This window comes from Sphingorhabdus sp. (genome assembly GCF_044239665.1).
In the GTDB taxonomy this organism is placed as follows: domain Bacteria; phylum Pseudomonadota; class Alphaproteobacteria; order Sphingomonadales; family Sphingomonadaceae; genus Sphingorhabdus_B.
Window position 1 is genome coordinate 1 of sequence record NZ_JBIIBA010000003.1, and the last position, 115,343, is coordinate 115,343.

At 54.1% G+C, this 115,343-nt stretch carries 99 protein-coding genes and 1 tRNA gene (1 of these 100 running past the window's edge); 55 read left to right on the forward strand and 45 right to left on the reverse strand.

Annotated elements, in window-relative coordinates; genetic code table 11:
* Positions 1-1,614, forward strand: a 1,614-nt coding sequence (locus ACILP3_RS01345) for a CTP synthase (RefSeq protein WP_395614878.1), incomplete at its 5' end; no start/stop codon positions are given.
* Positions 1,615-1,662: 48 nt separating this feature from the next.
* On the opposite strand, the gene ACILP3_RS01350 is transcribed toward ACILP3_RS01345, so the two are convergent.
* Positions 1,663-2,148 (reverse strand): Hsp20 family protein, encoded by a 486-nt coding sequence (locus tag ACILP3_RS01350; RefSeq protein ID WP_395614879.1) that lies wholly within the window; start codon positions 2,146-2,148, stop codon positions 1,663-1,665.
* 464 nt (positions 2,149-2,612) lie between these two features.
* On the opposite strand from ACILP3_RS01350, the gene ACILP3_RS01355 reads away from it, so the two are divergent.
* From ACILP3_RS01355 to ACILP3_RS01375, 5 genes are all read left to right on the forward strand, one after another.
* A complete protein-coding gene (locus ACILP3_RS01355; protein WP_395614880.1) occupies positions 2,613-3,863 on the forward strand; it encodes a lipoprotein-releasing ABC transporter permease subunit in 1,251 nt (416 codons plus the stop codon).
* Positions 3,856-4,527, forward strand: a complete 672-nt coding sequence (locus ACILP3_RS01360; RefSeq protein ID WP_395614881.1) for an ABC transporter ATP-binding protein — start codon at positions 3,856-3,858, stop codon at positions 4,525-4,527. Before ACILP3_RS01355 ends, ACILP3_RS01360 begins: the two co-directional genes overlap by 8 nt.
* A 15-nt stretch (positions 4,528-4,542) precedes the next feature.
* Positions 4,543-5,031 (forward strand): glutathione peroxidase, encoded by a 489-nt coding sequence (locus ACILP3_RS01365; RefSeq protein WP_395614882.1) that lies wholly within the window; start codon positions 4,543-4,545, stop codon positions 5,029-5,031.
* A 62-nt stretch (positions 5,032-5,093) separates the two neighbouring features.
* Positions 5,094-8,570, forward strand: coding sequence for a DNA polymerase III subunit alpha (gene dnaE, locus ACILP3_RS01370; RefSeq protein WP_395614883.1), 3,477 nt, complete (start codon positions 5,094-5,096; stop codon positions 8,568-8,570).
* A gap of 69 nt (positions 8,571-8,639) precedes the next feature.
* A complete protein-coding gene (locus tag ACILP3_RS01375) occupies positions 8,640-10,238 on the forward strand; it encodes a long-chain fatty acid--CoA ligase (protein ID WP_395614884.1) in 1,599 nt (532 codons plus the stop codon).
* A 53-nt stretch (positions 10,239-10,291) separates the two neighbouring features.
* Here the strand turns inward: ACILP3_RS01375 and moaB are convergent, their stop codons facing one another.
* From moaB to ACILP3_RS01390, 3 genes are read right to left on the reverse strand one after another with little or no spacing between them, the layout of a single operon-like run.
* Positions 10,292-10,819: a molybdenum cofactor biosynthesis protein B gene (gene moaB, locus ACILP3_RS01380; protein WP_395614885.1), complete on the reverse strand. Its 528-nt coding sequence runs from the start codon at positions 10,817-10,819 to the stop codon at positions 10,292-10,294.
* A complete protein-coding gene (locus ACILP3_RS01385) occupies positions 10,806-12,560 on the reverse strand; it encodes a lytic transglycosylase domain-containing protein (RefSeq protein WP_395614886.1) in 1,755 nt (584 codons plus the stop codon). Before ACILP3_RS01385 ends, moaB begins: the two co-directional genes overlap by 14 nt.
* A complete protein-coding gene (locus tag ACILP3_RS01390) occupies positions 12,557-13,309 on the reverse strand; it encodes a uracil-DNA glycosylase family protein (protein ID WP_395614887.1) in 753 nt (250 codons plus the stop codon). The genes ACILP3_RS01385 and ACILP3_RS01390 overlap by 4 nt, the downstream gene beginning before the upstream one ends.
* Positions 13,310-13,423: 114 nt before the next feature.
* Between ACILP3_RS01390 and ACILP3_RS01395 the strand changes: the two genes are divergently transcribed.
* The 5 genes from ACILP3_RS01395 to ACILP3_RS01415 are packed head-to-tail and all read left to right on the forward strand — an operon-like array spanning position 13,424 to position 19,669.
* Positions 13,424-15,064 (forward strand): 4Fe-4S dicluster domain-containing protein, encoded by a 1,641-nt coding sequence (locus ACILP3_RS01395; protein ID WP_395614888.1) that lies wholly within the window; start codon positions 13,424-13,426, stop codon positions 15,062-15,064.
* A gap of 44 nt (positions 15,065-15,108) precedes the next feature.
* Positions 15,109-15,936, forward strand: a complete 828-nt coding sequence (locus tag ACILP3_RS01400) for a 4-(cytidine 5'-diphospho)-2-C-methyl-D-erythritol kinase (protein WP_395614889.1) — start codon at positions 15,109-15,111, stop codon at positions 15,934-15,936.
* The gene (locus tag ACILP3_RS01405; protein WP_395614890.1) at positions 15,933-16,670 is read left to right on the forward strand and encodes an N-formylglutamate amidohydrolase; all 738 of its coding nucleotides are present in this window, start codon (positions 15,933-15,935) and stop codon (positions 16,668-16,670) included. Before ACILP3_RS01400 ends, ACILP3_RS01405 begins: the two co-directional genes overlap by 4 nt.
* Positions 16,671-16,706: 36 nt before the next feature.
* Entirely contained in the window at positions 16,707-18,428 is a 1,722-nt protein-coding gene (ilvD, locus tag ACILP3_RS01410; RefSeq protein ID WP_395614891.1) for a dihydroxy-acid dehydratase, read from the forward strand.
* A gap of 41 nt (positions 18,429-18,469) precedes the next feature.
* The gene (locus ACILP3_RS01415) at positions 18,470-19,669 is read left to right on the forward strand and encodes a class I SAM-dependent RNA methyltransferase (protein WP_395614892.1); all 1,200 of its coding nucleotides are present in this window, start codon (positions 18,470-18,472) and stop codon (positions 19,667-19,669) included.
* Here ACILP3_RS01415 and ACILP3_RS01420 read toward each other — a convergent pair.
* From ACILP3_RS01420 to ACILP3_RS01440, 5 genes are all read right to left on the reverse strand, one after another.
* Complete coding sequence (locus ACILP3_RS01420) at positions 19,666-20,109, reverse strand: MAPEG family protein (RefSeq protein WP_395614893.1); 444 nt, start codon at positions 20,107-20,109, stop codon at positions 19,666-19,668. The two genes, ACILP3_RS01415 and ACILP3_RS01420, sit on opposite strands and share 4 nt — an antisense overlap.
* Before the next feature lie 12 nt (positions 20,110-20,121).
* Entirely contained in the window at positions 20,122-20,550 is a 429-nt protein-coding gene (locus ACILP3_RS01425; protein ID WP_395614894.1) for an MAPEG family protein, read from the reverse strand.
* A gap of 147 nt (positions 20,551-20,697) precedes the next feature.
* Positions 20,698-21,903: a type III PLP-dependent enzyme gene (locus ACILP3_RS01430; protein ID WP_395614895.1), complete on the reverse strand. Its 1,206-nt coding sequence runs from the start codon at positions 21,901-21,903 to the stop codon at positions 20,698-20,700.
* Positions 21,904-22,065: 162 nt separating this feature from the next.
* Positions 22,066-23,220, reverse strand: coding sequence for a carboxynorspermidine decarboxylase (locus ACILP3_RS01435; RefSeq protein WP_395614896.1), 1,155 nt, complete (start codon positions 23,218-23,220; stop codon positions 22,066-22,068).
* Between the two features lie 167 nt (positions 23,221-23,387).
* The gene (locus ACILP3_RS01440) at positions 23,388-24,596 is read right to left on the reverse strand and encodes a saccharopine dehydrogenase family protein (RefSeq protein WP_395614897.1); all 1,209 of its coding nucleotides are present in this window, start codon (positions 24,594-24,596) and stop codon (positions 23,388-23,390) included.
* A gap of 54 nt (positions 24,597-24,650) precedes the next feature.
* Between ACILP3_RS01440 and ACILP3_RS01445 the strand changes: the two genes are divergently transcribed.
* Positions 24,651-25,637, forward strand: a complete 987-nt coding sequence (locus tag ACILP3_RS01445; RefSeq protein ID WP_395614898.1) for a threonine/serine dehydratase — start codon at positions 24,651-24,653, stop codon at positions 25,635-25,637.
* Here the strand turns inward: ACILP3_RS01445 and hemA are convergent.
* Together hemA and murI are read right to left on the reverse strand one after the other, a co-directional pair.
* The gene (gene hemA, locus ACILP3_RS01450) at positions 25,625-26,851 is read right to left on the reverse strand and encodes a 5-aminolevulinate synthase (RefSeq protein WP_395614899.1); all 1,227 of its coding nucleotides are present in this window, start codon (positions 26,849-26,851) and stop codon (positions 25,625-25,627) included. The two genes, ACILP3_RS01445 and hemA, sit on opposite strands and share 13 nt — an antisense overlap.
* A gap of 123 nt (positions 26,852-26,974) precedes the next feature.
* Positions 26,975-27,778: a glutamate racemase gene (gene murI / locus ACILP3_RS01455; protein ID WP_395614900.1), complete on the reverse strand. Its 804-nt coding sequence runs from the start codon at positions 27,776-27,778 to the stop codon at positions 26,975-26,977.
* Positions 27,779-27,878: 100 nt separating this feature from the next.
* Between murI and plsY the strand changes: the two genes are divergently transcribed.
* The 3 genes from plsY (at position 27,879) to topA (ending at position 32,222) form a co-directional block, all read left to right on the forward strand.
* Positions 27,879-28,478: a glycerol-3-phosphate 1-O-acyltransferase PlsY gene (gene plsY, locus ACILP3_RS01460; protein WP_395614976.1), complete on the forward strand. Its 600-nt coding sequence runs from the start codon at positions 27,879-27,881 to the stop codon at positions 28,476-28,478.
* Between the two features lie 8 nt (positions 28,479-28,486).
* Positions 28,487-29,581 (forward strand): DNA-processing protein DprA, encoded by a 1,095-nt coding sequence (dprA, locus tag ACILP3_RS01465; RefSeq protein ID WP_395614977.1) that lies wholly within the window; start codon positions 28,487-28,489, stop codon positions 29,579-29,581.
* 91 nt (positions 29,582-29,672) lie between these two features.
* Complete coding sequence (topA, locus tag ACILP3_RS01470; RefSeq protein WP_395614901.1) at positions 29,673-32,222, forward strand: type I DNA topoisomerase; 2,550 nt, start codon at positions 29,673-29,675, stop codon at positions 32,220-32,222.
* 60 nt (positions 32,223-32,282) lie between these two features.
* Here the strand turns inward: topA and era are convergent, their stop codons facing one another.
* The 3 genes from era to lepB are packed head-to-tail and all read right to left on the reverse strand — an operon-like array spanning position 32,283 to position 34,707.
* The gene (era, locus tag ACILP3_RS01475; protein ID WP_395614902.1) at positions 32,283-33,176 is read right to left on the reverse strand and encodes a GTPase Era; all 894 of its coding nucleotides are present in this window, start codon (positions 33,174-33,176) and stop codon (positions 32,283-32,285) included.
* The gene (gene rnc, locus ACILP3_RS01480; protein WP_395614978.1) at positions 33,173-33,844 is read right to left on the reverse strand and encodes a ribonuclease III; all 672 of its coding nucleotides are present in this window, start codon (positions 33,842-33,844) and stop codon (positions 33,173-33,175) included. The genes era and rnc overlap by 4 nt, the downstream gene beginning before the upstream one ends.
* On the reverse strand, positions 33,838-34,707 hold the full coding sequence (gene lepB / locus ACILP3_RS01485; protein WP_395614903.1) for a signal peptidase I: 870 nt from the start codon (positions 34,705-34,707) through the stop codon (positions 33,838-33,840). The genes rnc and lepB overlap by 7 nt, the downstream gene beginning before the upstream one ends.
* Positions 34,708-34,828: 121 nt before the next feature.
* On the opposite strand from lepB, the gene pgi reads away from it, so the two are divergent.
* Together pgi and gorA are read left to right on the forward strand one after the other, a co-directional pair.
* Positions 34,829-36,331, forward strand: a complete 1,503-nt coding sequence (pgi, locus tag ACILP3_RS01490; protein ID WP_395614904.1) for a glucose-6-phosphate isomerase — start codon at positions 34,829-34,831, stop codon at positions 36,329-36,331.
* Between the two features lie 96 nt (positions 36,332-36,427).
* Positions 36,428-37,774, forward strand: coding sequence for a glutathione-disulfide reductase (gene gorA, locus ACILP3_RS01495; protein ID WP_395614905.1), 1,347 nt, complete (start codon positions 36,428-36,430; stop codon positions 37,772-37,774).
* On the opposite strand, the gene ACILP3_RS01500 is transcribed toward gorA, so the two are convergent.
* A complete protein-coding gene (locus tag ACILP3_RS01500) occupies positions 37,775-38,404 on the reverse strand; it encodes a glutathione S-transferase (protein ID WP_395614906.1) in 630 nt (209 codons plus the stop codon).
* A 55-nt stretch (positions 38,405-38,459) separates the two neighbouring features.
* On the reverse strand, positions 38,460-39,401 hold the full coding sequence (locus ACILP3_RS01505) for a rhodanese-related sulfurtransferase (RefSeq protein WP_395614907.1): 942 nt from the start codon (positions 39,399-39,401) through the stop codon (positions 38,460-38,462).
* A 144-nt stretch (positions 39,402-39,545) separates the two neighbouring features.
* Here ACILP3_RS01505 and ACILP3_RS01510 point away from each other — a divergent pair, with 144 nt between their 5' ends.
* From ACILP3_RS01510 to alr, 7 genes are all read left to right on the forward strand, one after another.
* Entirely contained in the window at positions 39,546-41,072 is a 1,527-nt protein-coding gene (locus ACILP3_RS01510; protein WP_395614908.1) for an acyl-CoA carboxylase subunit beta, read from the forward strand.
* A 9-nt stretch (positions 41,073-41,081) separates the two neighbouring features.
* Positions 41,082-41,525 carry a methylmalonyl-CoA epimerase gene (gene mce / locus ACILP3_RS01515; protein ID WP_395614909.1) on the forward strand — a complete coding sequence of 148 codons (444 nt, stop codon included), beginning with the start codon at positions 41,082-41,084 and terminating at the stop codon, positions 41,523-41,525.
* Positions 41,526-41,655: 130 nt separating this feature from the next.
* A complete protein-coding gene (gene scpA / locus ACILP3_RS01520; protein WP_395614910.1) occupies positions 41,656-43,779 on the forward strand; it encodes a methylmalonyl-CoA mutase in 2,124 nt (707 codons plus the stop codon).
* A 113-nt stretch (positions 43,780-43,892) separates the two neighbouring features.
* Positions 43,893-44,903: a biotin synthase BioB gene (gene bioB / locus ACILP3_RS01525; protein WP_395614911.1), complete on the forward strand. Its 1,011-nt coding sequence runs from the start codon at positions 43,893-43,895 to the stop codon at positions 44,901-44,903.
* A gap of 139 nt (positions 44,904-45,042) precedes the next feature.
* Positions 45,043-47,064 carry a biotin carboxylase N-terminal domain-containing protein gene (locus ACILP3_RS01530; protein ID WP_395614912.1) on the forward strand — a complete coding sequence of 674 codons (2,022 nt, stop codon included), beginning with the start codon at positions 45,043-45,045 and terminating at the stop codon, positions 47,062-47,064.
* A 62-nt stretch (positions 47,065-47,126) separates the two neighbouring features.
* Positions 47,127-48,713, forward strand: coding sequence for an MFS transporter (locus ACILP3_RS01535; protein ID WP_395614913.1), 1,587 nt, complete (start codon positions 47,127-47,129; stop codon positions 48,711-48,713).
* Between the two features lie 31 nt (positions 48,714-48,744).
* The gene (gene alr / locus ACILP3_RS01540; protein WP_395614914.1) at positions 48,745-49,788 is read left to right on the forward strand and encodes an alanine racemase; all 1,044 of its coding nucleotides are present in this window, start codon (positions 48,745-48,747) and stop codon (positions 49,786-49,788) included.
* Between the two features lie 96 nt (positions 49,789-49,884).
* Here alr and ACILP3_RS01545 read toward each other — a convergent pair whose 3' ends face one another.
* A complete protein-coding gene (locus ACILP3_RS01545; RefSeq protein ID WP_395614915.1) occupies positions 49,885-53,001 on the reverse strand; it encodes a TonB-dependent receptor domain-containing protein in 3,117 nt (1,038 codons plus the stop codon).
* A 391-nt stretch (positions 53,002-53,392) separates the two neighbouring features.
* Here ACILP3_RS01545 and phaR point away from each other — a divergent pair, with 391 nt between their 5' ends.
* The 3 genes from phaR to rnr are packed head-to-tail and all read left to right on the forward strand — an operon-like array spanning position 53,393 to position 57,789.
* A complete protein-coding gene (gene phaR, locus ACILP3_RS01550; RefSeq protein ID WP_395614916.1) occupies positions 53,393-53,959 on the forward strand; it encodes a polyhydroxyalkanoate synthesis repressor PhaR in 567 nt (188 codons plus the stop codon).
* A gap of 26 nt (positions 53,960-53,985) precedes the next feature.
* A complete protein-coding gene (gene proS, locus ACILP3_RS01555) occupies positions 53,986-55,515 on the forward strand; it encodes a proline--tRNA ligase (protein WP_395614917.1) in 1,530 nt (509 codons plus the stop codon).
* Between the two features lie 3 nt (positions 55,516-55,518).
* Positions 55,519-57,789 (forward strand): ribonuclease R, encoded by a 2,271-nt coding sequence (rnr, locus tag ACILP3_RS01560; RefSeq protein WP_395614918.1) that lies wholly within the window; start codon positions 55,519-55,521, stop codon positions 57,787-57,789.
* 197 nt (positions 57,790-57,986) lie between these two features.
* On the opposite strand, the gene ACILP3_RS01565 is transcribed toward rnr, so the two are convergent.
* Positions 57,987-58,442, reverse strand: coding sequence for a universal stress protein (locus tag ACILP3_RS01565; RefSeq protein ID WP_395614919.1), 456 nt, complete (start codon positions 58,440-58,442; stop codon positions 57,987-57,989).
* Between the two features lie 155 nt (positions 58,443-58,597).
* Between ACILP3_RS01565 and ACILP3_RS01570 the strand changes: the two genes are divergently transcribed.
* The 4 genes from ACILP3_RS01570 (at position 58,598) to ACILP3_RS01585 (ending at position 63,320) form a co-directional block, all read left to right on the forward strand.
* Positions 58,598-59,884 (forward strand): pyruvate dehydrogenase complex dihydrolipoamide acetyltransferase, encoded by a 1,287-nt coding sequence (locus tag ACILP3_RS01570; RefSeq protein WP_395614920.1) that lies wholly within the window; start codon positions 58,598-58,600, stop codon positions 59,882-59,884.
* A 1-nt stretch (position 59,885) separates the two neighbouring features.
* On the forward strand, positions 59,886-61,280 hold the full coding sequence (lpdA, locus tag ACILP3_RS01575) for a dihydrolipoyl dehydrogenase (protein ID WP_395614921.1): 1,395 nt from the start codon (positions 59,886-59,888) through the stop codon (positions 61,278-61,280).
* 256 nt (positions 61,281-61,536) lie between these two features.
* On the forward strand, positions 61,537-62,841 hold the full coding sequence (locus ACILP3_RS01580) for an amidohydrolase family protein (RefSeq protein WP_395614922.1): 1,305 nt from the start codon (positions 61,537-61,539) through the stop codon (positions 62,839-62,841).
* 134 nt (positions 62,842-62,975) lie between these two features.
* Positions 62,976-63,320, forward strand: coding sequence for a hypothetical protein (locus ACILP3_RS01585; RefSeq protein ID WP_395614923.1), 345 nt, complete (start codon positions 62,976-62,978; stop codon positions 63,318-63,320).
* An 80-nt stretch (positions 63,321-63,400) separates the two neighbouring features.
* Here the strand turns inward: ACILP3_RS01585 and ACILP3_RS01590 are convergent, their stop codons facing one another.
* Entirely contained in the window at positions 63,401-63,973 is a 573-nt protein-coding gene (locus ACILP3_RS01590) for a hypothetical protein (protein ID WP_395614924.1), read from the reverse strand.
* A gap of 263 nt (positions 63,974-64,236) precedes the next feature.
* On the opposite strand from ACILP3_RS01590, the gene ACILP3_RS01595 reads away from it, so the two are divergent.
* The 9 genes from ACILP3_RS01595 to ACILP3_RS01635 all read left to right on the forward strand — a co-directional run bounded on the left by ACILP3_RS01595 (position 64,237) and on the right by ACILP3_RS01635 (position 73,751).
* On the forward strand, positions 64,237-64,491 hold the full coding sequence (locus ACILP3_RS01595; RefSeq protein WP_395614925.1) for a MaoC/PaaZ C-terminal domain-containing protein: 255 nt from the start codon (positions 64,237-64,239) through the stop codon (positions 64,489-64,491).
* Between the two features lie 62 nt (positions 64,492-64,553).
* Positions 64,554-65,708, forward strand: a complete 1,155-nt coding sequence (locus ACILP3_RS01600; protein WP_395614926.1) for an acyl-CoA dehydrogenase family protein — start codon at positions 64,554-64,556, stop codon at positions 65,706-65,708.
* A 17-nt stretch (positions 65,709-65,725) separates the two neighbouring features.
* Positions 65,726-66,928 carry a CoA transferase gene (locus tag ACILP3_RS01605; protein ID WP_395614927.1) on the forward strand — a complete coding sequence of 401 codons (1,203 nt, stop codon included), beginning with the start codon at positions 65,726-65,728 and terminating at the stop codon, positions 66,926-66,928.
* Positions 66,925-68,139 carry an acetyl-CoA C-acetyltransferase gene (locus tag ACILP3_RS01610; protein WP_395614928.1) on the forward strand — a complete coding sequence of 405 codons (1,215 nt, stop codon included), beginning with the start codon at positions 66,925-66,927 and terminating at the stop codon, positions 68,137-68,139. Before ACILP3_RS01605 ends, ACILP3_RS01610 begins: the two co-directional genes overlap by 4 nt.
* Complete coding sequence (locus ACILP3_RS01615) at positions 68,136-69,728, forward strand: acyl-CoA dehydrogenase family protein (protein ID WP_395614929.1); 1,593 nt, start codon at positions 68,136-68,138, stop codon at positions 69,726-69,728. Before ACILP3_RS01610 ends, ACILP3_RS01615 begins: the two co-directional genes overlap by 4 nt.
* A complete protein-coding gene (locus ACILP3_RS01620; protein WP_395614930.1) occupies positions 69,725-70,579 on the forward strand; it encodes a MaoC family dehydratase N-terminal domain-containing protein in 855 nt (284 codons plus the stop codon). The genes ACILP3_RS01615 and ACILP3_RS01620 overlap by 4 nt, the downstream gene beginning before the upstream one ends.
* Position 70,580: 1 nt before the next feature.
* Positions 70,581-71,741: an acyl-CoA dehydrogenase family protein gene (locus ACILP3_RS01625; protein ID WP_395614931.1), complete on the forward strand. Its 1,161-nt coding sequence runs from the start codon at positions 70,581-70,583 to the stop codon at positions 71,739-71,741.
* Positions 71,742-71,755: 14 nt separating this feature from the next.
* Complete coding sequence (locus tag ACILP3_RS01630) at positions 71,756-72,922, forward strand: acyl-CoA dehydrogenase family protein (protein ID WP_295490919.1); 1,167 nt, start codon at positions 71,756-71,758, stop codon at positions 72,920-72,922.
* Between the two features lie 43 nt (positions 72,923-72,965).
* Entirely contained in the window at positions 72,966-73,751 is a 786-nt protein-coding gene (locus ACILP3_RS01635; RefSeq protein WP_395614932.1) for an enoyl-CoA hydratase-related protein, read from the forward strand.
* A gap of 226 nt (positions 73,752-73,977) precedes the next feature.
* Here the strand turns inward: ACILP3_RS01635 and ACILP3_RS01640 are convergent.
* Positions 73,978-74,067, reverse strand: a tRNA-Ser gene (locus ACILP3_RS01640).
* A gap of 192 nt (positions 74,068-74,259) precedes the next feature.
* On the opposite strand from ACILP3_RS01640, the gene ACILP3_RS01645 reads away from it, so the two are divergent.
* From ACILP3_RS01645 to mazG, 7 genes are all read left to right on the forward strand, one after another.
* Positions 74,260-75,300 carry a lytic transglycosylase domain-containing protein gene (locus ACILP3_RS01645; protein WP_395614979.1) on the forward strand — a complete coding sequence of 347 codons (1,041 nt, stop codon included), beginning with the start codon at positions 74,260-74,262 and terminating at the stop codon, positions 75,298-75,300.
* 151 nt (positions 75,301-75,451) lie between these two features.
* Entirely contained in the window at positions 75,452-76,099 is a 648-nt protein-coding gene (gene tmk, locus ACILP3_RS01650) for a dTMP kinase (protein WP_395614933.1), read from the forward strand.
* A complete protein-coding gene (locus ACILP3_RS01655) occupies positions 76,096-77,061 on the forward strand; it encodes a DNA polymerase III subunit delta' (protein WP_395614934.1) in 966 nt (321 codons plus the stop codon). Before tmk ends, ACILP3_RS01655 begins: the two co-directional genes overlap by 4 nt.
* 18 nt (positions 77,062-77,079) lie before the next feature.
* Positions 77,080-78,648 (forward strand): methionine--tRNA ligase, encoded by a 1,569-nt coding sequence (gene metG / locus ACILP3_RS01660; protein ID WP_395614935.1) that lies wholly within the window; start codon positions 77,080-77,082, stop codon positions 78,646-78,648.
* Positions 78,648-79,424, forward strand: coding sequence for a TatD family hydrolase (locus ACILP3_RS01665; RefSeq protein ID WP_395614936.1), 777 nt, complete (start codon positions 78,648-78,650; stop codon positions 79,422-79,424). The genes metG and ACILP3_RS01665 overlap by 1 nt, the downstream gene beginning before the upstream one ends.
* Entirely contained in the window at positions 79,421-80,017 is a 597-nt protein-coding gene (locus ACILP3_RS01670) for a TIGR02281 family clan AA aspartic protease (protein WP_395614937.1), read from the forward strand. Before ACILP3_RS01665 ends, ACILP3_RS01670 begins: the two co-directional genes overlap by 4 nt.
* Positions 80,018-80,109: 92 nt before the next feature.
* Positions 80,110-80,874, forward strand: coding sequence for a nucleoside triphosphate pyrophosphohydrolase (mazG, locus tag ACILP3_RS01675; RefSeq protein WP_395614938.1), 765 nt, complete (start codon positions 80,110-80,112; stop codon positions 80,872-80,874).
* Positions 80,875-80,883: 9 nt separating this feature from the next.
* On the opposite strand, the gene hflX is transcribed toward mazG, so the two are convergent.
* The 7 genes from hflX to dusB form a co-directional block, all read right to left on the reverse strand.
* Positions 80,884-82,221: a GTPase HflX gene (gene hflX, locus ACILP3_RS01680; RefSeq protein WP_395614939.1), complete on the reverse strand. Its 1,338-nt coding sequence runs from the start codon at positions 82,219-82,221 to the stop codon at positions 80,884-80,886.
* Positions 82,218-82,715, reverse strand: coding sequence for an RNA chaperone Hfq (gene hfq, locus ACILP3_RS01685; RefSeq protein WP_395614940.1), 498 nt, complete (start codon positions 82,713-82,715; stop codon positions 82,218-82,220). Before hfq ends, hflX begins: the two co-directional genes overlap by 4 nt.
* Before the next feature lie 115 nt (positions 82,716-82,830).
* Positions 82,831-84,231 (reverse strand): sigma-54-dependent transcriptional regulator, encoded by a 1,401-nt coding sequence (locus ACILP3_RS01690; RefSeq protein WP_395614941.1) that lies wholly within the window; start codon positions 84,229-84,231, stop codon positions 82,831-82,833.
* A 2-nt stretch (positions 84,232-84,233) separates the two neighbouring features.
* Positions 84,234-86,498: an ATP-binding protein gene (locus ACILP3_RS01695; protein ID WP_395614942.1), complete on the reverse strand. Its 2,265-nt coding sequence runs from the start codon at positions 86,496-86,498 to the stop codon at positions 84,234-84,236.
* 82 nt (positions 86,499-86,580) lie between these two features.
* Positions 86,581-88,002, reverse strand: coding sequence for a sigma 54-interacting transcriptional regulator (locus ACILP3_RS01700; protein WP_395614943.1), 1,422 nt, complete (start codon positions 88,000-88,002; stop codon positions 86,581-86,583).
* The gene (locus ACILP3_RS01705) at positions 87,999-89,090 is read right to left on the reverse strand and encodes a nitrogen regulation protein NR(II) (protein ID WP_395614944.1); all 1,092 of its coding nucleotides are present in this window, start codon (positions 89,088-89,090) and stop codon (positions 87,999-88,001) included. The genes ACILP3_RS01700 and ACILP3_RS01705 overlap by 4 nt, the downstream gene beginning before the upstream one ends.
* 3 nt (positions 89,091-89,093) lie before the next feature.
* The gene (gene dusB, locus ACILP3_RS01710) at positions 89,094-90,089 is read right to left on the reverse strand and encodes a tRNA dihydrouridine synthase DusB (protein WP_395614945.1); all 996 of its coding nucleotides are present in this window, start codon (positions 90,087-90,089) and stop codon (positions 89,094-89,096) included.
* A gap of 82 nt (positions 90,090-90,171) precedes the next feature.
* Between dusB and ACILP3_RS01715 the strand changes: the two genes are divergently transcribed.
* Together ACILP3_RS01715 and ACILP3_RS01720 are read left to right on the forward strand one after the other, a co-directional pair.
* A complete protein-coding gene (locus tag ACILP3_RS01715) occupies positions 90,172-91,314 on the forward strand; it encodes a bifunctional 2-C-methyl-D-erythritol 4-phosphate cytidylyltransferase/2-C-methyl-D-erythritol 2,4-cyclodiphosphate synthase (RefSeq protein WP_395614946.1) in 1,143 nt (380 codons plus the stop codon).
* 2 nt (positions 91,315-91,316) lie between these two features.
* A complete protein-coding gene (locus tag ACILP3_RS01720) occupies positions 91,317-91,829 on the forward strand; it encodes a CinA family protein (RefSeq protein WP_395614947.1) in 513 nt (170 codons plus the stop codon).
* Here the strand turns inward: ACILP3_RS01720 and ACILP3_RS01725 are convergent.
* The gene (locus ACILP3_RS01725; protein ID WP_395614948.1) at positions 91,793-92,251 is read right to left on the reverse strand and encodes a type II toxin-antitoxin system RatA family toxin; all 459 of its coding nucleotides are present in this window, start codon (positions 92,249-92,251) and stop codon (positions 91,793-91,795) included. The two genes, ACILP3_RS01720 and ACILP3_RS01725, sit on opposite strands and share 37 nt — an antisense overlap.
* A 15-nt stretch (positions 92,252-92,266) precedes the next feature.
* A complete protein-coding gene (gene lipA / locus ACILP3_RS01730) occupies positions 92,267-93,193 on the reverse strand; it encodes a lipoyl synthase (protein WP_395614949.1) in 927 nt (308 codons plus the stop codon).
* An 81-nt stretch (positions 93,194-93,274) separates the two neighbouring features.
* Between lipA and ACILP3_RS01735 the strand changes: the two genes are divergently transcribed.
* The 4 genes from ACILP3_RS01735 to ACILP3_RS01750 are packed head-to-tail and all read left to right on the forward strand — an operon-like array spanning position 93,275 to position 95,793.
* Positions 93,275-94,228: a sodium-dependent bicarbonate transport family permease gene (locus tag ACILP3_RS01735; RefSeq protein ID WP_395614950.1), complete on the forward strand. Its 954-nt coding sequence runs from the start codon at positions 93,275-93,277 to the stop codon at positions 94,226-94,228.
* Between the two features lie 4 nt (positions 94,229-94,232).
* Positions 94,233-94,544: a P-II family nitrogen regulator gene (locus tag ACILP3_RS01740; RefSeq protein ID WP_395614951.1), complete on the forward strand. Its 312-nt coding sequence runs from the start codon at positions 94,233-94,235 to the stop codon at positions 94,542-94,544.
* Positions 94,544-95,167, forward strand: coding sequence for a carbonic anhydrase (locus ACILP3_RS01745; RefSeq protein ID WP_395614952.1), 624 nt, complete (start codon positions 94,544-94,546; stop codon positions 95,165-95,167). The genes ACILP3_RS01740 and ACILP3_RS01745 overlap by 1 nt, the downstream gene beginning before the upstream one ends.
* Positions 95,164-95,793, forward strand: a complete 630-nt coding sequence (locus ACILP3_RS01750; protein WP_395614953.1) for a pyridoxamine 5'-phosphate oxidase family protein — start codon at positions 95,164-95,166, stop codon at positions 95,791-95,793. The genes ACILP3_RS01745 and ACILP3_RS01750 overlap by 4 nt, the downstream gene beginning before the upstream one ends.
* A 129-nt stretch (positions 95,794-95,922) precedes the next feature.
* On the opposite strand, the gene ettA is transcribed toward ACILP3_RS01750, so the two are convergent.
* Positions 95,923-97,602, reverse strand: coding sequence for an energy-dependent translational throttle protein EttA (ettA, locus tag ACILP3_RS01755; protein ID WP_395614954.1), 1,680 nt, complete (start codon positions 97,600-97,602; stop codon positions 95,923-95,925).
* A gap of 113 nt (positions 97,603-97,715) precedes the next feature.
* On the opposite strand from ettA, the gene ACILP3_RS01760 reads away from it, so the two are divergent.
* On the forward strand, positions 97,716-99,113 hold the full coding sequence (locus ACILP3_RS01760; protein WP_395614955.1) for a M28 family peptidase: 1,398 nt from the start codon (positions 97,716-97,718) through the stop codon (positions 99,111-99,113).
* Positions 99,110-99,352, forward strand: coding sequence for a hypothetical protein (locus tag ACILP3_RS01765; RefSeq protein WP_395614956.1), 243 nt, complete (start codon positions 99,110-99,112; stop codon positions 99,350-99,352). The genes ACILP3_RS01760 and ACILP3_RS01765 overlap by 4 nt, the downstream gene beginning before the upstream one ends.
* Before the next feature lie 41 nt (positions 99,353-99,393).
* Here the strand turns inward: ACILP3_RS01765 and ACILP3_RS01770 are convergent, their stop codons facing one another.
* The 15 genes from ACILP3_RS01770 to ACILP3_RS01840 form a co-directional block, all read right to left on the reverse strand.
* Positions 99,394-100,155 (reverse strand): prepilin peptidase, encoded by a 762-nt coding sequence (locus tag ACILP3_RS01770; RefSeq protein ID WP_395614957.1) that lies wholly within the window; start codon positions 100,153-100,155, stop codon positions 99,394-99,396.
* 11 nt (positions 100,156-100,166) lie between these two features.
* Positions 100,167-100,865, reverse strand: a complete 699-nt coding sequence (gspN, locus tag ACILP3_RS01775; RefSeq protein ID WP_395614958.1) for a type II secretion system protein N — start codon at positions 100,863-100,865, stop codon at positions 100,167-100,169.
* Positions 100,862-101,341, reverse strand: a complete 480-nt coding sequence (gene gspM, locus ACILP3_RS01780; RefSeq protein WP_395614959.1) for a type II secretion system protein GspM — start codon at positions 101,339-101,341, stop codon at positions 100,862-100,864. Before gspM ends, gspN begins: the two co-directional genes overlap by 4 nt.
* Entirely contained in the window at positions 101,338-102,423 is a 1,086-nt protein-coding gene (gene gspL / locus ACILP3_RS01785; RefSeq protein ID WP_395614960.1) for a type II secretion system protein GspL, read from the reverse strand. Before gspL ends, gspM begins: the two co-directional genes overlap by 4 nt.
* Positions 102,420-103,406: a type II secretion system minor pseudopilin GspK gene (gspK, locus tag ACILP3_RS01790; RefSeq protein WP_395614961.1), complete on the reverse strand. Its 987-nt coding sequence runs from the start codon at positions 103,404-103,406 to the stop codon at positions 102,420-102,422. The genes gspL and gspK overlap by 4 nt, the downstream gene beginning before the upstream one ends.
* Positions 103,403-104,047 (reverse strand): type II secretion system minor pseudopilin GspJ, encoded by a 645-nt coding sequence (gspJ, locus tag ACILP3_RS01795; protein ID WP_395614962.1) that lies wholly within the window; start codon positions 104,045-104,047, stop codon positions 103,403-103,405. Before gspJ ends, gspK begins: the two co-directional genes overlap by 4 nt.
* Positions 104,044-104,427 carry a type II secretion system minor pseudopilin GspI gene (gene gspI, locus ACILP3_RS01800; RefSeq protein ID WP_395614963.1) on the reverse strand — a complete coding sequence of 128 codons (384 nt, stop codon included), beginning with the start codon at positions 104,425-104,427 and terminating at the stop codon, positions 104,044-104,046. Before gspI ends, gspJ begins: the two co-directional genes overlap by 4 nt.
* Positions 104,417-104,911: a GspH/FimT family pseudopilin gene (locus ACILP3_RS01805; protein ID WP_395614964.1), complete on the reverse strand. Its 495-nt coding sequence runs from the start codon at positions 104,909-104,911 to the stop codon at positions 104,417-104,419. Before ACILP3_RS01805 ends, gspI begins: the two co-directional genes overlap by 11 nt.
* Positions 104,883-105,356 (reverse strand): type II secretion system major pseudopilin GspG, encoded by a 474-nt coding sequence (gspG, locus tag ACILP3_RS01810; RefSeq protein WP_395614965.1) that lies wholly within the window; start codon positions 105,354-105,356, stop codon positions 104,883-104,885. Before gspG ends, ACILP3_RS01805 begins: the two co-directional genes overlap by 29 nt.
* Before the next feature lie 3 nt (positions 105,357-105,359).
* A complete protein-coding gene (gene gspF, locus ACILP3_RS01815) occupies positions 105,360-106,577 on the reverse strand; it encodes a type II secretion system inner membrane protein GspF (RefSeq protein ID WP_395614980.1) in 1,218 nt (405 codons plus the stop codon).
* A complete protein-coding gene (gspE, locus tag ACILP3_RS01820) occupies positions 106,570-108,126 on the reverse strand; it encodes a type II secretion system ATPase GspE (protein WP_395614966.1) in 1,557 nt (518 codons plus the stop codon). Before gspE ends, gspF begins: the two co-directional genes overlap by 8 nt.
* Positions 108,126-110,312, reverse strand: coding sequence for a type II secretion system secretin GspD (gene gspD / locus ACILP3_RS01825; protein WP_395614967.1), 2,187 nt, complete (start codon positions 110,310-110,312; stop codon positions 108,126-108,128). Before gspD ends, gspE begins: the two co-directional genes overlap by 1 nt.
* The gene (locus ACILP3_RS01830) at positions 110,312-111,046 is read right to left on the reverse strand and encodes a type II secretion system protein N (RefSeq protein ID WP_395614968.1); all 735 of its coding nucleotides are present in this window, start codon (positions 111,044-111,046) and stop codon (positions 110,312-110,314) included. Before ACILP3_RS01830 ends, gspD begins: the two co-directional genes overlap by 1 nt.
* Positions 111,047-111,306: 260 nt before the next feature.
* Positions 111,307-113,991 carry a TonB-dependent receptor domain-containing protein gene (locus ACILP3_RS01835; RefSeq protein WP_395614981.1) on the reverse strand — a complete coding sequence of 895 codons (2,685 nt, stop codon included), beginning with the start codon at positions 113,989-113,991 and terminating at the stop codon, positions 111,307-111,309.
* Positions 113,992-114,072: 81 nt separating this feature from the next.
* Positions 114,073-115,343, reverse strand: the 3' portion of a protein-coding gene (locus ACILP3_RS01840) for a hypothetical protein (protein ID WP_395614969.1). Its footprint extends 301 nt past the window's final position; 1,271 of the gene's 1,572 nt are visible here — the last part of the coding sequence; the start codon falls outside the window, past its right edge; it ends in the stop codon at positions 114,073-114,075.

Sequence of the window (115,343 nt, forward strand, 5' to 3'; positions counted from 1 at the left end):
ACCGGTGGCGTGGTCTCCTCGCTTGGCAAAGGTCTTATGGCGGCATCGCTTGCTGCCCTTTTGCAAGCGCGCGGCTATCGCGTCCGCATCCGGAAGTTCGACCCTTATTTGAATGTCGATCCAGGCACGATGTCGCCATATCAACATGGCGAAGTCTATGTGACCGATGACGGGGCGGAGACCGACCTCGACCTTGGCCATTATGAACGCTTCACTGGCGTTTCGGCGCGGCAGTCGGACAATATAACGTCCGGCCGCATTTATCAGAATATCATTCAAAAAGAGCGTCGCGGCGATTATCTGGGCGCCACTGTGCAGGTCATCCCGCACGTCACCGACGCCATTAAAGAATTCGCCAAGGCAGAGACACAGGATTTGGATTTCGTTCTGTGCGAAATCGGCGGCACCGTTGGCGATATCGAATCGCTGCCGTTTATTGAGGCCATTCGCCAGTTGCGCAACGAACTGGGCCGCGAACGGACCTTATCGGTGCATGTGACTTTGGTTCCCTATATTGCCGCAGCCGGTGAGTTGAAGACGAAACCCACGCAACATAGCGTGCGCGAATTGACTTCCTTGGGTATTCAACCTGATGTGTTGCTGTGCCGCTGCGAACATCCACTGCCCGACGCAGAACGCGCCAAAATTGCGGCATTTTGTAATGTGCGCAAAGAGGCAGTAATCCCTGCTTTGGACGCCAAGAGCATTTATGCTGTGCCCCTGCAATATCATGTCGAAGGGCTTGATAATGAAGTATTGCGGGCATTTGGCCTTGAATCAGAAGGCGAGCCTGACCTTGGCCGCTGGGACGATATCATCGACAGACAGTCGAACCCCGAAGGCGAAGTAACCATCGGCGTGGTTGGCAAATATGTTGGTCTTGCCGACGCCTATAAATCATTGAACGAAGCTTTAACGCATGGCGGTCTGTCCAACCGCGTGAAGGTCAACATCAAATGGATTGACGCCGAATTGTTCGAACAATCCGAAGATGACATCGCCACAGCGCTTGAGCCTATGAACGCGATTTTGGTCCCTGGCGGATTTGGGGAACGCGGCTCCGAAGGCAAGATTGCGGCGGTCAAATTCGCCCGCGAACGTCAGGTGCCCTTTTTTGGCATCTGCCTGGGCATGCAAATGGCATGTATTGAGGGCGCACGAAACACCGCAGGACTGTCGGGCGCATCCAGTACGGAATTTGGCCCTACCGAAGAACCCATCGTGGGCATCATTACCGAATGGATGAGCCAAGAGGGTATCCAAAAGCGGGAAACCGGTGGCGACATGGGCGGCACGATGCGTTTGGGCGCATATGATGCCGTGCTGGATGGTAACAGCCATGTTGCATCGATTTACGGCAGCAAGAACATATCCGAGCGGCATCGCCACCGTTACGAAGTGAATGTCCATTATAAGGATGCGCTGGAACAAGGCGGGTTGGTGTTCAGCGGCATGTCGCCCGATGGCGAATTGCCCGAAATTGTCGAACGTCCGGACCATCCATGGTTTATCGGCGTACAATTCCATCCGGAATTGAAATCACGCCCATTTGCGCCGCACCCTTTGTTCGCCAGCTTTGTTAAAGCGGCGTTGAAACAGAGCCGCTTGGTATAATAAAAAAAGGGGCGTCAGGCCTTATCCTGCCGCCCCATATTTTAATGTTTAAGCAGCTTGCGGACCTTTTTTCTTGGGCGCTGCATCATGTTCAATCACCGTGGACGCCGCTTTTGCGCCAATCGCAATTTTGCGCGGCTTCAACGCTTCGGGCACTTCCCGCAATAGGGTGATAATCAAAAGACCGTCGGCCATGTCTGCGTCAATCACATGGATGTGATCGGCCAGTTGAAAACGGCGTTCGAAGTTGCGGTTGGCAATGCCCATATGCAGAAAATCGCGATTATCATTGCTTTCGGACTGCTTGCTACCTGTTACAATTAGCAAATTTTGCTGCGCAACTATGTCGATCTCATCGGTCTTGAACCCGGCAACGGCGACAGTGATCTTATAATCATTCTCACCCGTGCGCTCGATATTAAACGGGGGGTAATTTTCATTCTGTGCGGCACGGCCTGTGGTTTCGAGCAGCTCAAAAAGACGGTCAAAGCCAACAGTGTTCCGGCGATAAGGTGTAAAATCAAAACGCGTCATCACAAATTCTCCTTCAAGCAATTTGGTTCGTCGCCAACCCCACAAATGCAGCGGCCAGCATGTTCGTTTTGGAGCCTTTCGGCCTCCGGAAAACAAGATGGGATGTACCGGAAAAAATGCAAGGCTTAAAAATCACGACAAAAAATCGTCTGCAATGTCCACCGGACAAAAACAAGGCCGCCCGGAATTTCCGAACGGCCTCGCTTTGCGGCTTTTTCAGCGCGTGGTTTCAGTCCTCTGCCGGTCCCCACCGGCGGGTCTGATTTTTTCCCTGAACCATCGGCCATTTCGGGCTCTCGACGAATTCGATGACTGCATCATCTTTTGCTCTTCGCTTTGCAAATGGAACCAGACTCTGGCCGACGCTTTTTCAAATGCTGTTGCGTCGCTGCAACAATACTTGCCAGTCGTCATGGCGGAACCTAAGAACAGTCTATGCCGAAAAAATCGATGAGTGCCCGCACATGATATTGTCGCGATATGAACGCATGGTCGCACGCCGGTATTTGCTTCCGGGCAAGGGCGAGGGCTTTATATTCCTAGTTGCCAGCATCAGCTTGGTCGCGGTTGCGCTTGGCGTTGCCGCTTTAATCATCGTGATGAGCGTGATGAACGGCTTTCGTGCCGAATTATTTGACAAGATCGTCGGCCTCAATGGCCATGCCGTCATTCAGGGCTATGGCGGTCGCTTGCAAGATTGGCGTCAAATCCTCACCGACGTGAAGCAAACAGACGGCGTTACCGAAGCAACGGCGTTGATTGAGCAGCCCTTACTGACAACCTTCAATGGCCGGGTTGAGGCCATATTGGCGCGCGGCATGTCGGTGAATGATATCCTGAAAAACGACACGTTGAAGGGAAAGACCGTCGCCGGCGATTTGCGCAGATTAAACGCCAATGAGGATAAGGTTGCGATTGGGTCGCGGCTCGCCCATAATTTGGGCGTTCAGGTCGGGCAGAGCGTCACGATCATCAACCCTGCCGGTCGCACGACGCCATTTGGCACCGTGCCGCGTGAGATTTCTTATGAGGTCGCCGCAATTTTTGAAGTGGGCGTCTATGATTATGACAAGGCGTTCGTTGTTATGCCCATCGAACGTGCGCAAGTCCTGATGCTGATGGGGGATGAAATCGGCATGATCGAGATCAAGACCGAAAACCCCGACAAGGTGAATGAGATTCTCATGCCCTTATTGCCCAAGCTTGAAAATAAGGGGCAGATTGTCGACTGGAAAAGTATGAATGCGTCCTTGTTCGAGGCTTTGGCGGTCGAGCGCGTCGCGATGTTTGTCGTGCTGTCGATTATCGTGCTTGTTGCGGTGTTTAACATCTTGTCGTCACTCATCATGCTCGTGCGCGCCAAAACCCGCGACATTGCCATATTGCGGACCATGGGGGCGTCGCGAAAATCATTGCTGAAGATTTTTATGACGGTTGGTTTGTTGATTGGTGCATCCGGAATTGTTTTGGGGATGATATTGGGCGCGATATTCCTGTATTTCCGGCAGTCGGTCGTGAACTTCATTCAATTTGTTACCGGCCAGAATTTATGGGACCCATCGATCCGGTTCCTGACCGAGCTGCCGTCGCGTACAGACCCGTTTGAAGTGTTGGCAATCTGCGGGCTGGCTTTGCTGTTCAGCTTCCTTGCAACCTTGTACCCGGCGCTCAAGGCGGCAAGTACGGACCCAGTTCAGGTGCTGCGTTATGAATAATATCTTGGAACTTATCGATGTTCGCCGCAAATTTGTGCAAGGCGATGTCACCATCGAAGTCTTGCGCGGCGTTGACCTGAGCATTGCCAAAGGTGAGCTTGTCGCTTTGCTTGGCCCATCGGGTTCCGGCAAATCGACCATGCTTCAGGCTGTGGGCTTATTGGAAGGTGGATTTTCAGGGTCTATAAAATTGGATGGCGAAGAGGTGAGCGCAGCTAGCGTGGACCGCCAAACGGAGATTCGCCGTCAGAAATTGGGCTTTGTTTATCAGTTTCACCATCTTCTGCCGGATTTTGACGCGTTGGAAAATGTGATTTTGCCGCAGTTGATTTCGGATGCTGCGCCCGATGTGGCGCATGATCGTGCGACCTATTTGCTAACCCAATTGGGCCTGTCGGAACGGCTGCATCATCGCCCGTCAAAGCTGTCGGGTGGTGAGCAACAACGCGTTGCGGTGGCGCGGGCATTGGCGAACCGGCCAAAGCTGGTGCTAGCGGATGAACCGACGGGCAATTTGGATGAGCATACGGCGGATATCGTGCTCGGTGAATTTATGGCGCTGGTGCGCGAAGAGGGGTCGTCAGCCATTGTCGCCACACATAATGAACGATTGGCGGCGAAAATGGACCGCGTCGTGCGCCTGCATGACGGTAAATTGGGCTAAACGAGGGGGCAGTCTATGTCAGTATATGATTTTACCGTGAAAATGCCTGGCGGCGGAGCCAAGGCTATGGCCGCGCATCAGGGCAAGGTGTTGCTGGTGGTGAACACGGCATCCAAATGCGGCTTCACGCCCCAGTATAAGGGCCTGGAGGCGCTCTATCGCCAGTATAAAGATCAAGGGCTAGAAATCCTTGCATTCCCATGCAACCAATTCGGCGCGCAGGAGCCGGGCGACGCACAAGAAATTCAGAATTTCTGCTCGCTGACATATGATGTCTCCTTTCCATTGGCGGCGAAAATCGATGTCAACGGAACGGACGAAGACCCGTTGTGGCATTATCTAAAGCAACAGCAAGCCGGCCTGTTGGGTTCACGCGGGATCAAATGGAATTTCACCAAATTTCTTGTCGACCGCAAGGGGAATGTCGTTGCCCGCCATGGCCCTCAGGTAAAGCCAGAGGCGCTGGCAAAGGACATTGAGAAATTGCTCGCCGAGGCGGCCTGATTGTCCACAGCTTAGCCCAAAACAGGCTTTGTCGAATCAAGCGCCTGTTCTAACGATGGGGCATGGCTTATGTACCCTTCGTTCCTCTGCGCGTGTATTCCGCATATACCATATTGGAAGGCGCGATTGAGCCCAAGGCCATTGGCGAAACTGCGAAAAAGCTTGGTTTTCCTGCTATCTCTATTTGTGACCGTAACGGGCTGTACGGCGTTATGCCGTTTCAGGACGGCGCGAAATCTTATGGTGTACAACCAATCATTGGCGCGTTGCTTGGGATCAGGCGGCCGACATCCGATGGAAAGTTCATCCGCGACTGGTTGCCATTATTTGCCCAAGATGAAAGCGGTTATAACAATCTATGCCGATTGGTTTCCATGGCGCATCTGGACCGTCCAGAGGATTTTGATGCACATGTCACGCTGGAACAGCTTGCAGGACATAAGGACGGCCTGATCGCCCTTACAGGTGGTGCAGAGGGCGCTTTGGCCCGATTGTTAAGTGAAGGGCAGCATGACGCCGCATCCAGCTACCTGACGCGTCTTCAGGCGCTGTTTTCCGACCGTTTGTATATCGAACTCAGCAGGCGCAACGACGCGGTTGAAGACGCAGCAGAAGACGCGCTGATTGACCTTGCTTACGCCCGCGATATTCCCTTGGTCGCTACCAATCCCGCCTTTTTTGCCGAACCCGATTTCTTCGATGCGCATGACGCCATGCTGTGCATCTCGGACGGCGCCTATATCGAAAGCGCGGACCGCCGGAAAAGCAGCCGCGACACGTGGATTAAGACCGGCAAGCAAATGCGCGAGCTGTTCGCCGATGTCCCCGAAGCGTTGGCCAATACCCTAGTCATTGCGCAACGCTGCGCCGCGCTTGCGCCCTATCGCAGTCCGATTTTACCCAGTCTTGCCGGTGACCGAACCGCCGAAGACGCGCAATTGCGCGAAGACGGGCGGCTTGGCCTGGAAAAGCGGCTTGAGATTGCGGGCATTACGGATCCTGCCGAACGACAAATCTATTTTGACCGGTTGAAGTTTGAAGCCGATGTGATCTGCGCCATGGGTTTTCCGGGCTACTTCCTGATCGTTGCCGATTTCATCAAATGGGCGAAGGAACAGGATATTGCCGTAGGGCCGGGCCGTGGATCGGGGGCAGGTTCGCTGGTCGCTTGGGCGCTGACAATTACTGACCTCGACCCGATCAAGCTCGGCCTGCTGTTCGAACGTTTCCTAAATCCCGACCGTGTGTCGATGCCTGACTTCGACATCGACTTTTGTGAAACGCGCCGTGGCGAAGTCATTCGGTATGTGCAGAAAAAATATGGATCGCGCCAAGTTGCGCAAATCATCACGTTTGGAAAGCTGAAGGCGCGTGCGGTTCTGCGCGACACTGGCCGGGTGCTGCAGATGAGCTATGGCCAAGTTGACCGGCTGTGCAAGCAAGTGCCCAATCTGCCCGCTGACCCGTGGGATTTGAAACGCGCTTTGGCTGGCGTGGCGGAGTTGCGGGAAGAATATCGGCGTGATGCGCAGGTTAAGCGCCTGTTCGACCTTGCGATGAAGCTGGAGGGCCTGCCACGGCACAGTTCCACACATGCCGCCGGTGTTGTCATTGGCGACCGCGAATTATCGGAATTGGCGCCTTTGTATCGCGACCCGCGTTCGGACATGCCGGTTACGCAATTCGATATGAAATATGTCGAGAGCGCAGGCCTGGTTAAGTTCGACTTTTTGGGATTGAAAACGCTGTCTGTCCTACAAAAGGGTAGCCAGATGCTCGCCAAGCGCGGCGTGGAGGTCAATCTCGACTTGTTGCCGCATGATGATCCGGCAGTCTATGAACTGCTGCAACGTGGCGACACCGTGGGCGTGTTTCAGTTGGAATCCGAAGGCATGCGGCGAACACTTGCGGCGGTGAAACCGACCAACTTTGGGGATATCATCGCGCTCGTGTCATTGTACCGTCCGGGTCCAATGGACAATATCCCGATGTTTGGCCGTCGCAAAAATGGCGAGGAGAGCATTGAATATCCGCACCCCTTGCTGGAACCTGTATTGAACGAAACCTACGGGATATTCGTTTACCAGGAACAAGTTATGCAAGCCGCGCAGATTTTGGCCGGCTACAGCCTTGGGGAAGCAGATTTGCTTCGCCGTGCAATGGGTAAGAAGATTCAGGCCGAAATGGATGCCCAGCGCGAACGTTTCGTCACGGGCTGCGCCACGCACGCAATCGCGCCCAACCGCGCCAATGAGCTGTTTGACTTGATAGACAAATTTGCAGGTTATGGTTTCAACAAGAGCCATGCTGCCGCTTATGCTGTGCTCGCCTACCAGACTGCATGGCTAAAAACGCATCATCCCGAAGAATTTTACGCAGCCTCCATGTGTTTTGACATGCATCAAACGGACAAGCTTGCGACCTTTATGGACGATATGCGCAGGCTAGATATCACCTGTTTACAGCCGGACATCAACAGCAGCGAGGCCGAATTTACCGTCGAGACCAATGCACATGGGGAGCATGCGGTGCGCTATGCGTTGGGCGGCATCAAAAATGTCGGCGAACGGGCGATGGAAATATTGGTGGCAGAACGCACGACTGGGGGCTTGTTCAAAAGCCTTGATGACTTTGCCAACCGAGTTGATCCCAGTCAGATCAACCGCAGGAGCCTCGAAAATCTTGCTGCTGCAGGGGCTTTTGATGCATTGGAACCAAATCGTGGCGCAGTACATGCCGCAGCAGAAACACTTTTGGCGGCAGCGCAATCCGCGCGCGATTCCCGCGATAGTGGGCAGGGCGGCCTGTTTGGTGAGGGCGGGTCCGACATGGCGGCGCTCAGGATCGATAGCAGCCTGCATTGGGCACCCGGCGAACAAATGAACCAAGAAAAGGACGCGTTTGGGTTTTATTTCTCGGCACATCCTTGCTCGCAATATGAGGCGCTGGCCATTAGCCACGGCGCAAAACCTTATGCCGTTTGGCTCGACAGCGGACCCATTCCCGAAGGTGTCCGCCGCACGGCTACCATGTCTGCATTGATTGAAGGCGTCCGGTGGCGCGAATCGCGCAAGGGTAAGCGGTTTATGATTGCGGATTTTTCCGACAATAGCGGCCAGTTTTCGGTGCGATGTTTTGATGAGGCGGTCGGCGTACAACTTGCCGAGTGGGCAAAAGACGCCGAGTGTCTTTTGCTTCATTGCGAAATGGACATGCGGCCCGGCGATGAAACGCCAAGTTTTACAGCGAAAAGCGCTAAAGCCCTCAGTGGCCTGACCAGCGTGTCGCGGCTAAAAATGCAGTTGGATGTGACGCATGAAACAGCCATGGTGCAGCTTGCACAAATTGTTGCACCATTGGGTGCCGGGCGAAGCGAGTTGGTGATCAAAACCCGCGCTGCTGACGGGCGCTGGGTGCATATCGTGCTTGGTCGCCGCTTTCAGATCGACGCATCTTTGTTGGACCAACTGCGTAATATTGACGGTATCGAAAATGTAGAGCTTGCCCCATTGGGGCCTGTTTTGGCATTGGTCCACTGAACTGCGAAAATCGTGGACAGAAATTGCGTCTGCAGTATCCTGCAGCGGGGGTAAGAGGGAGAGAATTTGATGTACGGCACCATGCAGAATTGGGACCTTCGCGTTCCGCGTTTGATCGACTACGCAGCGCGCGAACATGGAACGCGTGAAATCGTAACCCGTTGGACCGACGGAACGATTGAGCGGACAAACTGGTCTGGCGTTGCAACCGAGGCGCGTAAATTGTCGCAAGCTTTTGCAGGCTTAGGCCTGCAAAAGGGAGATAGGATTGCTACCTTTGCCATGAATCATCACCGGCATTTGGCGGCTTGGTATGGCGCTATTGGTTTTGGCGGCGTGATTCATACGGTAAATGTGCGGCTGTTCGATGAAGACCTGATCTACATCATGAACCATGCCGAAGATAAGGTGTTGATGTATGACGCAATGTTCCAGCCCATTATCGATCGGTTAAAGCCGCATCTGAAGACCGTTGAGCATTATGTCGTGTTTGACCGCGACGACAGCTACGGTGCGTTCATCGCCGCGCAAGATGGCAATTATGAATGGGCCACCGGCGACGAGCGCGACGCGTGTATGTTGTGTTACACCAGTGGTACAACGGGCAACCCCAAGGGTGTTTTGTATCAACACCGCTCGACTATGTTGCACGCAATGGCTGAAATCGCGCCAGCCATTTTTGATCTTAGCCCGCAGTCTGCGTTGCTGCCGATCGTGCCGATGTTCCATGCGGCAAGTTGGGGATTACCTTTTGCGGGCGCTGCTGCGGGCGTGAAGTTTGTGTTTTCAACCACCAATGACGCCGCAACCTTGCATGGCTTAATGCTGCAAGAAGGCATTACGCATAGCGCTGGGGTGCCGACCGTGTGGCTCGCCATGTTTGCGCATCTGGATGCAGAGGCGGCAGCGGGACGTAACGCGACGCTGGGCAAGCTGCGCTTGGTTACAATTGGTGGATCGGCTGCACCGCGTGCGATGATTGAGCGCCTGATGACGTCGGGTGTGCGCGTTTCCCATGCATGGGGTATGACCGAAACATCGCCCATTGGTACGATGGGGGCGCCAACCCCCGATTGGGACGATTTAACGCTGGAGCAGCAAATCGACATTGTGTGTAAGCAAGGCCGAACACCCTTTGGCGTGGAGTTGCGTGTGATCGATAAGGACGGCAACGTCGCTCCCCGCGATGGTGTGACGTCCGGTGCGCTTCAGATTCGGGGGCCATGGGTCATTAAGCGATATTTCAAAGCAGAGGCGGACGCGGTGGACGCGGATCAGTGGTTTGACACCGGAGATGTCTCCGTGCTGCATCCAGACGGCACGATGCAGATTACCGACCGTGTAAAAGATGTGATCAAATCGGGCGGCGAGTGGATCAGTTCGGTTGAACTAGAGAATATTGCGGTTGGTTGCCCCGGCATTGCTGAAGCTGGCGCAATTGGTATTCCGCACCCTAAATGGGATGAACGGCCTGTCCTGATTGCTGTGAAAAAACCTGGGGCTGACGTGGATGAGGCGACAGTGAAGGCCTATCTTGCGGACCGCATCGTCAAATGGTGGATGCCTGACCGTGTATTGTTTGTGGACGAACTGCCGCACACAGGCACGGGCAAAATCCAGAAAGTGGCGCTTCGTGCGCAGTTTAAGGATTTTGTGCTCGAGGAATGAGGCAAGGTCGCTATGATCTTGCTGTGAAATAGGCGGCGCTTGCGCCGTCTAAATCACGTTTCGCGCAAGCGCGGCATCAGTTCCACGAAATTGCATGGGCGGTGGCGGCTGTCGAGTTGATGCACAAGTATCTGATCCCAACCGTCTTTAACTGCGCCATTTGACCCGGGAAGGGCAAAAATATACGTCCCGCCCGCCAGCACGGCGCAGGCGCGCGATTGTATGGTGGATGTGCCGATGCTTGCAAAACTCAGCCAGCGGAACAGTTCGCCGAAACCAGGAATATCCTTGGTCTTTACGTGATCAAGTGCCTCAGGGGTAACATCGCGTCCGGTGAGCCCAGTGCCGCCAGTTGATATCACAACGTCAATTTTGTCGTCATCGATCCATTTACGCAAATGCGTAGTGATTAACGCAGTGTCGTCGCGCAATATGGCACGATCAGCCATTTTGTGTCCCGCAGCGACGATCCGTTCTGCCAAAATATCGCCGCTGGTATCGTTTTCGATGCCACGCGTGTCGGACACCGTCAGCAGCGCGATATGGACTGGCTTAAACGTCCTGTTTTCATCGAGCGGCAATGACGCCTCCTGTCATCCTGCGGGCAGTGACGGTGCCACTGGCATCGGGAAATTTGGGCCACATATATTGGGCTAGGCCCTTCAGGCTTCCTGAGGCCCTGTTTTCGCGCATCTCGTAAATCCAGTAATTTCTTAAGATGATCGCCACATAGCCGCGCGTTTCCCAAAATGGGATAGATTCAATGAACAATAAAGGATCGCCATTGTCGCGTATCTCGCTGTTCCAGCGTGCGACGGGCGACGGACCTGCATTATAAGCAGCAATTACCTTTGGCAGCAGCCCCCCCGTTGCAGGCAAGTCACGCAGCTTTTCCAAATAGGATTGTCCATATTCCAAATTGATGGATGGGCGGTCTAGTTCGGATGCCGTGAAGGACGCACCGCGTGCTCGCGCAAGGTCCTGAGCAGTTCCGGGACGAACCTGCATGAGGCCGCGCGCACCAGCAGGGCTGATAACGTCAGTACGGAAATTAGATTCTTGCAGCGTATGGGCATAGATTAAGGATGGCGTTACGCGCCAACCGCCGGTTGGTTCCCAATTGGGCAGGGGGTAACGTGCCATAGCGTTGCTCTGGTCACGGGATGGACCATAATGGCCGAACCAGAACTGGGTTGAAGCTAAGTTCAACGCGCCCGCCAACTGCGCGAGGTTCGCATGTTGTCGCGCATCTCCAATTCTCGCTTGATGGCGCAGTGCCTGATCTGCAAGCTTATTCTGGCCAATTTCTGTCAGGGAAACCGCCAAAATCGCGTTTTGCTGCTCTTTCAAACTCGCCCAATCCAGCCTGACAGTTTTCGCTACCTTGCGCGCAACCGGTTCCATGCCAAGCGCTTCGCTGGCGAGCAAACCGTAAAAGGTTTCCGACAGCATGGCTGCCTTTTGCATCTTGGGCTGCATATGTTGCGGTTGCTTTGCGGCCATCGCTGCGCGCGCGCCCCAGAACAGCCCCGCGGCCCGTAAGTCATCGTTACTGGCCAAGCGGGCAACATGATCAAAGGCATGATAAGCAGCGGCATAATCACCCAGCCGCCAAGAGGCCAGGCCAAGCACCCAGCTGGCCTGCGTACCCCATTCTCCACCGGCAACTTGCGCAGCAGCAGAAACGCGCTTTGCGGATGCATCGTCATTTTCGATATAATATGACCATGCCACACGATAGCGTAATTCCGTCAGCGCTTCGGGCGACAATTCCGTCGCTTTGCTTTCCAAAAATTGTTCGGCGGCAAAGGGTTGGTCATTTTTAATAAACACTTGTAATTCGGCACGTACACTATCGCTTGCCTTATTTGCGGGTAAATCCCTCTTTGGTGCGCCACCCAGCCATGAAAAGCGGCGGATGCCGGGCATATTGGGAAGCATTTCCGAACCGCGCTTGCGGGCCATAGTCGCCAATTTTTCGGCTTGCGGCAAATAAGGTGCGGCCTCAAGCAGGGCTTGCAACTGTGCTACCTCTACCTTTGGGCTATTTGGTGCGAGATATAATTCCGCAAGCGCCATCGCTGACATGGGACCTTTGGGCGCGGCATCAATCATGCGTGCGGCCTCGTCCCATTTTTCCAACCTGATAGCGTCATAGATGGCAGAAAAGGCGGCTTTTTCCTGAGCATTCAGAACATTGGGAGCTGGCTGGGAGGAAACAACATGACGGAACCCGCCACTGGTGTTCGCTTGAGCTGTCGCAAAGGGTGTGCAGGCAAAGGCAAAAGCCAGCCATTTCAAGTTACAGGCTTTGATGTTCATTGAGGCACCTTTTGTGCAAACATTTGCAAATCCGTCCAAGCCTGCTTTTTCATGGCAGGTCGCGCAATAAGGGTGCGTGGATGAAATGTTGCCAGCGTTGGGATGTTAAGGCCATGATGACAAATGCTACGTAATTCTGACCGTGCATGCATGAGTTCTTCGCCCAACAGAGCCTTGCATGCGGCAGAACCGAGTATAACCAGCGATTTAGGTCTAATCAGCTTGATCTGATGCAGCATAAACGCTGCAAGGTCGGGTAAGTCCTTTTCAGGAACCTCGCCTGTGGACGGGATGCTCGTCGCCAACCATGTGCAATAACAATCTACGGTATCGATCCCGACTGCGCCAAGCATTCGATGCAGAAGATCCGCATTCAAAGACATATTGGTTTCTGGCGTAGGCACTATGTCCGGAAGATCCGAAATAATCATCACATCGCAACTTACCGGGCCAACTGACGCGAAGCGAGCAGGACCATAAGCATTACCGGGCAGGGGGGCGCCACTGAGCACCATCTCGCGAAGGGCCGCAATATCATCAGGCCAAGTGATTATGGGCTTGGCAGGTGTCTCTGCCTGCTTTTTTTCCGCAAGGGCAAGGATGGGCATGTTCGGGGACGTATCGATAGCATCCTGCGCTAACAAATCAACCGAGCTCTCATGCACAGCGGAGTCGACTCCAGCAAGCTCCCACCAGCCAGATAATGATTCAACTACTGCAAAAGCAGAAACTTTTCCCCGATCCTCCATAAATCCCTTCAGTCACCAGTTGACGGCAGGGGCAATTGCTTGGCATGGCAATTCCCATCGGCTGTTCATATATTGGGACAGCTGGAATTATATGCCGGGTAAAGGATAAAGGCAATGAGTGAACGTGAGTCGATGCCCTATGATGTTGTTATTGTTGGCGCTGGGCCAGCAGGACTTTCGGCCGCAATCCGCATAAAACAATTATCCCCCGACACCAGCGTCTGCATCCTTGAAAAAGGGTCCGAGGTTGGCGCGCATATCCTGTCGGGTGCGGTCATTGATCCTAAGGCGCTTGATGAGCTGCTGCCCGATTGGCGCAACATGGGTTGCCCGCTGGCCGATACGCCAGTGAATGACAATCAGCACTGGATCATGACCAAGACCGGCAAGTTCAATATGCCGCATTTCCTAACGCCCGGTTTCATGCACAATAAGGGCACATATACCGGATCGCTTGGTAATGTGTGCCGTTGGTTGGCGGGGCAGGCTGAAAATCTGGGTGTAGAAATTTTTCCAGGCTTTTCGGCTGCAGAAATTCTGTATAACGCCGATGGCTCAGTCAGAGGGGTCGCTACGGGCGACATGGGCATTGCACGCGATGGCAGCCATAAAGACGATTATATGCGTGGCATGGAATTGCATGCAAAATACACATTCTTTGCCGAAGGCGTGCGCGGCCATCTCACCAAATTGCTCAAGCCGCAATTTGCGCTGGATAAGGATTGCGAGCCGCAGGTTTACGGCATCGGGATCAAAGAATTATGGGATATTCCGCCAGAGCAGCATTCTGCGGGCCGCGTGATCCATAGCCAGGGCTGGCCTTTGACCGATGCCAATGGCGGCGCATTTTTGTACCACCACGCCAATAATCAGGTCGCCTTAGGCTTTGTTGTTTGGCTCAATTATTCAAATCCTTATCTTTCACCTTTCGAAGAGTTTCAGCGTTGGAAAACGCATCCTGAGGTAAAAAAGATACTCGCCGGTGGCCGCCGTGTTTCCTATGGCGCACGCGCGATTAGTGACGGCGGATGGCAGTCGGTACCGGAACTTGCATTCCCTGGCGGCGCGTTGATTGGGTGTTCGGCCGGTTTCGTAAACGTGCCGCGTATCAAGGGTACGCACACGGCGATGAAGTCTGGTATGCTGGCAGCGGAAGCTGCTGTTGAAGCGCTGGCTGCGGGCCGCGAACATGACGCGCTTACTTCCTACCAGACGGCTTATGAAAATAGCTGGATTTATAAAGAATTGCGAATGGTGCGCAACGTACTGCCGCTGGTGGAAAAATACGGTAACTTGTTGGGTAGCGCGCTTGCTGGCGTAAATATGTGGCTAGAGAATTTTGGTATCCGCATGCCATTTACGATGAAGCACCATCCGGACCATAAGGCGCTGAAAAAGAAGAGCAGCGCCCAACGTATTGAATATCCAAAGCCAGATGGGGTGTTCAGCTTTGACCGTCTGTCTTCGGTTTTCCTGTCCAACACCAACCATGCCGAAGACCAGCCCATTCATTTGCAGGTCAAAGATATGGACCTTCAAAAAAGTAGCGAGTTTATGGAATTTGCGGGTCCATCAACGCGCTATTGCCCCGCGGGTGTATATGAGTGGATTGAAGAGGAGGGTAAGGATGCCCGCTATCAAATCAATTCGCAAAACTGCGTCCATTGCAAGACGTGTGACATCAAGGATCCTAACCAAAATATCAATTGGGTGACGCCAGAGGGCGGCGGTGGGCCTAACTACCCCAATATGTAATGTCGGTGGCGCTTTGGTCGCCACCCCGGGGGTTAAGGGCAATCGTGGAACATTCTGAAATAGCCTTTGCAAAGATAAACCTCGCCTTGCACGTCCGGAAACGGCGAGGCGATGGATATCATGACATCGAAACGTTGTTCGCCTTTGCGCAGCATGGCGACGTTTTGAGTGCCCATTTGGCGAATGCCTTGAGCCTAAAGATTGACGGTCCATTTGGCAGCGGTTTAGAGCCAGATGAAAGCAATCTCGTACTTCAGGCGGCTTTGCTCATGCAGTCGCATTTTGGGGTGTCTGAAGGCGCTGTAATCCGGCTTGAAAAACAACTTCCGATTGCGTCGGGCATTGGCGGGGGGTCGGCTGACGCCGCCGCCGCCGCCCGGCTGTTGAACAGGCTCTGGGGCTTGGGTGCATCTGAACAATTATTGGCAGATATTCTTGCGCCCTTAGGGGCGGACATTCCGGCGTGTGTGTTCAGCCAATCAAGCTTTGGCAGCGGCACCGGAACGGCGCTCGCATTTTTGGACGATAGCAATATCACCGCGCGGCACTTGTTGTTGGTGAATCCACTTCAATCCGTCTCAACTTCCGCAATATTTTCGGCATGGAATGGCGTTGATGGCAGCGGCGTAGGGCGTGGCGATATCTGGGATGCTGCAATTGAAGGCCGAAACGACCTTGAACCAATTGCGGCGGCGATTTGTCCCGCCATTACCGAAATTCTCGACCGTCTTTCGCTTTCAAACCCGGCGTTGGTGCGCATGTCCGGTTCTGGTGCGACATGCTTTGCCCTATTTGATGACGCAGCAGCCCTAGAGGCCACGCGCGCAAGGCTTGACCAGAATTGGTGGTCAATGGCCAGTATGCTGCGATGAACGATGCTCCGTTTGAAATATTAGGAACGCCGCGTGAGGGTGGTTTCCTGATCATTGGTGATCATGCATCGAACCGGATACCAGACGATGTTAATCTTGGCATCGATTCAGCGTTTCTGGGCGCGCATATTGCTTGGGACATTGGCGTTGCTGAGGTTGCGCGCTTAATCACGCAAGATACAGCATTTGCGGCGTATCTGGGTGGATATTCACGCCTTGTGGTGGACTTAAACCGTGACGCGCATGATCCAGCAGCTATTCCTAGCCAAAGCGACGGTTTAATCATCCCCGGCAACGATCTTAGCCTGACGGAGAGAGAAACAAGGCTGCAGCGTTTCCACAGGCCCTATCATGATCATTTGCAACATTTGCTTAGGCAGCACCGCCCATCGCTAATCTTGTCGCTCCACAGCTTCACACCGGCCCTTGAGACTAAGCCAGACGAGGCGCGGCCATGGGACGTTGGCGTGCTGTACAATGACCAAGAAACTGCCTCCAAATTAGCAATCCCGTTTTTGGAGGAGGCAGGGTATCTCGTCGGCGATCAGTTACCATATTCGGGCAAAATACTGAACGCGACGATGAACCGTCATGCAGAGGCCGATCATATTCCTTATATCGGTATCGAGATACGGCAGGATTTGGCCGGTAATTCATCCGGCCAAGCAAGATACGCTCGAATATTGTCGAATATGTGCCATTTTGTGTCGGAACATCTTGGCTTGTTGCCATAAAAAAGCTTAAAGCGCTGCCTTGAAACGGAGTTCAAAATGCCAAACCAATTCGACAAGTCCAAATTGCCAAGCCGCCATGTGTCTGTAGGGCCCGAACGCGCGCCGCATCGCAGCTATTATTACGCAATGGGCCTGACTGCCGAAGAAATTGCGCGGCCTTTTGTTGGTGTGGTCTCGGCTGGAAATGACAGCGCTCCGTGCAACACGACGTTGGACGCGCAGGCCGATATAGCGCGCGTTGGCGTGGAGCAGGGCGGCGGCATGCCGCGCCGTTTCAATACCATCACCGTGACGGACGGCATTGCCATGGGGCATCAGGGGATGAAAGCCTCACTGGTGAGCCGTGAAGTGATTGCGGATTCGGTTGAACTTTCGGTGCGTGGCCATTGCTATGACGCGCTTGTGGGCTTTGCGGGATGCGACAAGTCGCTGCCCGGCATCATGATGGCGATGTTGCGTTTAAACGTGCCATCAATCTTCGTATATGGTGGCTCCATCCTTCCTGGCCGGCACAACAACAAAGACGTCACGGTGAAGGACGTTTTCGAAATCGTCGGCAAATACGCAGCCGGAGCTTGTCCTTTATCGGAATTGGAAGAGCTTGAACGTGTTGCCTGTCCCGGCCACGGTGCTTGTGGCGGACAATATACCGCAAACACCATGGCCTGTGTTGGCGAAGCGATCGGTCTTTCGTTGCCCAACAGCAACATGGCCCCAGCGCCTTATTCGACGCGTGACCAAATTGCGCATGCGGCGGGCGTTCAAGTGATGGACTTGCTCGCACGCAATATCAGGCCGCGTGACATATGTACGCGCGAAGCCTTCGTGAACGCAGCACGAATTGTTGCTGCGACGGGTGGTTCGACCAACGCCGCGTTGCATTTACCGGCAATGGCGCATGAGGCAGGGATCGATTTTGATCTTTTCGATGTGGCCGACGCCTTCAAAACAACGCCTTATATGGCCGATCTCCAACCCGGCGGTCAGTTTGTCGCACGCGACATGTATGATGCTGGTGGGGTCTATATGCTGATGAAGTCGTTGCTGGCTGAGGGGCTATTGTTTGGCGACTGCATTACAGTTTCGGGCAAAACACTTGGTGAGAATATCGACAAAATCACTTGGAACCCGGATCAAAAGGTCATTTACCCAGCAACGGCGCCTATAACCCCCACTGGCGGCGTTGTTGGACTTCGCGGCACGCTGGCTCCAGAGGGCGCAATCGTGAAAGTTGCGGGCATGGACCGGTTGACCTTCACTGGCCCTGCGCAGGTTTTCGATTGTGAAGAGGATTGCTTTGCCGCGGTTGAGGCAAGGGAAATTCGCGAAGGTTCCGTCATTGTCATTCGTTATGAAGGGCCACGGGGCGGCCCGGGAATGCGCGAAATGCTGTCGACAACGGCTGCCCTTTACGGGCAGGGAATGGGGGAAAAGGTTGCGCTCATTACCGACGGCCGCTTTTCTGGCGCAACGCGCGGCTTTTGTATTGGCCATGTTGGACCGGAGGCTGCTTTGGGCGGGCCAATTGCTTTGATCGAGGATGGTGACGAGATCATGATCGACGCCGAGACGGGTGTAATTGATCTGAATGTTGCATCGGAAGTCCTTGAAGAACGTCGCAAAAACTGGAAACCGCGTCAGACGGATTATCAATCTGGCGCGATCTGGCGTTACGCCCAAAATGTTGGTCCAGCCTATAAGGGTGCGGTGACCCATCCCGGCGGAGCCGCCGAGACGCATGTCTTTGCAGATATTTAATCGCCAGTTGATTGCTTACCCCATCACGGGCATGGGGCGGTATGGAAATGACAGAAGAGATTATCAGGGTCGCCGCGCGTGGTGATGGCGTAACCGCAAATGGCCGTTATGTGGCGCTTGCCGCTCCTGGCGACATCGTTGATCCGTCAGGCGGTTTAATACACGGCCCACATCATGTTGCGCCGCCCTGTCAGCATTTCCCTTTATGCGGCGGGTGTCAGTTGCAGCATCTGGATGAAGACAGCCTGCGCCTGTTTATTGCCGAGCGCGTGACCCACGCCCTTGCCACGCAACAGGTAAGCATCGGCGAAGTCATGCCTGTCCATCTGTCGCCGCCTAAGACGCGCCGCCGCATCGCGGTACGTTCGGCGTGGGCAGGTAAGCAGTTTCAGCTGGGTTTCAGTACAGAAAAAAGTCACCGTATCATAGATTTAAAGCAATGTGACGTCATGGTGCCGGAGCTGTTTGCCTTGCTTGCGCCGATGCGCGATTTGCTTGAGCCACGGCTTAACCGTGCCCGTCAGGTGCAGATCAAAATGGCGATGGTTGACCAAGGCGTTGACGTATTGATCGAAAATTGGATCGCCAATGACCTCGATACGCATGAGCTATTGTCCGAATTTGCCAAAACGCACAATCTTGCCCGTCTTTCGCTGGATGAAGGCTATGGTCCTGTGCCCTTTTATGAGCCGGAGCCTGTTACCGTGACGCTCGGGGGTGTTGCGGTGGGTTATCAGCCTTATGGCTTTTTACAAGCCACTGCCGATGGTGAGGCGGCGTTGGTGAATGCGGTCAATTCCATTATTGGTAACAACAACATCGTGGCGGACTTGTTTGCAGGTTCAGGCACTTTTGCCTTATCCATGGCGGCAGGGCGTAAGGTGTATGCAGGCGAAGCCGACCTGCAGGCGAGCCTTGCCCTTAAATCAGCGGCGGGGCGCGCTGGGCGGGCGATATTTGCCGAACATCGAGACCTTTTTCGCCGACCGCTCACGGCCGAGGAGCTCAATAAATTCCAGACCGTGGTGCTTGATCCGCCACGCGCAGGCGCAAAGGAGCAAGTCGCGCAGCTTGCCGCGTCGAATGTGCCAAACATTGCTTATGTAAGTTGTAATCCCGCCAGCTTTGCGCGGGATGCAAAAACCTTAGTTGCTGCCGGATATAGGTTGCAGCGGATCTGGCCGGTAGGACAGTTCCGCTGGTCAACCCATATCGAGCTAGTAGGCCATTTCAGCCGTTAATGGAGCAACACCGCCATCACGGCATGTGCGACGAGCATCATGAGCGCGATGGACGACAACGCAAACAGCGCAAACCGTATGATCACGCGGTTAGAGAATATCTGAACGAGGCTGTGTGCAACGCGCAGGCCGACATATGCCCAAGCAATAGTCGCGTTCAAATTATCGCCTTGTCCTACCATCGCCAGCACTAAGCACACCGCATAAAAAATAGTAGGTGCTTCATGTAAGTGATTGTAATTATCTGCCACCCATGATGCTCTTTCTTCGCCCTTGGCGACAAGCGCATCGCGCAAAGCGCCGGCGGAGGAGCCAACCATCTTGGCGCCGTCAATGCCTGCACGGCCCATTGCGGGTAAGCGCGTGGCGTACATCCATACCCAAATAATCATCGTCCATGCCGCAAGTGCGACGACTGGCCCTAAAATACTACTTTCCATATCACTCCCCTTTTAAATTGTCGCAAGTAACGCCTGTACCGCCAATATGGTGAGGCAGACAGTCGATAGTAAAAAGAACATAAAACGGATACTGACGGTATTTACCGTTGCTTGCCATAGGCTGTGAATCACGCGCAAGACTGTATAGCCCCAAGCCAACATGACGGACAGGTCCGTTGCGGCGCCGGAGACTGCCAAGATCATGATGGTTGCATAGAAAATCGTCGGCTGTTCCATGAGATGGGCGTAATTATGGGATTTCCATGCTACCGATGGTGGCACATTTGGATCAATATCTTGCCCGCGGCCGCCCGGGGCAGCCTTACCGAGGTCCATGCCGATCTTCGACATGGCTGGAAGCCGCGTCCCTGCCATCCAAAATAGCATCACGAGCGACCACAGCACCAATGCTGCTGCTGGCGCCAGAATAGGTGTATTCATGTAAAAACCCTCCCCGTTATCAGATGGGGAGGGTGATGCACCTCAGATAAATTGTCAAATGTAACCTAGGGTCAAGACCACTTAAATCTACCTTCGCGGAGTCAAAATGGCCTCAAACCGTCAGTGTGGGTTTAAGTGGTCCTGACCCTAGACTTTTGAACTGTGCGAACGGGTTGCCCGAACGCCGGCATCATTGGCTGGAGCCCAGCCATAAAGCGTCGCCATCGGCTGATCACCGACGATCAGCGTTTCAGTCTCACCAAAACCGTTAAACTCGGTCCGCATGGCACAGCCATAAGCGCCGAGCATGCCAACTTCGATATAATCGCCGGCCTGCACATCGTCCGGAAGGATGAAAGGCCCTGCCATATGGTCCATATCGTCGCAGGTAGGCCCGTAGAAGCTGAATTCAGCCATCTGTGTACCAATTGACGTTTCCGACCGTTGAAGGGCCACAGGGAAGCGCCAGCCAATATGCGCGGCATCGAACAATGAGCCATAAGCGCCGTCGTTGATGAACAACTCGTTCCCGCGACGCTTTTCTACCTTCACAAGCAGAGATGCATATTCAGCGCACAAAGCGCGACCCGGTTCGCACCAAAGCTCCGCAGAGTAGCTAATCGGCAAATCCTCGAAGCAATTATGTATAACTTCGAAATAGCCGTCCAAGGCTGGAGGCTCCATGCCCGGATAAACGGAAGGAAATCCGCCGCCGACGTCGACGATGTCCACCGTGACCGACGCCTCGACAATCGCGGCACGGACATGTTCCATGGCTTCAGCATAGGCCGCTGGTGTCATGGCTTGGCTGCCGACGTGGAAACAAATGCCAAGGCTATCTGCAACCTGACGCGTTGCTACCAACAGGTCAGCGACCTCCAACGGATCCGCACCGAATTTCGATGCAAGGCTTAGTTTTGCATGTTCGGATGACACACGAATCCGGACACACAGTTCAAGATCAGTCGCGCCATTTGTTGCGCGCACGATCTTCTCCAGCTCTTCATGACTGTCGAGGCTGAATGTGCGGACATTGTGGTTGTGATAGGCCTGCGCGATAGCGCGCTCGCTCTTAACCGGATGCATGAAGCAAAGCTTCGCGTCGGGCAGGAATTTGTGGACCAACCGCACTTCACCCAAGGATGCAACATCATAATGCGTGATGCCAGCCTCCCAAAGGGTTTCAAGCAAGGCGGGTGACGGGTTCGCTTTGACGGCATAAAGAGACTTGCCCTGAAACTTCTCAACGAAGAAACGGGCCGCGCGCGCAGCAGCATGTGGGCGAAGGAGCGTGATTGGTTCGTCCGGGCGGAGGGCGCGGACTACAGCAAGTGCGTCAGTGTTCTCGTACAATTCAAGGGACCCCCAAAAGATAACATGAAACAACAAGGCTGCCTTGCGGTTATTGGAAGTCCCCCTGGGGCAGCGGACGAGCGCCTTATGAAAAGCTTGGGTAGTTGTAAAGCGATTCGTTTTATTTTTAGGCCGTGATGGTGATATCTATCGGTTCACGGCTTAGCTCAGACGGTCGCGGAACGCGGTCCAGTCGAAAGAGCGCACGCATTCAAGCGCGTCCGTATCGCTATTCCACAACCAAATTGATGGTAAAGGGACGCCATTAAACGTGTTGGTTTTGACCATGGAATAATGCGCCTGATCCAGAAATGCGAAACGCGCGCCGGGCTCCGCTGCGACGGGCAAGACATAATCGCCTATAATGTCCCCGGCAAGGCAGGATGGCCCTCCCAGACGCACAGGAGAGCCTTCTGAACGCTCTCCCAGCATAGCAGGGCGATAGGGTGCCTCAATGACGTCAGGCATATGGCAGGTGGCGCTGATATCGCTGATGCCGACCTGAATCTCGTTTTCAAAAACGTCGAGCAACTCGCCAATCAATATTCCAGCATCCAATGCAATCGCTTCACCGGGTTCGAGATAAACGTCGAGGCCGGTTTCGGCGCGGACATCTTGAATGAACGCGACAAGTTCATCGCGCTGATAATCGGCGCGCGTGATATGATGACCACCCCCAAAATTGATCCAGCTTAACTGATCAAAATAAGGTGCGATATGTGGCTTGAGCGCTTCCCATGTGCGTTTGAGTGGTTCGAAATCCTGTTCACACAGGGTATGGAAATGCAGGCCGGAAACGCCTTTGAGATGTTCTGCCTTCAACTGGCTAATCGGAAAACCAAGCCGTGACCCGGGCGAGCAGGGATCATATTTCGCAACTTCGCCTTCTGCATGTTCAGGGTTGATGCGCAGGCCAACATCAACGCTATCATTCAAAAACGAGGCAAAGCGAAGATGCTGCGCTGGGCTGTTAAAAATGACATGGTCAGATATTTCGACGATCTCGGCCATGTCGGCCTCTTTATAGCCAGCGCAATAGGTAGCAATTTCGCCTGTATAATAGTCCCGCGCCAGCCGCGATTCCCAAAGGCCAGAACTGCATACGCCATCAAGATATTCGCCGATGACGGGGGCAACTTTCCACATGGAAAATGCCTTCATTGCGCAAAGGATTTTTGCGCCCGACCGATTTTTGATGTCTGCCAAAATGGCAAGGTTTCGCCGCAACGCCGCCTCATCCACAACAAAGGCGGGCGAGGGCACGCGGTGAAGGTCAAAATGGGCAAATGCCCCTGGGTCGCCTGCCTTGGTCTCCATGTTTTTATGCCCCCTGTGTCAAACCACCGACGTCATGCTGAACTTTTTTCACCTTTGGTGACTGACGTTCCAGCATCCATCGTGCCACGCGGACCGAAGGATTGAGAGAAAAATGGACCCTGAAACAAGTTCAGGGTGACGTTCAAATTTTAACGTTCCGTCCGGAGTTAAAAGCCCAAAGGCCCGTCCAGTTCCTTCACCTGCCAAGGCAAACCATGCGCATTGAGCATGTCCATGAACGGGTCAGGATCGAACTGCTCCATGTTCCACACGCCAGCGCCCGACCATTTGCCCGTAACCAGCATCGCCGCGCCAATCATCGCCGGAACGCCTGTTGTGTAACTGACGGCTTGATTGCCGGTTTCGGCGTAAGCATCCTCATGATCGCAGATATTGTAGATGTAGAGCGTCTTGTCCTTGCCGTCCTTGCCAAGACCTGTGGCGATGCAACCAATATTGGTCTTGCCCTTGGTCGTTGGACCAAGCGATGCAGGTTCAGGCAAAACGGCCTTTAGGAACTGAAGCGGAACGATTTCCTTGCCTTCATACAACACTGGGTCAATTCGCGTCATGCCGACCGCCTGAAGCACGTTGAGATGTGTGATATAAGCATCGCCAAAGGTCATCCAGAAACGGATGCGCTTGATTTCGGGCAGATGGGTTTTGAGGCTTTCGATTTCCTCATGATACATCATGTACATATTCTTGGGGCCAACGGCTTCAAAGTCGAAACTTTGCTTTACCGACATTGGCGGCGTTTCTACCCAGTCACCATTTTCCCAATGACGCGCGACGGCGGTGACTTCGCGGATGTTGATTTCGGGGTTGAAATTGGTGGCAAAGGCCTGACCATGGTCGCCGCCATTGCAATCCAATATGTCGAGCGTATCGATGCGGTCGAAATAATGCTTTTTCAAATAGGTCGTGAACACGCTGGTGACGCCGGGGTCAAAACCCGAACCCAACAAAGCCGTGAGGCCGGCATTCTTGTAGCGATCCTGATAGGCCCACTGCCAATGATATTCGAACTTCGCGACATCCAACGGCTCATAGTTCGCAGTATCCATATAATGCACGCCAGCGGCGAGACATGCATCCATGATGTTGAGGTCTTGATAAGGCAAAGCAAGGTTTACAACGAGACTTGGCTTGATCTGGTTCAGCAATGCTGTGGTTGCAGGAACATCATCCGCATCCAGACCAAAAGTGTCGATATCGACGCCCGTGCGCTCCTTGACCGAAGCGGCAATCGCATCGCATTTCGATTTGGTACGACTTGCGAGGCTGATATGGCTAAAGATATCCGCGTTCATGGCCATCTTATGGACCGCAACCGACCCAACGCCGCCTGCACCAATAACCAATATCTTGCTCATCTTCTGTTTCCTCTTATCAGAGATTCGTTCAGCGCACGCATATAGGGGCCTTTTATGACAGAACAAGAATTGGCTGCGGCCTATAAAGGACCAACGCGCGATGGCGTGTTGCGGGCGATGACCAAAATTGCCGATATCTTGCCACAAACGCCGTTGCTGCCGCTTGAGGTGGACGGCGTAACTATCTGGTGCAAGGCTGAAATGCTTCAGCCCATTGGCGCGTTCAAGATACGCGGCGCGTGGCATCGCCTGTCCGACCTGAACGAAGAAGAACGCGGGCGGGGTGTTGTCGGCGTTTCGAGTGGAAACCATGCACAAGGCGTGGCTTGGGCGGCGAAGAAGCTTGGAATAGCTGCAACTATCGTCATGCCATCCAATGCGCCGCGCATGAAATTGGAAGCGACAAAGGCTTTGGGCGCAGACGTGGTGCTCTACGAACGCGCCACCGAATCACGCGAAGAGGTCGCCGCTGGGTTGATTGGCAAAAGTGGCGCGACGTTGGTACACGCATTTGGTGACCCGTGGGTCATCGAAGGGCAGGGGACTGCAGGCATCGAAATCACCGAGCAGCTTCGGGGTTTTGGCTTGTCTGGGCCGGATATGATTGTGTCCTGCTGCGGCGGCGGTGGTTTGGCATCTGGCCTTGCGCTAGCCTGTCCGGACGCAGAAATAGCCATTGTTGAGCCTGAAGGCTGGGATGATATAATTCGCTCGCTTGATGCGGGTGAAATTTTGCCTGTCAATGACCTGACTTACCCCACTCATTGTGACGCATTGCAGACGCCGCAAACTTATCCTGTGAATTTTGAGATTTTGCGCCGCCGCGTGTCTCAGGGTGTTTGGGTCTCGACTGGTGAAGTGGCGAGCGCGATGCGCGTGGTGTTTGAAAAGTTGCACCTCGTTGTGGAACCAGGTGGCGCGGTTGCCCTGGCTGCTGTGCTGGCCGGTAAAATTCAACCAAAAGCGGTTACCGCCGTAACTTTGTCAGGCGGGAACATAGATCGCGAGCTGTTCGTGAAGTTGCTTGCTCAGGCCGCTTGAGCGACCGGCATTTCCATCCGGCCCCAGATTTCGACCAACGCCGCCGTCAAATCGCGCATCATCGCCTCATTATGCTGAGGGCCTGGGGTAAAGCGCAATCTTTCGGTGCCACGTGGCACTGTCGGGTAATTGATCGGCTGCACATATACGCCATATTCGGCGAGCAATATGTCGCTTACCTTTTTGGCTTTCACTGGGTCGCCGACCATCAGCGGCACGATATGCGTGTTGCTCAACATCACGGGCAGACCGGCATTGGCAAAAAGATTTTTCAACATAGCAGCATTGGCCTGCTGCGCCTCACGCTCCACGCTTGATGCCTTCAAATGGCGAACAGCGGCCAATACACCTGCGACCAATACTGGCGACAAGGACGTGGTAAAGATAAAGCCCGGTGCATAAGAACGGATCACATCAATGATATTCTGGTCCGCTGCGATATAACCGCCCATAACGCCAAAGGCCTTGCCAAGCGTGCCTTCGATAATCGTCACGCGGTCGGCCACTGCATCACGTTCTGAAATGCCACCACCGCGTTCGCCATACATGCCCACGGCGTGCACTTCGTCGCAATATGTTAAAGCGTTATATTTGTCGGCAAGATCGCAGACCGCGCCAATAGGTGCAACGTCTCCGTCCATCGAATAGACGCTTTCAAAAGCAATCAGCTTCGGTGCTTCTGGATCATCGGCTGCGAGCAATTCTTCAAGATGCGCAAGGTCATTGTGCCGCCAAACGCGCTTTTCACAACCTGCGTTGCGGATGCCAGCGATCATCGACGCGTGGTTCAATTCATCCGAATAAATGATACAGCCCGGCAGCACCTTAGCGAGCGTCGACAAGGTTGCGTCGTTTGAAACATAGCCCGACGTGAATAACAATGCGCCATCCTTGCCATGCAAGTCAGCAAGTTCCTGCTCAAGCTCGACATGATAATGGGTGTTGCCACCAATGTTGCGCGTTCCACCGGAACCTGCGCCCACATCATGCAAAGCGTTTTCCATGGCGCTGATAACGTCAGGATGTTGCCCCATGCACAGATAGTCATTTGAGCACCACACGGTGATGTCCTTGGGACCATTATGTCCAGCGAAGCAGCGGGCGTTGGGATAATTACCCTTATTCCGAAGGATATCGATGAATACACGATAGCGACCCTCGGCATGAAGCCGATCAATCGCTTTTTCGAAAACAGCGTTATAATTCACGGACATTAACCCCGGGTTGAAACCACTATCGCAGTATATGGTCGCCCAATAATCGCGGGCAATGCAAAAATCCAGCGCGAACGACTTGCAATAAGCGTCATTCTGGTTCCGCTATTGCGATATTTTCGCTTACAGTGATTGGATATGCGTTATACCCAAAGAAAATAACGCCGGCAGCAGCGATCCCAGTGCGCTGACCTCTCCCGTCGTTACGAAAATACCGTCTGCCTTTTTTTCGGGCCAGCTTTGATCCTTTGTCAAATGGCAGATGCGGCGGGCAATGCCTGCAGCGCCATCGACAAACCGCATATGCGGGGCCGCGACCAATAATTCATCTTCTACAAGCGGAAAATGCGTGCAGCCTAGCACAGTCACATCAAGGCGTTCGCCAAAGGGTTGATCCATCAAGCCTGCCATCGCCTTGGCATAGATTGCTGGGTCTACAACTTCGCCGCGCATTTTTGCTTCCGCCGCATGTACAAGTTCAGGCGCGGCATGACGCAACAAATGGAATTGCCGTGCATGAGCGGCGTGAAGCGCGTCCACATAAACCTGCCGGATGGTTGCAGCCGTGCCCAATAGGCCAATGACGCCAGTTTCAGTCGCCTCGGCAGCAGGCTTGATCGCAGGAACGGTGCCAACCACGGGGACATTCAAAGCGGCGCGCACATGACTTAGGGCAATAGTGCAGGCGGTGTTACAGGCAATGATGACAAGGCGCGGCTGATAACGCTCAACCCACCGGCCAAGTAAGGCAGGCACGCGTGCCGAAATCTCATCTTCAGTCTTTGTACCATAAGGTAAGCCCGCATAATCGGCGGCAAAAACGATGGGCGCGCGTGGTAAGGCGGCCTGTACCGCCTTTAAAACCGAAAGGCCGCCAATGCCGGAATCGAAAAACAATATAGGTGCGACATCTGGGACAATCGTCATGACACGGCGATAAACGTCAGTGGCCGAGCTGGCAAGGAGACCGCCTTGAGCGTGCGGAACAAAACAGCTACACAATATTGAAATATAGGGGATTCGTGTGGTGAGTGATCTTTGGTTCAACATATTTGCGGGTCTATCGCTTGGTTATGCGCTTGGCTCCATCCCCTTCGGCCTGTTGCTCACACGTTTCTCCGGTGGCGGCGACATAAGGTCCATCGGGTCAGGAAATATTGGCGCGACCAACGTATTGCGGACTGGGCGCAAAGGGCTTGCTGCGCTCACATTGCTGCTGGATATGCTGAAAGGATTGTTCGCGGTCTGGTTGGCCAGTAGCTATCTTCCCGGTGGAGAAATTCTTGCGGCAGCGGGCGCATTTTTCGGTCATCTTTTCCCCGTTTGGCTCCGGTTCAAGGGCGGCAAGGGCGTTGCAACTTATGCGGGCATCTTGTTCGGTTTGTTTTGGCAGGGCGGCTTGGTGTACGCGGCCGCTTGGATTGGCGTGTTGCTGATTTCAAGGATTTCGTCGCTGGCCGGCTTGGTAGCCGCCGTCTCTGCCCCTGTCGCTGCAGCCGTGTTCGGTCATTATGAACTGGTTGCATTGCTCACCGCCTGCACATTGATCGTCTTTTGGAAACATCGGGCCAATATCAATAATCTCATGGATGGCACTGAACCGCGCATCGGCAAAAGCAAAAGCTGATTGTGGCGATGGGGAACAGCCAAGCGCAATTTGATCAGCTTCGCCTGATCCGTTCTCCCAATATCGGTCCTGTCAGTTATCGGCAGCTTATGGCGCGTTTTGGTGGTGCGCGGGCGGCGCTTGAAGCCTTACCTGATCTCGTACGTCGTGGCGGCGGAAAGCAGGCGCTTCTCGCCGATGAGGCGGCCATTGCGCATGAGATTGAGTTTGTTCAAGCCTATGGCGCGCGTCATGTTTTCATGGATGATGTGGACTATCCTTATTTGCTGCCGCACATGGACAATGCGCCGCCCGTCATCTGTGTAAAGGGCAATCTTGCGTTATTGGCGCGTCCTGCTGTGTCCCTCGTCGGCGCGCGCAATGCATCGGCAGGTGCCTGCCAATTTGCGCGGCAGTTGGCTTTTGAACTCGGCCAAATGGGTTTTTCTATTGTGTCGGGTCTGGCGCGGGGCATTGATACTGCCACCCATGTAGGTTCGATCGAAGGCGGAACAGTTGCGGTTATCGCTGGCGGTATCGATGTGGTCTACCCGCCCGAAAACCGAGCGCTTCAGGACGCAATAGCCGAGCGCGGGCTTTTGATTGCAGAACAACCCCCCGGCACAGAGCCGCGGGCACGGCACTTCCCCTATCGCAACCGCATTATTGCCGGCGTTTCGGCTGGCACAGTGGTGATTGAGGCTGCGCCTAAGTCGGGATCGCTCATCACTGCGCGGCTTGCGGCGGAGGCTGGGCGTGAGGTCATGGCTATTCCCGGCTCACCACTTGATCCCCGCTCGCGGGGCTGCAACCAGCTTATTCGGGAAGGCGCAACTTTGGTGCAGAATGCATCGGAAATTGCGGAGCTTATTTCTCCCTTAGACAACCGCATGCTTGCGCCTGTAAGTATATTCAAACCGTCCGTTACCGCAGTCAACGATGATGGAAGCCATTTGGAGCGCAGCGCGGTTGTTGACCTAATGGGTATGACCTATGTCTCGGTTGATGAATTGGTGCGGCAATCCGGCAGCAGTCCATCGACTGTCCAGCTGGTGTTGCTTGAATTCGAGTTGGCCGGAAAACTCGAACGCGGGGCAGGTGGGAAAGTCCGCTTGGCGACATAAAACACAGCCGCATTTTTCGTCTTGACGAGGCCTGCCTTACCCCATCAGCCTATACGCGTACGCGAGAGATTTTAGAAAAGCACAAAATATCATGCAATTAGTTATCGTAGAATCACCTGCAAAAGCCAAGACAATCGAGAAATATCTGGGGCCTGGATTCAAGGTGCTGGCTTCTTATGGTCACATTCGGGATTTACCGCCCAAGGACGGTTCGGTTGACCCCGATAACGGCTTTGAAATGCTGTGGGACAATTATGCCGACAAGGCAAAGCAGCTGAAGGCGATCATGGACGAAGCTAAAAAAGCGGATGGCCTGATCCTTGCGACAGACCCTGATCGCGAAGGGGAGGCGATTAGCTGGCATGTGCAAGAAGTGCTTGCCAAGAAAAAGGTGCTGCCTGCCAAGGTTGGTCGCGTGACGTTCAACGCCATAACAAAGCAGGCTGTAACCGACGCGATGAAGCAACCGCGCGCCTTGGATGTCGACCTGATTGACGCCTATCGCGCCCGCCGTGCGTTGGATTATCTGGTAGGATTTACGCTATCACCCGTGTTGTGGCGCAAGCTTCCTGGCGCAAAGTCGGCTGGCCGTGTGCAGTCCGTTGCGTTACGCCTCATTGTGGAACGCGAACGCGAGATCGAAGCGTTCCGTGCGCAGGAATATTGGTCGGTGAGGGCTGGCATGGAACATAAGGGCCAAAAATTTGATGCCCGTTTGATCCAATATCTGGGCAAGAAACTCGACAAGATGGACCTAAAGACCGAAGCGGACGCGGAGCAAGCGCGCCTTGCGGTTGAATCGGGCAATTTTACGGTCGAAACTGTCGAAACAAAGCCGGTAACCCGCAACCCGCAACCGCCGTTTACAACATCGACCTTGCAACAGGAAGCTGCGCGTAAGCTGGGTTTTTCCGCCAGCCACACAATGCGCATTGCGCAGGGTCTGTATGAGGATGGCGCGATAACCTATATGCGAACCGATGGCGTGCAAATGGACCACAGTGCTATTTCTGCCGCCCGCAAATCCATCTCGGATCGGTTTGACAGCGGCTATTTGCCCGAAAAACCGCGCGTCTATCAGAGCAAGGCGAAGAACGCTCAAGAAGCGCATGAGGCGATACGTCCAACCGATTTTGGTAAGGACAAAGCAGGCTCAGGCGACCATGGCCGTTTGTATGACTTGATCTTCAAACGCGCGATGGCCAGCCAAATGGCATCTGCGCGCATGGAACGTACAACGGTCGATCTGCTCGACGGTACCGGACAGACCGGTTTGCGCGCGACTGGGCAAGTTATGAAGTTTCCTGGTTTTCTTGCCGTATATGAGGAAGGCTTGGATGACAGCGACGGCGAAGATGGCGCAATCTTGCCAGCCATGACCGTTGGCGACACGCCGTTTAAGCACGCTGCTGAAAAGACGCAGCATTTTACGCAACCACCGCCACGTTTTTCGGAAGCGACCTTGGTCAAGCGTCTAGAAGAATTGGGTATTGGTCGTCCATCGACCTATGCATCGACCATTCAGGTTTTGAAAGATCGCGCATATGTGCGTGTAGAAAAAAATCGTTTCTTTGCAGAGGAATCCGGGCGACTTCTCACAGCATTTCTAGAGCGTTTTTTCGAACGTTATGTCGCCTATGATTATACCGCTGGCCTTGAAGATCAGTTAGATGAAATCAGCGGTGGCCGTGCCGATTGGCAGTCTTTTCTGGAGGCGTTTTGGCGCGACTTTAAGCCGAAAACAGTTGAAGTCATGGAGCAGAAGCCGTCTGAGGTGACTGCAGAGCTTGATATATTCCTGTCGCCTTATTTGTTTCCGGAACGGGAAGACGGCACCGATCCCCGCCTTTGCCCGAAATGTGGTGAAGGCAGGCTAGCCTTACGGGGCGGAAAATTTGGTGCCTTTGTGGCGTGCTCAAATTATCCGGATTGCAAATATACGCGGAAGTTTGCGCAACCCGGCGGCGAGAGTGGGGATGATACCGGTCCAGAAGTGCTTGGCCAGCATCCCGAAACCCAAGGCGAAGTCAGCCGAAAATCAGGACGTTTTGGGCCATATTTCGAAATGGGCGAAGGCGCTGACGTCAAACGCGCTTCTATCCCTAAGGATATTACGGCGGAGGACATTGGGCTAGAATGGGCGGTGAAGCTGCTGTCACTGCCACGCACGGTCGGGATACATCCCGAGAGCGGCGAGCCAGTTACGGCCAGCATTGGGCGTTATGGGCCCTATCTGGCGCATAATGGGAAATATGCCCGGTTGCAGTCGACGACTGAAGTGTTCGAAACCGGCATGAACAGCGCCGTAGTGAAGTTGGCGGAGGCCTTGGCTAACCCGGGTCGTGGCCGCGGTGCCGCGCGCGCGCCGCTTAAGGAATTTGGCAAGCATCCACGCACGGATGCCGAGATTAAACTGATGGAGGGGCGCTTTGGCCCTTATGTCACCGACGGTACTACGAACGCGACAGTACCCAAGTCCATCTCGCCCAGCGAACTTACACTAGAGGAAGCGGCACAGTTGATTGATGCGCGCGCTGCGATGCCGTCTAAGGGCAAGGTCAAGAAGAAGGCTGCGCCCAAGAAGAAGGCTGCTGTGAAGGCCAAGCCTGCGGCGAAAGCAAAGACGAAAACAACGAAGTAAAACCAACCGTCGCCCCGGCCTGTGCTGGGGCGACGTGGTCTGGTGGTTAACTGAGCTGCGTCACTCCACCCACTCAAGCCCGATATCGCGATACAGGCTGCGGTCCTCGTCCCATTTAGCATGCACTTTCACATGCAAATAGAGATGGACCTTAACGCCCATGAGCTTGGCCAGTTCAAGTCGCGACGCCTCTCCAATGGCCTTAATCCGCGCGCCGCCTTTGCCTAAAACAATGGCGCGCTGGGTCGGGCGCGCTACTAAGATCTGTTGGTGGATTTCTAGTGAGCCATCTTCGCGTTCGCTATATTTTTCGGTCTCGACGGCGCTGGCATAGGGAAGCTCTTCGTGCAGTTGCAGATAGAGTTGCTCGCGTGTGATTTCTGACGCGATCAGGCGCTCGGTTGCATCGGACACCTGATCTTCAGGGAAATGCCACTCGCCCTCAGGCATATTGTCGGCAAGCGCCGTTTTGAATTCTTCTAAACCGTCGCCCGTTGCCGCGCTGATATAATAAATTTGCTCAAACGCGCATTTGTCAGTCAGTTTTGTGGTCAAGGCCAGCAATTTGTCCTTGGCCGCAATATCAACCTTGTTGAGCACAAGCCATTTGCGTTCAGGGCGATCTTTTAATCCTTCAAGGATCTTCTCAACCTTTGGTCCTGCGCCTGCGCGGCCGTCAACGATCAATGCGATCATGTCGGCATCGCCCGCACCGTCCCAAGCCGCCGCGACCATGGCACGGTCAAACCTACGTTGCGCCGCGAAAATGCCCGGTGTGTCGACGAGAATGATCTGGGTTTCGCCGGCCAAGGCGACGCCCAACATGCGTGTGCGCGTAGTTTGCGCCTTTGGGCTAACGATGGCGACCTTCTGCCCGACCAGAGCATTGACTAAGGTTGACTTGCCCGCATTTGGCGCGCCGATAATGGCGACATGTCCGCATTTTTTGGTCATGCGTTGGCTTCCAAAAATGCAAGAGCGGCGGCGGTTTCTGCGGCCTGTTTGCTGTTGGCGGTGGCCGTGATCGGCGCAAAGCCTTTTACGGTGACGGTGATTTCAAATCTCATGGCGTGGGGAGGGCCTTCTTTTTTGGTAATGACATATTCTGGAACTTTACGACCATTGGCGGCGCACCATTCTTGCAATTCGGATTTAGGATGTTTTGGGGCACCATTTGCCGTTTCAAGAAGTGGCCTCCAGAGCCGTTCTACAAGATCGCGGGCGACGAGTAGGCCATGGTCGAGATACACAGCGCCAATAATGGCCTCCATGATGTCACCTAAGACATTATCGCTTTGTTGGGCACCATCATCCCGGGCTTGCTTGCCAAGTCGGACATACAGCGGAAGGCCAATTTGCCGCGCAATATCGGCGCAGGTAACGCCCGAAACAAGCGCATTTAACCGGTGCGACAGGCGACCTTCAGCTTCATCCTGATATCGGTGATAGAGCATATCGGCGATGATGAGACCCAAGATTCGGTCACCAAGAAATTCGAGCCTTTGATAATCCAGTTGTCCGGTACTGCCATGCGTGAGTGCGCGCTGGTAAAGTGCCATGTCCTTTGGCTGCTTCGGGAGCAATTCCGTCAGCCACGTCTCTTGCTCGTGGCTGTTCAAAATCCTTGTCCAATGCGTTCCGCGCGCGTGGCGGTAAACCAAGTCCATGGCAGTAACCAATGCGACGATCCATCTGTGGAGAACACAGACACCAAAGCGCGTCCCACCAGATTTTCTTGTGGGACCATGCCAATCGCTCCGGGCTTATCGATGGGGGACCATCTGCTATCGGCGCTGCGATCGCGATTATCGCCCATAAGGAACAGGTCGCCTTCGCCAACAACGAATGCTTGCGTGTTGTCACCCTCTAGACCGTTCGCAAGATCCAAGATTTCGTAGCTTCTGCCTTCGGGCAGTGTTTCGCGAAAACGGGGGTAGCGGCATTGCGTGCCCCCATTGGCTGCTGGTTCCTCCATATCGGGCCGCCAGCAAGGGAATGGGTTGCGGTCAAGCTCAGCAGTATCGCGCATATTTTGCGTGACTGGGATGACAAGGTCAGCAATCCGCTGCTTCTTGACTGCAACGCCGTTAATTTCAAGGATGCCCTCGCGCATCTGAATAACGTCACCCGGTAGGCCAATGACCCGCTTGATATAATCCGTTCCGTTCGACATCGGGGCCTTGAAAACCACAACATCGCCGCGTGCCGGTTGGCGTGCGAAAATCTGTCCGGGAATAATCGGTAACGCAAAAGGGAGGCTGTTATTGGAATAGCCATAGGGCCATTTCGCCACCAGCAGATAATCGCCAATGAGCAAGCGCGGTTGCATCGATTCCGACGGGATGTTGAAGGGCGAAACGATGAAGCTGCGCAAGATGAACACGAACAAAGCAAGCTTCAGCAAGAAGCTGCCATATTCGCGCCATTCTGACGGAGCAGGCGCAGTTACAGGTGAATCGTCCGGCTTTTCAGTATGTGAAGTCACAAAATCTCGCAAAATATTGTCGTCGATTGACGTATCGGCTATCCTTTTACCGTGATGGCGCGTTATTTGCCAGCGCCGAGATTCACGCTGCGTTACTACGCCGATAATGAAGAGATAAAAAATGACCGATAATCGATGGACTGCGCTTGAACAGCATCAACCGCAATTGCTTGTTAACCTGTTCGCTTCGGACGCACATCGCGTGGAGAAAATGACGGTACAGCAAGCGGGTTTGCGTTTCGACCTGTCAAAAACGCATCTCGATGATCCAGCCCTAAGTCATTTTGTCACGCTTGCCCAAGATATGCAGCTTGATGCCGCCAAAGCGGCTTTGTTTTCGGGTGCCGCTATCAATGTGACCGAAGGGCGCGCCGCAGAGCATCTTGCCGAACGCGGTATGGGCGATCCCGAATCCGTTGGATATGCCCGCGCGCTGCAGCAACGCATGCGCGGCTTGGTTGAGGCTATTGATGCAGGCTTGATGGGCGATATCCGCCACATATTGCATATCGGCATTGGCGGGTCTGCGCTTGGTCCTAAATTGCTCATCGACGCACTTGGCCGTGATGGCGCACGTTATGATGTTAAAGTGGTCTCCAATATAGATGGTGCGGCGCTGACCGAGGCGGTGAAGGACATCGACCCGCACAAGACGATTGTCGCCATCGCGTCCAAGACTTTTACCACGACCGAAACATTGCTTAACGCCGCGAGCGCGTTGGAATGGATGCGCGACGGCGGGGTGGCTGACCCATATGCGCAGCTTGTGGCGCTGACGGCCTATCCCGATAAAGCAATCGAATGGGGGATCGACGAGAGCCGGATCCTGCCCTTCAACGAGACTGTAGGTGGACGCTATTCCATTTGGTGCTCAATCGGGTTCCCCGTTGCGCTTGGCCTTGGTTGGGCGGTGTATCAGGAAATGCTGGATGGTGCAGCCGCCATGGACGCGCATTTCCATAATGCCCCCATCATGGAAAACGCCCCGATATTGGCGGCATTTGTTGATCTTTATTATGCCCAGACGAAAGCGTGTCAGACGCGCGCGGTATTTGCCTATGACGAACGTCTGCGCCTTGTGCCCGATTATCTTCAGCAGTTGGAGATGGAATCAAACGGTAAGTCCGTGACCGCCGCAGGTGCGCCGCTTGGACGGCACAGCGCGCCTGTGACATGGGGCGGTGTGGGGACCGATGCACAGCATGCCGTGTTCCAACTCCTTCACCAAGGAACACACCTCATTCCGGTAGAATTCATCGCGAGCAAGACACCGGGGCATGATTTCGATACCGCGCATCATGAAACTTTGCTGGTCAATTGCTTTGCCCAAGGTGCGGCATTGATGGCGGGGCAGCAATCGGATGATTTGGCGCGGAATTATGTCGGGAACCGGCCGTCGACCACAATCCTGCTGGATGACGTCACGCCGTCAACGGTCGGAGCGTTAATTGCCTTTTACGAACATCGGACCTTCGTGAATGCAGTTTTGTTAGGCATTAACCCGTTCGACCAATTCGGCGTTGAATTGGGCAAGCAAATCGCCAAAAGCATCAGCGACAATGGCGCGAGCAGTTTTGACCCATCGACAACTGCCCTCATTGAGGCGGCGCTTGGCAATGTCTGAACAATCAGTATTTGCGCGATAAGACAAAGCGATCATACCCGTTAGTAAATGCGTGATGGTGTCCCCATATCGCGGTGACACAGGAAAGAACTATTTATGGCTGAATTTGATTATGACCTCTTCGTCATTGGCGCGGGCTCCGGCGGCGTCCGTGCATCACGGATTGCGGCATCGCATGGCGCGCGCGTCGCTGTGGCGGAGGAGCATCGCGTTGGCGGCACTTGTGTCATCCGCGGCTGTGTGCCGAAGAAGCTGTTGGTCTATGGGTCGCATTTCGCCGAAGATTTGCATGACGCACAACGTTTTGGCTGGAACACCGAAGGCGCGACATTCGACTGGAGCGTCTTGCGCGACAATGTCGCTGCCGAGGTTAACCGCTTGGAAGGACTTTATGGTCAGACACTTGGCAATAACAAGGTTGAGGTTTTCCGTGAACGCGCGACAGTGACTGGACCAAATCATGTTCAGCTTTCCAGCGGGCGGGACATTAAGGCGGCGCATATCTTGATTGCCACCGGCGCTTGGCCGTCTGTCCCTGATATTCCAGGCGCAGGCCATGGCATCACGTCAAACGAAGTTTTTAGCTTGCCCACATTGCCCAGGCGCGCCGTGATTGCGGGCGGCGGCTATATCGCCAATGAATTTGCAGGTATTTTTAACGAATTGGGCGTGGATGTGAAACTTGTCACACATGGCGACCGCATATTGCGCGGCTATGATGACGAGATTGTTGATCGCTTGGTCGATTTAAGTCGCCAAAAAGGTATCGATATCCATTTCCACTTCGGCATCAAATCGGTGGTGAAGCAGGATGACGGCACGCTTTTGATCGCGGGTGTCAATGGAGAGGTCATCGAGACCGATTTACTGTTATGGGCCATTGGCCGCACGCCGCACACCGTCGGGCTTGGCTTAGAAGAAGTCGGCGTGGACCTCGGTAAAGACGGCTCGGTGAAGGTCAGCGACGACAGCCGCACCAATATTCCCAGCATCTATGCGGTTGGCGACGTTACCAACCGCGTGCAACTGACGCCAATTGCCATTCGTGAAGGCCATGCCTTTGCCGACAGCGTGTTTGGCAACAATCCGCGCACGGTGAATTATGACTGCATTCCAACGGCGGTATTCAGCAACCCGCCCATTGCCAGCGTTGGGTTGACTGAGGCGGAAGCCCGGGCGCAATATGGCGACGTCAAAGTTTACAAAAGCGATTTTCGCGCGATGAAAAACGTGTTGGCCGACCGGAACGAACGGGCCTTGTATAAAATGGTCGTGGCGGGGCCGGACGAGCGGGTGGTCGGCCTTCACCTGATTGGCCCTGATAGCGGCGAAATTCTTCAGGCAGCGGCGATTGCGGTTAAGGCAGGGCTAACCAAACAGGATTTTGACGATACCGTCGCCTTGCACCCGAGTATGTCCGAAGAATTGGTTTTGATGAAATAATCAGGGAAAGTGAACGGGCGGATCGCCCGCTTTCCATGCTGGGTAGCGGGTCATGATCTGAATAAACAGGTCGCTGCCGACAAGCGCGGCGAGCCATTTTTGCAGCGCGGGGAGGGGCAAAGCCGCAAACCATTCCGCATCGGTTGCGGCGAATTGCCGGACAAAGGGGAATAAGGCGATATCGGTGAAAGCGGGCCGTGCGCCGCCCAGATAAAGCGCGGCCGCCAATTGGTCATTTAGGTCGGCAAGATGCGCCAACGCGGCATCACGATGCGCAATGCCATCGGTCAGATCATAACGATGCGGATATTTATAATGGTCCAAGGCTTGCTTAAATGGCCCGTCATTGGCCAAAATAAGATTTTGGTCATCAAGGGCCAGCCACCCCATGGGATCGTTTTGTGCGAGCGCCCAGCGCATGATATCGAGGCTTTCCTCTAACACCCTGCCATCGGGCAGCAATAAGACAGGCACGGTACCCTTTGGCGATGCTTCCAGCATTTCAGGCGGCTTGGCCCGCAACACAATTTCGCGCAGTTCCACATGCACGCCGCTGACCGCGACGGCCATGCGTGCGCGCATGGCATAAGGGCAGCGCCGGAAACTGTAGAGGATGGGCAGTGCGGTCATTTATCTCTTGCTGAGCCTTCTGCCTTGACTGTGCTCGACACCGATAAAGCCAACACTAAATATCATCACGTGGATTGACGCCAATATGCTGCTTGCCGCGCTTTTTGGCTAAGGCAATCTGCTTTTGCCGTTCGGCGAAGCGCGCGCGGTCATCGTCGGTGCGTTCGGCATAGCAAGCAGGGCAGGACACGCCTTCGATAAAATGGGCCGATGCCTTGTCTGCTTGCGAAATCGGGCGGCGGCAGGCGTGGCACAGCTCCATTTCGCCAAGCTCCAAGCCATGCTTCACCGACACGCGCTCGTCGAACACGAAACATTCACCCTGCCATTTGCTTTGTGCTTCCGGAATATTCTCCAGATAACGCAATATGCCGCCTTCGAGATGATAGACCTCGTCTATGCCTTCGGCCTTCAAAAATGCTGTTGATTTTTCGCAGCGGATGCCGCCGGTGCAGAACATTGCGAACTTTGTTTTGCCTGCCGCCAGTTCTGCCCGATGCGCGCGAAACCAGTCTGGAAATTCGCTGAAGGACTTGGTTTGTGGGTCGACCGCACCCTCAAACGTGCCAATTGCCACCTCATAATCATTGCGCGTATCGATCAACACGGTGTCGGGATCAGAAATCAGTGCATTCCAATCCTCTGGCTGCACATAAGTGCCCACCTCCCTTTTTGGGTCGATGCCTTCGACGCCGAGCGTAACAATCTCTTTTTTCAGGCGCACTTTCATCCGGTAAAAAGGCATTTCTTTGGCAAAGGAATATTTCACATCCAGTTCGGCGCAACCTGGAATATCGCGCAAAAACGATATTAAAGCGTCGATGTTGGTCCGGTTTCCAGCCACCGTTCCGTTGATGCCTTCATGCGCCAGCAATATCGTGCCCTTGATGCCGCCCGCCGCGCATTGCGCCTGAATGCCTATTTGCAGTTCCTCTGGCGCGTCAAATGCAACAAAGCGATAGAGTGCGGCAACTTTAATGGGATGAATTTCGTCCATGACGTGGCGCTATAACGCGCTTTTTGGATTTTTGCAGCCTCCAATCTATGGCGGGTTAAACAGAATTTAATCGCACGATTAATTTGCAATTGCCGCGACAGGATGCCAAGGCTTTTGGCAACAAAACTGCTTATGGGGAATGCCATGTCGGCCAATATCGCTGAACTGGAAGCACGCCGTGCGGCTTCGAAACTGGGGGGTGGGCAAAAGCGTATTGATGCGCAGCACGCCAAGGGCCGTCTGACCGCGCGCGAACGTCTTGATATCTTACTTGATGAAGGCAGCTTCGAAGAACTCGATGCCTATGTCACGCATAATTGCACCGATTTCGGCATGGCGGAACAAAAGATACCGGGTGATGGTGTTGTCACCGGAAGCGGTACGATTAACGGCCGTCTGGTCTATGTCTACAGTCAGGATTTTACCGTATTCGGCGGTTCCTTGTCCGAAGCCCATGCGATGAAAATCTGCAAAGTGATGGACAATGCGATGAAAGTCGGCGCGCCGGTCATCGGCCTGAACGACAGCGGCGGCGCGCGTATTCAAGAGGGCGTGGCCAGCCTTGGCGGCTATGCCGAGGTGTTTCAACGCAATGTCTTGGCCAGCGGCGTCGTTCCGCAGATTTCGCTGATCATGGGCCCATGTGCTGGCGGCGCGGTGTATTCGCCGGCAATTACCGACTTCATCTTCATGGTGAAGGATTCGTCTTACATGTTCGTCACGGGTCCCGATGTTGTGAAGACGGTGACCAATGAAGTTGTCACACAAGAAGAATTGGGCGGCGCAATATCGCATACGACCAAGTCGGGCGTGGCGGATAATGCGTTTGAAAATGATATTGATGCATTGCTGTCAGTCCGCGACTTCTTTGACTATCTGCCTGAGAATAACCGCGCGGGCGTGCCAGAGCGTCCGACGCAAGACCCATGGGACCGGATTGAAACGAGCCTCGACACGTTGATCCCGCCCAGCGCGAACCAGCCTTATGATATGCATGAGCTGATCCGCAAAACAGTTGATGAGGCGGACTTTTTTGAGGTTCAGCCCAGCCATGCGGCGAACATCATCATCGGCTTTGGCCGCATTGAGGGCCGCACTGTGGGTATTGTCGCCAATCAGCCAATGGTGCTGGCCGGCGTGCTCGACATCAACAGCTCCAAAAAAGCCGCGCGCTTCGTCCGTTTCTGCGATGCGTTTGACATTCCGATTATTACCTTCGTCGATGTTCCCGGTTTCTTGCCCGGCACCGCGCAGGAATATGGCGGCATCATCAAGCATGGTGCAAAGCTGCTGTTCGCTTATGCCGAGGCGACCGTGCCCAAAATCACCATCATCACGCGCAAGGCCTATGGCGGCGCGTATGACGTGATGGCGTCCAAGCATTTGCGCGGCGATCTCAATTACGCTTGGCCAACGGCTGAAATCGCCGTGATGGGCGCGAAAGGCGCGGTGGAGATCATCTTCCGTGGGCTATCGGCTGAAGAGCAAGCGGTGAAAACCGCAGAATATGAAGACCGCTTCGCCAATCCTTTTGTGGCGGCGAGCAAGGGTTTCATCGACGAGGTCATCTACCCGCATTCCACGCGGAAGCGGATTGCCTTGGGCCTACGGAAATTGCGCAACAAGGCGTTGGAAAACCCTTGGAAGAAGCATGATAATATTCCGTTGTGAGGATATAAAATGAAACTCGGCCGTCTCAACCATATCGGCGTCGCGACGCCATCCATAGCGGACAGCATCATCTTTTATCGCGATGTGATGGGCGCGACGAAGATTCATGATCCTTTCGACCTGCCTGATCAGGGGGTGAAGGTGTGCTTTGTCGATACGCCCGGCGCAGACGGAGCGATGAACGGCACGCAGATCGAGTTAATCGAACCGCTCCCCGGCAATGCTTCAATCGCGGCGTTCCTTGAAAAGAACCCGGCGGGTGGGCAGCATCATGTCTGTTACGAAGTGCCTGATATCCATGCTGCAAAGGCGGAATTTGAGGCAATGGGCAAACGCGTGCTTGGCGAACCACGGATTGGCGCGCACGGGACATTGATATTCTTTGTGCATCCCAAGGATATGCAAGGTGTTTTGACGGAAATTATGGAGGTGGGTGTAGGAGCAGAGCATTAGTGCGACCAGACACCACCCCGTCACCCTGAACTTGTTTCAGGGTCTATCTATCTGCCGAGAGAATCGGTTTGAGAGGCAAAATGGACCCTGAAACAAGTTCAGGGTGACGTCTTAATAAATGGAAGTTTTTATGACGAATATCGACCAGTGGAAAAAAGCGGCTGAAAAAGAGGTTAAGGGCAAGGACCTGACCTGGAATACGCCCGAGGGCGTTGCTGTAAAGCCGCTTTATACCGCGCAAGATGCTGGCGATCCCGGGCTTCCCGGCTTTGCGCCATTTACGCGTGGTGTGCGCGCATCCATGTATGCAGGCCGCCCATGGACGATCCGCCAATATGCGGGATTCTCAACCGCCGAGGAATCCAACGCCTTTTATCGCCGCAACTTGGCCGCTGGACAAAAGGGCCTTTCGGTCGCCTTCGACCTTGCCACGCATCGCGGCTATGACAGTGACCATCCGCGCGTTGTCGGCGATGTCGGCAAGGCTGGCGTTGCGATTGACAGCGTTGAGGATATGAAAATCCTGTTCGACGGCATTCCGCTCGATCAAATGTCAGTATCGATGACGATGAACGGCGCGGTCATTCCGATCCTCGCCTTTTTTATCGTTGCGGGTGAAGAGCAGGGGGTTGCCCAAGCCCAACTCGACGGGACGATCCAGAACGACATTCTTAAAGAGTTCATGGTCCGCAATACCTATATTTACCCACCCGAACCATCGATGCGGATCGTGTCGGACATCATCGCTTATACCAGCGCCAATATGCCCAAGTTCAACAGCATCTCCATTTCCGGCTATCATATGCATGAGGCGGGTGCGACCGCCGTGCAAGAACTTGCCTTCACCATTGCCGATGGCAAGGAATATGTGCAGCGCGCTATCGCGTCAGGTCTGGACATTGATGCGTTTGCGGGGCGCTTGTCGTTCTTCTTTGGCATTGGCATGAACTTTTTCATGGAAGTGTCAAAACTGCGCGCGGCGCGCACCTTGTGGCACCGCGTCATGGACGAGTTGGGCGCGCAGGATGAGCGTTCTAAAATGTTGCGCACCCATTGCCAAACGTCGGGCGTGTCTTTGCAAGAGCAGGATCCTTATAACAACGTTATCCGCACGACGGTTGAGGCAATGGCCGCGACCTTGGGTGGGACGCAGTCTTTGCACACCAATGCGCTGGATGAAGCCATTGCGCTGCCGACCGACTTTTCGGCGCGTATCGCCCGCAACACACAGATTGTGTTGGCTGAAGAAAGCGGCATTACCAAGGTCGTCGATCCTTTGGGTGGCTCTTATTATGTGGAGGCGTTGACGGCCGAATTGGTTGACCAAGCGTGGACAATTATCGGCGAAGTAGACGCACTTGGCGGCATGACGAAGGCCGTGGCATCGGGCATGCCAAAGCGCCTTATCGAAGAAGCTGCCGCCGCACGGCAAGCGCGTGTGGACAAAGGCGAAGATGTTATCGTTGGCGTCAACAAATATAAGCTCGCCACAGAAGACCAGCTCGACACGTTGGAAGTCGACAATGACTTTGTCCGTCAGGGGCAGATTGCGCGCCTTGCGGCCACCCGTGCCGCACGCGATGAGGCCGCATGTCAGGCGGCGTTGACGGCTCTGACTGAAGGCGCGAAAGGCGGCACAAACCTTTTGGCACTCGCCGTCGAAGCCGCCCGCGTCCGCGCCACATTGGGCGAAATTTCCGACGCGATGGAGGCTGTGTTTGGCCGCTACGCAACTACGCCGGTTCCCGTTCAAGGTATTTATGGCAGCGCCCATGAATTCGACAAACGCTGGGCGCAAGTATTGGATGGCGTCGAATCGGTTGGCCGCCGCTTAGGCCGCAAGCCCAAGCTCTTGGTCGCGAAAATGGGTCAGGACGGGCATGATCGCGGCGCCAATGTCATCGCGTCGGCTTTCTCGGATATGGGCTTTGACGTTATCAGCGGGCCATTGTTCCAAACGCCCGAAGAAACCGTTGTACTCGCGCTACAGCATGATGTTGATGCAGTAGGTGCATCCAGCCTTGCCGCCGGACACAAGACGTTGATTCCCGAATTGGTAAAAGGTTTGCGCGCGGCAGGACGCGGCGACATCAAGGTGATTGCAGGCGGTGTTATTCCACCACAAGATTATGATTTTCTGCGTGAGGCAGGGGTGCAGGGCATTTACGGCCCAGGCAGCAATGTCGTTGAGTGCGCCGCAGATGTTTTGACGTTATTGGGGCATAATATGCCGCCGTTGAACGATGCAACATAATGCTAAATACCACCGTCATACTGAACGTGTTTCAGTATCTTACTTTTTGCGGTGTTGGCACCCAAGTAAGACCCTGAAACAATTTCAGGGTGGCGCTAATGATAAGGGAAATTATGTCTAATCAACGCACCGACTGGACCCGCGCCGAGATCGCTGCTTTGTTTGATCTGCCGTTCGACGAACTGCTATATCAAGCGCAGACCGTGCACCGCGCGCATCATGCGGCGGGGCAGATTCAGCTGTGCACATTGCTCTCCATCAAAACCGGTGGCTGCCCCGAAGATTGCGGCTATTGTTCGCAATCTGTCAAAGCCGACAGCGGCGTTGCGGCAACGAAGTTGATGGACGTCCAAGCGGTGTTGCAAAAGGCGGCTGAGGCCGCAGATGCTGGCTCTCGCCGCTTCTGCATGGGCGCAGCCTGGCGCAACCCGAAAGACAGGGATATGCCCGCGATTGTGCAGATTGTTCAGGGCGTGCGCGCCATGGGCATGGAAACCTGCATGACCTTGGGCATGTTGACACCCAGCCAAGCCGATATGCTCGCCGACGCTGGTTTGGACTATTACAATCACAATATCGATACCTCGCCAGAGCGGTATAATGAGATCATTACCACGCGCACGATGGACGACCGGCTCGACACGCTGGCCGAGGTCCGCCGTGCGGGCATAAACGTGTGCAGCGGTGGCATAGTCGGCATGGGTGAAACCCGCGCCGACCGGGTGGGCTTTATTCATACGCTGGCGACCTTGCCACAGCATCCCGAAAGCGTGCCGGTAAACGCCTTGGTGCCTGTGAAGGGCACGGTGCTGGGCGATATGCTCGCCGATACCCCGCTGGCGAAGATTGACGATATCGAATTTGTCCGCACGATTGCGGTGGCGCGGATCACCATGCCAATGAGCATGGTACGGTTAAGTGCAGGCCGCGAGAGCATGAGCGAAGCGACGCAAGCTTTGTGCTTCATGGCGGGCGCGAACAGCATTTTCACGGGCGACAAATTGCTGACGGCGGCCAATGCAGGCGACGATAAGGACGCCGCGTTGCTGGCAAAGTTGGGTCTGCGCCCAATGGATGCAGAGGAGCCGCTTCGGGCTTGTAAGGCGTTGGAGGCGGCGGAGTGAGTTTAAATTCTCGGTATGCCGAACTCGTTTCACCTGCGGTGACTGACGTTCCAGCATCCATTTTTCAGCAACAACTGTCGGTGTGCGTGGCACCATGGACCCTGAACCAAGTTCAGGGTGACGGCTTTGGGGGAGTTATATGTTCAAAAAAATCCTAATCGCAAACCGTGGCGAAATTGCTTGCCGGATCATCAAAACCGCTCGCCGGATGGGGATCGCTACCGTTGCGGTCTATTCCGATGCCGATGCGCGCGCGCCTTTTGTGCAAATGGCCGATGAGGCGGTGCATATCGGGCCTTCGCCTGCGGCGCAGTCTTATTTAATTGCCGATAAAATCATTGCGGCGTGCAAACAAACGGGCGCCGAAGCTGTACATCCAGGCTATGGCTTCCTGTCCGAACGCACCAGCTTTGCCGAAGCATTGGCCAAGGAGAACATCGCCTTTATCGGCCCGCCCGTAAACGCAATTGCCGCGATGGGCGACAAGATTGAATCCAAGAAACTGGCGATGTCGGCGGGCGTCAATGTCGTCCCCGGCTTTGTCGGGGAAATTGATGACACGGAACATGCCGTGCGGATTTCGGAAGAAATCGGCTATCCCGTTATGATGAAGGCGTCTGCGGGCGGCGGCGGCAAGGGGATGCGGCTTGCCTATAATGAGCAGGATGTCCGCGAAGGCTTTGAAGCGACCAAGCGCGAAGGGCTGAACTCATTTGGTGATGATCGCGTGTTTATCGAGAAATTCATCCTCAATCCACGCCATATCGAAATCCAGATATTGGGCGACCAGCACGGCAATATTTTATATCTGAACGAACGCGAATGTTCGATCCAGCGGCGGCACCAAAAGGTGGTGGAGGAAGCACCATCGCCCTTCGTCACGCCGAAAATGCGCAAAGCCATGGGCGAGCAGTGCGTGGCGCTGTCGCGTGCGGTTGGCTATTACTCCGCCGGAACGGTCGAGCTGATCGTATCTGGCGCAGACCCAAGCGGCGAGAGCTTTTACTTTCTTGAAATGAACACGCGGTTGCAGGTGGAACATCCCGTAACCGAATGCATCACCGGCATTGATCTGGTCGAACAGATGATCCGCGTCGCTGCGGGTGAGAAGCTTGCCATGACGCAAGACGACATCAAAATCGACGGTTGGGCCATTGAAAACCGCGTCTATGCCGAAGACCCCTATCGCGGCTTTTTGCCGAGCACGGGACGGTTGACGCGCTATCGTCCGCCAGTGGCGGGTTGGACCGAGGATGAAGATGCTAATGGTCGCCGCGGTGTTGCGGGCATTCGTGTCGATGACGGCGTCTATGATGGCGGTGAAGTTTCGATGTTCTACGATCCGATGATCGCCAAGCTCATCACCTGGGGTAAAACGCGGAATGAAGCAGCCGACCTACAAATCGCGGCGCTTGACCGCTTCGAAATTGAGGGGCTTGGCCACAATATCGATTTCGTCAGCGCCATCATGCAACACCCACGTTTCCGATCAGGCGAACTCACGACTGGTTTCATCGCCGAGGAATATCCTGATGGTTTCCAAGGCGCAGCATCGACGCCCGAGTTGGTCACATCACTTTGCGCCATCGCTGGTTTTGTAGCGACGGCGGAGGCCGACCGCGCGCGGCATGTTGACGGTCAATTGGGCGATACGCTTGATCCGCCGGCCCGTTGGCAAGTGACGATCGGCGAGGCGGTCCATGAAATCGAAATGGTGGATGGCGACATCCATGTCGACGGCGTGCCTTTTGACCTGTCGATGGAATATGACCCCGGAGATCGCTTAATCGAAGCAGAAATCGGGGAAGATGAACTCGCAGTCAAAATCAGCAAAACGCGAACTGGCTTTCATCTGACGACGCGCGGCGCAACCCATTTTGCGCGCGTGTTGCCAGGGCATATCGCGCATCTTGCCACGCACATGATAGAAAAAATCCCGCCAGATTTGTCCAAGTTTCTGATTTGCCCAATGCCGGGACTGCTCACCAATTTGCATGTCAATGTCGGTGACACGGTTGAGGCGGGTCAACCACTCGCCGTGGTAGAAGCGATGAAGATGGAAAATATCTTGCGCGCGGAAAAATCCGGGACGGTAAAGTTGATCAATGCGCAGGCTGGAGACAGCCTAGCCGTCGACGCCGTGATATTGGAGATGGAGTGAACCTGCTTGTAAGTGCCGACATTGGCATTAAAACAGTCGGAAAGGGTTATTAGGGGAATATCATGGCCAGTACTGCCAAAACTGAAGTCGCACTTGATCCAAAGCGCGACCGCTTGGTTATAACAGCATCGTCGCTGGGCACAGTTTTCGAATGGTATGATTTTTTCGTTTATGGCATTTTGGCGGCGCTGATCGGCAAGCTGTTTTTCCCCGCGGATAACCCGACCGCTGCCACCTTGGCATCGCTTGCTATCTTTGGTGCAGGCTTTGGTGTGCGACCATTTGGCGCAATATTGTTCGGCTATTTCGGGGACAAAATTGGCCGAAAATATACCTTTCTTGTCACCATAACGCTCATGGGTGTTGCGACTGCGGCCATTGGGCTGCTGCCGACATTTGAAACCGCAGGGCTATGGGCCGCGGGTTTGCTATTGCTTATGCGCTGTCTTCAGGGACTGGCGCTTGGCGGCGAATATGGTGGGGCTGCTATTTATGTTGCGGAACATGCACCCGACGGCAAACGCGGCCAATATACCAGTTGGATTCAGGCATCGGTTGCTGGCGGATTTCTGCTCGCAGTGATTGTGGTGTTGATCACCCGCCAATCCATGAGCAACGAGGCGTTTGAGGCATGGGGCTGGCGTGTGCCGTTCTTGACCTCGATTGTGTTACTCGCGATTTCCCTCTTCATGCGCGTTAAATTGTCGGAAAGCCCCGTTTTTAAGGCGATGAAGGAAGCTGGCACGACGTCTAAAAATCCGTTTTTGGAAAGCTTTCAATATCCAGGCAATGTGGGGCGTATTTTCGTCGCATTATTCGGCGTCGCTGCCGGATTGACGGTTATTTATTATACCTCCCAATTCGGCACATTATATTTTCTGACAGGCACTGCGCGCGTTCCGGAGACTGATGCGCTTTTATATATGGCAGTAGGCGCGGCGTTGGCTGCACCGACCTATGTTGCGTGCGGTTGGTTGTCGGACAAATGGGGCCGCAAAAGGTTGCTCTTGCTTGGCTATGCGCTCTCCATACTGGGCGTGTTCCCAATTTTCTGGATGATGGCCGATGCGGCAAACCCAGCCTTAGCGCGGGCGACACAGAACAATCCTGTGACGCTGTCTATGCCAAAATGTGATTTTAACGCACTCAATCGCGTGCATGAAACGGAATGTGCGCAAGCGCTCAACTTCCTGACGAAGCGCGGCATAGCCTATAGCAAGCAGGCAAGTGATACCGTATCGTTGAACGTAGGTGACGCAAATATTAAGGGTTTTGATGAAAAAGCCTATATCACCGCTCTGGAAAAGGCGGGATACCCCGACAAGTCAGACCCAGCGCAGCGCGAACCTTGGAAAATCATCTTGGCGGTGTTCCTGATGGTGGCATTGTCAGGCATGACTTATGGGCAAGTTGCGGCAATCCTTGTGGAATTATTCCCGGCCAAAATCCGCTATACGTCCATGTCGATACCCTATCACATAGGCACAGGCTATTTTGGCGGGTTTTTGCCGTATATTTCCCAATATATCGTTGCGCAGACTGGTCAGCCTTTTTCTGGGCTTTGGTATACAGTGGCGATTACCGCGATGGCATTCATCGTAGCGTTGATTTGGCTGCCGGAAACATCCGGAAAAACGGAGCTGGATTGACAGCGCGTCCAGCAGGGACAAAAGGCGGTCGATGACGGATTTTGAGCCTCCTTTGCGCCTTCACCTTGACGGCGAGGCGTTGGTTTCTAATTGGCGCGCGCTAGATGCACATAGCGGCGCGGCGCGGGCAGGGGCTGCGGTAAAAGCCAATGCTTATGGCCTGGGTGTGCGCGAGGTTGTGGCCCGTTTGCGTGATGCAGGGTGCCGTGACTTTTTCGTCGCCCATTGGGGCGAGGCGCAAGCCATTGCCGATTTGGTATCGCCCAGTTGGATATCGGTGCTAAATGGTCTGGCGCAATCCGATCTTGCCGCCGCGCGGGCGTTGGGGGCCACTCCAGTGCTGAATACGCCGGAACAGCTTGCCAACTGGCGCAACGCAGGTGGAGGGCGTTGCCATGTGATGTTCGATAGCGGCATTAACCGCTTGGGCCTTGTGCCGCAGCACATCGCCGACGGCGCGCTCGACGGTGTAGAGGTTGATATGTTGATGTCGCATCTGGCGTCGGCGGACACCGATGTTGCGCAGAACAGTGCGCAGCTTAATATGTTTAGCCAAGCTGTTTCCGCAACCAATGCGCAGCGGTTTAGCTTAGCCAATAGCGCAGGCATCATGTTGGGCGCAGACTATCATTTTGACCTGACGCGCCCTGGGATCAGCCTGTACGGCGGTATTGCCCGTGCGGGAATGGAGGAATGGATCAGACCGGTTGTTCGCCTTTCGGCGCGGCTTTTGCAGGTGCGCAACTTACCCGCAGGCGCAATGGTGGGGTATAACGCAACTTATGTCTGTTCCAAAGAGACCCGCTTGGGCACGATATCTATTGGTTATGCCGACGGATATCTGCGCGCATTTTCGAGCAAGGGGATGGCTTGGGTAGATGGACGTGCGTTGCCGGTTATCGGCCGCGTGTCGATGGACCTTGTGACGCTTGATCTCGACGCCGCTCCGGATTTGCGTGAAGGCGACTGGGTCGATGTCGAATATGACCTTGTGACTGCTGCTGGCCTAACAGGGCTATCACAATATGAGCTGCTCACAAATTTAGGATCTAGGTTCGCGCGTATTTGGAGTTGATGCTTGTGGCATTCCCTTATAGCGCGTCGCGCCGATAACTCAGTTAAACAAAAAAGGGCGCCACAACGGGCGCCCTTTTTTTGTGTTGTGCTACGATTAGAACTTGAAGTTCGTGTTCACGAACCACTGACGGCCGGTGTAATCATAACCCGAATAGAGCGGGGCGTTGCCGATTGTCGTGTAATAAGCAGTGATCTTTGGTGGATCCTTATCAAGCAGATTGCGGACACCGAGGGTCATCTGGAATTTATCCGTGACGTTTAGCTGAACCGAGGCACTATGCTGATAATAATCAGGAACTTCAATCTGGTAGCCCTCAGTCAAGGCGTCAACATTGGCCTGATTGACTAAGCCTGTTGTTCGGCTCGTTGAATTGAACACTGCAGTGCCGCTACTACCATTAAACCAAGACACACCATAGCGGAGCGACACACGGCCCGTGCTGTAGGTAGCGTCGAAGTTGCCGACCAAATCAGGCACGTTCAACGTCCCATTGCTATCAAGCAAAATCTCTTCGGGGAACGTTTTATCACTCTGCTCTGTGTACTTCGTCATGTTAGCGTTGAAAGTAAAACGACCACCGAATAGCAGCGTTGCAAAGCGTCCCGTTAGCTCAAATCCCTTCACGACATCCTGAGACAAGTTCACGTATCCGCTGGTTACAGTCAAAATCTGGTTTGCATCTCGTTTTACAAACTTACAGAAACCGTCAGATGGACTGAAGTCAACGGCGCTGTAGCAGCGAGATAGGATGGTGCCGCCGGAAATCGAGGACACGCCATTAGAGACTAGGATATCAAAATAATCCAAAGCGAGGCCCAACGTTGTTGAACTGGAAATACGTGGCTGAACAACAGCACCAACCGACCAGTTACGCGATGTTTCAGCAGACAAACCAGTTTCCGCACCACCACGCTGGAACAAAGTTATGCTGGAGTTCTGTTGGAAGGTATTAGTATCAATGCCTATTGCCTTGCAATTGGCAGCTCGCTGTTGTTGGGCCGTAGAGTATGCGCTTGGGTTTGGCTGACCATTAGCGCGGGGAAAGTTGTCGGAATCGCAAGGATCGCTTCCGCCACTGCTAAAGCCACTGGTAGCGCCCAAGAATTGTTCTGAAAGAGCAGGGGCGCGATACGATGTGCCGTAGCTGCCACGAATGCCGACCCCTTTAAAGAACTCCCATTCGCCCGCAACCTTATAAGTGGTATCGCTGCCGTATGACGCATAGTCGGTGTAACGGGCAGAGGCATTTAAGCTCAGGTTTTGAAAGAAAGGACGATCGGAGATGATCGGAACGAAAACTTCGCCGAACACTTCCTTGACGTTGTCAGTGCCCCGCGTGGGCGTACCAGCGGTTAGACCAAGAAGGTTACCGCTAATGGAGTTTGCATCAGGCGTGTCGTCAATCTTTTGCTTACGGTATTCAGCCCCCAATGCCAATTGCACATCACCACCTGGCAGTGCAAACAACGGGCCATCTACGTTAAAGCTAGCGGTCGTTTCACGGAACTTAGTGTTCCCGATAGTGTTCACCAGAATATAATCACGAAACCCTTGGGGCAATTTGCCGCCAATTACATCCGCCGTCAAACGAGGTCCTGGTACACAGTTCACGTTTGAAGCGGCGCTGGCACAACTCAGGACGCCAGTGGATGATTCGACAACGTTCATCGCATTTGCCATTCTGTCGATTAAGAAAGACTCAATCTCGTACGTTCCATCTGTCCAAGATTTTCCAACATAAGCGTCATAACGCCAGCCATCGAATGCAAAATCACCGCGGATACCTGTGCCGAAACGAACATAATCAACTTCTTGTGATGAATCTGTGAGGCCGAAGCCTACAAAAGCGCGGGCAGCTACCACTTGACCACTAGACACGTTGTTCGCAGCTAAAAATGCCCCCGAGCGGAATTCCACTGGTAAAAGCGGGCTACCTCTCAAATAGTCCAAAGATACTTGGCGATACAGCAGTGAAGACGACTTGCGGCGAGTAGCAAGCACTTCACCATAAATCTCTGCGTTGCCGAGAAGGTCTGTCTGATAGCTTCCAGCGAGAAACCCAGTGTAATTTTCAACAGGGGTAATCAGCTCTTCTTCCTGACTTGCAGGATCAAACGTATCGCGGTCATAAAGACCTACACCGAGATACCCAGGCGTACCTCCACCAGTACCCGGGGCAGGAACAAAGCGGTTAAATGTGGCTGATGTCCCGCTTGTACGGCCAATAGCAGACCGGTTAGGCAGGCCCAGTGTATTAATGGTCACGCCACCATTGTCTAGGGTGAAGCAGTTACGGGGATCACCCAATGGATATGGATCGTCCGAGCCCAGAGGGGAGGCTGCATCAAGCTTGTAACCTGGAATAGGGCAGCTGGTAAAATCACGGTCGTTGAGACGCAAAGCCTCCCGCTTACGATACTCGAATGAGCCGAGCACGTTGAACCGGTCATCGCCAAAACCAAAGGTCGTAGCGATCCGACGATCAACCCCAGCACCGACTTCAGGAATGTTGACCTGAGCGTCAAGAGTGACCCCTCGAACCTTCTTGTCAGTCATAATGTTTACAACGCCTGCGACGGCGTCAGAACCATAAATTGACGAGGCACCGGCCTTGAGAACTTCAATGCGCTCAACAATTGCCGTCGGCAGAACGTTAAGATCAGCGGCAAGAACGTTGCCTCGCGTACCAGCAGGCGCCAATCGACGACCGTTCAGCAGAACGAGCGTACGTGCGGGGCCAAGGTTGCGAAGACCTAGCGTGTTTGCGCCGGTACCGCCTGCGGTTACGAAACCGCCATAAAAATTGTTGATTTGCCCAGCGCCGGCAGTCACGACTTGGCTCTGCAGCACGTCCGCGGCGCTATTGAAGCCACCTTGCGTGATTTCTTCTGCGGTAACTACGGTAATTGGTTCTATGGTACTAAAGGTGTCGCGACGAATACGAGAACCAGTCACCACGATGGCGCTAGTTGCTTCTTCGACAACTTCACTCGTTTTGGCCACGACTTCATCTTCAGAATCCTGAGGCGCAGGAGTAGCCTGCGCAAAAGACGGTGACGCAATAACCATCGCGAGACTGCCAAACGACGCTGCGATAAAGAGACGAGATTTTTTCATGTGAAGGCTCCCCAGCTTAAATTTTCGTGAAATAAAAATAAAAATAGTGTTCAGATTCAATTCATGTTTCTGTAAAGCTTCCGTCAGCCTCATATGCAAGAGTTGTAGGTGCGATTGGTCGTTTTTTTACGCGTATGTGTCTATAATATCACACGGGCTGCCATGATAAGGTAGGCAAAAGCTCTGGATAATGCCGCGCCCTCGCCTTGGATGCATGGCACCATCCCGCCATCCCGCCATCCGCTGAATCATCTGATCCCAACCTGAACCCAAGCCACACGCGAACTCGTGCGATATCAGGGCGATTTTGCATTCTAACCGCGACGCATCGTGGATTCAAAATTGGATAGAAGAATTACGGGCTTCGTTCCGCCGCATGCGTGGTGCGTTAAAAATAGCGGCTAAAATTGGCATTCTTTCACCAATGTTGCAGTGCACTATAGCTTGATGCTATCAAGCGGCAGCTTTTCCGGAAGGACCAAATATGGCACGTAACGCCAACAAATATGGTGATGGCCCAATCATCATAAAAAAATATGCCAATCGCAGGCTGTATAACACGCAGTCGTCGAAATATATTACCCTCGATTTCCTTGCCGAACTCACACGCAAGGATATTGATTTCAAGGTTGTCGACGCCAAATCCAATGAGGATATCACCCATGGTGTCCTTACGCAGATCATTATGGATGAGGAAAATAACGGGCAGCAAATGTTGCCAGTTGGCTTTCTGAAGCAATTGATCGCAATGTATGGGGATTCGATGCAGGGCATGGTGCCGCAATTTTTGGAAACGTCGATGGACAATTTCCGCAAGAACCAAAGGCAAGTACAAGAAGTGATTGAAACGGCGATCACCTCGGGTCCTTTTGGTCATTTGGCAAAGCAGAATATCGAATTCATGCGCTCTGCACGCGAAGCATTGATGCCGAATTTGGGTAACCTCACGGGTAAAAAGCCGGAGCGCGATGAAAGCGTTGCCGAGCTCAAGCAACAAATTGCGGCGCTACAAGCGCAGATTGACAATATGGCTGCTGACCGCACCTCATAATTTTCCTTTAAAATACAGGTAAGACATTGATTAAACATGCTTTAAGCGTCGCCCGCGCGCAGAATTTCGCTGGCTGGTATCAGGAAGTCATTTCAGAGGCCGATTTGGCCGAGGAATCCGGTGTGCGGGGATGCATGGTCATCCGCCCATGGGGCTATGGCATGTGGGAACGCATTCAGAAGCTTATGGACGCAGAGATTAAGGCTGCTGGCGTTGAAAACTGCTATTTCCCATTGTTCATACCCTTATCCTTCTTTGAAAAAGAGGCTGACCATGTCGAAGGCTTTGCCAAAGAAATGGCGGTTGTTACGCATCACCGCCTTGTCAGCGATGGCAATGGCAAGCTGATCCCAGATCCCGGATCGAAGCTAGAGGAACCGCTTGTCGTTCGTCCAACCTCGGAAACGGTGATTGGCGCCGCGATGAGCCGTTGGGTGCAAAGCTGGCGTGATTTGCCGTTGATGGTCAACCAATGGGCCAATGTTGTGCGTTGGGAAATGCGGACACGTATGTTCCTGCGCACCAGCGAATTTTTGTGGCAGGAAGGGCATACCGCCCATGCCGACCGCGCAGATGCGATGCAGGAAACGATGCGCGCACTGGAAATGTACCGCGCCTTTGCCGAAGGTCCATTGGCCATGCCCGTGGTTGCTGGCGAAAAGCCGGAGAATGAGCGTTTTCCCGGCGCGGTTGCAACCTACAGCATTGAAGCGATGATGCAGGACGGCAAAGCGTTGCAGGCTGGCACGTCGCATTATCTGGGCACTGGCTTTGCTGAAGCATCCGGCATCAAATATCAGGATAAAGAAGGCAATCAGCAATTTGCACATACGACAAGCTGGGGCGTGTCCACGCGCATGATTGGCGGCGTTATCATGACCCATGGCGATGATGATGGCCTGCGCTGCCCGCCGCAAATCGCGCCGCACCAGATTGTGATCATTCCGATGTTACGGGACAATGACGAAGACGAAGCGGTATTGGCATATTGCCGCAGCTTGCGTTTGAAATTGTTGGCGCTCAACGCCTTTGGTGAACCTTTGCGCGTGTTGCTGGATACCAAGGCTGCAAAGGCGTCAAACAAGCGCTGGGCCTGGGTTAAAAAAGGCGCGCCGATTATCGTTGAGGTTGGGCCACGCGATATGGCGGAAGGCAAGGCAGCGGTAATCCGCCGCGATCGCCTGTATAAGGACGACGGCAAGCTTGCGACCGCATTCACACCGCGCGCCGAATTTGTGGCGTCCGCGCCTGCCTTACTGGAGGAAATCCAGAATGGTTTATATGCTGATGCAAAAAAGCGGCTAGAGGCCAATATTCGCCGCGACGTTACCGACCTTGCCCAACATTTTGCCGGCGATGAAGCGGGCTTTGCTGGCTGGGTCGAAGTGCAATGGTCACGACCAAGCGGCGCGGCGCTCGACAGCATCGTTACCGAACTTAAGGCGCTGAAACTCACCATGCGCAACAGCCCCATCAACGCCGCACCCGCCGACGGCGCTTGCTTCTTTACCGGCGATCCGGCGATGGAACGAATACTGATCGGGCGGACTTATTAGAGCATGACCAAATATGCGCAGTTTGAAGGGCTCCCCACAAGAGATCAGATCCTTGAATTTATCAAGACGTCTAAGGACCCTGCGGGCAAACGGGAAATTGCGCGGGAATTTGGTTTGCGTGGGCATGAGAAAATCGCGCTGAAGGCCTTGTTAAAGGACATGACGGATGAAGGGCTGATCGACATGGCCCCGGGCCGTGCCTTTCACAAAATGGGCGGCCTGCCGAAGGTTACTGTGCTCAAGATCGTGGCGATTGATGGCGATAATGCGGTGGCTGTACCGGAGCATTGGGAAGCCGAAGGCATTCCGTTGCCCAAAATCCGGGTGATAGAAACCAAAGGCAAGCGCGGCGCCTTAGGCATTGGGGACCGTATATTGGCGCGCACCGAAGAGCGCGGCAGTGGCCATGTCGCGCACATTATGAAGAAGCTGGCCAAGGGTAGCGAGCAGATTTTGGGCGTAGTCGAAGGCGGCGAAAATGGCCGTTTCTGGCTAAAGTCGGTCGACAAGAAAACGCGCTTTGATACGCAAATTGGTGACGTTGGTAATGCCAAGGCTGGGGAATTGGTGCTCGCCGAATTGACAGGCAATGCGCATAAAAAATCGGCGCGGGTGACCCAAGTCCTCGGCGACCCATTTGCGCCTAAAAGCTTCAGCCTGATTGCCATTCACAAGTTCGGTATTCCATTTGAAATGCCCGAAGCCACCGAGCGTGAGGCTGAACGCGTGAGAGAGTTGCCGGTCACCGACGACCATCGGGAGGACCTGCGCCATTTGCCCATCATCGCCATCGATCCACGCGATGCGCGCGACTTTGATGATGCCATCTGGGCAACTGCAAACGCCGACACAGGGGGTTTTGACGCGATCGTCGCGATTGCGGATGTGAGCTATTATGTTCGCCCCGGTAGCGCATTGGACCATGAAGCATCGAAGCGTGGCAACAGCGTCTATTTTCCAGACCTCGTGGTGCCGATGCTGCCGCACGCATTGTCCTCGGATAAATGTTCGCTGCGGGCAGGGGAGGATCGCGCTGTAATTGCCTGCCATCTTGCCATTGGCAAGACTGGGCAAGTGACCTCATGGCGTTTCACGCGCGCAATCGCGCGAATTGCGGCCAATATTCCTTATCCAGATGCGCAGGCCGCCATTGATGGGCAGATGGAAAATCCATTGCTGGATACGGCGCTTAAACCGCTTTGGGCGTGCTGGAGATTGCTTTCTATGGCCCGTAACAAGCGCGGGCCGCTTGAGCTTAACTTACCTGAAAAGCGCATTACGCTTGACGATCAAGGCCGGGTGACGGGTGTTGCCGAGCGCGAACAGTTGGAAGCGCATCGTTTGGTAGAAGACTTTATGATCGCCGCCAATGTCGCCGCGGCCAAGGCGCTTGAGGCCAAGAAGTCGTCGTTGATTTATCGCGCGCATGAACCGCCAAGCCGCGAAAAGCTGGTGGCGTTGAAGGAATATCTCAAAACTTTTGACATCGAATTTGCGCTTGGTCAGGTGATTAAGCCCGAAACGTTCAATGCGATACTGGAAAAAATTATCGACGAAGAAGTGCGTCCGCAAATCATGGAAGCCGTCTTGCGCAGCCAGACACAGGCTTATTATGGGCCGACCAATGTTGGCCATTTTGGTTTGTCATTGGGAAGCTATGCGCATTTCACCTCGCCAATCCGGCGCTATGCCGACCTTATCGTGCACCGCGCGTTGGTGAGCGCTTATGGGCTTGAGATGCCCAAACCAAAACTCAAGGATGTTGAGCCTGTCACCGGCTTGACCGAGGCCGCGACCATGAAGCTTGCGGCCACCGCGGAAGCCATCAGCCGCACCGAACGTCGGGCGATGGAGGCGGAGCGGGAAACAACAGACCGTTATATTGCGGCCTATCTGTCCGCGCATGTCGGAGAAATCGTTCAAGCGCGGATTACTGGTGTGCAGAATTTTGGATTTTTCGCAACAGTACAAGGGGTTGGCGGCGATGGCTTGGTTCCTGTCTCAACCTTGGACAAGGATTATTTCCATTATGACGAGGCGAGCCAAACATTGATTGGCGAAAAAACACGGCAGGAATATCGACCGGGCATGTGCCTTGAACTGCGATTGGCCGAAGCGAACCCGATTTCAGGCGCACTGCGCTTTGAATTGCCGGAGGGCGGAAGCTACGCGCCAGACCGATTTAAACATAAGGGCAAGCCCAAGGCGGGCAAATATGATGCGGGAAAGCGCGGTAGGCCCGGGAATATCCGGCATCAGGGGAAAAGGCGTTAAGCCTGCTTCACATCGTCTTAATAGAATAGATGTTCGTCATCCTGAACTTGTTTTAGCTTCCCTCATCGTCATCCTGAACTTGTTTCAGGATCTTACTTTTCAATGTGACAGCAACTAAGACCCTGAAACAAGTTCAGGGTGACGATAGGTAATTAGGGTTATCCTGAAACAAATTCAGGTTGACGAACCCGTATAGCTTAACTCAACTCATCCAATTGCGCGTCGCTTAGCGATCCTGGAATTACCATGACCGGGCAGGGTAAGGTCCCGGCATTCACGCCCGTAAAGTGGCTAATCAACGGACCAGGCGCGCCTTGGGCGGCGGCACCCAGCACAAGTGCGGCGATACCGGGATGTTCCTCCAGCATGACTTTTACAACATCAATAGCCTCGCCGGGCTTAACGGTAATATCGGGACGAACCCCCATTTCGTCGAAGATCGAACCGGCGGCTGCGGTCACCAGCTGCTCCGCGCGATCCCGCGCCTCTTCTTCCATGGTTGCTTGAACCCCGCCCCAAGCAACAAAGTCAGCTTGTTCTACCAGTGCCAAAATATGCACCGCGCCGCCGGTTTTCGCGGCACGGCGTGATGCAAACCGCAGCGCAAGCCGTGCCTCCTCAGTTTCGTCGATAACCACCAAATATGTCCGCATACATTCCCCCGGGGGCTTGCATCGCCCGCAGCATTGTATCAATTCCTAATAGCCTGCGCGAAATTTGAAGGATTGGCAACCTCATCACGCTTGACGCTGGGGAAAGCTTGGCTATTCGGATTCTTTTCACGACGTCTACAAAAGGCCAATACCCAATGCCCATAGAACTCAAAATGCCTGCCCTTTCACCCACGATGGAAGAAGGCACATTAGCCCGTTGGCTGGTCAAGGAAGGCGACAAAGTGTCTTCTGGTGATTTGTTGGCGGAAATTGAGACCGACAAGGCAACTATGGAGTTTGAAGCGGTTGATGAGGGTATCGTGACCCAGATATTGGTGGCCGAGGGAACCGACGGCGTAAAGGTCGGTGCGGTTATCGCGATGATTCAAGGTGAGGATGATGAGGCAGCGCCTGTTCAGCCCGCTCCGCCTGTGAAAGCGGAGCAAGTTGTTTCAACCGCCCAAGCCGCAGAGCCGACCGCGACAGCGCCCCGTCCGCAGGCGTCCGCAGCGAGCCCTGCGCCATCGGATAACAATGACCGCGTGAAAGCGAGCCCACTCGCCAAGCGGATAGCCAACAACAAAGGCCTTGATCTGACCTCAGTCGCCGGCACCGGTCCTAATGGCCGTATCGTGAAGGCAGATGTGGACGCGCTCTCTGGCGAAAGCCGGAGCCCTGTTGCGGCCACCGCTTCGAATGCCGGACCTCGCGCGGAAGCTCCCATGGCTAAGCCCGCTGCCATTGACACCGACATCCCGCATGAGGTCGTCAAGCTCAGCAATATGCGCAAGACCATTGCGCGCCGCCTGACCGAGAGCAAGCAGCAAGTGCCGCATATTTATCTGACGGTAGATGTCCGTCTTGACGCCTTATTGAAGCTGCGCGGCGAATTAAACGCATCGCTGGAGGCGCGCGGTATCAAGCTGTCCGTCAACGACATGCTGATCAAGGCGCTCGGCCTTGCGCTCATGCAGGTGCCGAAGTGCAATGTCAGCTTCGCGGGCGACAATATGCTGCAATACGCCCGTGCCGATATTAGCGTTGCGGTATCCGTGCCGACTGGATTGATTACGCCCATTGTGACGGATGCTGCGAACAAGTCACTGTCCAAAATCTCGACCGAAGTCGCCGAACTTGCGGGCAGGGCCAAGGATGGCAAGTTGCAACCGCATGAATATCAAGGCGGCACTGCGTCCATTTCCAACATGGGCATGATGGGCATCAAGCAATTCGACGCTGTCATCAACCCGCCACAAGCGATGATCCTCGCGGTCGGGGCAGGGGAAAAGCGCCCCTATATCGTCGATGACGCTTTGGCCATCGCCACGGTTATGAGCGTTACCGGTTCCTTCGACCACCGCGCCATCGACGGCGCAGACGGCGCGATGTTTATGAAAGTCTTCAAGGAACTGGTGGAGAAGCCTTTGGGGTTGGTGGCGTAAAATGTCTAACTATGATCTCATCGTCCTTGGTTCTGGTCCCGGTGGCTATGTTGCCGCCATCCGTGCCGCGCAGCTTGGGCTGAAAGTTGCGATTGTCGAGCGCGAAAATCTTGGCGGCATCTGCCTCAACTGGGGTTGCATCCCGACCAAGGCGTTGCTGCGTTCGGCGGAAATCTATCATTATATGCAGCATGCGGGCGACTATGGCCTGACGGCGGCCAATATCAGTGCGGATATTGACGCGGTGGTGAAACGGTCGCGCGGTGTGGCGAAGCAGTTGAATCAGGGCGTGACGCATCTGATGAAGAAGAACAAGATCACCGTCCATATGGGCGACGGCAAGCTCACTGCGCCAGGCAAATTGACTGTTACCAAAGACGGTAAGACCGAAGAATTGACCGCAAAGAACATCATCATCGCCACCGGCGCGCGGGCGCGCGATTTACCTAAAGCGAAGGCCGACGGAAAACGCATCTGGACCTATCGCCATGCCATGGTGCCCGCAGAAATGCCGACAAAGTTGCTGGTTATTGGCTCGGGTGCCATTGGTATAGAATTTGCAAGTTTTTACAATGATATGGGTGCAAAAGTTACCGTCGTTGAGATGATGGACCGCATTGTCCCCGTCGAAGATGCGGACGTTAGCGCGTTTTTGGAAAAAGCGCTGAAAAAGCAGGGTATGGACATTCGCACGTCTGCAGGGGTCGGTTCGGTCACGCCGTCCGAAACACACGTAACCGTTGAGATAAAGGCCAAGGACGGTGCCGTTACGACAGAAGAGTTCAGCCATGTCATTGTTGCCATTGGCATAGTTCCCAATGTTGAGAATATTGGACTTGAGGATTTGGGCATAGAGCCTGACAAGCGCTTTCACATTAAAACGGACCCCATGGGCCGGACAAATGTCCCGGGCATCTGGGCAATTGGTGATGTCACTGCACCGCCATGGTTGGCGCATAAGGCAAGCCATGAAGGCGTGATTGCGGCTGAAGCCATCGCAGGCGGTCATCCCCATGCAATGGATCCAATGAACATTCCGGGCTGCACCTATTGCCACCCGCAAGTCGCCAGCGTCGGCATGACCGAAGCCAAGGCAAAAGAAGCAGGCTATGACGTCAAGGTCGGCAATTTCCCCTTCTTAGGCAATGGCAAGGCGATAGCTTTGGGTGAGGCAGAAGGTTTTATCAAAACCGTGTTTGATGCCAAGACCGGCGAATTGCTGGGCGCGCATATGGTCGGCGCGGAAGTTACCGAATTGATCCAAGGCTACACCATCGGCAAGACCGCCGAATTGGTCGAGGCCGATTTCATGCACACCGTCTTCCCGCATCCAACCTTGAGCGAGATGATGCATGAGAGCGTGCTCGGCGCCTATGGTAAGATGTTGCACATGTAAGTTAAGGCGGTTGGGACCAATACACCAATACAACCGTCACCCTGAACTTGGTTCAGGGTCTATTGTGCCTTTCTAACGTCGGCTTGGGTCGCAATATGGATCCTGAAACAAGTTCAGGATGACGTTCATTATATAATGATGACATCCATTATATAATGATGACGTCCATGATATAGGGATGACGACGTTTTTGCTGTCCTACACCGCCATTTTTTGCCATCCGTTCGGATAACAAAAATATGTAGGGAAAATGGGTATGTCATATAGTGTGAACTTGCTGAAGAATCTGCGAGTCTTGGCGATTTCTGGCGGCTTTATTTTGTCCTCGACTGCACAAGCACAAACGACGGTCATTACCGCTGAGAAGATGGTCGATGTTTTGACCGGTAAAACGGTTGATTTTCCTGCTGTGTTTGTCGGCGCGGATGGCCGCATCACCAGCATCGCCGATGCCCGCACGGTAAAATGGGGCAGCGACGTCACGCACATCGACATGTCCGGCAAAACCATATTGCCCGGCCTCATTGACATGCATGTCCATCTCGATAGCCCAGCTGATATTGGCGGCTATCGCGGCCTTGAATTTACCGACAGCTTTTGGGGCATGTCCGCCGTCGGCGCAGCGCAAGCCATGCTTAAGGCTGGTTTTACCACCGTGCGCAATGTCGGGGCGGAAAACCGCAATGACATTGGCCTAAAACAAGCGATTGAAAATGGCTATGCGATTGGTCCCCGCATTGTGCCAGCTGGCTATTCCATCGGCGCAACTGGCGGACATTGCGACTCGACATTCCTACCACCCAGCCTTGAAGGGGTTTCCAAGGAAGAGGGTATCGCCGATAGCGAGGACGAGCTGCGCTACGAAATCCGGCGCCAACGTAAATATGGCGCTGAAGTCATCAAGGTCTGTGCCACAGGCGGCGTATTCTCGCGCAATACCGAACCTGGTCAGCAGCAGCTTTCCGAACGTGAATTGCGCGTCATCGCCGATGAGGCGCATCAATGGGGCTTACGCGTAGCGGCACATGCCCATGGCGGAGACGGTATTAAGGCCGCCATCAAAGCGGGCATCGACACAATTGAACATGCAAGCCTTGTCGACGATGAAGGCATTAAGCTTGCCGCCGCGCGTGTGCGTCCTGTGTGGTTCTCGATGGATATCTTCAACACAGATTATACGCAGGCCGAGGGCGCTAAAAATGGCGTGCTTGAGGACAATTTGCGCAAAGACCGCGAAGTTGCACAGATCCAGCGCGACAATTTCCGTAAAGCGCACAAAGCTGGCGTTAAGATGGTCTTTGCCTCCGATGCGGGCGTGATGCCGCACGGTCTTGTCGGTGGGCAGTTCAAGGTCATGGTCGAATATGGCATGACCCCGATGGAGGCCATTCAGGCCGCAACCCGCAATGCCGCACAAGCGCTTGGCCGTGAGAAGGATGTGGGCGCCATTGCCATTGGCCGCTTTGCCGATATCATCGCCGTCGATGGCGATCCCTTGGCTAATGTGCGGGAGTTGGAATCCGTCGACGCCGTTGTGAAGGGTGGCAAAATCGTCCGGTGAATGGGTGGGGGCAATCTGTCATAGCGCATTGATTGCGCCATGATGATTGTGTAAACTATCATCATAAATTGTGTAAACTATCATCATAAATGGTCGTAAAACCATTCGGGAACGAATATCAGGGATTTTGAAATATGATCACTATCATCGCAACCGCACTGCTCAGCATGGCCGCCATGAAGGGCGATGCCATGGACAACGCACGCAAGGCGTATAACAACTGCATGATTGAAGTTCACAATGTTGCAGTCACAGAAAAAGCCTCTCCAAGCGCGTTCATCAAAACATCCGATGCGGCATGCCCGACAGAGCGCGCGGCCTATAAGGCGATATTGGTGAAGTCCGAGCGTTCTTACGGTTCAAGCCAAGCCGAAGCCGAAAAGTTTGCAGCCGAGGAAATCCAGATGCTGATCGACTCGGTGGTGACGAGCTTTAATGAAAATGTTGAGAATGGCGCAAAGTTGACGCCGGAGAAATAATGGCTGTAACAAGCCATGTCGGCGTGGTGACTATTGTAGTTTTGTTTTCATGCTCAGTGGTTGAAAACCGCATTGAGGCATTATTCTCGGTAGGCACTATTAAAAATGCCACTGTAAGTGCTCAAGGCGGAACAGGCTGCTTTTGCTAAGGCTTCTTCTTCGTTTTCGGAGAGATGCAAAACATCAAGATCGTGTCGAAATGCCTGCCACTCGCGTTTCCGATTTTCAGCATCAACGCGTACACTAAGGTGATTGGCCTTTGGGTCTGTTAAGAGTTGCGTCAATCCGAAATCGACAAATTGGGTCGCATATAACCAACCCATCCTTGGAAGTAGGCCAAAGGGCACGCTGCGGCCATGACCGGAAAACTGTAAATCTGGAACAATCTGCCGGGGCGCTTTAGGCTCAAATACCTGCGGTTGGCGGATATCGAAAAAGGGAAAAAGCAACCGCTTGATATTAGGATCATCATAAACGGGTTTGACCATCTGATGATAATGGACGTGCGCCAGCAGTAACCTTTGACAATTGGTCTCGCTCATCACGGGCTGATGTGATTCAATGCAATCAATCACCAAATCGCGCGCATGGCTGGTTTTGACTGCCAACCATTTAGATAGCGACCAACTATCGGACAAAATATTATGTTCCATATGCAAATTATGGCCCGTAAAAATTTAAAAGCGCACAAAAGGGCGCAATCAATCCAGCGCCCTGTGCAACTATGTGCTGATCGATGAAGGGACAATGGCATATGTCGATATCGCACAGGCCAGTCTGCGCTCTAACGCCAAATCCCATTTTGCAATCCATGCCCATGCCGTGATGCTGTAATTAATTCTGCGACGTTTTCCAGTCTCGTTTGATTTTTTTGGCTAGGCTCCATTTATGTACTTCGGTGGGGCCGTCATATACGATGGTTGAACGTCGGATTGTCAGCGGCGACGACACTTACGGCGTGGTTGGCCGCGCGTTGATGTCGGCGTTAGCCGATCATGCCCCATTGCGTGTGCGCAGACTGCACGTTCGGTTTTCACGACCTGTTGCAACGGGCGAGACAATCCGGACGGATATTTGGATTGAGAGTGATGGAAAAGCAGCATTTCAGTCGACAAGTATTGAAGGTGATGTCACGGTTCTGTCGAATGGATATTTTGAATTTACGGCTTAAAAGTCAGTCATGAATAGCGAAAAGAGAAATTCGTTTTTTGTATCGCTGGTAAAGGGAACGTCATGGATAACGACATTTTTGATCAGTTTATCGAGCAGCTTCAGCGTTATGTTCGCGAGCGTTTAATTCCTGCCGAGAAGGAAATCCTCGAAACAGATATCATCCCAGACTCAATTATAGCTGAGATGCGGGAAATGGGGCTTTTTGGCCTGACGATGCCTGAAGAATATGGCGGCTCTGGAATGAATATCCAGCAATATGTCCGGACAATCCGTGAATTGAGCTATGCCATGCCATGCTATCGCTCGATCACGTCGATCAACATTGGAATGGTTTGTTCAGCGTTTAAAAATGGCGGTACTGACGCACAGAAATCAGAATGGTTGCCGCGATTGGCAGCAGGTGAAGTGGCCTCTTTTGGCCTGACCGAGCCTGGATCCGGTTCGGATTCCGCCGCTATGCAGACTATCGCTGTAAAGTCCGGCAATGGCTGGGTCTTGAACGGGACAAAGCGCTACATCACCAATGCGCCCTTCGCGAAGGTCGCGCTTATCATGGCCCGTACCAGCAAAGAAGCACTTCCCAAAAATGCCCATGTTTCGGCCTTTATTGTTCCCATGGACACCGCTGGCGTTGCTGTTGGTAAGTCCGATAAAAAAATGGGGCAGGCGGGAAGCCATATTGCCGATATCATCATGGAAGATGTAAAATTACCCGCTGATGCCATATTGGGCGGCGAAGAAGGTAAGGGCTTTGCTTTTGCAATGCAGAGCCTCGACAATGGACGGCTTTCAGTGGGAGCCGCGGCCACGGGTTATGCCCGCCGCGCACTGGACAGCGCATTGCGCTATGCTAATGAACGTAAAGCGTTCGGTGAGCCAATTGCCAATTTTCAACTTATTCAGCAAATGCTGGCGGATAGTGACATCGAAATCTATGCCGCTGAATGTATGCTTGAGGACGCTGCCCGCCGTGCTGATGCAGGCGAGAATGTCCTGCGGAAGGCGGCGGCTGCAAAGGTGTTTGCTACCGAAATGTGCGGCCGCGTTGTTGACCGCGTGGTTCAAATTTACGGTGGCGCTGGCTATCTCGCAGAATATGATGCGGAACGTTTCTACCGTGACGCCCGCATTTACCGGATTTATGAAGGCACAACGCAAATTCTGCAGCTTCAAATTGCCAAACATATGCTGCGTGAATGGGCTGCCCAATCCTAATGTCGGAAGCCTGATGCATGTATGATTTGTTAGACGGTTTGAAGATTATCGAGGCGTCGTCATTTGTGGCGTCGCCGACGGCGGGCCTATATTGTGCGCAGTTCGGCGCAGAGGTTATTCGTGTCGATCAGGTTGGTGGCGGCCCGGATTATCATCGCTGGCCAGTGACTGAGGCGAATGACTCATTGTACTGGGAAAATCTAAACCGTGCCAAAAAGTCGGTAGCACTTGATTTATCGAGCCCGCAAGGGCGGGAAATACTGCAAGAATTGGTGCGCGCTACGGGCCAATTTATTACTAATTTCCCCGCAGAGGGCTTTCTGTCGCACGCAAAACTAGCGGAAGGACGCGCTGATCTTGTCACAGTCCGGGTGATGGGCTGGGCCGACGGTGCACCAGCCCTTGATTATACCGTGAATAATGCCGTTGGTTATCCCATGATGACTGGGCCTGGTCCCGAACCCGTCAACCATGTTCTGCCGGCTTGGGATGTCATCAGCGGCGCCTATGCTGCATTTGCCATGCTGGCCGCCATTCGCAGGCGCGAACAAACCGGGGAGGGCAGTGAGGTCCGCGTTCCCCTGTCGGACGTCGCCATTGGCACGGTTGCCAATCTGGGCGGTATTGCCGAAGTGCTGCATAACAAGGCCAATCGTCCTCGGCTTGGCAACGCGGTCTATGGTTTGTTTGGACGTGATTTTGTCACCAAAGACAATATCCGCACGATGATTGTCGTTGTCACACACCGCCAATGGGCAAATCTAATCGGTGCGCTTGGTTTGGCAACTCAAGTCGAAGCGATAGAGGCAGAGCGCGGCGTTAGCTTCGCCAAAGACGATGGACTTCGCTTTCAGCACCGCGATGCGCTTTATCCGTTGTTTGAAAGGGCGATTGGTTCGCTCGATCACGCGGTAATGGCTTCAACGCTTGATGCGGCAGGAATTGTTCATTCGGCCTATCGTACCATGTTGGATGCTGCACATGATCCACGCTTGGTCGGCAACAATCCCATGTTTTCCGCCTTTGACGCGAACCCATCGGGTTTCAATTATCCTGCCGCTGGTGCCTTTGGCAGTATTCCCCAATTGCAGCGTGGTGACGCAAAGGCAGCGCCGCGCAATGGGCAGCATAGCGAGGAAATATTGAGCACGTCGCTCGGACTATCCTCAGGCGAAATCGCCCGTCTCATCGACTCTGGAATATTAGGAATTGCCACATGAATACGCTTCGCCGTGCCGCTATTGTAGCCCCTATTCGCACGCCCGTCGGCAAATTCGGCGGTGCGCTGTCGTCGCTCAACGCAGGTGATTTGGGCGGTATCATCCTCAAGGCACTGATTGAACGGACAAAAATTGATCCGTCGCGCGTCGACGACGTTGTCTTTGCCCAAGGCTATGGTAATGGCGAAGCACCGTGCATTGGGCATTGGGCGTGGCTTGCGGCGGGGCTGCCCATTGAGGTGCCCGGGTATCAAGTCGACCGTCGTTGTGGTTCCGGCCTGCAAGCCATCGTGAATGCCGCAATGATGGTTCAAACGGGGGTAAGCGACATTGTCGTAGCCGGTGGGTGCGAAAGCATGTCAAATGTTGAACATTACACCACGGACGTTCGCAAAGGCGTTCGTGCGGGCAATCTGACGCTGCATGATCGCCTGACGCGTGGGCGGGTGATGAGCCAGCCTGTCGAACGATTTGGCGTAATAAGTGGCATGATTGAGACCGCTGAAAATTTGGCGAAAGACCATGATATCAGCCGCGAAGCGTGTGATGCGTATGCTGCGCGTTCACACCAGCGCGCGGCGGCGGCATGGGCAAATGGCCTGTTTGACGATGAGTTGGTGCCAGTGCGCATCGCGCAAAGGAAAGGCGATCCAATCATCTTTGATCATGATGAAGGCTATCGCGCCGATGCGACGCTCGAAACAATGGCTGCCTTACGTCCGCTTGAAGGTGGCGTGGTTACGGCAGGCAATGCGAGCCAGCAAAATGACGCAGGTGCGGCTTGCCTTGTTGTCGCCGAAGACAAGTTGGAAGAGCTTGGGTTAGAACCCATAGCCTATTTCCACAGTTGGGCTGCCGCTGGCTGCGAGCCTTCGCGCATGGGCTATGGTCCGGTTCCTGCAACGCAACGTCTGTTTGCGCGCAACGGCTTGAGTTGGAACGACATCGGCCTTGTCGAGTTGAATGAGGCATTTGCGCCGCAAGTACTTGCCTGTCTCAAGGGCTGGGGCTGGTCGGATGATGACAGCCGCCATGATATGCTCAACGTCAACGGGTCGGGTATCTCGCTTGGTCATCCTATTGGTGCAACCGGGGGGCGTATATTGGCGAACCTGACCCGCGAAATGCATCGCAGGGACGTCCGTTTCGGGCTTGAAACGATGTGCATTGGCGGCGGCCAGGGGATTGCGGCGGTATTTGAACGCGCATGAGTTTTGCAGCCGCTCTACAAGCTGCGGAGCGTTACTGCGACGCGGCAAAATCGGCACTCGTGGCGCGTCTGGCGCAGCGTGCTATGGAAACAGACCAACGCGCCGCGCATGGCTTTGCTTGGGTGGCCACCAGTGTTGCGGCTTTGGAAGCCGTTAGCCGATGGCTCGACAGCAATGACGGTGGAACGCAGCTTGACCAGCATGTGGCGTCTCTGATTTTTGCCGAAACCTTGGGACAACTGACTGGCGGTCTGCCGATGGGGCAGAACGAGATTTTTAGACCTGTGGATCTTGGTATCGTCAGTACCGCAGCATTGCTTGCCCATGATTGCACTTCTTGGTTGAATGATAACCAAGCAGAAACCCGTGCCGCGGTGGCACAGGCCTTGGCTGATGGTCAAATGCCAAGCGAGAATCTTTATGACGCTGAATTGGACGTTATTCGCGACCAATATCGGCGGTTTACAAATAGCAGGATTTTACCAAACGCGCACAAGTGGCACCTTGCAAATGACTTAATCCCAGATGAAACCATATCTGAAATGGCGGATCTTGGCACTTTCGGGGTGTGTATTCCCACGGAATATGGTGGTTTGGGATTATCGAAGCTGGTGATGTGCGTCGTGACAGAAGAGCTGTCGCGCGGGTGGATTGGTGCAGGGTCGCTGAGTACTCGGTCTGAAATAGCTGGCGAGTTGATCGCGATGGGTGGCACACACGCGCAAAAGGCCCATTGGCTGCCAAAAATCGCCAGCGGTGAAATATTGCCAACGGCGGTGTTTACCGAACCTGACACAGGTTCCGACCTTGGCGCATTACAGACGCGGGCGCGGCGGGATAATAGGCATTGGGTAATCGACGGGGCAAAGACTTGGATTACCCATGCAAGTCGCTCTGACCTCATGACTATGCTCGTGCGCACAGCGCCCGATGTGAATGGCTATGCGGGGCTGTCCATGCTGCTGGTGCCAAAGCCGCGTGGAACAAAGGCGGACCTATTTCCTGTTGAAGGCATGTCCGGTAGCGAAATAGAAGTGCTGGGTTACCGCGGTATGCGCGAATATACCCTGCAATTTGATGCTATGATTGCCCCTGATGATGCTTTGCTGGGCGGTGAAGAGGGGCAGGGCTTTAAGCAACTGATGCGCACATTCGAAGGCGCGCGTATCCAGACCGCAGCGCGCGCCGTGGGTGTTGCAAAACGCGCGTTAGAGCTTGGCCTCGATTATGCCGTTAACCGCAAGCAGTTTGGCAAGGCCATCATCGGGTTCCCGCGCGTAGCCGACAAAATCGCAATGAGCGTAGCTGATTTCGTGATGACCCGTGAACTGACTTACGCAGCAGCGCGTGCTAAGGATTCTAGCAAACGCTGCGATATTGAGGCGGGCATGGCGAAGCTGCTGGCAGCCCGTGCTGCATGGAGCAATGCCGATGCCGCGTTACAAATTCATGGCGGCAATGGCTATGCGCTTGAATATGAAATTAGCCGTGTTTTGTGTGATGCGCGGATTTTGAATATCTTTGAAGGCGCCGCAGAAATTCAGGCGCAGGTAATTGCAAAAGGTTTGACGGGAGTTCGCAATTCATGAGTATTTGGGACGCCTGGATTGGGCGCGAGGAATTGCGGACAGACCGCATCGACAATGGTCTGGCAGCACGTTGGCTTGCGACATTTGATCGTGAAGCACCTACCCATGGCAACGTACCACAGGGGTTCCATTGGTGCTTATGCGTGCCGGATGCCGCGACTGCGCAACTTGGCCCTGACGGACATCCCGTGCGTGATGACAGCCAAGCCAGTTTTCTTCCACCGATAGCTTTACCGCGCAGAATGTGGGCATCCAGCAAAGTGGATTTCTTTGCGCCTTTGCATATGGGTGAAGCGGTCACCCGCACGTCGCGCGTTATATCCATCACCGAAAAATCAGGGGGTTCTGGCCAGTTGGTATTTGTTGATGTGGCGCATGAAACTTTTGGCGAGGCGGGGATCGCGGTTCACGAGGTTCAGAGCATTGTATATCGTGAGGCGGCCGCGTTTGGTGCGGATTTATCGCCACCAAAATCGGCGTTAGGAGCCGTTGATTTAGAGGGTTGGAGCGGCCACCGGATGCTTACACCAAGCGAGCCGATGCTCTTCCGTTTCTCCGCGCTAACCTTCAACAGCCACCGGATTCATTATGATTTGCCTTATGCGCAAGATGAGGAGCGGTATCGTGGCCTTGTCGTCCACGGCCCGTTGACCGCGACATTATTACTGGATTTGGCGCGGCGGGAATTCGGCGACAATGCGCTCGCACATTTTAGCTACCGGGGCCTTTCGCCTGCCATTTGCGGTGAGGCTTTGCATCTCGTGATGCGCGGCTCAGGTAATGAAATCGAAATGGCGGCTTTTGCTGGCGACGGACGGCAAGTGACCGCCGCAACAGCCCAAAGGAAATAATATGATAACTGAAAGCGAAGGCATCAGCGAAATCCGCCGTGCAGTGCAGGCCTTATGCGCGAAATTTCCCGGTGCTTATTGGCGGGAAAAAGATAGCGAACGCGCATATCCTGCCGAATTTGTCGATGCTCTGACCAAAGCAGGGTTTCTCGCCGCCCTGATCCCGGAAGCTTATGGTGGTTCGGGGCTAAAGCTTGATGCCGCAGCCGTGATCATGGAAGAAATTCAGGCAGCAGGCTGCAATGGTGCTTCGGCCCATGCACAGATGTATATCATGAACACCTTGTTGAAATATGGCCGCGAAGAACAGAAGCAGGAATATCTGCCACGTATTGCAACAGGAGAGCTGCGTCTGCAGGCCTTTGGTGTTTCTGAACCAACCAGCGGCACGGACACGCTATCCTTGCGGACTGTCGCTGTGCGGGACGGTGACGAATATGTCATCAATGGCCAGAAGATCTGGACCAGTCGTGCGGAATATTCTGACCTGATGATGTTGCTGGCACGCACGACCCCGCGTGAAGAGGTGGCCAGCAAGACCGAAGGGCTCTCCATTTTCTTGGTTGATATGCGCAAAGTGGTCGGGAACGGCATGACCATCAAGCCGATCCGTACGATGATGAATCATTCAACAACCGAAGTTTTCTTTGACGATATGCGGATTCCAGCGTCTGCACTGATCGGTGAGGAAGGCAAGGGGTTCCGCTATATTCTCTCGGGCATGAATGCAGAGCGCATATTGATTGCTGCGGAATGCATTGGTGACGCCAAATGGTTTATCAAGAAAGCGAGCGACTACGCCAGCGAGCGCAATGTTTTTGGCCGCGCGATCGGCCAGAATCAGGGCGTCCAATTTCCTATCGCCCGTTGCTATGCGCAAATGTGCGCGGCGGAGTTAATGGTGCATCATTCGGCACAAGTGTTTGATGCAGGCGGTAATCCCGGCGCAGAAGCCAATATGGCCAAGCTGCTGGCGTCCGAAGCAAGTTGGGCCGCTGCGGATATGTGCGTCCAAACCCACGGCGGCTTTGGCTTTGCCGAAGAATATGATGTCGAACGCAAATTCCGCGAAGCACGTCTTTACACCGTTGCCCCGATCAGCACGAACTTGATCCTAAGTTATCTTGCCGAGCATGTTCTTGGCCTTCCCCGCAGCTATTAACGCAAGGATACGCCATGAATTTCGAACTCGCTGAAGAGCATAAAATGCTCAAAGACCTAACCCGTAAATTTGTGGAATCCCAGCTTATGCCGTTAGAAAGCATTGTGCTAGCGCGCGAGACAGAGGGCAAAGGCAGTTATCTGACCATAGACGAACAGGCGCGTGTTGATCTCGTGTCAAAGGATTTAGGACTGTGGGGTCTGGATGCGCCGGAGGAAGTGGGCGGGATGAACCTGCCGATGGTTGCCATGGTTGGTGTTGGCGAAGAACTTGGCCGGACCGTTACCCCTTACACAATCCCCCCAGATTCCCCCAATTTACGCATGATGATGGCGGCGGCGGATGAAAAGCAGCGCGAACATTATCTAGCGCCTTATGTGCGCGGCGAGACGATCTCTGCTATCGGTATATCGGAACCGGGGGCTGGAGCCGACCCGCAACTGATGAAGACTACCGCAGTTCAGGATGGCGATGACTGGATTATCAACGGCCGAAAAATATGGATTACAAAGGCAGACGAGGCAGATTTCACCATATTGATGGCCGTGACGGACAAAAATGCCGAAGGCCGAAATGGCATGTCGGCATTTCTCGTCGACCGCGAAACACCGGGATTTAATGTCCTACGCAAAATCCCTATGATCGACGGCACGGCGACCTATGAAATCGCGCTCGACGATTGCCGCGTCCCAGGCTGGAAATTACTTGGCAAGCGCGGACAGGGGTTTTTGCCAATGCAAGTCCGTTTGGGCACAAGGCGGATAGAAATGGCGTCATGGTCAATTGGCATGGCGCAGCGCGCGCTGGATATGATGATCGACTATGCCCCGCAACGCGTGACTTTTGGTAAACCGCTGTCGTCCCGCCAAACGGTGCAGAATTGGGTTTCTGATGCCGCTACGCGGATACATGCTATGCGGTTGATGACTTACGACTGTGCGTGGAAAATGGATGAAGGGCGCGACACCAGGCAAGAGATTTCGATGATCAAATCCTATTGCACCGAAACTGCCTATGACATTGTCGACCATGCGATGCAGATGTTCGGCGGGATGGGTATGACACGCGAAATGCCGCTTTATCTGCTGTCCAACAAGTTACGGACTATGCGCATTTATGATGGGCCAAGCGAAATTCACAATTGGGTGGTCGCACGGGACTTGCTCGGAACGCGTGACTGAATTAACCGATAATAATACAAACGCCGGAGGAGGGCGCGTAATCATGGCTTATGAAACAATATCCGTTGACGTATCTGAAAAGATCGCGACCATCACCCTCAACCGTCCTGAACGGATGAATGCGTGTTCTCTAGATATGGCTGGGGAAATAAATGACGTCCTTTCAACTGGTCTTGGCGATGCCCGCTGCCTTGTCATTACGGGCGCAGGACGCGGATTTTGTTCAGGCGCAGACTTGTCCGCTCGCGGAGAACGCTCGATTTCGGGAGGGGAGGGTAGCTATATCGCTTTGACCCGGCATTATAACCCGTTGATGATGAACCTTGCCCGTCTGAATATGCCCATCGTTACCGCCATCAACGGCGCCGCTGCAGGCGTAGGCTGCTCCATTGGCCTATGCGGTGATTTCGTTATCGCGGGTAAATCCGGCTATTTTCTTCAGGCATTTGTGAATATCGGTCTTGTTCCCGACGGCGGCGCATCGTGGATGCTCCCTCGCTTGGTTGGCAAGGCGCGCGCAACGGAAATGATGTTGCTTGGTGAAAAAATCAGCGGTGAAAAAGCGGCGGATTGGGGTATGATCTACAAATGTGTTGAAGATGAAGCCTTACAAACAGAAGCCCGCGCGCTGGCTAGCCGGCTCGCCAACGGTCCTACCGTGGCTTATGCAGTGATGCGTAAAAATATCCTGACCGCGTTGGAAAACTCGTACGCCGAACAATTGCTGGCGGAAGCCGAAGGGCAACGGATTGCAGGAAGCACCGCTGATGCAAAGGAAGGCGCTCTCGCCTTCGTGGGAAAACGCAAAGCAAGCTTTAAGGGGCAATGAGAATTGGGGGCAGCCTGAGCTGAACGCGCCTGTTACCACAGGCGCCGCCTTTCAGTGTGTGCTGAGCTTTTTATCCGGGCGGCAAATTGTGTCGCCCGGACTAATACGTCCCTTGGACACGAATGGCCGCAAGGCGCGTTTTGTCGGTCAGCGCCAAATGCTTCCATATTGCCTGGCGGCATCTAACACGTCTCGAAAGAGCGCGTTGTTTATTTGGAAGATATAGTGGCGGACAGGGTGGGATTCGAACCCACGGTGAGCTTCCACCCACGACGGTTTTCAAGACCGTTGCCTTAAACCACTCGGCCACCTGTCCACTTACGATGCGTCCCCTAGCCAGTGCAGTTTGCTATGGCAAGCATAGATGCCGTGCGCTTTCACCATTGTGCACGATGAAATGTTAGCCTGCTGGGACCAAAGCCATTCACAGCCCTGATGGGTTGTGGCATTATGAACCAATTCAACAAAAGGGGATCCAGTGGGCTTTTACCGTAAAATTGTGATGACGATGTTGATTTGCGCCAGTGCTTCTGTGCTTGGCACCAAATGTCTAGCACAGGATGTTGGCACAGACTCTGTTCAGGGCACAGAAGCGCAGGAGGTCGGATTCCGGTCTTATCTGGCACAAGTGCGGCAACGCGCGCTGCAGGAAGGTGTGACGCAAGCGACACTCGACCGCGTGCTGCCGTCGATTAGGTATAATGACCGCGTGGTTCGGCTTGACCGGCAACAACCTGAAGGAGCTTCTAGCGCACCAGTGCCCAATTTTGCCCCTTATAAGGCCCGCCATGTCGATGCATCGCGGATTAGCCGAGGCCGCGCCAAATATGCAGAGCTTCGCCCTTTGCTTAAGCGCATTGAGGATGAGACGGGCGTACCTGAAGAGATTATGATCGCCATTTACGGACATGAGACCAATTATGGATCCTTCATGGGTAATTTCAACGCACCTGAAGCCTTAGCCTCTTTGGCGTATGAAGGACGTCGCCGCGCATTGTTTGAGGGCGAGTTGATCGCGGCACTCAAAATGATAGACAAAGGCGTGCCGCAATATGCGATCACCGGAAGCTGGGCCGGGGCATTGGGTAAGCCACAATTTCTGCCATCTGTATATTTGCGCCTCGCGCGGGATGGCGACGGTGACGGCTATGCTGATATTTGGCGCAGCGAAGTCGATGCGATGACCTCTATCGCCAATTATTTCGTCAATGCGGGTTGGCGGCGTGGTGAGGATTGGGGATTTGCAGTTAATGTGCCTGCGTCATTTAATCGGGGCATTATGCGGTCGCGGATGACGTCGCCGAGATGCCCTCGCGTCTTTGCGCGACACAGCCAATGGCGCACAATCGCCGAATGGCGGCAATTGGGCATTTTGCCGCAGCGAGGATTTTGGCCCAATGACAATATGATGGCGACGTTGATTGAGCCTGATGGGGTGGGCAATACTGCTTATCTTCTCGGCGGCAATTACCGCGTGATCTTGGACTATAATTGTTCGAATTTCTATGCGTTGTCGGTCGGGCTGTTGGCCGACGAGTTGCGTAACTAGCTTTTTGTGTTGACCTCGCTGACTGCTATACCCAGCGGCTAAAATCGCCTATCGGAGTTTGAAGTCGCGCAGCCATCCCAACTGCGATAGGCAATGACGGAACTAAATAATATATGCTTGATTGCGCAGAACATTCAGAAATTCGGTCATCATGGGTGCGCCTGTGACCATACGCGGCCGTTTTATATCGATTGAAGGCGGTGAGGGGGTTGGCAAGTCAACCCAGATTGCCGCGCTTGCCGCGATCATCGCACAATATGGCTTTGAAGTTGTTTTAACCCGCGAACCGGGTGGAACCGACGGCGCGGAAACCATCCGGCAGTTGGTGCTTGGCGGAAGCGCGGAGCGGTGGAGGCCGCGCGCCGAGGCATTGTTGTTCGCCGCCGCACGCAGCGACCATGTCGAGCGGCTCATCGAGCCGGCGTTGGCCAGCGGAAAATGGGTCATTTCTGACCGCTTTATCGATAGCAGTCGTGCATATCAGGGTGCGGGCTCCGGCCTGTCCGATGCCGACATCATGACGCTGCACCAGATTGGCAGCCATGGCATGTTGCCAGATCGGACCTTAGTGCTCCGGCTCGATACTAAAGAGGCCGCAAGCCGCGCGGCTGCACGTGACCAGAACCAGCCTGATCGCATTCAGGGCCGCACAGAGATTTTCCATTCGGACGTCGATGTGGCCTTTGTGAGTTTTGCCGAGCGTGAACCGCGCGTGCGGCTTGTCGATGCGTCGGGTTCGGCCGACGCGGTAACCGCGCGGCTGCTGACCGAAATTAGCGATCTGTTGGAGCCTGCATGAACGATTATGTCGGACATGATAAAGCGTGGCGGCAGTTCGCGACCGCTTGCGATAGTAATAAGGTCCACCATGGCTGGATATTATCTGGGCCACGGGGCATCGGCAAATCTGCCTTTGCATTGCGGGCAGCAGCCATGCTGGTCGACCCGGAGAACGCTTATGCCAGCATGATTGCGCGTGGGTCGCATCCCGATATCCTATCTGTCAAACGGCTGCCAAAAGAGGCGTTGAAGGAGGATGAGGATATTGATGATGTCACCGAGTTCAAGCGCAGCATCACCGTCGATCAAATCCGTGGGCTTCAGCAATCGCTGACCACTCGGCCCGGTTTAAGCAACCGGCGCGCGATTATCATTGATGCCGCTGACGACCTAGAGCGAGGCGGGGCCAACGCATTGCTCAAGTCGCTGGAAGAACCGCCCGTTGGCACTTTTTTCTTTCTCATCAGCCATGCCAGTGACCGGTTGCTACCGACCATTCGGTCGCGCTGCCAGATCCTTCGGTTTGAGGCATTGAGTGATGCCGACATGGCCGACATATTACAACGCGCGGCGCCAGAGGTGGGTGCGGACGAACTGCAAGCCCTTATCCGTTTGGGCAATGGTACACCGGGGCAAGCGCTGGATTTTCTGGGTCTTGATCTCAAGGAAATTGAGGATGCCATGACGTCCATCTTGCGTACGGGTGACCGCGACAATGCACTGCGCAGTGGCTTGGCGGAAAAATTGGCGTTAAAGGCTGCGCAACCGCGTTACGAGGCTTTCTTGCGCCGTACGCCGTCGTTGATAGCGGAGTATACGCGAAAGCTGGATGCTACGCAGGCGCGCAATGGTATCGCCGCTTGGGAGGCCGCAAGCGGGCTTGCCGCGCGCGCCATTGCGTTAAGTTTAGATAAGCAAAGCGTTGTCTTCCAAATGGGAAGCTTGCTGGCGTCAATTCAAGCGCATACAGCGCGCCCATAAGCAATATTAAGAGTATCCATGTCCCAACCTTTCTACATTACCACCGCAATCGCATATCCCAATGGGAAGCCGCATATCGGCCATGCCTATGAGGCGATCGCCACTGATGCGATTGCACGTTTTCAGCGGCTGAATGGCCGCGAAGTGTGTTTCGTTACCGGCACCGATGAGCATGGCCTAAAAATGGACCAGACGGCACGGGGGTTGGGCAGGGACACGCGCGATCTTGCGGACGAAATGTCCTCTTATTTCAAACAAATGTGCGCAACGCTTGATATTTCTGCTGATCATTTCTGCCGGACAACTGCGGATAATCATCACAAAGCGAGCCAGGCAATTTGGAAACGGCTTGAAGCGAGCGGCGATCTGTATCTGGACCGATATGAGGGTTGGTACTCTGTCCGCGACGAAGCTTATTATGACGAAGCCGAGCTCACCGAAGGGGAAGGGGGGCAAAAACTCTCGCCCCAAGGCACGCCCGTTGAATGGACAGTTGAGGAAAGCTGGTTTTTCCGGCTTTCCAAATATGAAAAGCCTTTGTTGGAATATTACGCCGCAAATCCGGAATTCATCCGCCCCGACAGCCGCAAAAATGAAACCGTCAAATTTGTCGAAGGCGGGTTGAAGGACTTGTCCGTCTCGCGCACCAGCTTTGACTGGGGCGTCAAGGTTCCGGGCAGCGAGAACCATGTCATGTATGTCTGGCTCGATGCGCTGACGACTTATATCTCCGCCATTGGTTTTCCCGATGACACTGAAGAATGGCGCAAATTCTGGCCAGCAAGCGTACATATCATCGGTAAGGATATTGTCCGATTCCACACGGTATATTGGCCAGCATTCCTGATGTCGGCAGGCTTGCCCTTGCCAAAAATGGTGTTCGGCCACGGCTTTTTGCTGTCACGCGGCGAGAAAATGTCAAAATCCTTAGGCAATGTAGTAGACCCGATGGAATTGGCTGAGTTGTTTGGCGTCGATGCCTTGCGCTATTTCCTATTGCGCGAAGTTAGCTTTGGGCAGGATGGCAGCTATAGCCCTGAGGCCATTGTCACGCGCGTAAATGCCGATTTGGCGAATAGCTTTGGCAATCTGGCGCAGCGGACCTTGTCGCTGATTTTCAAAAACTGCGAAGGATATCTTCCGACGATTCACGGCCATCATCCCGATGATCAAGCCTTGCTGGAATTGGTCGGTAATGCCGTTTCGACCGAAATTCCTTCCCATTTTGAAGACCTCGCAATGTCGCAGGCTTTGGAATCTTGGATGCAAGCCGTGTTTGCATGTAACGCCTATGTCGACGTGCAGGCACCATGGGCGCTGAAGAAAACCGATCCCGAGCGGATGGAGACTGTTTTGGCGACATTGTTCATCTGCATCGCACAGCTGGCCATAGCCGTGCAGCCATTCATTCCTGGGTCAGTTACTAAGCTGCTCGATCAGATGGGTGTGCCCGATGATGTGCGTAATTATGCGCGTGCTGGGTCGCATTGGTATTCGGGCCTGGCCGAAGGTGGTTTCCAAATTACCCAACCTGTAGGACTGTTCCCACGGCTGGAATTGCCGGTGGAGGAGGGGGCCGCCGCCTGATGTTCATCGATTCCCATTGCCACCTCAATTATAAGGGCTTGGTCGAACAACAGGCCGAGATACTTGCGCGCGCGCGCGAAAATGGGGTGTCGGCGATGCTCAATATTTCTACGCGAGAGCGCGAATGGGATGATGTCATTGGCCTTGCCCAGGAAGAAACTGATGTGTGGGCGTCTGTTGGTATTCATCCGCATGAGGCCGACCAACATATCGGCATGGACTGTGCTAAACTCGTGGCAAAGGCAGCACATCCGCGCGTTGTTGCCATTGGCGAGACCGGTCTCGATTATTATTACGACAAAAGCGACCGGGCACAGCAAGGTGCGGGCTTTCGCGAGCATATCAAGGCGTCGCGGCAAACGGGCCTACCTATCATTATTCATACCCGTGATGCGGAAGCAGATACGGCGGCGATACTGACCGAAGAAATGCGGGAAGGCACTTTCACTGGCGTTATTCATTGCTTCACGGCCAGCGCCGATTTTGCGCGCATCGCCTTGGATTTGGGCCTGTATATCTCGCTGTCGGGTATTGTGACTTTTAAAAATGCCCAAGACATTCAGGATGTGGCCAAATGGTTACCCACGGATCGCTTATTGGTGGAAACCGATGCACCATTTCTTGCGCCAATTCCGCATCGTGGCAGGACTGGTGAGCCGGCCTTTGTCGCAGATACTGCGCGCTTTGTAGCGCAATTGCGCGATGTTCCGGCTGAAACGCTGGCGCAGCAAACTTCAGACAATTTCTATGAATTGTTTACGAAAGCCAGTCGATGAACATCATGGAAGATGGTCCATCGCTGATTTGGGGCGTTGTTTGTATATTGCTGCTTGTCAGTTCGCTTGCGGCGCGGCGCTTACCCTTGGGCTATGTTGCCAAGGCTGGCCTCGCTTGGATCGCCATTTTTGCGGCCTTGTTCGCCATTTTCAGCTTCCGCTTTGAATTTATCGGCATTTGGGAACGCGTGAAAGCGGACATTTCTGGCACCGCCGGACAAAGCATTAGCGGCGAAGCAATACAGTTACGTCGACAAGACGATGGGCATTATTGGCTCTTAGTCGATATAAATGGCAAACCCGTCCGCTTCATGGTCGACAGCGGCGCAACGATGACAGCGATCAATGCAAATACGGCGAGAGAAGTTGGCGTTGAAGCCAACGGCTATCCAATCATTCTCAACACCGCAAACGGCCGAGTAGCCGCCAAGCGGGCAAATGTGGATTTATTGTCTATCGGGTCGCACATGATTGAAAACCATCCGGTGGTCGTGTCGGATCGGTTTGGCGACGTCAACTTATTGGGCATGAACTTCCTCAACAACATGCAAAGTTGGCGCGTAGAGGGGAATATGATGGTGCTTCAACCGTGAGTATAAACTTGGCTATGGATGCTCATACAAAACCGTTGTGATCCATTATTTAACATAATATATATTATCGAACTAATTGATATGGCAGGCTGATGCACTCAGATATTACCCCTCTTACCGATATCATGGCCCGCCTGCGTGATCGTGACACGGGCTGTCCATGGGATATTGAACAAAACTTCGCGTCAATTGCCCCTTACACCATTGAAGAAGCCTATGAGGTTGCAGACGCAATCGAGCGAAATGATCTGGATGCGCTAAAAGACGAACTGGGTGACCTGCTGCTTCAAGTTGCATTTCACAGCCAGATGGCAAGCGAACTAGGCGTTTTCGATATGCAGGACGTCGTGAATGGCATTTGCGACAAAATGGTGCGCCGCCATCCGCATGTGTTCGCAGGTATCACAGCTAACAGCCATGAAGTTCCTGACAATTGGGAAACCATAAAGGCCGCTGAACGCAGCGGCGATGAAGATAATAGCGCCTTGGCGGGAGTGGCCCTCGCCCTTCCCGCTTTATTGCGTGCCCAAAAAATTCAAAAGCGCGCGGCGCGCACCGGCTTTGATTGGCCGGACCAGTCCGGCGCACGAGAAAAGATAATTGAGGAATTAGAAGAAGTTAAAGAAGCAACTTTAATCGCGCATGTAACAGAAGAAATAGGCGATTTGTTATTTGCCGTCGTTAATTTCGCACGTTTTCATAAGGTAGACGCAGAATTTGCGTTGAAGCAAGCCAGCGCCAAGTTTGAGCGGCGTTTTCGCGACATGGAAATGTCTGCGGGCGACGCTTTTGCGGGGTTATCACTCGATGAAAAAGAAGCGCTTTGGCAGCAAGCCAAATCAAAAGAGAAAACTTAAGGCACAGCCTTAACTATCTGCTTGTTCCAGCTGTTTTTCAAATTTCTTTTCAAACTGGCCCCATAATTGGCGGCTCAATGACACATCGACGGAGACAATGTCACCGACGACATGCTGCCCGCTCACGACGCCGCGCCCATGCAACCACGCTAACGCCGCGCCATTATCAGTGCGCAATTTGACCGTACGCAAATCACTCCCCTTGGCGATGAGCGCAGTGAGATGGGCCTTGAGTGCATCAATGCCCTCACCTGTAACTGCAGATATCATCAAGAGATTGTCGTCACGCGCAGCCATGCCCGATAACTCCGCCCGCCGATCATCATCCAAAAGATCCAGCTTGTTCCAAATTTCGACCATGCGCGGTTGATTGCCGGTCTGTTCATCGTCGAGCACGCCCAGATCCCGCAAAATCTGTAAAACATCCTCTCGCTGCGCATCGGTCTCGGGATGCGAAATGTCGCGTACATGAACGATAATGTCAGCCGATATCACTTCTTCCAATGTCGCGCGAAACGCGGCGATCAATTGCGTTGGCAGATCGGAGACAAAACCAACCGTGTCGGACAATATCGCCTTCTCTACCCCGGGTAGCGTGATTTGCCGCATCGTTGGGTCTAACGTCGCGAACAACATATCTTCGGCAAGGACAGTCGCACGCGTCAACCGATTGAACAGGGTCGATTTACCCGCATTGGTATAGCCCACCAAAGCGATGACCGGCCAAGGTGCGCGTTTGCGCCGGGCACGATGCAAAGAACGGGTCCTTTTCACCTCTTCCAATTCGCGTCGCAACCGCGCCATGCGGTCCCGGATCATACGACGGTCCGCCTCGATCTGCGTTTCACCAGGGCCGCCCAAAAAGCCGAAACCACCGCGCTGCCGCTCCAAGTGAGTCCAGCTACGGACCAATCGCCCTGCTTGGTAATCCAGATGTGCTAACTCGACCTGCAATCGCCCTTCGGCCGTGGCGGCACGTTCGCCAAAAATTTCAAGGATAAGCCCCGTCCGGTCAATCGTTTTTAGCCCGGTGCGTTCTTCAAGATTCCGTTGCTGAATAGCGGTCAGCGAAGCATCGACGATCAGAAGATCAGCCTCCAGATCGCGGCCCATCTCGGCTATTTCTTCGACTTGGCCACCGCCGAGCAGCGTCACCGCACGCGGTGAACGCACCCGATAATGCTTTTTGCGGACAACATTCAGGCCAATGGCAAGCGCAAGCCCCTCCGCTTCGGCAAGGCGCGCCTCCGGCCCCACAGAGGCCCGTCCAGGCAGCTCTGGATATATGACCAAAGCGCGCGCACCACGCGCGAACTCGTCCGTTTCGCTGCGTTCAAAGCCGCTCAAATATCGCTCTCGTCGACGCCCTGATTATAATCCGCAAGGTTCACAGGATGCGCTGGCTGGATAGTAGATATGGCATGCTTGTATACAAGCTGCGTGGTGCCATCCCGCTCCAACATGACTGAAAAAAGATCATAAGCGACAATGGCGCCTTGAAGCATCACGCCGTTCACAAGAAACGTCGTAACCGACTCATTCTTGTCGCACATGGCGTGGAGAAAAACATCCTGCAGCATCCCGGGCCGGTGCGTGGCGCGCGACATCATCTCATCGAATAATGAGCGGTCCGGCGAAGTCGACGGCATAATCGTTGATATGGAATGCTTATAAACAAGCTGGGAAATGCCATCGCGGCGCAACAGCACTGAGAAGTTGTCAAACCACGTTACAACACCTTGAAGCTTTACGCCCTTGACTAAAAACATAGTCACTGGTGTCTTCGATTTTCTGAGGGAGTTCAGAAAAAGGTCTTGAAGTCCGTTATTTTTTTCAGTCATTGTGATTATCCGTTTATATTTATCGTTACGCCAAATATTGCAGATTGCAGATCAAGCATCCACAACACTCAGCGGCATGAATCTTACACGAATGATGCCAAGTTCGCAATTGCGGTCAAGATTCTGCGTCGTCACTAAAATCCAATGCATTTTTGCGGACAGAAATGCCCAAAAGCTTTAGCTTCCGATGCAGCGCAGACCGCTCCATACCGACAAAGGCGGCTGTTTTTGAAATATTGCCGGAAAAACGTTTGATCTGCACCCGCAAATATTCGCGTTCAAATGCTTCACGCGCCTCGCGCAATGGCGCCCCCATAAGGGACGTGACATTATGCTCTGCGCCTTCATAACTATTGATGATTTCTGATGGCAGCATATCAGCTTCGATTGTCGCAACGCCTTCTGCAGGCGCCAATATGATGGTGCGTTCGATGATGTTACGCAATTGCCGGACGTTGCCGGGCCATTCACAGGCCTGAAGCGCCGCCATCGCATCACCCGAAAAGTTAGGTGGCGAAATACGGTGTTCGGATGCAAAGCGCGCGGCATAATGGTTGACCAGGTCTGGAATATCTTCGCGTCGTCCCGACAAGGGCGGAATTCCAACCGGAACAACGTTTAACCTGTAAAACAAATCTTCGCGGAACCGGCCTTCGGAAATTTCAACAGCCAGATCGCGCGCAGTCGCCGACACAAAGCGGACGTCGACACGTATTTGCCGGTCGCCGCCCACCCGAACAAAGCTCTGGTCGGTTAACACGCGCAGGATCTTACCTTGTGTGGTTCGCGGCATGTCCGCAACTTCGTCTAGGAACAATGTCCCGCCATGCGCTTTTTCCAACATGCCCGCCTGCACAAGCCGGCCATCCTGTTCGATGCCAAACAACTCTTCGTCAAATCGTTCAGGCGACAATCGGGCGGCGCTCACGGACACAAAGGCTGACCCTGCCCTTGGGCTCCAGCTGTGCAGCAATCGGGCAGCGACCTCCTTGCCAACCCCTGCAGGCCCTGTGATGAGCATTCGGCTTCCTGTACCAGCGACCTTCTTAAGCGTTGCGCGCACGGCGTTGATCGATACCGACGAACCGGTCAGTTCCTCCGAATGCCCTACCCGCGCCTTAAGGTCTGCATTTTCTGCGCGCAGCCGTTCGGTTTCGGTTGCCTTTGAAACGAGGTGCAACAACTTACTGGCTTCAAAAGGCTTTTCGATAAAATCCGCCGCGCCTTGCCCGATGGCCGCAACAGCCGTGTCGATATTCCCATGACCAGAAAAAACAATGACCGGAATTTGCGGATCGCGGATTTTGATCGCGCGCAACAACTCAATACCGTCCATCGATGAACCACGCAGCCAGACATCAAGCAATATCAACGACGGTAAACGTTCATCCAGCGCAGCTAAAGCCTCATCCGCAGAAGCCGCCGTCCTTGTGCCATAGCCTTCGTCATCAAGCACTCCAGATACCAAATCCCGAATGTCTTGCTCATCGTCTACAATCAATATGTCGAGTGCCATAATTAGCCGATAACCTCATCTGCATTGGAAAGCGGTGCGGAAGAATTAACCTTCCCCACCTTGGACGCCACGAATTGCGGGTTGAATTTCAATGTCACGACCGCGCCAATGGGATCATTGTCTGACAATGAAATTTCTCCGAAATGTTCCTCAATTATCTTTTTCACAATCGCAAGTCCCAGACCCGAGCCGCTGGCGCGATTAGTGATATAGGGTTCCATAATGCGTTGGCGGTCTGGCGGCAGGCCAATGCCATTATCCGCGATGCGGATTACCAACGCTTCTGCATCCATGCATAGATCAATCGAAATCACACCGTCAACTGGACCTGATTTTCTTCTTTCTTCAATGGATTCCACAGCATTTTTAAGGATATTTGTAATAGCTTGCCCCAGTTGCCGTCGGTCAGAAATCAGACTGGGGACTGCGCCGCTTTGATGATAGCTAAATATGATGTCCGGGTGCGCCACTTCGAACAAAAATATCGCATGGCCAACTATATCATGCACATTTTCGGCACGGAACAATGGCTTTGGCATACGGGCAAAGGATGAGAATTCATCGACAATGTTGCGCAAATCCCCAACCTGACGGACAATTGTGCTGGTCAATTGTTCAAATATCGCCTGATCCTCTAGGATATTCTTGCCAAACCGGCGTTGCAGGCGCTCTGCTGCCAACTGTATCGGGGTCAGCGGATTTTTGATTTCATGGGCAATACGGCGCGCGACGTCTGACCATGCAGCGCTGCGTTGGTCAGCCAATTGCTGGCTAATATCTTCAAAAGTAACCACACTGCCCTGCTCCCGTGGGGAGACGGTTACTGCCACCGTGAGTGGCTCAGGTCCGTCGCCCAATTGCACCACGCCGCGCGGACTTTCGCTGGCTAATGCCGCCAGTGCAGGCGCTACGCTTGCAAAATTCTGACCAACAATCGTTTCAAATCGGTTTTTCAGCAGCTTTTCCGCCGTAGAGTTAGCAAGCTGGACCACGCCATTGCCGTCAACAGACACCACGCCAGCAGACACAGATTCCAAAACTGCCTCGATAAACAGACGTCGTTCGCCAAGTTGATGATTGGTCGCCAGCAACACGCCTGTCTGTTGCTGCAAGCGTTCTGTCATCCGGTTGAAGGATTGGGCGAGAAAAGCAACCTCGTCGTTGCGATATTGGTCAATGGTGACGCGCGCGGACAAATCTCCTTCCGCAATCAACTGAGCCGCATTCACCAGATTATTGACCGGGCGCACAAGGCGGTCCGCAACCCGCAAGGCGACCCACAAAGTGATGCCGATAATCATCAACGATACAAAATACAGCGCTAGATTAAACTGGATTTGCAGCGTGCGTGACCGACTGACCATGTCGTCATAATCTTGAAGCACCGTTTGCGCTTTTTCACCTAATGCAAAGGATGGTACTGACAAGGTCCGGCTGGCGTATAAATAGCTGCGCGGTGTATCGAATAATATAGTTACCGCTTCAATTCGGTCGGCGCGGTTAACAATAACCGTCCCCTCACCCGCGTTCAGCTTCTTCAAAATATCCGCAGCGATCCAGTCCTGCTTGCGATCATCATTTTCAGTGGCGACCGCTTCTGTTCGTTGAACGCCATCGCCACCCACAGAAACAATTGCAGATTCGCTTAACCGCCTGCGGAAAACCTGTTCCAGATAATAGCTCAAAAAAGCGGGATCATCGGCGTTGGTTTGGCTTAATGCATTTCGAAAATCACCCGCCATGGTAACCGTTTCGTCGCCAACATCCTTGGCATTGACTTCATAATAGCCCTTTGCCAATTCCCCCGCATTTTCCAACATTCCGCGCGCTGAACCCGAGAACCAAAATTGAATACCGCTTTGAAACAGCAATGACGCGAAGATCACCAAAAGCACCGTAGGTACCGCAGTGATCGCCGAAAAAATCGCGACCAAACGGACATGCAATAGTTGTTTGCTGCCGATGCTGCTCAACTCAGCGCGCTTGAGCGCAACCCGGCGGCCGAACAACACAACAAGCAAAGTAGCTGGTAACAGGTTGCCGACGAGCATTGTCGCCGATGCCACAGGCGCCAGTGGTTCCGATTGCGGCCCTTGCCCTATCAAAAGCATAGCAGTGATAGCGCCCACGACGATTAACATCACGGCGCTGGCAATTTCCAAAAACTTTATGGACTGACTTTTGCCGAGTAGGTCGGCAACCCATTCAAAAAGACGACGGACAGCGGAAGGTGCAGCGCGTTCTTCCTCAAGGTCCATTGTTGCCATAAAGACATAGTGGCATTCCTTGCGTTGCCTGAAAAGCACAAAATAGTGGTTTTAAGGCAACGCATCGCGTTAATTCATCTATCTACCGTCCGCCTGAAGGCCCAATGCCATAGTCAGTCAATTTTTTGCGCAGGGTATTCCGGTTTATACCCAGTAATGCGGCCGCCTTTAACTGATTGCCCTTCACTTGCTTCATCACATGCTGCAACAATGGGATTTCGAACTGCGCAAGTGCGCGTGGATATAATTTTTCACGCATGGCGCCGCGCTGCCGCTGATCCCTCAAAAATTGCGCCACCGCTGCTTCAAAACTTGCCCCTTGGATGGGCGGTTCGGCATCCTGCGCCGGTTCAACAAATTGCATGATCGTCGCGTCCGTGATGGTGTCTTCACGACACAATAAGGCGAGACGGTAGACCAGGTTTTTCAGTTCGCGAATATTGCCGCGCCACGGCATCACCATCAAATGGCTGATGGCATTATCGTCGATTTTTCGCATCGGCAGGCCATCTTTCGCCGCCATGATCAAGAAATGCTGCACGAGCAGGCCAATGTCTTCCGTTCGGTCGCGCAATGGTGGCATTTCGATCGGGACGACGTTCAGGCGATAAAATAAGTCCTCACGAAAACCGCCTTTTTCGATCAATGCTGGCAAATTCTGGTTGGTCGCTGCGACGATGCGCACGTCTAAGCGAATGCTCGCTTTGCCGCCGATCCGGCTAATGACACCGCTCTGTAATGCGCGCAGCAGTCGCGTCTGCGCATGCATGGGCATATCGCCAATTTCGTCGAGGAATAAAGTTCCGCCTTGCGCCTGCTCAAACCGGCCAATCGACTGGCCAACGGCCCCTGTAAAAGCGCCTTTTTCATGGCCGAATAGCTCGGCTTCAATGAGCTCGCTTGGAATCGCGGCCATGTTGACGGCAACGAACGGCCCGGTCTTGCGATGGCCAAGATTGTGGATGGCTTCCGCCACCAATTCCTTGCCCGTTCCGCTTTCGCCCGAGATTAATACCGACAAATCATTACGCAAAAGCCGTGCGACCATGCGGTAAACATCCTGCATCGCAGCACTTCGTCCAATCATCGGAAGATTAGCTTCGGTGAGTGAATCGAACGGGTCTTGCGCCGTTGAGCGCCGTTTTTCGATGCCCTGCTTTACCGCCAGAACGAGGTCATTCAGATCAAAGGGTTTTGGAAAATACTCAAACGCATTAATCTCGCTAGCGCGCACGGCGGTTTCCAGCGTGTTTTGCGCGGACATGATGATGACCGGCATGTCGGGCGATTTTTCCATCGCATCTTTCAACGTGGCGAGACCGTCACTATCCTTCAACATGACGTCCGTCAGCATCAAATCAAAATGTCCACTGGCCAACGCGGTGTCGCGGGTCGCCACGGAATCGCATAATGATGTTTCGATATTCTCCGCTTGAAGCGCAGCGCTCACCACAAGACCGATGGACGCGTCGTCTTCAACAATGAGTACCCTTGGCGGTGTCATGGGTTCGTTTTCCCTAATGCAACCGGCAGCAAAAGCCGGAACGTCGTTTGCCCCTGCGCAGCGTCCCGTTCAAACAGCACGCGGCTATTCATTTGCTGCACCAGTTTGCGCACAATTGCGAGGCCAAGCCCCTGCCCGTCGCGTTTCGTTGTAACAAAAGGCGAAAACAGTTCGTCCGCAATATGTTCGGGCACGCCGGGGCCATTGTCGGAAATAGCAATCTCAACGGGCCATTTAATCGACCGCCGATCAACGTCCGCGTCCCTTAGAGCGCCGCTCATGATATAGCGGGTCGAGATGCCTATCACCCCGTCCAAACGCCCTTGCAGTGCATCTGTCGCGTTCTGCAGCAGATTGATGAGTATTTGAACCATACCGTCGGCATCGATCAGTACATCGGGCAAGGACGGATCATAATTAATGGAAATTTCGGGCATAGATCGGTTCGCGGCACGCAGCGAACGAATCGCCCGCTCGATCAGCAAGTGGATATTGGCGGGCGCAAGTTCCGCCGGTTCAGAACGCCCAAGCTTTTGCATTTGATCTAACAAACGCGCAATCCGGTCGACCTCATTGACGATCAATTCCGTCAGGGTGCGGTTTTTTTCGTCGACGATCCGGGCCAATAGTTGCGCGGCACCTTTAATACCCGCCAATGGGTTTTTAATCTCATGCCCCAATATCGCAGGCGCGCCCATTGCTTGCTGCTGCCCAATATCGCGCTGATCGCCAATATGCTCACGGCCGCCATTACGGGGCGATATGATGGCAATTCTCCATTCCGGATACTTTGACACCGAAGACAGGTTTATATCGACTGTAATCACCCCGTGAGGCGTTTTAAGCTCCATATCTTGGGCAGATAAGTCGCTATCAGCGGACAATAATGCGGCATTCATCCGCTCACTTTCGAACACCAAAGTTTCGTCAATACGCTGTCCCTCGAGCCGGCGTCGGCTGCGTCCGAAGAACGCCTCGCTGGCGTCATTGGCGTAAGAGATGATATGTTCAGGCGAAATCAACAGCACCGGTACCGCGATACTTGCCAGCATCTGGCTATAATCCGGACGATGCATGTCCTGCGACATGAATCAGGCCGCCGATTTGGTCAGAAATGGCTCATAAAAGCGGGTTAATTCGTCGATTACGACCATTGGATCGTCAATACGGTTCATAAAGTTTCTAAACTCGGCTGAACCGTTGAGTCCCTTGGTATACCAACCAATATGCTTACGCGCGATGCGCACCCCGACTTCGTTGCCATAATGATCAAGCATAGCCCGATAATGCTTCATTATCAGATGAAATTGGGTGTCTATATTCGGATCGTCAATGGTCTGTCCGGTACGAAACCAGTGCATCATTTGACCAAGCAGCCAGGGCTTACCATAGGCCCCACGGCCAACCATAACACCATCTGCGCCACTTTGCGCCAAAGCAGTTTGTGCATCATCAATCGTACAAATGTCGCCATTTACAATGACGGGCAATGATACTGCATCCTTCACCTTACGCACAAATGCCCAGTCAGCAGAGCCTTTGTACATTTGGTTGCGCGTGCGGCCATGCACGGTGATCATTTTTGCACCTAAATCTTCGGCAATATGCGCAAGTTCAGGCGCATTCAGGCTTCCATGGTCCCAACCCATGCGCATTTTGACGGTCACAGGCACTGATACCGCCTTCACCGTTGCCGCAATCAAGCTGGCGGCCAAGGGCAGATCGCGCATCAGCGCAGAGCCAGCATCGCCGTTGACTACTTTTTTAACCGGACACCCCATGTTGATATCGATGATAGCCGCACCGCGTTCTTCATTCAGCTTGGCCGCTTCGCCCATTTCATATGGGGTGCAACCAGCAAGCTGCATCGACACCGGTTCTTCAATGGCGTCCCATTCGCATTTTTGGATGCTTTGTCGCGTCTCACGGATCATCGCTTGGCTGGCGATCATTTCGGTGACGTTTAGGCCGGAGCCAAACTCGCGCACAATTTTGCGGAATGGCATATCGGTGACGCCAGTCATCGGTGCCAAGATGACGGGACAATCGATTTTGATGTTACCGATATGAATGGGATTAAGTTGCATCTTCAAACACTGCCTAAAATTTAGGCAGGCCGTTACCCGCTTTCAGCTTGGCGGGCAAGTCTGCTGTCGCTAGAGCGCGCACATGACCTCTCGTCCAACCACCGTTGCACTTATCGTCGCCGCAGGCTCAGGTAGCCGCGTAGGCGGCGCGCAGCCAAAGCAGTTTCGCCTTATACGCGGCAAACCCATGCTATGGCACAGCTATGCAGCTTTGGCGGCGCACCCACATATTGACCAAGTCTATGTGGCGATTGGCGCTGGACAAGAAGCCGAAGCTAAGGCGGCGCTGGTTGGTCTAAAAGACCCAATTTTCGTTCAAGGCGGACCGACGCGGCGGGAGAGCGTCTATTTGGGGTTAAAGGCGATTGCCGCCACGCAATTGGTTGATCAGGTGTTGATCCACGACGCCGCGCGGCCTTTCCTTGCTGCTGCCGTCGTTGACGATTTGTTGGATGCGCTGTTGCGTGCCCCCGGCGCTGTCCCTGCCCTACCTGTCGTGGACAGCCTTTCACGCGGCACGGATATATTGTCGGAAACCGTCGAACGCGAAAATCTATGGCGTATTCAAACGCCGCAGGCTTTTGCCTTTCAGGACATTTACGCAGCCCACCAAAGCTGGACAGGTGCAGAACCCACTGACGATGCGCGCATGCTCATGGCTCAGGGCAGCGATGTGCGCATCGTCCCAGGCGCAGAAGCGCTCAATAAATTTACCTTCTCAAGCGATTTTGCAGGAAACAACATGCCCTCATTTCGAAGCGGAAATGGTTTTGACGTCCACCGTTTGGTGCCTAATGCCGAATTATGGCTATGCGGCGTGCAGATCCCGCATGACAGGGGCCTTGACGGCCATAGCGATGCGGATGTTGCGATGCATGCGCTGACCGACGCCATATTGGGGGCCATTGCCAAGGGAGATATTGGCGATCATTTCCCACCAAGCGACCCGCAGTGGCGCGGTGCATCTTCCGACCGATTCCTGTCCCACGCTATGAAACTGGCACGTGATGACGGCTTTGAACTTTCAAATGCCGATGTTACTATCATCTGCGAACAGCCAAAGGTCGGGCCCTTCCGCGGAAGAATGCGCGAACGGCTTGCAGATATAATGGCTGTTGATGTCGATAGGATATCGGTAAAGGCAACAACAACCGAAATGCTTGGTTTTACGGGCCGGGGTGAAGGCATCGCCGCGCAAGCCACAGCAACTTTTGAGAAAATATGAATATGGAAACTATCTTACCCGCCGAGATTGCCGAACTGGCCGCGCGTGTTGTTGCCGAGAACAAGGCTGCTGGACGCATGGTCGCCATCGCGGAAAGCTGCACTGGCGGCCTTGTCGCGGCTGCGATTACCGAAGTTCCGGGCAGCAGCGCCGTTCTTGGCTATGGCTTTGTTACCTATAGCAATGACGCGAAGATTAAGCTTCTGGGTGTGAATGAAGACATTATCGACGCATTTGGGGCGGTTTCCGTTGGCGTTGCATGGGCCATGGCGCAAGGTGCGCTGAAAAAAAGCGGCGCAGACATTGCCGTTGCAATTAGCGGCGTAGCTGGCCCAGACGGTGGCAGCGCCAGCAAGCCCGTTGGCACCGTTGTTTTTGCAGTGGCGGTCAAAGGTCAAAACCCGGAAGAGGTTGTCGGTGACCACAAATCCTTTGGCTCAGACAAAAGCCGCGCTGATATCCGCGCCTTTGCAACGCTTCATGCGTTGGAGTTGTTGCTTCCGCCCGTACCATAAAGCGCGTCGGCACGTTCAACAAATGCCGTTGTCATTTTGCGGAGCGCAGAATCAAAAAACTGACCGGCCAGCGCCTCAAACACGCGATTACGGAAAGAAAAATCGACGGTAAAGTCGACGATTGAGCCACCGCCTTCGACATCTTCGAACGTCCAAGCATTGTGTAAATGCTTCATCGGGCCATCTAGATAATCGACAATGATAGATGATTTCGGGATTTTCACGACGCGGCTGCTGAATGTTTCCCGCAGCGATTTAAACCCGACAATCATGTCCGCGAGCATTTCGCTTTCTTCATCTTTCCGGATGCGGACGGCACCCACCCAAGGCAGAAATTCAGGATAGCGGCTGACGTCCGCCACCAAATCATACATTTGCGCCGCATTATGCGGAAGGCTGCGGCGTTCGTGATGGTGCGGCATATGTGTGTTGAAACCTTAACGCGCCTTGGCCAATTGTGCCGCACGTGCATCGCGCATCTTGGCGAAATCATCACCCGCATGGTAGCTGGACCGGGTCAGCGGGCTTGCCGCAACCAGCAAGAAACCCTTGGCACGGGCAATGGCGGCATAAGCGTCAAATGCGCTTGGCGTCACAAAATCCATCACCTTTGCATGCTTTGGCGTTGGCTGCAGATATTGGCCCATGGTTAGGAAATCAATGTCGGCGCTGCGCATGTCGTCCATCACTTGATGCACCTCCATCCGTTCTTCGCCTAGCCCGAGCATTACCCCGGACTTGGTGAAAATCGACGGATCGTGACGCTTCACCGTTTCCAGCAAACGCAGCGACGCATAATAACGCGCACCAGGCCGGATGGTTGGGTATAGGCGCGGAACAGTCTCTAAATTGTGATTATACACATCAGGACGCGCAGTCACGATTGCCTCAATCGCCGCCTGCGCTTTGTTCCGAAAATCGGGTGTCAAGATTTCGATTGTGGTGTTGGGCGTATTGCGCCGCAATGCCTCTATGACCTTTACGAACTGGCTGGCACCACCGTCGGGCAGATCGTCGCGGTCAACCGATGTGATAACGATATGCTCAAGCCCCATCTTGGCCGCAGCAATTGCCACATGCTCAGGCTCAAGCGGGTCCACCGCCCGCGGCATGCCGGTTTTCACGTTACAAAATGCGCAAGCCCTCGTGCACACATCGCCCAAGATCATCACGGTCGCGTGCTTTTTGGTCCAACATTCACCAATATTGGGACAAGCAGCCTCCTCGCATACCGTGTTCAAATTGAGATCACGCATCAAGCGGCGCGTTTCGTTAAATCCGGCGCCTGTGGGTGCCTTTACCCTGATCCAGTCTGGCTTGCGTTCCCTAACCGGGCGTTCGGGTATGTTGATCGGTGCGTTCATGATGCTTGAATAGACGCGGCGCACCATCTTGCCAACTGCAACTTGCCTGCTATGGGTTGCAAAATCCGCAAAGGGGCAAAGATGATTGCTGATACCCTCACTTCACCGGTGATACTGTTTTTTGTACTCGGTTTTGTTGCTGCTGCTTTAAAGTCCGACCTTACTATTCCCGAGGCCTTTGCCAAGGCGATGTCCATCTATTTGATGGCAGCCATCGGTTTGAAAGGTGGGGTTGAGGTATCGAAGAGCGGAATTACCGCAGAAGTCATGGTTGCGGCTGCTGCTGGTCTCGTTTTGAGCTTCCTCTTGCCTTTGCTTGCTTTCGCGCTGTTGCGCGGCATCGGCAAATTGTCGAAAGTCGACGCGGGCGCAGTTGCCGCCCATTATGGATCGGTCAGCGTTGTAACCTTTGTGACCGCTATAGAGTTACTCACCGGCGAAGGCTTAAGCCCAGCGGGCTATATGGTTGCTGTTCTGGCTCTAATGGAGACACCGGCCATTATCACTGGCCTGATGCTCGCCCGTCGGGGTGACGCAAGTTCTGGCGAAAACAACGGAACACCATGGCATGAGGTTCTCACCAATGCTTCGGTGATATTGCTGGTTGGCAGCTTTGTCATCGGCGCCATTGCCGGAAGCGATGGGTTTGCAGCCGTAAAGCCGCTGTTCGATACCGGCTTTCGCGGCGTATTGTGCTTGTTCCTGCTCGATATGGGCCTGATTGCCGCACGCCGCTTGATACAATCGCGTAAAATGACGCTTCGTTTGGTGTTCCTCGCGATTTTGTTGCCCTTGGTAAATGGCACAATCGGTACCGTCGTTGGAACGGTCATTGGCCTCGACATCGCCTCTGCAGCCGCGCTCGGCATATTGGCGGCAAGCGCCTCCTACATCGCGGTTCCGGCGGCCATGCGACTGGCACTGCCCCAAGCTGACCCCGGCATTTATCTGAGCATGTCGCTAGGCGTCAGTTTTCCTTTCAACATCATCTTCGGCATCAGCATCTTCGCTGCACTTGCCCAAGCTTTAGGATAACCCCATGGTGCAAACCGTTCCCCGCAAGCGTATAGAAATTCTAGTCGATACGCCCCTAGTCCCGCGCATAGTCGCCAAGTTGAAAGCCGTGGACATTTCAGGATGGAGCGTCATTCATGTCGATTCTGGCGGTGGACGTGCGGGCGAATGGCAGCATGACGACGTCACTGGTGCCAGCGCAAAGACGATCGTGCTTGCGATCGCGTCAGACACAAAAACGGCACAGCTTATAGACGTGATTGCGCCCTTGCTGGATAGCTACGGCATGCTGCTCACCGTTGGCGACGTTCAGGTCGTCAGGGGAGAGCGTTTCTAATGCCTGAATTTGCTGTGTTGGTAGATGGCTATCAACGGTTCAAATCCGATGCTTATGTCCGTCAAAAGGCGCGCTATGACGCGCTTGCAAGCGATGGACAGTCACCGCCCATCATGATTATTTCTTGTTGCGATAGCCGGGTCGATCCTGCGACGGTATTTGACACCACGCCGGGGCAGGTTTTTGCCCTGCGCAACGTGGCGAACTTAGTCCCGCCCTATGAGACCGGCGGCGGATTGCATGGGGTATCAGCCGCTATCGAATTTGGCGTATTGGGCCTTGAGGTCCGCCATATTGTTGTTCTGGGCCACGCCCAATGCGGCGGCATCAAGGCATCGCTGGAGGGCGGTGATCTTGGCGAAGCAGGGTATAGCTTCATCGATAGCTGGGTCGATATTGTGCGCCCTGCCCGCGACAAGGTGCTTGCGTCCGGATCGCAAGACCCGCAACGCGATCTGGAACTGGAGGCGATCCGCGTCAGCCTGGCTAACTTACGCAGCTTTCCCTTTATTGCGGCACGCGAACTATCAGGGCAATTGAAGCTGCACGGCGCTTATTTCGGCATAGCCGACGGCAATCTTTACGTTCTTAACGATGAGCATGATAGTTTTGTGGTCCAATGAACTTACCCCATGGCCTGCCCGCTTATTATGATGATCTGGCGTTAAGTTTTGAAGAAGCATGGGGCCTTATCGCCGCGGGTGTGACCAATCGCAAAAGCCCGTCTCATATGCCGGTGGTGGGCACGGTAGATGGTTTCGGCGTACCGCAATTACGCATCATGATATTGCGCGACGTATCGCGAGAAGCGCGCACATTGCGGTTTCATACCGACTCGCGTTCGATTAAAACCGAACAAATTGGTCAAAACCCTGCAACCAGCGTGTTGATGTATGACCCTGCGGCAAAGGTTCAAATCCGGATGACGGGAACAACACATTTGACGGCCACGGGCGCGCTTGCCGACACGGCGTGGTCAACTTCCACCCCATTTGCGCGGCGCTGTTACATGGCAGAGGCGGCGCCCGGAACGCCTTGGGCTAAACCGTCCTCAGGCCTGCCCGATTGGATAGAGGGCAAGCAACCTGAAGAAGAGCAATTGGTCGATTATCGCTCTAATTTTGCGGCTTTGTTGGTTGAGATTGAGACAATCGAATGGCTATATCTTGCCAATGCCGGCCACAGACGCGCACGCTGGCAATGGGACGCCGCCCATAATTTATGGACGGGTGACTGGCTTATCCCATAAAGCCACAGATTTTTCGATATAGACTTGAACCGTCACCGCGTGCCGCGCCGCGAAAAGCACATCCTCGTCACCTAAGCTAGCGTTGCTGCTATTGCTGTTGATGACGAGGCGTGGGATTTCATGCCATCATTAACGGGTCATCTTTTTATAGGTTGCACGGTGTGGACGCGTAGCTTCCTCACCAAGGCGGGCAATCTTATCCTCTTCGTACGATTCAAAGTTGCCCTCAAACCATTCGACATGGCTGTCACCTTCAAAAGCCAATATATGCGTGGCCAAACGGTCAAGGAAGAAGCGGTCATGGCTGATGACCACGGCGCAACCAGCGAAGCTTTCAAGCGCTTCTTCAAGAGCTGACAGCGTTTCCACGTCCAAATCATTGGTCGGCTCATCGAGCAGAAGCACGTTTCCGCCCTCTTTCAACATCTTTGCCATGTGCACGCGGTTACGTTCACCGCCGGACAGCAGGCCAACCTTTTTCTGCTGGTCAGTACCCTTGAAATTGAACGCCCCGACATAAGCGCGGGTGGGCGTTTCGTGCTTGCCCAGCTTCATAAAATCCGCGCCGCCGGAGATTTCTTCCCACACATTTTTGTTGGGATCCAAATCATCGCGGCTTTGGTCGACGAAGCCAAGCTTCACGGTTTCGCCAATTTCCACTTCACCGGAATCCGGCACTTCTTGACCAGTAATAAGCCGGAAAAGCGTTGATTTACCCGCGCCATTCGGCCCGATAACGCCGACAATACCGCCCTGTGGGATGGTGAAGGACAGATTTTCGAACAATAATTTATCACCATAAGCCTTGGTGACATTCTTCACCTCGATAACCTTGCTACCCAGACGCTCGGGGATTTGGATGACGATCTGTGCCTTACCGGGCGTGCGGTTTTCTTGTGCTTCAACCAATTGGTCGAAGGATTTGATGCGCGCTTTAGATTTTGTCTGACGCGCCTTCGGACTTTGCCGGATCCACTCCAGCTCGTCCTTAATCGCTTTCTGACGACCGGCATCCTCGCGTGATTCCTGCTCGAGGCGCTTGCCTTTCTTTTCCAAATAGGTCGAATAATTGCCTTCATAGACAAAATAGCGGCCACGATCGAGTTCAAGTATCCAGCTAACGACATTGTCGAGGAAGTAGCGGTCATGGGTTACGAGGATAACGTTGCCCTTATAGTCGACCAAATGCTTTTCCAGCCACGCAACCGATTCCGCATCAAGGTGGTTGGTAGGTTCATCGAGCAGCAGGATGTCCGGCTTTTCCAACAACAGTCTGGTGAGCGCGATCCGGCGCTTTTCGCCGCCGGACAGGCTGGTGACAGGGCTATCGCCAGGTGGGCAACGCAGCGCGTCCATAGCAAGTTCAAGCTGGCTATCCAGAGACCAGCCATCGACAGCATCAATTTTTTCCTGAAGCGTGCCCATTTCTTCCATCAACGCGTCAAAGTCGGCGTCTTCGGGCGGGTCGCCCATAATCATCGAAATTTCGTTAAAGCGGTCGACCAAGTCTGCCACTGGACGCACGCCATCCATGACGTTTTCACGGACAGTTTTATTCGGATCCAGCTCAGGCTCCTGCGCCAGATAACCAACGCGGATATGTTCTCCCGGCCATGCTTCGCCGGTAAATTCGGTATCCATACCCGCCATGATTTTCATCAGGGTCGACTTACCCGTGCCGTTTGGCCCGACGATGCCAATCTTCGCATCGGGGTAGAACTGCAGATTGATATTGTTGAGCACCGGCTTGTTCGCACCGGGGAAGGTTTTGGTCATTCCCTTCATTACGTAGCTATATTGCGCTGCCATGGGGATCAGTTCCTGTGTTATATTACGATGATTTGGCCGCTTCCCTAGCTATCCGCAGCTTTCCTCGCAAGGCGGGATTGCAAAACACTGCGATGCGATTAAGCCTATCCCTTATGAAGAAAAATATAGCTCTGTTCGCCGCAGCATCAACGCTGCTCCTTAACCCCGCAGCCACCGTCGCGGCTCCAACAGCCACGAAGGCAATATCCGTTGCCGATTTGCGCGACAAGGCTTTGCAAGCCGATGATATCGCTTACGACATCGTCGAGGGACTTACGACCGAAATTGGCCAACGACAGGCCGGCACACAGGCTGAGGCGCGGGCGCGGACATGGTCGGTAAACAAGTTAAAGATGCTGGGCTTCGAAAATGTCCGTGTGGAAGAATATCAGATGCCGACTTGGGTCCGCGGCGAAGAGACCGCTGAAATCACAGCGCCATTTCCCCAGAAGATGGCCGTTACGGCATTGGGCAACAGTGGAAGCACCGGCGAAGCGGGATTGGATGCTGAAATCGTCTATTTCCCGACTATCGACGACTTGCGCGCTGCGCCGGACGGTAGTCTGAAGGGCAAAATTGCTTTTGTCAGCCACAATATGAAAGCGACACAAGACGGGAGTAGCTATGGCGCATTTGGCCCTGCCCGCTTCGTCGGACCGAATATTGCCGCCAAGAAAGGCGCAGCAGCCATGGTTATTCGTTCCATCGGCACCGACTATCATCGCAATCCACATACCGGGAACACCAATTTCGAACCTGGCGTTACGCCTATTCCAGCAGGTGCGTTGTCGATTCCTGACGCAGAGAATCTTGAACGTATGATTGCACGCGGAAAGCCGGTGCGGATGAAGTTAAAACTTACGCCGCAGAATATCGGCATGCAGACTTCAGGCAATGTGTTGGCCGAAGTCACGGGATCCAACCCGAATTTGCCGATCATCGTCATTGCATGCCATTTGGATAGCTGGGACCTTGGCACAGGCGCGATTGATGACGCGGCGGGTTGTGGCATCATCGGTGCGGCCGCCAAGCATCTCAAATCCATGGGCCAACCAAAGCGCACCGTGCGTCTGCTTTGGGCAGGAGCTGAAGAAGTCGGCATCTGGGGTGGCCGCGATTATGGTGAAAAGCACGCGAACGAACCACATGCTTTGGCTATGGAATCGGACTTTGGTGCAGGCAAGGTCTGGGCTGTGGATTTCCGCCTCCCTGAAAGCGCAAATGCTGTTCGGTCGCAGATCGTGTCGGCGCTCGCACCCTTGGGCGTGGTTCCCCGCCGTGAACTGGCCGGCGGCGGCGCAGACATTGGCGCCATCATTGCTGCACAAAAACTAGGTATCGTGGATTTGCAGCAAGACGGAACAAAATATTTCGATCTGCACCACACACCCGACGACACTTTGGATAAGATCGATAAGGCCGAATTGCGGCAAAATGTTGCCGCTTGGGTCGCAACTTTGGCCTATCTGGCCAATTATGAGGGCGAACTTAAACCGGAAACGGCGCAGTGAGGCGCCTATTGTTACCGGCGGCTGCATTCGCAATGCTTGCAGGTTGTAATAACCCGCCAGCTACCTCCGATACTGCGCCAGCAGAGGGGGCCATGCCTGCGACATCGCAACAGGATGAGGTGTCCAAACAGAAGCTGACTATCGAGCAAGCCGCCGAAGAAGCCACGAAGTTGATTGAAGCGGACGCTAAGGCCGAGATGCAGGCTACAATGTCCGCCCCCACCGCGCCTGCACAATAATATACAGGCATAGACTGTTCTTCCCTGCCCGCGTCAAACGGCTAAACCAGCAACACAATCGCAAAGGCGGCTGTTCCCATATATGCCCCGAACGGCAGCACTGGCGCACTTTTTTTGGACAGCACATAACCAACCGCGATACACATAAACCCTAAGATTGTTGCCAAAAGCAACGTCATCGGCAAGCCTTGCCAACCGAGCCAGAGGCCAATGGCACTAAATAATTTGGGGTCGCCGCCCCCCATGCCCTCCATTTGGCGCAGCTTGCGAAAGGCCTGCCGGATCAATTCCAATGAGAGAAACCCTAAAACGCCGCCCAAAATGCGGTCAGACCAATCAATCTCCGGTGTAAGAAACGGCCCAGCACAGACGCCCGCCAACGCCAACACCAAAACCAGTCGATTGGGCAACCACAGCTTTTGATAATCGAGGATGACGAGCGGTAGCAGCACCCAACCGAACACCGCCGCTGCCAATGCCTGACCTCCTGATAAGAATAAGACTGTAAGCAGGCCAATCGCAGCAGAAACAAGTTCGATGTAGAGCGCACTAATACCTATGGATTGCCTGCAATATCGGCATTTTCCGCGCAGCCATAGATAAGAGAATATGGGCAATAGGTCTTTCACGCCAAGTGTCGTCTGGCAATGGTCACAATGCGACCTGCCGTCCGATACCCGTTCCCCGCGCGGCCAACGACTGCACAAGGCCGCAACAAAGCTTCCCCAGATTGCGCCAAACATGATGGCGAGCATGACCTGATACCAAAAGGGCAAGGCGAATAAGATATCGCCCAATGACACTGGGAACGCGCTCAGAACCGGCCCTTTTGCACGAGCCGGTAGCCGCCATCTACAGGACGAAAGCCAGCGAGGTTCAGCGCCGCCGCTTGATCGCCCCGGTCGGCGTTGAGCATGATCGTCACGGTGTATGATCCGTCTGCCGACAAACGGATGTCCGCCCGTTCCATCGCGGATTGGCTAACCAATGGCAGCAATAATTGCGCCCCATCGCAGCGGGGCTGACCAAGCATGCCATTTTGTAAGTTAAATCCCGGCATAACGTCGGACAATGTCAGCCGGACTTGCCCACTGGCGTCCAAGCACTTGCCAGCGGCAAAGCGCGCAGAAAAGCCTTCAAACTGGATATTCTCAGCCGGAAAAGGCGCAAACAGCGCGCCTACGGCCAAAGTAGCGGACAGGTTGTTAACCGACACACCACTTATGCCGCGTGATACAGACCCGGTTATGCCAGGCACAAATTGTGTATTACCGCGTGACAGCAATATTTCTGCGCGCCCCATAAACAGCGGCGAGAATAACAAACGTGCATTGACGTCGCCCACGGGCAATTTGCCAAGGCGCAGGTCGCGGATGGACCCATCCCAAATGATGCCATCAACCTTGCGGGCGGTTACCCCTTCCCCCGCCACGATCGTGCGCAACGGCATAAACAATACCGCAGCAGCAGCAGCCACCGCTGCGACCGAAGCAATGACGAATCGCCGTTTCATGGCGCACGCATCTGCAACTGCGCATCAACCGATACGGTGCTATTTGCACCTGGGCGTAAGGCGACACTGCGCACAACTACATTCTGTCCTTCAAGCTCGGTCAACCACGCCAGCAATGCAGGCGCACGTGCCTGATCAATCCGGAAGCTGATTTGTCCTGGTGGGCTATTGGCAGATTTGACGAGATCAAATCCCTTTTCCGCTGCATTTTGGGTAATCAATAAGTCAATATCCGCCGTTGCTGCAGAAGGCGGCCCCATTTCCATTTTCTGCGCTGCATCCACCGTGGCGATTATGCGTCCGCGCCGCTGGACCGCATCGTCATGATCTAACTTTGCCTGATCAATGGCTGACGATATCGGAAGTAAAATGCCAAAAATCGACACCACAATTGCGGTCAGCGCGCCCGCGGAACCAACGAGCCATTGCTCGCGCTGCGTCAGGGCCGCAAACCATAAGCGTATCGCCGCCATCATGGCATCCTCACTGTCATATCGACCAACGTCGCACCGGTGCTATCCTGCCGGGCTGTTGCCGTAATTCGGAACCCGTCCTGCTGAATGGTCACAAGAGCTTTGTTGATGTTATCCGACGTGGGTGCCGCCAGAACCACGGTCAAAATGCCGTCCGGCGTATATCGTAATTCCCGCACGGACACATTCGGCGAAGCCTGAACACTGCGCCACAAAGCAGCCGAAAGCGGCGCAAAGCTGCCTTGCGTTTTACCCTGACGATTAAGGGACGCGGCAAGCATGCTTTCGGCTTGATTGATATCTTGGATAGCCGGATCAATCTTCTGTGCCGCAGCCAATGCGGCATCATTTTCAGACCCGGTTGCCGCCCAATATTTCGCCAACGTCGTTATGGTGAGCATCATTGTCACGATAACAAGCGCGCTCAAAAGCCGTCGTACCCAGAATTTTTGCTCTGGGGTCATCCAAACTGTCCGCTCCCGTTTTGCGAAATTGCCTTCACGCAAGTTCAGCAATGGCGCGCCGCTGGCGGAAAGCAACATAGACCGAAGGGAGGCCGCATCCATATCTTCTATATGCGCATCGCCGATGAAAAGATCGCGCAACACAGGATCATCCGGTATGCCAAATTGCGCACCGCGCAGGACGGACATGCCGCCCATTTCGGCCTTGAATACGCCATCCGAATGGCCCGAGACAGACAGTGCAAACGGCAGCACGATGTCGGGGTTTAGCCCACGCGCGCCAAGCTTATCCAACCCGCGCTGCATAACCTCAGACGCGATGATCGCTGTCGCAACCACGTCGTCATAATCCGCACCGGCGCTGGTGTGCACAAGACCAAGCGATTGTTCGGTGGCACGCAGTTTCGCCACGCTTTCGGCTTGACGCCCCTGAACATCCGGCAGCGTGAACCAATGGCACCGGACATCCTCGGGCGCGACAAGCGCCATGACAGTACGGTCGTCAACCGTCGGTTCGAAATTGGAAAGCGCACCTGCATCCTGCCATAGGCCCTCACTGACCCGAAATACTGTTGGGTCGTCTTGGTCAGACATTGGGAAACGCGTAATGACCAATGTCATTCCTCTTCCCCCCAACTGCGCCAGACAACGCGCGCAGGCGCTGGGGACGCGACAATCATCGACTGCCCGGCAAGCTTAAGTTCGCCAAATGACACATTTGTGTTCAAAAGGAAGTAATTGCTTGTCAGTTTGACCTGCCCCTGCACCAGAGAAGACGGCTCCAGTGCGGCAATTTCAGGCGCCGCCCAGAATCGAATGAGGCTGCCATAGCCACTTGCTGGCCGCTTGGCGAGATAGCTGCGCGCCAAGGTCAAATTCATCTTACCGGGCGGGAATAGCATGGCCAATAACGGTGCCTGTTCGGGTAGCAAAGTGTTGACATTCAAAGGCGATAGGACCGGATCGGGGAGCGCGCAGATCCAATCCTGCAACTTGGCATAGATAGCAGGCGTTACCCCTTTGACCGCGCGCAGCTCGCTTGGATGGGCATAAAGCCTATTCCCCACGAGATAGGGCGTCGGCGCAGAACGATAGCTGTCATCCTCCGCGCCATTTGCTAAAGGCGTAACGTTGCTATCCGCCCAATCGGCGGCAGACGCTGCAAGCATAGGTGCGGTGTTTGCATCGATGCCTAATACGACCATCAACGACGTCATCTGTTCTTGCCCTGTTGTACTGGCAACATATTGACCATCTGTTCCAGTCACCAGACTGTTGAGATTGAAACAGTTTCCAGCGTCACGCACCGAAGCGGTGGCAGACCCTATCGGAATGGGAATAGCTTGTGCCTTGCCAAGCCAATCGCCGGCCAACGTCGTTTGTGCGGCATCGCGGGCAACCAGATCCTCAAGACGCGCAGCGGCAATCGCCTCAGTCGCGTAAGTAAACATCCTTGCCTGCGCCAGCGCATTGCCATTGGCCGACAATTTGCTCGATAAGCTCAGCCGGTCAAGCGTCGTTGCCGCAATCACGGCCAGCACCGCCACCATGAGCAATACAGACAGCAAGGCCGCGCCGCGTTCTGAAGGTTTTTGCGGCATCATTCTGCAGCGCCTGTTTCAACGCTTGGCGGTGCAATACGTGTTTGTGCCCCCACCAGAAACAGCATGCGTTGCGCCGGCTTACCCGCCAAATTGACGTTTAAGGCGATGGCGCGTGGCAAGGCGTCCGCATCGGTCGCGTTCCAATCATCGCGCCAAGCACCTTTAGCATCGCGAAATTCGACCGTTGCAGAGGTTACATCCTCCAACAAGGTTGCGGCGTCGGAGGGAGCGGTTCCGTCAAGCATGGGCCAACTTAACCGCTTGAGCGCGCCGCCTTCCAACATATAAGCCACGCGTTGTAGCCCTGCCCTTGGTGCACCATCGAAGTTGGACCACCCTGCCCGAACAAAACCAAACAGCGCGCCAGGAACGCTAGCCTCACTTTGCGTGAAAGCCGGGATAATTTGGCCCGATTGATCTCGCACGGGCCGCGCAATCGCCTGCGCCAAGTCACCTTCAAGGCTATTGGCCAAACGATGCGACAATGCCATATCTTCAAGCCGCTTTTTCACAGCGATTTGGGTATCGCTGCCGGAACGCAGCAACATGACCCCCGCCACCGAAATGAGGGCAAAAATCGCAAGTGCGACGAGCAACTCAATCAGGGTAAATCCTGCTTCAGAATGACGCGTTTCGATCACTGTTCAACTGGCCTTGCAATCGTTAACCGCGCCTTGCGTTGCGCGGCATTGCCGGTCCCGACCACAACGATTTCAACGGTTACGAGCCGACTGTCATCGGTGGAACTGGTTGTGGCCGTCCACTGCCAATTTTGACCGCCGTTTAATGCGTCGCCGCGCGTTTCTCCGAGCGTTGGCGGCGTTGGCTTGGACAATATTTCAACGGCCACGTTCCGCGCAACTTGCCACGCCATGCTGCTGTCGCCCAAATTGGATGTCGAGCGCACCGAATATCCTTGCAAGCGCACCATGGCTAAGGCCGCGAGGCTGAAAATGGCCAAAGCGACCATGATTTCCAACAGCGTGAAGCCATTGCGCGTATATGCAGGTTTAACGGACAACGCGGATGTCACCAGTTGCGGCAAGCTTTAACGTGACCGTTACATTATCATGTTTAAGCGCGATATTCGCAGCACTTGATGGCAGGCCAGTGCTGTCAAAGGCGATCCGCATTTGCCGCGCGCCAGACATTTGAACCGTTGTACCGCTTTTCCAATCGGTTGTTGAAAATGGGGCCTCGGACAAGGGCACCCAATTCCCATCATTGCGCGTTTCAAAGCCATAGCCCGACGGACGCACAGTGACGGCCATATTGCGCGATTGCAATATGGCGTTGTCGCGCAAGGCAGCGAGGCGGGCAGCAAATTGTTCGGCCTCATCGCGCACACCGCGCTCAGGCGAGCCCATGGTCATGACAACCGCCGTGCTCGCAATGCCAATGATGAACAACACCACCATCAGCTCCACTAAGCTGAAACCGCGCGCATTATCCTGAACGATTTGATGGACGGACGGCTTAGTCGCCGTAAATATCGGCATTTTCATTCTCACCGCCGGGCGCGCCATCGGCCCCAAGCGAAAAAATATCAAAAGCGCCGTTCTTTCCAGGCATGCTATATTGATAGGGGCGGTTCCAAGGGTCCATAGGCAGTTTCTTGATATAGCCCTCCCGCCGCGCTCCGGTTGACGGCGGCGTGACTAATGCCTGCAATCCGGCACCTGCATCAGGGTAGGTCAGATTATCTAGGCGATAGGTTTCCATCGCTTGTCCCAAAACTGCGATGTCCGCCCGTGCCTTTTGCACCATGGCCTTGTCCTGATTGGGTAGCACGTTGATAGCCACGACAGTCGTCAGCAGCGCCAGAATGAACAAGGTCACCATCATTTCAACCAAGGTGAAACCGTTGCGTTGGGTCCGAACTGCCTTGCGGCGGAACTTGACGGGTGCGCGGCAAGTATCTGTCAAAAGATTGAATAATAAGCGGAGCATATTCTATAGTCCCGTAAGGTTCTGAAGTTGAAGAATGGGTAACAATATTGCCAATATAATGACCGCAACAACGCCGCCCATGGCGACAATGATCAAGGGTTCCAGCAACGACAAAGCAGTGCTGGTAAAAGTATCAAATTCGCGTTCCAGATATTCGGCAGCACGTTCCAACATGATATCCAACTGACCTGCGCTCTCGCCGCTTGCCGTCAGATATACCAATAAGGGCGGAAAAACACCGCTGGCGCGCATCGCGCCGGACAGGCTGCCGCCGCTACGCACGGATTCCACAATTTCATCATTGGCCGCTGATAACAGTTTATTGCGAATAGTGCCCCCCGTCAGGCGCAGACCTTCTAACAAGGGCAAGCGGCTTGCAACCATAGTAGCCAGAGTCCGCGCCATGCGTGCGGCGTGCAGGTTACGCAGCAGCTTACCAAGAAGGGGAATACGCAAGATATTGCGATCCACCGCAAGCCGAAAGGCGGGTTGCTTCAACGCTTGCGCAAAGACCAATGCACCCAGCAGGATGATGATGATCAATACCCAGTAATAATTCGCCAAAAATGCAGAAACGCCCATCACCATCCGCGTTATCAGCGGTAATTGCTGATCCACATTATCAAATTGCTCAACCACGCGTGGGACAACGGACACCATCAAACCCATCACAACCAGGATCGCGACGAGCGACAGAATAGCCGGATAAGCAAGCGCGCCAATCAACTTACCACGCATCTCTGCTTGCCGTTCGAGCAGAACAGCGAGTCGTTCCGTTATAAGTGGCAATGTGCCCGCGCCCTCCCCCGCAGCAATCATCGCGCGATACAAAGGTGGAAAGCTGTTGCTTTCACGCCGCATGGCGTCGGACAATCGCTGCCCTTCAACCACGCCTGCGTGAACGGCCGTCAGTATCTGGCGTACATGGGGTTGCTCGCTCTGCCGGCTGATCGTGCGCAGCGCCTCTTCCAAGGGCGATACTTGCGCCAAGGAAGACAATTGCCGGGTGAACAATGTCAGCTGCTTTGCGTTTAACCGTGGCTGCCGCTTCAACGGCAGATTGGCGAAGACCGATGCGCGGACTTCGGCAGGCGCAACGCTCACAATATAAAGTTTTTTCGACACCAATGCTTCGCGTGCCAGATCATCATTGGCCGCAGATATCCGCCCGCGCCGTTCACGCCCGTCCGGATCGATAGCGTGATAGGCAAATTCAGGCATCAACAATGTCTTCACGGCGTGAAATGCGAATAGCCTCCTCTGGCGTAGTGTCCCCGCTCCGCACCAATTTGCGCGCAGCGGCGCTTAAATTGGGTTGGTTCACAAACGCATGTCGCGCCAATATAGCTTCATCGCCGCCATCATTGATTAACCGGCGGATGGTGTCATCGACGCGCACAGCCTCAAACACGCCAATGCGGCCTAAAAAGCCGGTGTTGTTGCATTCAGGGCAACCGACCGCCTTATAAACTGCGGTGCCCTTGTCAAAACCAAGCAATGACGCGGCATTGCCGTCGGCCTGCACGGTTTCGCGGCAATGCGGACAGAGGCGGCGCACAAGCCGCTGCGCGATAACAGCGCGCAGGGTCGATGCCAGCAAGAAGGGCTCCACCTTCATGTCGCGCATACGCGTGATGGCACCCAGCGCATCATTTGTGTGCACCGTGGTCAGCACCAAATGACCAGTCAGCGCCGCTTGCACCGCAATATCGGCGGTTTCACGGTCGCGGATTTCGCCGACCATGACGACGTCAGGATCCTGCCGCAAAATCGCGCGTAGGCCAGCAGCAAAAGTCATCCCAACCTTTGCATTCACCTGCGTCTGGCCAATGCCTTCCACGGCATATTCGACAGGATCTTCAACCGTCAATATGTTGCGGGAACCGTCATTCAGGCGCTTTAAGCCTGCATATAATGTGGTGGTCTTACCCGACCCGGTGGGCCCCGTAACCAAGATAATACCATTGGGTTCAGCCAACGCTTCGCGCAATATTTTAAGGGTCTCGTCGGACATGCCCAACAGATCAAGCGAAATCCCGGCATTTTCATTGTCGAGGATACGCATAACAACGCGCTCACCAGCACGGCTGGGTAAGGTGGACACACGCACATCGACCATCTTTCCACCCAGCGTCAGACCAATGCGGCCATCTTGCGGAATGCGGCGCTCCGCAATGTCGAGACGCGCCATGACCTTGATACGGCTAACGACAACAGGAGCGACATTGGCGGGGAGCCGAAGCCGTTCCTGCAACACGCCATCGGCGCGCATGCGGATCACAAGGCCCGTTTCATAAGGCTCTATATGAATATCCGAAACACCTTGCCGCACAGCCTCCGCTATGATGCCGTTAATCAACCGGATAACGGGTGCGTCATCTGCACTGTCGAGCAAGTCATCGACACTTGGCAACATATCAGACAACAGATCGCCATCATTATGCCCGATCGATCCGGCCATGGCCGCCGCACTGCCGTCCATGGCATAATGGTCGGACAGATAGCGGTCAAAGGTCTGATTATCCGCTATCTCCACATCAAAGGGCATCGCCAGATAGCGCCGCACTTCCAACAGCATTAAAGGATCTGAGCCCTCGCGCATGGCGACAATTAAACGATCATTGCTCTCGTGACGCAAAACCAAACCATGCGCCTTGGCAAAGGCATAAGGCAGGTCCAGCAATGGCGTGATCTGAGCAACAGTCACCGATGCGTCAGCATCGGCGGCAATTGCGCCTTGTTGTCCCAGCACGCCTTGCGGATCAGTCATTATTGTCCATCCCCGCTGGGCGTTGATATGGCGCTCGCAGGCACATCTGCGGATTTGAGTGGACCAGCTGCTGGCGGCCGCGCCAAATTGCCGTCTGCGCCGATTATAATGTCATTCGCCCGCGCATTTGGGTCCGTTGGCGGGGTCGCACCCATATAGTCGCGCAGCAATTCATCGATGCTCGGCTCCATATCGGGATTACGCACCTTCTGCATGTCGCGCACATAATCATAACGACGCGCGGTCAATCGATCGCCATCTTCCCGGCTGCGCAAGATGGTAGGCCGAATGAACACCATCAGGTTTGTTTTACTGCGGCTGCGGCTGCGCGACTTGAACAGCTCACCAATCAGGGGGATGTCGCTAAGCAACGGAATACGCTCAATCGTTCGACGCTCATCATCGTTAAGCAGCCCGCCTATCGCCAACAATTGCCCATCGCCAACGGTCAAGGTGGTTTCGAATTCGCGTTTGTTAAGGACAAGGTCGTTGGATCGCGAGGATACAGGACCAGCAACGCTCGACACTTCTTGCTTGAGGAACAGCTTCACATCGCCTTGCGCATTAACCTGCGGCGTGACCTCAAGCTTGATGCCGACTTCCTGCCGCTGCACGGTGCGGAATGCATTTTCAAAATTTGCGGATAATTGTTCGCCCGTGCTGACGGGCACTTCTTGACCTACCAAGAACTTCGCTTTTTGGTTGTTCAACGTAACGATATGTGGCGTTGCCAAAAGGTTGGATTCTGTGTCCGCTGCAATTGCGTTGATGATTGTACCAAAAATTGCATTGTTACCGATATCAAGCGCAAAGCCACCAAAGCCCCCCGTTGCACTCAAAATCGATGCCGCAGCGGCCTCTTGCAGGCTGTCACCCAAAGCGCTGCTGGTCCCGGTGGTCGTGGTATTGCCATTGACGGTGGTTGTCGTGCGTGTCAGCTCCTCGGCCCCAACCGCTCCTGCTATTGTCAAAATATTGGGCGAAGCGTTGGAGTAATTGGTCGCCGCAAAGGGAGCGTCCTTGCCCCCCACGAGGAATTGTACGCCAAGCTTTTTGGCGGCTTCATTGCCGATTTCCACCACAATAGCTTCCACCAGAACCTGTTCAGGCCGTGTATCCAATTGCCGGATCAATTCGCCCAAGCTGCGCTGCACATCCGGATTAGCAGCAACGATGAGCGCATTTGTACCTTCATAACGCGTCACAACAATAGGCCCACGTCCGCCAATGCCGTTCGTGCCAGCGCCAGACGATGTCGCAACGATGGGCGCTGGCGGTGCAGCCGGCGCTCCGTTATTCGCAGTTGCAGCCACGGCCGGCATATCGCTGCCCCGCGCGCCGCCGCCTTGTCCGCCAATTAGCGACTGGACGGTTTCTAACAAAGTTTCGGCGTTCGCATGCTCAAGCCGATAGACGCGAATTTCCGCCCCAGATTGCGCACGCGCATCCAATTGACTCGCCATTTCGGCAAAGCGTGCCACCGAACTCGGGTCGCCGCGCAGCGCGATTGCGTTGCTGCTGTCGATGGCTGCGATGGATACAGGCGTACGCGCGCCTTCGCCGCCGCCTTGGCCAGCCAACCCTTGCAATGCCGTCGCAATTTCACGCGCGCCAGCATTGTCCAGCGTCACAATCTGCGTCGCGGCGCTGTCGCGGTCAATTTGGCGGATGAGATCGCGGATGCGCCGGATATTGTCGGCATAATCAGCGACCACAAGGCTGTTTGCGCTGCGGTTCGCCGTCAACGAGCCTTCCCGGCTAATCAAGGGGCGAAGCGTTTCTACCGCCGTTGTTGCATCAATCGACCGCAAGCGAAACACTTCGGTAACAAACTGACTGGCAGCCTCGGCCCTGCTCCCGACGCGTGTGGGCTGCGTTGCCGCACCGTCCGAAGGTTGAATGCGATATCCCCCGCCGCGCATGGGAATGGCGACAAGGCCATTTGCGCGCAGCGTGGACAAGAATACTTCAAAATATTCCGAACGCGATAAAGGCCTGTCGGTCACAACCGACACTTTGCCGGTGACGCGGCCATCAACGATGAAGGTTTGCCCCGTGACGCGCGCGGCGTCTTGCACGAAAGCGCGGATGTCGGCGTCACGGACGTTCAACGTCTGCTGCGCCGTCGCTGGCGTTGTCAAAATAAGCGTACTGCACGCCAACCATAAGGAGAATTTACGGATCACTATTGTTCCAGATTTAGAGCGATGGGGACCTTTGAACCGCCGCGTTCGACTTCGACGCTAATACGGGATCCGGGTCGGAATTGGGCTATGATATCGGTGGCTGATGAAACGGGCCGACCATTGACGGCAACAACAATATCACCAGCTTGAAATCCGGCGAGGCGAAGCATTGTGCCGTCGTCTTGCGCTTTCAGAACGAGGCCGGTCACCCTACCCCCTTCGTTACGCGGCGCAAAGCCGATGGCCTTTTGCAACGTTTGGGCGTTTAGTCCGCCCGTCGCGGACGAAGATGGCACGGCCTGCGGCGCAGTTCCGGATGGGCTAAAGGTTTCGGCGGGAACCGACTGATCCAGATACAGCGATTCCTTCACCCCGCCGCGCGACAATATCACATGGTCAAAAGCAACAGCATCCAACGTCACGCCAGGGGCAACTTCTTCGCCCACCGCAAAGCTATTTTGGATACCGTCCTCGCCGGCAATGATAGCCGAACCGCCGCCCGAGCTTTCATTTGCGCGTACACCAAATAACAGCAAATTTAAGGACGTGACATTTTGGGCGGACGCGGCGGCTGCATCAGTGCGATAAAAGGGATCAAAGCCGTTAAAAAGCGCTAGCCGGGCAGATGGTGCAATAAGATTAACCGATGGCGCGCGCCATCCGGCAAGCGGACCGACCGGTGTTATGATTACCCAAAAGAGCCGCGCCGCCTGAAACGCTAGAAGGACGGCCATCAGGGCAACGAGTATATTGCAAACAGGCTGCAACGTCATCGTGCCTAACTGCACCCTAACTCTTTCAGCCAATGATCCTGCCACAAAACCCCCTTGGCGACTCAGCCCGTTGACGCAGGATTAAGACGCCGTTGTGACCTAAAAGTGAAGTTAAAATGACAGTTTAATGACCATCAATGCCCGCAACTTACACGACATGAAAAACAACGGCGGCATGTTGATGGCAAAATGCCGCCGTAAGTTAAGGATCTGAAAATCCGTTAAAAGTTTATTTCGACGCCGATTGAGGCGCTGATGCCCTGCTTATAGCGGTTGTAGAAAATGACATTCTTGCCGCTTTCCTGCAGTTCCTGATATTTTGTGTTGGTCAGGTTGCGCACTTCAAACTTCAACTCGGCCTCTTTGCCTCCAAGCTTGAAGCCTTCGCGCGCGACAAAATCCAACTGGATGCCGGGACGTTCCTTGATATCAGGTTGCCCCGAAGCACCGCGACTGGTGACCCGGTCGGTTGCGTAAGTGAGCAAGATCGTCTGCTGCGACAGGCGCTCGGTATCTTCCAAGCCAAATTGCAGATTGACCAGATGATCTGACTGGCCAGTTAACGGCGAACCATCGGTAAAGAAGTCGAGCGCGCTTGTTGAAGAAGAGTTGAACACAGAAACAGCGTCCCCTGCCTTCACACTCAACTTTGATTGCGTGTACGTGTAATTGGCGATGGCGACTGCGCGTCGTGTGGAAAAGAAACCCGTTTCACCCAAGCCAGACAGATCAAAATATTTCTGCGTCTCAATTTCCACGCCATACAAATCCGCCTTTGGCGCATTGGCAAAGCTGGTTACGACGGAGTTATCGTCGAAGCTGGAGAAGGACTCAATCGGGCTATCGATCCGTTTGAAGAAAGCCGCCACAGTGAAGCGTTGGTCACGATCAAAATACCACTCGTAACGCGCTTCTGCGTTGTACAACTGGCTGTCAGTCAACAACGGGTTGCCGCGGAACAGGCGATTGGAGTCAGTGTCATAGAAATTCTGGAAAATCAGTTCACGAAATTGCGGACGTGCAATTGTCTTTGAACCGCTCACACGGAACTTCATCTGCTCGTTAATGTCCCACGTCAAAGTCGCAGCGGGCAGCCAATAGGCACGATTTAGACTGGTGGAAGCCAAAGACGCGGTCGGCACAGTGAAAACCTGAACAGGTGAGACAGTTTGCTCCGCCTTTTCATAACGCACACCGATATTCAGGCTGATTTCCGGCGTGATAAACGCCTGGATCTGGCCATAACCAGCATGTGTAAGCAGTCCGGCGTCAAACACCGGGTTGGCTTCATTGGTATCAGTCAATGTGATTTTATAAAAATCAATGACATCCGGCTGCAACAAGAAATCTGGACGGAAAAGTGCCGAAACAATGGGTGTGCCGCCCGGCGCGGTGAACAAAAAGTCCCGACGCTCGGTGCGACGGCTTGTATTTGCATAAGCATATCCCACCGTACCCGTCATATCTGGCGTGATTTTGAATGCCAGATCAGCGCTTCCAGACCAGAGGTCCTCACTGAGATAAGAATAGCTTACCTCAGCGCTACCCTGCTGACCATTGTTCAGCCTGTTAATGAATACCGCACCAAATGGATCAGACGCCTGATTGCTGCGATAATATTCAAAGCTCAGTTCATCCGGCGCTTCACGCTGTGAATTGGCGTATCCAGCACGGAAGCTAAAGTTGACATCAGACGAAAGCTTGAATTCACCAACAAGCTGCGAGTTAATCAACTGGCGTTCATACCATGCAGTATCCTGCTGCAACAATGTCGCCGTCGGCGAGAGATTTTGCCGGGTGCCGGTGCCGAGACGCGCTTGTTTCAGCGTATCGCGAATAAACACGTTGGTCCAACGGACTTTCTGTTCGCCAGCCTCAATACCAAAACCGAGGAGGCCGTTGACGACGATCCGGTTGTCGGTGATCACGCGGTTAAAATCGAGTTCTTTCTGACTTAGGTCTAATGTCGACGCAGTCTGCTGCAACGTGTCGCGTGTGCGCCATTTATTGCTGTAGCCAGCGGTGAACAAGATACCCATTGTGGCATCATCACCTAAGTCAAAATTGGTACCACCGGTCAGATTTGCCGAACCATTGGCTGGCAGTTTAGTGTCACGCTGCACGACGGCATTGCGTCCAGTAACCAGTTGATTTGCAATCTCTTGAGTATTCACTCCGCCGGCGCTGATGCGCTGTCCGCTTGCCAGATACGCAGCAAGTGCAGGACGCAAATCGCGGTTGCCATTGTCAAATCCACTCCAATCCATTGAGCTACCATAATAGGTGTAGCCAAGCTGATTGGTTGTTTCACTATTACCGCTAGCGTCCGCGCTAATCGTCAAGAAGGTTTCGCGAGGAATTGCCTTAGTGGTCAAGTTGATTACGCCGCCACCAAATTCGCCAGGGAAGTTCGCGGAATAGGTTTTCTGCACCAGTGACGAAGCGATGACGCTTGTCGGGAACAAATCAAGCGGAACGACGCGTTTCAACGGCTCAGGGCTCGGCAATGGCGATCCGTTCAGCAAGGCCAAAGAGTAACGATCACCCAAACCACGCACATACACAAAGCCGCTGCCAACAACGCTTAGGCCGGTTACGCGCGAAAGCGCGCCCGCGATGTCGCCTTCGCCGGTCCGTTCAATATCTGCAGCTGAAAGCACCGATACAACTTGCGGTGCATTTTTTGAAATGTTGCGATCCAGATATCCACGGACAACAATTTCTTCACCGCCGATGGAGACATCAACTTCTTCCTCTTCTGCAGGTTGAACCGCAGTTTCGGTGGTTGTGGCTTCTGGCGCTGGTTCTGCTGCCGCAGGCTCAGCGCTTTGCGCGAATGCCAACGATGGCGCAACAAGTGCGGACGTTAAAAGCAACAGGCTGATTGCCCCCAATGGCTTCAACATTTTCATTCCCTTTTTCTTATGTAAAAAATGGGGCGGGGTGCTTGGTTAAACCTGCACCCCACCCCAAATAATGACTGCCTATCAATAGGTAGGGAGCGATGTGCAAAGCCCGGTTACGCTTGTGCCAAATGTGGCCGTCGCGCTGTTGCAAGTCCAACCAGCGTACCAGGTATCATTGGCATCCTTCACCGCACCGACATAGGTCGTTGCATCGAAAAAGGCGTTCAACGTGCTCGCATTAAACGCAGTCACTGCCGTTTCATTGGCACCGTTGATGAACAACGATGTCAGGCTTGGCGTGAACGCGCTATTGTTACCGTTGCTTCCCGAACCGAATACTGCAGAAACTTGATCCGCAGTAACGCCGTTCGATCCAACGAATGTTGGTGTGCCACACTGCGCCACAACCGAGCGGATCAGAGGTGCACCAGCTTCATCGATAGCCGCGTCAGCAGTGGCCGAAATTGTCTGCGGGCGGCTAATGCGCAAGCAGGACGTGTTCGGGCTTACGATAACGCCATTGACCAAGGAGTAATCGGTGCCACCGCGCAGCAGGATTGAGGATAGGTTGCCAACATTGCTACGCTGGATGAAGGTGAAGTTAGCAACGCGGGTGTTCTGACGCGGCGTGTTGCCGTCCAAAGCGTTATCCGAGTCTGCTTCGATCATTGAGTCGCCCGCACCTTGACGTTGAACTGCAATCACATATTGGAAGTTGGCCTTAACGCCGGTATCTGTGTCGAGATTGTCATCATCGGCACCGACGGCAACGAAATACTTCATGTTTACGCTACCACCGAAGAATTCGGCAGCATCGTCCGAGCTGTTGAATGATTGAATGTTATTCAACACCGTACCGGAACCAACGCCACCAGTTGTCAAAGCTTGAAGCTCTGAGTCCCCGGACAAAACAAACCCAGAATAACGGATTTGAACAAAGCTCAAACGACCGCTGTTGTCGGCCGAGTTTGCACCACCATAGCGCGCTGGATCCACTGCGCCTTCAACCTGACGCTCGCAAGCAGTCGTGCCTGGTGTCGCTGCTGGCGCAAGGCAGTCGGTGATCGGTGCACGGCCGTTAAGAACGACGCCGCCCCACTGACCGATTGAGCTATCGGTGTTCAAGCCCAGAACATTGTCGCGGCTGGTGAAGATGATAGGCAATGCAGCAGTACCGATTGCATTGAGACGGTTACCGCGGTTGACGTTCAACCATGATACGCCCGTGCCTCCGAAAACAACAACGCCAGGTGCGATCGTCAGGGTTACAGCCGTGTTGGTGGAAGCTGCGCCTTGGTCGGTACCCACATCAACGCGGCCACCCAAACGATATAAAAGGCCTGTGACCTTCG

Coding starts and splice junctions, on each gene's coding strand:
- ACILP3_RS01350 (WP_395614879.1), bottom strand. CDS start 2,148: ATGACGCGTTTTGATTTTACACCTTATCGCCGGAACACTGTTGGCTTT.
- ACILP3_RS01355 (WP_395614880.1), top strand. CDS start 2,613: ATGATATTGTCGCGATATGAACGCATGGTCGCACGCCGGTATTTGCTT.
- ACILP3_RS01360 (WP_395614881.1), top strand. CDS start 3,856: ATGAATAATATCTTGGAACTTATCGATGTTCGCCGCAAATTTGTGCAA.
- ACILP3_RS01365 (WP_395614882.1), top strand. CDS start 4,543: ATGTCAGTATATGATTTTACCGTGAAAATGCCTGGCGGCGGAGCCAAG.
- dnaE (WP_395614883.1), top strand. CDS start 5,094: ATGGCTTATGTACCCTTCGTTCCTCTGCGCGTGTATTCCGCATATACC.
- ACILP3_RS01375 (WP_395614884.1), top strand. CDS start 8,640: ATGTACGGCACCATGCAGAATTGGGACCTTCGCGTTCCGCGTTTGATC.
- ACILP3_RS01385 (WP_395614886.1), bottom strand. CDS start 12,560: ATGAACATCAAAGCCTGTAACTTGAAATGGCTGGCTTTTGCCTTTGCC.
- ACILP3_RS01390 (WP_395614887.1), bottom strand. CDS start 13,309: ATGGAGGATCGGGGAAAAGTTTCTGCTTTTGCAGTAGTTGAATCATTA.
- ACILP3_RS01395 (WP_395614888.1), top strand. CDS start 13,424: ATGAGTGAACGTGAGTCGATGCCCTATGATGTTGTTATTGTTGGCGCT.
- ACILP3_RS01405 (WP_395614890.1), top strand. CDS start 15,933: ATGAACGATGCTCCGTTTGAAATATTAGGAACGCCGCGTGAGGGTGGT.
- ilvD (WP_395614891.1), top strand. CDS start 16,707: ATGCCAAACCAATTCGACAAGTCCAAATTGCCAAGCCGCCATGTGTCT.
- ACILP3_RS01415 (WP_395614892.1), top strand. CDS start 18,470: ATGGAAATGACAGAAGAGATTATCAGGGTCGCCGCGCGTGGTGATGGC.
- ACILP3_RS01420 (WP_395614893.1), bottom strand. CDS start 20,109: ATGGAAAGTAGTATTTTAGGGCCAGTCGTCGCACTTGCGGCATGGACG.
- ACILP3_RS01425 (WP_395614894.1), bottom strand. CDS start 20,550: ATGAATACACCTATTCTGGCGCCAGCAGCAGCATTGGTGCTGTGGTCG.
- ACILP3_RS01435 (WP_395614896.1), bottom strand. CDS start 23,220: ATGGAGACCAAGGCAGGCGACCCAGGGGCATTTGCCCATTTTGACCTT.
- ACILP3_RS01440 (WP_395614897.1), bottom strand. CDS start 24,596: ATGAGCAAGATATTGGTTATTGGTGCAGGCGGCGTTGGGTCGGTTGCG.
- ACILP3_RS01445 (WP_395614898.1), top strand. CDS start 24,651: ATGACAGAACAAGAATTGGCTGCGGCCTATAAAGGACCAACGCGCGAT.
- hemA (WP_395614899.1), bottom strand. CDS start 26,851: ATGTCCGTGAATTATAACGCTGTTTTCGAAAAAGCGATTGATCGGCTT.
- murI (WP_395614900.1), bottom strand. CDS start 27,778: ATGACGATTGTCCCAGATGTCGCACCTATATTGTTTTTCGATTCCGGC.
- dprA (WP_395614977.1), top strand. CDS start 28,487: ATGGGGAACAGCCAAGCGCAATTTGATCAGCTTCGCCTGATCCGTTCT.
- topA (WP_395614901.1), top strand. CDS start 29,673: ATGCAATTAGTTATCGTAGAATCACCTGCAAAAGCCAAGACAATCGAG.
- era (WP_395614902.1), bottom strand. CDS start 33,176: ATGACCAAAAAATGCGGACATGTCGCCATTATCGGCGCGCCAAATGCG.
- pgi (WP_395614904.1), top strand. CDS start 34,829: ATGACCGATAATCGATGGACTGCGCTTGAACAGCATCAACCGCAATTG.
- gorA (WP_395614905.1), top strand. CDS start 36,428: ATGGCTGAATTTGATTATGACCTCTTCGTCATTGGCGCGGGCTCCGGC.
- ACILP3_RS01500 (WP_395614906.1), bottom strand. CDS start 38,404: ATGACCGCACTGCCCATCCTCTACAGTTTCCGGCGCTGCCCTTATGCC.
- ACILP3_RS01505 (WP_395614907.1), bottom strand. CDS start 39,401: ATGGACGAAATTCATCCCATTAAAGTTGCCGCACTCTATCGCTTTGTT.
- ACILP3_RS01510 (WP_395614908.1), top strand. CDS start 39,546: ATGTCGGCCAATATCGCTGAACTGGAAGCACGCCGTGCGGCTTCGAAA.
- mce (WP_395614909.1), top strand. CDS start 41,082: ATGAAACTCGGCCGTCTCAACCATATCGGCGTCGCGACGCCATCCATA.
- scpA (WP_395614910.1), top strand. CDS start 41,656: ATGACGAATATCGACCAGTGGAAAAAAGCGGCTGAAAAAGAGGTTAAG.
- bioB (WP_395614911.1), top strand. CDS start 43,893: ATGTCTAATCAACGCACCGACTGGACCCGCGCCGAGATCGCTGCTTTG.
- ACILP3_RS01530 (WP_395614912.1), top strand. CDS start 45,043: ATGTTCAAAAAAATCCTAATCGCAAACCGTGGCGAAATTGCTTGCCGG.
- ACILP3_RS01535 (WP_395614913.1), top strand. CDS start 47,127: ATGGCCAGTACTGCCAAAACTGAAGTCGCACTTGATCCAAAGCGCGAC.
- alr (WP_395614914.1), top strand. CDS start 48,745: ATGACGGATTTTGAGCCTCCTTTGCGCCTTCACCTTGACGGCGAGGCG.
- ACILP3_RS01545 (WP_395614915.1), bottom strand. CDS start 53,001: ATGAGGCTGACGGAAGCTTTACAGAAACATGAATTGAATCTGAACACT.
- phaR (WP_395614916.1), top strand. CDS start 53,393: ATGGCACGTAACGCCAACAAATATGGTGATGGCCCAATCATCATAAAA.
- rnr (WP_395614918.1), top strand. CDS start 55,519: ATGACCAAATATGCGCAGTTTGAAGGGCTCCCCACAAGAGATCAGATC.
- ACILP3_RS01565 (WP_395614919.1), bottom strand. CDS start 58,442: ATGCGGACATATTTGGTGGTTATCGACGAAACTGAGGAGGCACGGCTT.
- ACILP3_RS01570 (WP_395614920.1), top strand. CDS start 58,598: ATGCCCATAGAACTCAAAATGCCTGCCCTTTCACCCACGATGGAAGAA.
- lpdA (WP_395614921.1), top strand. CDS start 59,886: ATGTCTAACTATGATCTCATCGTCCTTGGTTCTGGTCCCGGTGGCTAT.
- ACILP3_RS01580 (WP_395614922.1), top strand. CDS start 61,537: ATGTCATATAGTGTGAACTTGCTGAAGAATCTGCGAGTCTTGGCGATT.
- ACILP3_RS01585 (WP_395614923.1), top strand. CDS start 62,976: ATGATCACTATCATCGCAACCGCACTGCTCAGCATGGCCGCCATGAAG.
- ACILP3_RS01590 (WP_395614924.1), bottom strand. CDS start 63,973: ATGGAACATAATATTTTGTCCGATAGTTGGTCGCTATCTAAATGGTTG.
- ACILP3_RS01595 (WP_395614925.1), top strand. CDS start 64,237: ATGGTTGAACGTCGGATTGTCAGCGGCGACGACACTTACGGCGTGGTT.
- ACILP3_RS01600 (WP_395614926.1), top strand. CDS start 64,554: ATGGATAACGACATTTTTGATCAGTTTATCGAGCAGCTTCAGCGTTAT.
- ACILP3_RS01605 (WP_395614927.1), top strand. CDS start 65,726: ATGTATGATTTGTTAGACGGTTTGAAGATTATCGAGGCGTCGTCATTT.
- ACILP3_RS01610 (WP_395614928.1), top strand. CDS start 66,925: ATGAATACGCTTCGCCGTGCCGCTATTGTAGCCCCTATTCGCACGCCC.
- ACILP3_RS01615 (WP_395614929.1), top strand. CDS start 68,136: ATGAGTTTTGCAGCCGCTCTACAAGCTGCGGAGCGTTACTGCGACGCG.
- ACILP3_RS01620 (WP_395614930.1), top strand. CDS start 69,725: ATGAGTATTTGGGACGCCTGGATTGGGCGCGAGGAATTGCGGACAGAC.
- ACILP3_RS01625 (WP_395614931.1), top strand. CDS start 70,581: ATGATAACTGAAAGCGAAGGCATCAGCGAAATCCGCCGTGCAGTGCAG.
- ACILP3_RS01630 (WP_295490919.1), top strand. CDS start 71,756: ATGAATTTCGAACTCGCTGAAGAGCATAAAATGCTCAAAGACCTAACC.
- ACILP3_RS01635 (WP_395614932.1), top strand. CDS start 72,966: ATGGCTTATGAAACAATATCCGTTGACGTATCTGAAAAGATCGCGACC.
- ACILP3_RS01645 (WP_395614979.1), top strand. CDS start 74,260: ATGTTGATTTGCGCCAGTGCTTCTGTGCTTGGCACCAAATGTCTAGCA.
- tmk (WP_395614933.1), top strand. CDS start 75,452: ATGGGTGCGCCTGTGACCATACGCGGCCGTTTTATATCGATTGAAGGC.
- ACILP3_RS01655 (WP_395614934.1), top strand. CDS start 76,096: ATGAACGATTATGTCGGACATGATAAAGCGTGGCGGCAGTTCGCGACC.
- metG (WP_395614935.1), top strand. CDS start 77,080: ATGTCCCAACCTTTCTACATTACCACCGCAATCGCATATCCCAATGGG.
- ACILP3_RS01665 (WP_395614936.1), top strand. CDS start 78,648: ATGTTCATCGATTCCCATTGCCACCTCAATTATAAGGGCTTGGTCGAA.
- ACILP3_RS01670 (WP_395614937.1), top strand. CDS start 79,421: ATGAACATCATGGAAGATGGTCCATCGCTGATTTGGGGCGTTGTTTGT.
- mazG (WP_395614938.1), top strand. CDS start 80,110: ATGCACTCAGATATTACCCCTCTTACCGATATCATGGCCCGCCTGCGT.
- hfq (WP_395614940.1), bottom strand. CDS start 82,715: ATGACTGAAAAAAATAACGGACTTCAAGACCTTTTTCTGAACTCCCTC.
- ACILP3_RS01690 (WP_395614941.1), bottom strand. CDS start 84,231: ATGGCACTCGACATATTGATTGTAGACGATGAGCAAGACATTCGGGAT.
- ACILP3_RS01695 (WP_395614942.1), bottom strand. CDS start 86,498: ATGGCAACAATGGACCTTGAGGAAGAACGCGCTGCACCTTCCGCTGTC.
- ACILP3_RS01700 (WP_395614943.1), bottom strand. CDS start 88,002: ATGACACCGCCAAGGGTACTCATTGTTGAAGACGACGCGTCCATCGGT.
- ACILP3_RS01705 (WP_395614944.1), bottom strand. CDS start 89,090: ATGTCGCAGGACATGCATCGTCCGGATTATAGCCAGATGCTGGCAAGT.
- dusB (WP_395614945.1), bottom strand. CDS start 90,089: ATGCAACTTAATCCCATTCATATCGGTAACATCAAAATCGATTGTCCC.
- ACILP3_RS01715 (WP_395614946.1), top strand. CDS start 90,172: ATGACCTCTCGTCCAACCACCGTTGCACTTATCGTCGCCGCAGGCTCA.
- ACILP3_RS01720 (WP_395614947.1), top strand. CDS start 91,317: ATGGAAACTATCTTACCCGCCGAGATTGCCGAACTGGCCGCGCGTGTT.
- ACILP3_RS01725 (WP_395614948.1), bottom strand. CDS start 92,251: ATGCCGCACCATCACGAACGCCGCAGCCTTCCGCATAATGCGGCGCAA.
- lipA (WP_395614949.1), bottom strand. CDS start 93,193: ATGAACGCACCGATCAACATACCCGAACGCCCGGTTAGGGAACGCAAG.
- ACILP3_RS01735 (WP_395614950.1), top strand. CDS start 93,275: ATGATTGCTGATACCCTCACTTCACCGGTGATACTGTTTTTTGTACTC.
- ACILP3_RS01740 (WP_395614951.1), top strand. CDS start 94,233: ATGGTGCAAACCGTTCCCCGCAAGCGTATAGAAATTCTAGTCGATACG.
- ACILP3_RS01745 (WP_395614952.1), top strand. CDS start 94,544: ATGCCTGAATTTGCTGTGTTGGTAGATGGCTATCAACGGTTCAAATCC.
- ACILP3_RS01750 (WP_395614953.1), top strand. CDS start 95,164: ATGAACTTACCCCATGGCCTGCCCGCTTATTATGATGATCTGGCGTTA.
- ettA (WP_395614954.1), bottom strand. CDS start 97,602: ATGGCAGCGCAATATAGCTACGTAATGAAGGGAATGACCAAAACCTTC.
- ACILP3_RS01760 (WP_395614955.1), top strand. CDS start 97,716: ATGAAGAAAAATATAGCTCTGTTCGCCGCAGCATCAACGCTGCTCCTT.
- gspN (WP_395614958.1), bottom strand. CDS start 100,865: ATGAAACGGCGATTCGTCATTGCTTCGGTCGCAGCGGTGGCTGCTGCT.
- gspM (WP_395614959.1), bottom strand. CDS start 101,341: ATGATGGCGGCGATACGCTTATGGTTTGCGGCCCTGACGCAGCGCGAG.
- gspL (WP_395614960.1), bottom strand. CDS start 102,423: ATGACATTGGTCATTACGCGTTTCCCAATGTCTGACCAAGACGACCCA.
- gspK (WP_395614961.1), bottom strand. CDS start 103,406: ATGATGCCGCAAAAACCTTCAGAACGCGGCGCGGCCTTGCTGTCTGTA.
- ACILP3_RS01805 (WP_395614964.1), bottom strand. CDS start 104,911: ATGAAAATGCCGATATTTACGGCGACTAAGCCGTCCGTCCATCAAATC.
- gspG (WP_395614965.1), bottom strand. CDS start 105,356: ATGCTCCGCTTATTATTCAATCTTTTGACAGATACTTGCCGCGCACCC.
- gspF (WP_395614980.1), bottom strand. CDS start 106,577: ATGCCTGAATTTGCCTATCACGCTATCGATCCGGACGGGCGTGAACGG.
- gspE (WP_395614966.1), bottom strand. CDS start 108,126: ATGACTGATCCGCAAGGCGTGCTGGGACAACAAGGCGCAATTGCCGCC.
- ACILP3_RS01830 (WP_395614968.1), bottom strand. CDS start 111,046: ATGGCCGTCCTTCTAGCGTTTCAGGCGGCGCGGCTCTTTTGGGTAATC.
- ACILP3_RS01835 (WP_395614981.1), bottom strand. CDS start 113,991: ATGTTGAAGCCATTGGGGGCAATCAGCCTGTTGCTTTTAACGTCCGCA.